The organism is Shivajiella indica (assembly GCF_042683085.1).
Classification (GTDB): Bacteria; Bacteroidota; Bacteroidia; order Cytophagales; family Cyclobacteriaceae; genus Shivajiella; species Shivajiella indica.
Genome location: NZ_JBHUIV010000010.1, coordinates 22313 through 137655 on the forward strand (window position 1 = coordinate 22313; position 115343 = coordinate 137655).

106 protein-coding genes and 3 tRNA genes (1 of these 109 cut by a window edge) are annotated in these 115343 nt (G+C 38.1%); 49 read left to right on the plus strand and 60 right to left on the minus strand.

Annotated elements, in window-relative coordinates; all coding sequences use genetic code 11:
* The 3 genes from ACFSKV_RS03490 to ACFSKV_RS03500 all read right to left on the minus strand — a co-directional run.
* The coding region (locus ACFSKV_RS03490) for a DDE-type integrase/transposase/recombinase (protein WP_380800413.1) at positions 1-546 on the minus strand (546 nt) is incomplete at its 3' end.
* Positions 543-923: a transposase gene (locus tag ACFSKV_RS03495; protein ID WP_380800414.1), complete on the minus strand. Its 381-nt coding sequence runs from the start codon at positions 921-923 to the stop codon at positions 543-545. The genes ACFSKV_RS03495 and ACFSKV_RS03490, both read right to left, overlap by 4 nt.
* A 101-nt stretch (positions 924-1024) precedes the next feature.
* Positions 1025-2002, minus strand: a complete 978-nt coding sequence (locus tag ACFSKV_RS03500) for a M23 family metallopeptidase (protein ID WP_380800416.1) — start codon at positions 2000-2002, stop codon at positions 1025-1027.
* Between the two features lie 119 nt (positions 2003-2121).
* Here ACFSKV_RS03500 and alaS point away from each other — a divergent pair, with 119 nt between their 5' ends.
* From alaS to ACFSKV_RS03535, 7 genes are all read left to right on the plus strand, one after another.
* On the plus strand, positions 2122-4743 hold the full coding sequence (gene alaS, locus ACFSKV_RS03505) for an alanine--tRNA ligase (RefSeq protein WP_380800417.1): 2622 nt from the start codon (positions 2122-2124) through the stop codon (positions 4741-4743).
* A 93-nt stretch (positions 4744-4836) separates the two neighbouring features.
* Positions 4837-6297, plus strand: a complete 1461-nt coding sequence (gatB, locus tag ACFSKV_RS03510; RefSeq protein ID WP_380800418.1) for an Asp-tRNA(Asn)/Glu-tRNA(Gln) amidotransferase subunit GatB — start codon at positions 4837-4839, stop codon at positions 6295-6297.
* A gap of 1 nt (position 6298) precedes the next feature.
* Positions 6299-7417, plus strand: a complete 1119-nt coding sequence (locus ACFSKV_RS03515; RefSeq protein ID WP_380800420.1) for a redoxin domain-containing protein — start codon at positions 6299-6301, stop codon at positions 7415-7417.
* Positions 7418-7684: 267 nt separating this feature from the next.
* On the plus strand, positions 7685-8155 hold the full coding sequence (locus ACFSKV_RS03520; RefSeq protein ID WP_380800421.1) for a nucleoid-structuring protein H-NS: 471 nt from the start codon (positions 7685-7687) through the stop codon (positions 8153-8155).
* Between the two features lie 21 nt (positions 8156-8176).
* A complete protein-coding gene (locus ACFSKV_RS03525; protein WP_380800423.1) occupies positions 8177-8755 on the plus strand; it encodes a hypothetical protein in 579 nt (192 codons plus the stop codon).
* Entirely contained in the window at positions 8752-9591 is an 840-nt protein-coding gene (locus tag ACFSKV_RS03530) for a hypothetical protein (protein ID WP_380800425.1), read from the plus strand. The genes ACFSKV_RS03525 and ACFSKV_RS03530 overlap by 4 nt, the downstream gene beginning before the upstream one ends.
* Positions 9578-12037 carry a leucine-rich repeat domain-containing protein gene (locus ACFSKV_RS03535; protein WP_380800426.1) on the plus strand — a complete coding sequence of 820 codons (2460 nt, stop codon included), beginning with the start codon at positions 9578-9580 and terminating at the stop codon, positions 12035-12037. Before ACFSKV_RS03530 ends, ACFSKV_RS03535 begins: the two co-directional genes overlap by 14 nt.
* Before the next feature lie 351 nt (positions 12038-12388).
* Here the strand turns inward: ACFSKV_RS03535 and ACFSKV_RS03540 are convergent, their stop codons facing one another.
* From ACFSKV_RS03540 to ACFSKV_RS03560, 5 genes are all read right to left on the minus strand, one after another.
* Positions 12389-13411, minus strand: coding sequence for a hypothetical protein (locus ACFSKV_RS03540; RefSeq protein ID WP_380800427.1), 1023 nt, complete (start codon positions 13409-13411; stop codon positions 12389-12391).
* An 11-nt stretch (positions 13412-13422) separates the two neighbouring features.
* Entirely contained in the window at positions 13423-13746 is a 324-nt protein-coding gene (locus ACFSKV_RS03545; RefSeq protein ID WP_380800429.1) for a DUF3817 domain-containing protein, read from the minus strand.
* A 1-nt stretch (position 13747) separates the two neighbouring features.
* Positions 13748-14308 carry a hypothetical protein gene (locus tag ACFSKV_RS03550; RefSeq protein WP_380800431.1) on the minus strand — a complete coding sequence of 187 codons (561 nt, stop codon included), beginning with the start codon at positions 14306-14308 and terminating at the stop codon, positions 13748-13750.
* A 344-nt stretch (positions 14309-14652) separates the two neighbouring features.
* Entirely contained in the window at positions 14653-15189 is a 537-nt protein-coding gene (locus ACFSKV_RS03555; protein WP_380800433.1) for an acyl-CoA thioesterase, read from the minus strand.
* An 80-nt stretch (positions 15190-15269) separates the two neighbouring features.
* Positions 15270-15926: a protein-L-isoaspartate(D-aspartate) O-methyltransferase gene (locus ACFSKV_RS03560; RefSeq protein WP_380800436.1), complete on the minus strand. Its 657-nt coding sequence runs from the start codon at positions 15924-15926 to the stop codon at positions 15270-15272.
* A gap of 115 nt (positions 15927-16041) precedes the next feature.
* On the opposite strand from ACFSKV_RS03560, the gene ACFSKV_RS03565 reads away from it, so the two are divergent.
* On the plus strand, positions 16042-16629 hold the full coding sequence (locus ACFSKV_RS03565; protein WP_380800437.1) for a riboflavin synthase: 588 nt from the start codon (positions 16042-16044) through the stop codon (positions 16627-16629).
* 202 nt (positions 16630-16831) lie between these two features.
* On the opposite strand, the gene ACFSKV_RS03570 is transcribed toward ACFSKV_RS03565, so the two are convergent.
* The 3 genes from ACFSKV_RS03570 to trpF are packed head-to-tail and all read right to left on the minus strand — an operon-like array spanning position 16832 to position 19005.
* Positions 16832-17428: a phosphatase PAP2 family protein gene (locus tag ACFSKV_RS03570; RefSeq protein ID WP_380800438.1), complete on the minus strand. Its 597-nt coding sequence runs from the start codon at positions 17426-17428 to the stop codon at positions 16832-16834.
* A gap of 12 nt (positions 17429-17440) precedes the next feature.
* Positions 17441-18343 (minus strand): oxygen-dependent coproporphyrinogen oxidase, encoded by a 903-nt coding sequence (gene hemF / locus ACFSKV_RS03575; RefSeq protein WP_380800441.1) that lies wholly within the window; start codon positions 18341-18343, stop codon positions 17441-17443.
* Positions 18344-18378: 35 nt separating this feature from the next.
* Positions 18379-19005: a phosphoribosylanthranilate isomerase gene (trpF, locus tag ACFSKV_RS03580; RefSeq protein ID WP_380800442.1), complete on the minus strand. Its 627-nt coding sequence runs from the start codon at positions 19003-19005 to the stop codon at positions 18379-18381.
* 84 nt (positions 19006-19089) lie between these two features.
* On the opposite strand from trpF, the gene ACFSKV_RS03585 reads away from it, so the two are divergent.
* The 9 genes from ACFSKV_RS03585 to ACFSKV_RS03625 all read left to right on the plus strand — a co-directional run bounded on the left by ACFSKV_RS03585 (position 19090) and on the right by ACFSKV_RS03625 (position 32226).
* Complete coding sequence (locus ACFSKV_RS03585; RefSeq protein ID WP_380800444.1) at positions 19090-19776, plus strand: hypothetical protein; 687 nt, start codon at positions 19090-19092, stop codon at positions 19774-19776.
* Complete coding sequence (locus tag ACFSKV_RS03590; RefSeq protein ID WP_380800446.1) at positions 19763-21409, plus strand: S8 family serine peptidase; 1647 nt, start codon at positions 19763-19765, stop codon at positions 21407-21409. Before ACFSKV_RS03585 ends, ACFSKV_RS03590 begins: the two co-directional genes overlap by 14 nt.
* 53 nt (positions 21410-21462) lie before the next feature.
* Positions 21463-22116: a ribulose-phosphate 3-epimerase gene (rpe, locus tag ACFSKV_RS03595; protein ID WP_380800448.1), complete on the plus strand. Its 654-nt coding sequence runs from the start codon at positions 21463-21465 to the stop codon at positions 22114-22116.
* A 155-nt stretch (positions 22117-22271) separates the two neighbouring features.
* Complete coding sequence (locus ACFSKV_RS03600) at positions 22272-22754, plus strand: hypothetical protein (RefSeq protein WP_380800449.1); 483 nt, start codon at positions 22272-22274, stop codon at positions 22752-22754.
* A gap of 244 nt (positions 22755-22998) precedes the next feature.
* Positions 22999-23982 (plus strand): hypothetical protein, encoded by a 984-nt coding sequence (locus ACFSKV_RS03605; RefSeq protein WP_380800450.1) that lies wholly within the window; start codon positions 22999-23001, stop codon positions 23980-23982.
* A gap of 94 nt (positions 23983-24076) precedes the next feature.
* Positions 24077-26563, plus strand: a complete 2487-nt coding sequence (gene gyrA, locus ACFSKV_RS03610; RefSeq protein WP_380800451.1) for a DNA gyrase subunit A — start codon at positions 24077-24079, stop codon at positions 26561-26563.
* A gap of 39 nt (positions 26564-26602) precedes the next feature.
* Entirely contained in the window at positions 26603-27820 is a 1218-nt protein-coding gene (locus tag ACFSKV_RS03615) for a tetratricopeptide repeat protein (RefSeq protein WP_380800453.1), read from the plus strand.
* A gap of 134 nt (positions 27821-27954) precedes the next feature.
* A complete protein-coding gene (locus ACFSKV_RS03620) occupies positions 27955-30420 on the plus strand; it encodes a PIG-L family deacetylase (protein WP_380800454.1) in 2466 nt (821 codons plus the stop codon).
* Between the two features lie 87 nt (positions 30421-30507).
* The gene (locus tag ACFSKV_RS03625; protein WP_380800455.1) at positions 30508-32226 is read left to right on the plus strand and encodes a sodium:solute symporter family protein; all 1719 of its coding nucleotides are present in this window, start codon (positions 30508-30510) and stop codon (positions 32224-32226) included.
* A gap of 166 nt (positions 32227-32392) precedes the next feature.
* Here the strand turns inward: ACFSKV_RS03625 and ACFSKV_RS03630 are convergent, their stop codons facing one another.
* Positions 32393-33742 carry a M28 family metallopeptidase gene (locus tag ACFSKV_RS03630; protein WP_380800456.1) on the minus strand — a complete coding sequence of 450 codons (1350 nt, stop codon included), beginning with the start codon at positions 33740-33742 and terminating at the stop codon, positions 32393-32395.
* A 68-nt stretch (positions 33743-33810) separates the two neighbouring features.
* On the opposite strand from ACFSKV_RS03630, the gene ACFSKV_RS03635 reads away from it, so the two are divergent.
* From ACFSKV_RS03635 to ACFSKV_RS03655, 5 genes are all read left to right on the plus strand, one after another.
* Positions 33811-34329: a DinB family protein gene (locus ACFSKV_RS03635; RefSeq protein ID WP_380800458.1), complete on the plus strand. Its 519-nt coding sequence runs from the start codon at positions 33811-33813 to the stop codon at positions 34327-34329.
* 101 nt (positions 34330-34430) lie between these two features.
* A complete protein-coding gene (locus tag ACFSKV_RS03640) occupies positions 34431-36101 on the plus strand; it encodes a DUF6909 family protein (protein ID WP_380800460.1) in 1671 nt (556 codons plus the stop codon).
* Between the two features lie 197 nt (positions 36102-36298).
* The gene (locus ACFSKV_RS03645; protein WP_380800462.1) at positions 36299-36874 is read left to right on the plus strand and encodes a YceI family protein; all 576 of its coding nucleotides are present in this window, start codon (positions 36299-36301) and stop codon (positions 36872-36874) included.
* A gap of 12 nt (positions 36875-36886) precedes the next feature.
* Complete coding sequence (locus ACFSKV_RS03650; RefSeq protein ID WP_380800466.1) at positions 36887-38182, plus strand: hypothetical protein; 1296 nt, start codon at positions 36887-36889, stop codon at positions 38180-38182.
* Between the two features lie 14 nt (positions 38183-38196).
* Positions 38197-38718: a hypothetical protein gene (locus ACFSKV_RS03655; protein WP_380800468.1), complete on the plus strand. Its 522-nt coding sequence runs from the start codon at positions 38197-38199 to the stop codon at positions 38716-38718.
* On the opposite strand, the gene argH is transcribed toward ACFSKV_RS03655, so the two are convergent.
* The 9 genes from argH to ACFSKV_RS03700 form a co-directional block, all read right to left on the minus strand.
* On the minus strand, positions 38715-40058 hold the full coding sequence (gene argH / locus ACFSKV_RS03660) for an argininosuccinate lyase (RefSeq protein WP_380800469.1): 1344 nt from the start codon (positions 40056-40058) through the stop codon (positions 38715-38717). The two genes, ACFSKV_RS03655 and argH, sit on opposite strands and share 4 nt — an antisense overlap.
* A gap of 15 nt (positions 40059-40073) precedes the next feature.
* Positions 40074-41153 (minus strand): M20 family metallo-hydrolase, encoded by a 1080-nt coding sequence (locus tag ACFSKV_RS03665; protein ID WP_380800470.1) that lies wholly within the window; start codon positions 41151-41153, stop codon positions 40074-40076.
* Positions 41154-41160: 7 nt separating this feature from the next.
* Positions 41161-41961, minus strand: a complete 801-nt coding sequence (gene argB / locus ACFSKV_RS03670) for an acetylglutamate kinase (RefSeq protein ID WP_380800471.1) — start codon at positions 41959-41961, stop codon at positions 41161-41163.
* A 30-nt stretch (positions 41962-41991) separates the two neighbouring features.
* The gene (locus ACFSKV_RS03675) at positions 41992-42936 is read right to left on the minus strand and encodes an N-acetylornithine carbamoyltransferase (RefSeq protein ID WP_380800472.1); all 945 of its coding nucleotides are present in this window, start codon (positions 42934-42936) and stop codon (positions 41992-41994) included.
* A 37-nt stretch (positions 42937-42973) separates the two neighbouring features.
* Positions 42974-44104 (minus strand): aspartate aminotransferase family protein, encoded by a 1131-nt coding sequence (locus ACFSKV_RS03680; RefSeq protein ID WP_380800474.1) that lies wholly within the window; start codon positions 44102-44104, stop codon positions 42974-42976.
* 10 nt (positions 44105-44114) lie between these two features.
* Entirely contained in the window at positions 44115-45083 is a 969-nt protein-coding gene (gene argC, locus ACFSKV_RS03685; RefSeq protein ID WP_380800475.1) for an N-acetyl-gamma-glutamyl-phosphate reductase, read from the minus strand.
* Complete coding sequence (locus ACFSKV_RS03690) at positions 45070-46266, minus strand: argininosuccinate synthase (RefSeq protein ID WP_380800478.1); 1197 nt, start codon at positions 46264-46266, stop codon at positions 45070-45072. The genes argC and ACFSKV_RS03690 overlap by 14 nt, the downstream gene beginning before the upstream one ends.
* 39 nt (positions 46267-46305) lie before the next feature.
* Complete coding sequence (locus tag ACFSKV_RS03695) at positions 46306-46983, minus strand: GNAT family N-acetyltransferase (protein ID WP_380800479.1); 678 nt, start codon at positions 46981-46983, stop codon at positions 46306-46308.
* A gap of 374 nt (positions 46984-47357) precedes the next feature.
* Positions 47358-48623 carry an aminotransferase class V-fold PLP-dependent enzyme gene (locus ACFSKV_RS03700; RefSeq protein ID WP_380800480.1) on the minus strand — a complete coding sequence of 422 codons (1266 nt, stop codon included), beginning with the start codon at positions 48621-48623 and terminating at the stop codon, positions 47358-47360.
* Positions 48624-48735: 112 nt separating this feature from the next.
* Between ACFSKV_RS03700 and ACFSKV_RS03705 the strand changes: the two genes are divergently transcribed.
* Entirely contained in the window at positions 48736-49806 is a 1071-nt protein-coding gene (locus ACFSKV_RS03705; protein ID WP_380800481.1) for a Fic family protein, read from the plus strand.
* Positions 49807-50068: 262 nt separating this feature from the next.
* On the plus strand, positions 50069-50779 hold the full coding sequence (locus ACFSKV_RS03710; RefSeq protein ID WP_380800483.1) for a DsbA family oxidoreductase: 711 nt from the start codon (positions 50069-50071) through the stop codon (positions 50777-50779).
* A gap of 63 nt (positions 50780-50842) precedes the next feature.
* Here the strand turns inward: ACFSKV_RS03710 and ACFSKV_RS03715 are convergent, their stop codons facing one another.
* A complete protein-coding gene (locus ACFSKV_RS03715) occupies positions 50843-51754 on the minus strand; it encodes an SMP-30/gluconolactonase/LRE family protein (protein WP_380800484.1) in 912 nt (303 codons plus the stop codon).
* 137 nt (positions 51755-51891) lie between these two features.
* Here ACFSKV_RS03715 and ACFSKV_RS03720 point away from each other — a divergent pair, with 137 nt between their 5' ends.
* From ACFSKV_RS03720 to ACFSKV_RS03730, 3 genes are all read left to right on the plus strand, one after another.
* Entirely contained in the window at positions 51892-53448 is a 1557-nt protein-coding gene (locus ACFSKV_RS03720; RefSeq protein WP_380800486.1) for an AbgT family transporter, read from the plus strand.
* Positions 53449-53922: 474 nt separating this feature from the next.
* Positions 53923-54534, plus strand: a complete 612-nt coding sequence (locus ACFSKV_RS03725) for a hypothetical protein (RefSeq protein WP_380800487.1) — start codon at positions 53923-53925, stop codon at positions 54532-54534.
* 68 nt (positions 54535-54602) lie between these two features.
* The gene (locus ACFSKV_RS03730) at positions 54603-54998 is read left to right on the plus strand and encodes a hypothetical protein (RefSeq protein ID WP_380800488.1); all 396 of its coding nucleotides are present in this window, start codon (positions 54603-54605) and stop codon (positions 54996-54998) included.
* Between the two features lie 11 nt (positions 54999-55009).
* Here ACFSKV_RS03730 and ACFSKV_RS03735 read toward each other — a convergent pair whose 3' ends face one another.
* A complete protein-coding gene (locus ACFSKV_RS03735) occupies positions 55010-55903 on the minus strand; it encodes a TolB-like translocation protein (protein WP_380800490.1) in 894 nt (297 codons plus the stop codon).
* Positions 55904-55954: 51 nt separating this feature from the next.
* Between ACFSKV_RS03735 and ACFSKV_RS03740 the strand changes: the two genes are divergently transcribed.
* The 4 genes from ACFSKV_RS03740 (at position 55955) to ACFSKV_RS03755 (ending at position 58770) form a co-directional block, all read left to right on the plus strand.
* Positions 55955-57040, plus strand: coding sequence for an oxygenase MpaB family protein (locus ACFSKV_RS03740; protein ID WP_380800491.1), 1086 nt, complete (start codon positions 55955-55957; stop codon positions 57038-57040).
* Between the two features lie 78 nt (positions 57041-57118).
* The gene (locus ACFSKV_RS03745) at positions 57119-57454 is read left to right on the plus strand and encodes a DUF2752 domain-containing protein (protein WP_380800492.1); all 336 of its coding nucleotides are present in this window, start codon (positions 57119-57121) and stop codon (positions 57452-57454) included.
* Positions 57447-57833 (plus strand): TM2 domain-containing protein, encoded by a 387-nt coding sequence (locus tag ACFSKV_RS03750; RefSeq protein ID WP_380800493.1) that lies wholly within the window; start codon positions 57447-57449, stop codon positions 57831-57833. Before ACFSKV_RS03745 ends, ACFSKV_RS03750 begins: the two co-directional genes overlap by 8 nt.
* Positions 57823-58770: a DUF4097 family beta strand repeat-containing protein gene (locus tag ACFSKV_RS03755; RefSeq protein ID WP_380800495.1), complete on the plus strand. Its 948-nt coding sequence runs from the start codon at positions 57823-57825 to the stop codon at positions 58768-58770. The genes ACFSKV_RS03750 and ACFSKV_RS03755 overlap by 11 nt, the downstream gene beginning before the upstream one ends.
* A gap of 53 nt (positions 58771-58823) precedes the next feature.
* On the opposite strand, the gene msrB is transcribed toward ACFSKV_RS03755, so the two are convergent.
* The 4 genes from msrB to ACFSKV_RS03775 all read right to left on the minus strand — a co-directional run bounded on the left by msrB (position 58824) and on the right by ACFSKV_RS03775 (position 64101).
* A complete protein-coding gene (gene msrB / locus ACFSKV_RS03760) occupies positions 58824-59237 on the minus strand; it encodes a peptide-methionine (R)-S-oxide reductase MsrB (protein ID WP_380800497.1) in 414 nt (137 codons plus the stop codon).
* A 102-nt stretch (positions 59238-59339) separates the two neighbouring features.
* Complete coding sequence (locus ACFSKV_RS03765) at positions 59340-61736, minus strand: penicillin acylase family protein (protein WP_380800499.1); 2397 nt, start codon at positions 61734-61736, stop codon at positions 59340-59342.
* Positions 61737-61957: 221 nt separating this feature from the next.
* Positions 61958-63136: an aspartate aminotransferase family protein gene (locus tag ACFSKV_RS03770; RefSeq protein WP_380800501.1), complete on the minus strand. Its 1179-nt coding sequence runs from the start codon at positions 63134-63136 to the stop codon at positions 61958-61960.
* A gap of 68 nt (positions 63137-63204) precedes the next feature.
* Positions 63205-64101: a class I SAM-dependent methyltransferase gene (locus ACFSKV_RS03775; RefSeq protein WP_380800503.1), complete on the minus strand. Its 897-nt coding sequence runs from the start codon at positions 64099-64101 to the stop codon at positions 63205-63207.
* Between the two features lie 81 nt (positions 64102-64182).
* Between ACFSKV_RS03775 and ACFSKV_RS03780 the strand changes: the two genes are divergently transcribed.
* The gene (locus ACFSKV_RS03780; protein WP_380800504.1) at positions 64183-64866 is read left to right on the plus strand and encodes a hypothetical protein; all 684 of its coding nucleotides are present in this window, start codon (positions 64183-64185) and stop codon (positions 64864-64866) included.
* Between the two features lie 3 nt (positions 64867-64869).
* Here ACFSKV_RS03780 and ACFSKV_RS03785 read toward each other — a convergent pair whose 3' ends face one another.
* Complete coding sequence (locus tag ACFSKV_RS03785) at positions 64870-65703, minus strand: SDR family NAD(P)-dependent oxidoreductase (protein ID WP_380800506.1); 834 nt, start codon at positions 65701-65703, stop codon at positions 64870-64872.
* 235 nt (positions 65704-65938) lie between these two features.
* On the opposite strand from ACFSKV_RS03785, the gene ACFSKV_RS03790 reads away from it, so the two are divergent.
* From ACFSKV_RS03790 to ppk1, 5 genes are all read left to right on the plus strand, one after another.
* The gene (locus ACFSKV_RS03790) at positions 65939-66748 is read left to right on the plus strand and encodes a 1-acyl-sn-glycerol-3-phosphate acyltransferase (RefSeq protein ID WP_380800508.1); all 810 of its coding nucleotides are present in this window, start codon (positions 65939-65941) and stop codon (positions 66746-66748) included.
* Positions 66749-66759: 11 nt separating this feature from the next.
* On the plus strand, positions 66760-67713 hold the full coding sequence (locus ACFSKV_RS03795) for a GNAT family N-acetyltransferase (RefSeq protein ID WP_380800510.1): 954 nt from the start codon (positions 66760-66762) through the stop codon (positions 67711-67713).
* Entirely contained in the window at positions 67710-68087 is a 378-nt protein-coding gene (locus tag ACFSKV_RS03800; RefSeq protein ID WP_380800511.1) for a CoA-binding protein, read from the plus strand. The genes ACFSKV_RS03795 and ACFSKV_RS03800 overlap by 4 nt, the downstream gene beginning before the upstream one ends.
* A gap of 114 nt (positions 68088-68201) precedes the next feature.
* Positions 68202-70160 (plus strand): DNA topoisomerase (ATP-hydrolyzing) subunit B, encoded by a 1959-nt coding sequence (gene gyrB, locus ACFSKV_RS03805; protein WP_380800512.1) that lies wholly within the window; start codon positions 68202-68204, stop codon positions 70158-70160.
* A gap of 118 nt (positions 70161-70278) precedes the next feature.
* Positions 70279-72399: a polyphosphate kinase 1 gene (ppk1, locus tag ACFSKV_RS03810; RefSeq protein WP_380800513.1), complete on the plus strand. Its 2121-nt coding sequence runs from the start codon at positions 70279-70281 to the stop codon at positions 72397-72399.
* Between the two features lie 18 nt (positions 72400-72417).
* Here ppk1 and ACFSKV_RS03815 read toward each other — a convergent pair whose 3' ends face one another.
* The 3 genes from ACFSKV_RS03815 to ACFSKV_RS03825 form a co-directional block, all read right to left on the minus strand.
* On the minus strand, positions 72418-73305 hold the full coding sequence (locus ACFSKV_RS03815) for a Ppx/GppA phosphatase family protein (RefSeq protein ID WP_380800515.1): 888 nt from the start codon (positions 73303-73305) through the stop codon (positions 72418-72420).
* Between the two features lie 170 nt (positions 73306-73475).
* On the minus strand, positions 73476-74459 hold the full coding sequence (locus tag ACFSKV_RS03820) for a TerC family protein (protein ID WP_380800516.1): 984 nt from the start codon (positions 74457-74459) through the stop codon (positions 73476-73478).
* Positions 74460-74518: 59 nt separating this feature from the next.
* A complete protein-coding gene (locus ACFSKV_RS03825; RefSeq protein WP_380800517.1) occupies positions 74519-74800 on the minus strand; it encodes a DUF202 domain-containing protein in 282 nt (93 codons plus the stop codon).
* Between the two features lie 213 nt (positions 74801-75013).
* Between ACFSKV_RS03825 and ACFSKV_RS03830 the strand changes: the two genes are divergently transcribed.
* Positions 75014-75496 carry a deoxycytidylate deaminase gene (locus tag ACFSKV_RS03830; protein WP_380800518.1) on the plus strand — a complete coding sequence of 161 codons (483 nt, stop codon included), beginning with the start codon at positions 75014-75016 and terminating at the stop codon, positions 75494-75496.
* Here ACFSKV_RS03830 and murB read toward each other — a convergent pair.
* A complete protein-coding gene (gene murB / locus ACFSKV_RS03835; protein WP_380800519.1) occupies positions 75493-76506 on the minus strand; it encodes a UDP-N-acetylmuramate dehydrogenase in 1014 nt (337 codons plus the stop codon). The genes ACFSKV_RS03830 and murB overlap by 4 nt on opposite strands.
* 89 nt (positions 76507-76595) lie before the next feature.
* Between murB and ACFSKV_RS03840 the strand changes: the two genes are divergently transcribed.
* Positions 76596-77543, plus strand: a complete 948-nt coding sequence (locus ACFSKV_RS03840; protein ID WP_380800521.1) for a succinylglutamate desuccinylase/aspartoacylase family protein — start codon at positions 76596-76598, stop codon at positions 77541-77543.
* Positions 77544-77769: 226 nt separating this feature from the next.
* Here the strand turns inward: ACFSKV_RS03840 and ACFSKV_RS03845 are convergent, their stop codons facing one another.
* The 13 genes from ACFSKV_RS03845 to ACFSKV_RS03905 form a co-directional block, all read right to left on the minus strand.
* On the minus strand, positions 77770-78336 hold the full coding sequence (locus ACFSKV_RS03845) for a hypothetical protein (RefSeq protein ID WP_380800522.1): 567 nt from the start codon (positions 78334-78336) through the stop codon (positions 77770-77772).
* Positions 78337-78677: 341 nt separating this feature from the next.
* The gene (locus ACFSKV_RS03850; protein WP_380800523.1) at positions 78678-80411 is read right to left on the minus strand and encodes a phospho-sugar mutase; all 1734 of its coding nucleotides are present in this window, start codon (positions 80409-80411) and stop codon (positions 78678-78680) included.
* A 288-nt stretch (positions 80412-80699) separates the two neighbouring features.
* The gene (gene hppD, locus ACFSKV_RS03855; protein ID WP_380800524.1) at positions 80700-81794 is read right to left on the minus strand and encodes a 4-hydroxyphenylpyruvate dioxygenase; all 1095 of its coding nucleotides are present in this window, start codon (positions 81792-81794) and stop codon (positions 80700-80702) included.
* A gap of 95 nt (positions 81795-81889) precedes the next feature.
* Positions 81890-82897, minus strand: a complete 1008-nt coding sequence (locus tag ACFSKV_RS03860) for a lysophospholipid acyltransferase family protein (protein ID WP_380800525.1) — start codon at positions 82895-82897, stop codon at positions 81890-81892.
* 12 nt (positions 82898-82909) lie between these two features.
* Complete coding sequence (locus tag ACFSKV_RS03865; protein WP_380800526.1) at positions 82910-83836, minus strand: bile acid:sodium symporter family protein; 927 nt, start codon at positions 83834-83836, stop codon at positions 82910-82912.
* A gap of 56 nt (positions 83837-83892) precedes the next feature.
* A complete protein-coding gene (locus tag ACFSKV_RS03870; RefSeq protein ID WP_380800528.1) occupies positions 83893-84699 on the minus strand; it encodes a queuosine precursor transporter in 807 nt (268 codons plus the stop codon).
* A gap of 28 nt (positions 84700-84727) precedes the next feature.
* Complete coding sequence (locus ACFSKV_RS03875) at positions 84728-85645, minus strand: ribonuclease Z (protein ID WP_380800529.1); 918 nt, start codon at positions 85643-85645, stop codon at positions 84728-84730.
* 2 nt (positions 85646-85647) lie between these two features.
* A complete protein-coding gene (locus ACFSKV_RS03880; protein ID WP_380800530.1) occupies positions 85648-86031 on the minus strand; it encodes an STAS domain-containing protein in 384 nt (127 codons plus the stop codon).
* A 14-nt stretch (positions 86032-86045) separates the two neighbouring features.
* Positions 86046-86981 (minus strand): phosphoribosylaminoimidazolesuccinocarboxamide synthase, encoded by a 936-nt coding sequence (locus tag ACFSKV_RS03885; protein ID WP_380800532.1) that lies wholly within the window; start codon positions 86979-86981, stop codon positions 86046-86048.
* 77 nt (positions 86982-87058) lie between these two features.
* Positions 87059-88153, minus strand: coding sequence for a toxin-antitoxin system YwqK family antitoxin (locus ACFSKV_RS03890; RefSeq protein ID WP_380800533.1), 1095 nt, complete (start codon positions 88151-88153; stop codon positions 87059-87061).
* Between the two features lie 45 nt (positions 88154-88198).
* On the minus strand, positions 88199-89377 hold the full coding sequence (locus ACFSKV_RS03895) for an acetyl-CoA C-acyltransferase (RefSeq protein ID WP_380800534.1): 1179 nt from the start codon (positions 89375-89377) through the stop codon (positions 88199-88201).
* Positions 89378-89439: 62 nt separating this feature from the next.
* Complete coding sequence (locus ACFSKV_RS03900) at positions 89440-90288, minus strand: hypothetical protein (RefSeq protein ID WP_380800535.1); 849 nt, start codon at positions 90286-90288, stop codon at positions 89440-89442.
* 14 nt (positions 90289-90302) lie between these two features.
* Entirely contained in the window at positions 90303-91268 is a 966-nt protein-coding gene (locus ACFSKV_RS03905) for a vWA domain-containing protein (protein ID WP_380800537.1), read from the minus strand.
* A gap of 110 nt (positions 91269-91378) precedes the next feature.
* On the opposite strand from ACFSKV_RS03905, the gene ACFSKV_RS03910 reads away from it, so the two are divergent.
* From ACFSKV_RS03910 to ACFSKV_RS03920, 3 genes are read left to right on the plus strand one after another with little or no spacing between them, the layout of a single operon-like run.
* Entirely contained in the window at positions 91379-93769 is a 2391-nt protein-coding gene (locus tag ACFSKV_RS03910) for a TonB-dependent receptor (protein ID WP_380801376.1), read from the plus strand.
* A 1-nt stretch (position 93770) separates the two neighbouring features.
* The gene (locus tag ACFSKV_RS03915) at positions 93771-94598 is read left to right on the plus strand and encodes a DUF4249 domain-containing protein (protein ID WP_380800538.1); all 828 of its coding nucleotides are present in this window, start codon (positions 93771-93773) and stop codon (positions 94596-94598) included.
* Positions 94599-94648: 50 nt separating this feature from the next.
* Complete coding sequence (locus tag ACFSKV_RS03920; RefSeq protein ID WP_380800539.1) at positions 94649-95809, plus strand: THUMP domain-containing class I SAM-dependent RNA methyltransferase; 1161 nt, start codon at positions 94649-94651, stop codon at positions 95807-95809.
* Positions 95810-95864: 55 nt separating this feature from the next.
* Here ACFSKV_RS03920 and ACFSKV_RS03925 read toward each other — a convergent pair whose 3' ends face one another.
* Positions 95865-97967: a M28 family peptidase gene (locus ACFSKV_RS03925; RefSeq protein WP_380800541.1), complete on the minus strand. Its 2103-nt coding sequence runs from the start codon at positions 97965-97967 to the stop codon at positions 95865-95867.
* Positions 97968-98310: 343 nt separating this feature from the next.
* On the opposite strand from ACFSKV_RS03925, the gene ACFSKV_RS03930 reads away from it, so the two are divergent.
* Together ACFSKV_RS03930 and ACFSKV_RS03935 are read left to right on the plus strand one after the other, a co-directional pair.
* Complete coding sequence (locus tag ACFSKV_RS03930) at positions 98311-99060, plus strand: NUDIX hydrolase (RefSeq protein WP_380800542.1); 750 nt, start codon at positions 98311-98313, stop codon at positions 99058-99060.
* A gap of 44 nt (positions 99061-99104) precedes the next feature.
* Entirely contained in the window at positions 99105-100199 is a 1095-nt protein-coding gene (locus ACFSKV_RS03935; RefSeq protein WP_380800543.1) for an AI-2E family transporter, read from the plus strand.
* A gap of 15 nt (positions 100200-100214) precedes the next feature.
* Here the strand turns inward: ACFSKV_RS03935 and ACFSKV_RS03940 are convergent.
* From ACFSKV_RS03940 to ACFSKV_RS03950, 3 genes are all read right to left on the minus strand, one after another.
* Positions 100215-100296 (minus strand) — tRNA-Leu (locus ACFSKV_RS03940).
* A gap of 50 nt (positions 100297-100346) precedes the next feature.
* A tRNA-Pro gene (locus tag ACFSKV_RS03945) sits at positions 100347-100420 on the minus strand.
* Between the two features lie 31 nt (positions 100421-100451).
* Positions 100452-100540, minus strand: a tRNA-Ser gene (locus ACFSKV_RS03950).
* A gap of 669 nt (positions 100541-101209) precedes the next feature.
* Between ACFSKV_RS03950 and ACFSKV_RS03955 the strand changes: the two genes are divergently transcribed.
* Both ACFSKV_RS03955 and ACFSKV_RS03960 read left to right on the plus strand, forming a co-directional pair.
* Positions 101210-101476: a hypothetical protein gene (locus ACFSKV_RS03955; RefSeq protein WP_380800545.1), complete on the plus strand. Its 267-nt coding sequence runs from the start codon at positions 101210-101212 to the stop codon at positions 101474-101476.
* A 279-nt stretch (positions 101477-101755) separates the two neighbouring features.
* On the plus strand, positions 101756-103072 hold the full coding sequence (locus tag ACFSKV_RS03960) for a PAS domain S-box protein (protein ID WP_380800547.1): 1317 nt from the start codon (positions 101756-101758) through the stop codon (positions 103070-103072).
* Here the strand turns inward: ACFSKV_RS03960 and ACFSKV_RS03965 are convergent.
* On the minus strand, positions 103069-104007 hold the full coding sequence (locus tag ACFSKV_RS03965; protein WP_380800548.1) for a hypothetical protein: 939 nt from the start codon (positions 104005-104007) through the stop codon (positions 103069-103071). The two genes, ACFSKV_RS03960 and ACFSKV_RS03965, sit on opposite strands and share 4 nt — an antisense overlap.
* Positions 104008-104166: 159 nt before the next feature.
* Here ACFSKV_RS03965 and ACFSKV_RS03970 point away from each other — a divergent pair, with 159 nt between their 5' ends.
* Complete coding sequence (locus tag ACFSKV_RS03970) at positions 104167-104586, plus strand: LytR/AlgR family response regulator transcription factor (protein WP_380800550.1); 420 nt, start codon at positions 104167-104169, stop codon at positions 104584-104586.
* Between the two features lies 1 nt (position 104587).
* Here the strand turns inward: ACFSKV_RS03970 and ACFSKV_RS03975 are convergent, their stop codons facing one another.
* Complete coding sequence (locus tag ACFSKV_RS03975) at positions 104588-105811, minus strand: S-adenosylmethionine:tRNA ribosyltransferase-isomerase (protein ID WP_380800551.1); 1224 nt, start codon at positions 105809-105811, stop codon at positions 104588-104590.
* 40 nt (positions 105812-105851) lie between these two features.
* On the opposite strand from ACFSKV_RS03975, the gene ACFSKV_RS03980 reads away from it, so the two are divergent.
* Positions 105852-106961, plus strand: coding sequence for an o-succinylbenzoate synthase (locus ACFSKV_RS03980; protein ID WP_380800553.1), 1110 nt, complete (start codon positions 105852-105854; stop codon positions 106959-106961).
* Positions 106962-107017: 56 nt separating this feature from the next.
* Here the strand turns inward: ACFSKV_RS03980 and ACFSKV_RS03985 are convergent, their stop codons facing one another.
* The 9 genes from ACFSKV_RS03985 to ACFSKV_RS04025 all read right to left on the minus strand — a co-directional run bounded on the left by ACFSKV_RS03985 (position 107018) and on the right by ACFSKV_RS04025 (position 114358).
* On the minus strand, positions 107018-107209 hold the full coding sequence (locus ACFSKV_RS03985) for a cold-shock protein (protein WP_123951032.1): 192 nt from the start codon (positions 107207-107209) through the stop codon (positions 107018-107020).
* A gap of 156 nt (positions 107210-107365) precedes the next feature.
* Positions 107366-108508 (minus strand): lactonase family protein, encoded by a 1143-nt coding sequence (locus tag ACFSKV_RS03990; protein WP_380800554.1) that lies wholly within the window; start codon positions 108506-108508, stop codon positions 107366-107368.
* Positions 108509-108514: 6 nt separating this feature from the next.
* Positions 108515-108913 (minus strand): cation:proton antiporter, encoded by a 399-nt coding sequence (locus tag ACFSKV_RS03995; RefSeq protein ID WP_380800556.1) that lies wholly within the window; start codon positions 108911-108913, stop codon positions 108515-108517.
* Positions 108910-109182, minus strand: a complete 273-nt coding sequence (locus tag ACFSKV_RS04000; protein ID WP_380800558.1) for a cation:proton antiporter — start codon at positions 109180-109182, stop codon at positions 108910-108912. Before ACFSKV_RS04000 ends, ACFSKV_RS03995 begins: the two co-directional genes overlap by 4 nt.
* Positions 109179-109658, minus strand: a complete 480-nt coding sequence (locus ACFSKV_RS04005) for a Na+/H+ antiporter subunit E (RefSeq protein ID WP_380800560.1) — start codon at positions 109656-109658, stop codon at positions 109179-109181. The genes ACFSKV_RS04000 and ACFSKV_RS04005 overlap by 4 nt, the downstream gene beginning before the upstream one ends.
* Positions 109655-111178: a proton-conducting transporter transmembrane domain-containing protein gene (locus ACFSKV_RS04010; RefSeq protein WP_380800562.1), complete on the minus strand. Its 1524-nt coding sequence runs from the start codon at positions 111176-111178 to the stop codon at positions 109655-109657. Before ACFSKV_RS04010 ends, ACFSKV_RS04005 begins: the two co-directional genes overlap by 4 nt.
* Positions 111175-111528, minus strand: coding sequence for a Na+/H+ antiporter subunit C (locus ACFSKV_RS04015; protein ID WP_380800563.1), 354 nt, complete (start codon positions 111526-111528; stop codon positions 111175-111177). Before ACFSKV_RS04015 ends, ACFSKV_RS04010 begins: the two co-directional genes overlap by 4 nt.
* A gap of 1 nt (position 111529) precedes the next feature.
* On the minus strand, positions 111530-111940 hold the full coding sequence (locus ACFSKV_RS04020; RefSeq protein WP_380800565.1) for a Na+/H+ antiporter subunit B: 411 nt from the start codon (positions 111938-111940) through the stop codon (positions 111530-111532).
* A 111-nt stretch (positions 111941-112051) separates the two neighbouring features.
* Positions 112052-114358, minus strand: coding sequence for a putative monovalent cation/H+ antiporter subunit A (locus ACFSKV_RS04025; protein WP_380800566.1), 2307 nt, complete (start codon positions 114356-114358; stop codon positions 112052-112054).
* Between the two features lie 238 nt (positions 114359-114596).
* Here ACFSKV_RS04025 and ACFSKV_RS04030 point away from each other — a divergent pair, with 238 nt between their 5' ends.
* Positions 114597-115343, plus strand: partial view of a phosphoenolpyruvate carboxylase gene (locus tag ACFSKV_RS04030; RefSeq protein WP_380800568.1) — the beginning only. It continues 1809 nt past the right edge of the window; the window shows 747 of its 2556 coding nt (coding positions 1-747); its start codon is at positions 114597-114599; the stop codon falls past the right edge of the window.

Consider the following 115343-nt stretch of genomic DNA (forward strand, 5'->3'; position numbering starts at 1 on the left):
ATCTGAGTGATGAACAATGCCTTCTGTTGACGGACATTGTCCTATCGCCATTTTTAAGGCTTCCACAGCACATTTTGACTCAAGTGTATTCCCCAAATACCAGCCTACTATCTTCCTGCTGTATGCATCGGTAATAAGATACAGGTACCTGAAGGAATCACCGACACGGATATAGGTTATGTCCGAAACCCAGGCCTGATGGGCAGAGGTCCAGACCTTACCGTTGAACAGATCCTTATATTTACTGTAGCGCATAAATGACTGTGTTGTAACAACATACTTCTTCTTGCGCTTGACCAGCAGGCCTTCCGAACGTAACAAGCCAAAGAGCCTGTCCCTTCCTATGCTGATCCCTAAACCCAACGTATCTTCTTTGATCAGCTCCTGAAGCTTTCTTGTACCAATCATCGGATGGGTCCTCCGGTGATCCCGGACAAGCTCCAATACCAGGTCGTATTGCGCTTCCTCCTTCAGCTTGGAGTCCATCCAACCATAATATGCTGACCTACTGTAGCCAAAGTAAGTACAACCGGACTTAACGCTCACTTCTTCAGGCCTTTTGGAAACAGCCCGTTGCCAAAGTTTTTTTTTAAATCCGTCTTGTATTCATCATTGGCAACATCTATCAGCGTCTCAAGCATCTTGTTGGCAACTATCGAATCGGCCAGGACCAGTTTTAACCTCTTGTTCTCCTCTTCCAGTTCCTTAAGTCTTCTCTTCTCGTCCATAGTCTCTATTCTAACACTTTTGTTTAACAAATGATCCCTGCCAAAGGACCTGACCCACCTCTGGATCGTCTCCGCTCCTCTAATATCATACTTCTTTTGAAGATAAGAATAGGAACTTCCTTTTTCAAGCTCCTCCACTACTTGCTTCTTAAAGCTAATACTGTACCTGTTGATTTCTCGAACCGTTTTTGTCATCTTTTTCCTGTTTTTAGTTTGACTTAATCTGTCAAGCTATTTCAGGACGTGACACCCACATCCTACATCCGACATCCCCCTTCCGCCTTCAGACATCCCCCTTAAGAAAGGGATTGGTTTTCTTTGGAGGCCAATTCCAGTATTTTGTCATATTCTTCCGGTGTGAGGTCTTTGAAGAAATAGTTGACAGGATTGACATGTTTTCCGTCTTTCAAAACCTCATAATGGATGTGTGGGGCGGTAGAGGAACCGGTATTACCCACCGAACCGATTAAGTCTCCTCTTTTTACTTTTTGACCTTGTCTGACTTTAAAATCATTCATATGGGCATATCTGGTAACGAATCCAAAGCCATGATCGATTTCCACATACTTTCCGTACCCACCAAAAACTGTTTTTACTGTAATTACCACACCATCCCCGGTAGCATAGATTGGAGTTCCTTTAGGTGCTGTAAAATCCACTCCGGTATGCATCTTTTTAACTTTCAGGATAGGATGTAGCCTGATACCGTATCCAGATGCCAGAAGATTCAAATTTTCATTTAATACAGGCTGGATAGCCGGAATAGATGCCCAGTATTCTTCTTTCATCAGTGCCATTTCAGTAACCTCATCATAGCTAACGGACTGCACATACAATTGACGCTTCAGGGCATCTATTTTGCTGTGTAGGGAAATGATCATTTTTTCCTGATTCAGGCCTTTTTCCCTGATTTCGCGGTATCTATCAGAACCTCCTATGCCAGCCTGTCTGATTTCAGGAGCGATTGGTTCTGTTTCAAAAATGATTCGGTAAAGGTTATCATCCCTTTGCTGAAGGTCAGCAAGCATTTGGTTCATCTTTCCTACTTCTTCCTCAAGGAATCCATAGTAAAGTTTGAGCTCTTTATTTTCTTTTTTGAGCATTAGTTCTTTTGGGCTATCAAAATACATATTGAATACAATAATGAAGATGATGGCCAAAATGGATGATAAAGAAAGGAAGCCTAAAGAATTAAGTACGATATCCCATTTACTTCTGGTATATCTTTCATACTTACAGGTTTTCGGGTCGTAGTAATATTTTATTCTACTCATTACAATTTTGAAGGGTAAAACTTCTAATTTTGTAGCCCTAATGGACTTGGGGTGATTGATTCCAGGTCTGCAAAGATATAAAATTAAATAATACAATCCGAACATATTCAAAAGCTTACATGGAAGCAAGAAAGATCAGAAGTACTTTTATTGATTTTTTTAAGTCAAAACAACATCATTATGTGCCTTCATCACCAATTGTAGTCAAAAATGACCCTACTTTGATGTTTACAAATGCCGGCATGAACCAGTTTAAAGATTTTTTTCTGGGAAATGAAACCCCAAAATTTACCAGGGTAGCCAATAGCCAAAAATGTCTGAGGGTGTCGGGAAAGCACAATGACCTGGAGGAGGTTGGCGTAGATACCTATCACCATACCATGTTTGAAATGTTGGGAAACTGGTCTTTTGGGGATTATTTCAAAAAGGAGGCCATTGAATGGGCTTGGGAATTATTGACTGAGGTCTATGGGCTTCCAAAAGAAAGATTGTATGTTTCTGTATTTGGAGGGGATACAGGAGATAAGTTGGAAAAGGATACAGAGGCTTTCCAAATTTGGAGCACTATTGTACCCGAAAGCAGGATTCTTTTTGGTAGTAAGAAGGATAATTTTTGGGAAATGGGAGATACAGGACCTTGCGGACCCTGTTCAGAAATCCATATTGACCTTAGGCCTGAAAATGAAAGAAAAGAGGTAGATGGCTATTCTTTGGTCAATAATGACCATCCTCAGGTGATTGAAATCTGGAATCTGGTTTTTATGCAATTTAACAGGCTCTCAGACGGTAGCCTGAAGGAACTGCCGGCCAAACATGTGGATACAGGAATGGGTTTTGAAAGACTTGTCAGGGCGATTCAGAATAAATCTTCCAATTATGATACGGATGTATTTACTCCTTTTATTAAAGCCATTGAAGTAAAATCCGGTAAAAAATATGGGGTGGATGAAAAAACTGACATTGCCATGCGGGTAATTGTGGACCATATCCGTGCCATTTCATTCACCATTGCTGATGGACAGTTACCTTCCAATAATAAGGCAGGTTATGTAATCAGGAGAATTTTAAGGAGAGCAGTGCGATATGGTTATACCTTTCTTGGATTTCAAAAACCTTTTCTCTTTGAACTTTTGCCATTGTTGGCTGAGAATTTTGGAGATGTTTTTCCGGAATTGGCCGCCCAGCAGGATTTTGTTGCCAAAGTTATCATGGAAGAGGAAGCTTCATTTTTACGTACTTTGGACAATGGTCTGAAAAAGCTGGATCAGATCAAAGGTGAAATGGCAGAATCCAATCGACATGTGATTGAAGGAAAAGTTGCTTTTGAGCTGTATGATACCTATGGATTCCCATTGGACCTAACCTCTCTCATAGCAAGAGAAAGTGGTTTTTCTGTAGATGAAAAAGGATTTGCGGAAGAGATGGAGATACAGAAAAACAGGTCAAGAGCTGCCGCAGAACAGGAAACCGGGGATTGGGTGATGGTTCATGAAGAGGAAGGGGTTGAATTTATCGGTTATGATTATCTGCAAAGCCAAAGCAAAATCGTGAAATACAGGCAGATAAAGGATAAAAAAGGAGACAGGTTTCAGCTAGTTTTGGACAGGACGCCTTTTTATGCCGAAAGTGGAGGTCAGGTAGGAGATCAAGGTTGGTTGTCTACTCCTTCCGAGCGGATCAAGGTATTGGATACCAAAAAGGAAAATGATCTGATTGTCCATTTTGTGGATAGGCTTCCTTCTGATCCGACATCCAATTTTAATGCCCAAGTGGATGAAGAGAAGAGAAAAATGACCATGAACAACCATTCTGCCACACATCTCTTGCATGCTGCACTTAAGGAGGTTTTGGGGAACCATGTGCAGCAAAAAGGATCATTGGTAAATGAGGAAATCCTAAGATTTGACTTTTCCCATTTTGCGAAAATGACTGAGGAAGAAATTGCCAGAGTTGAACATATTGTCAATACAAGGATTCGCGAAAATATAGCTTTGGGAGAAAGTAGAAATGTGCCGATAGAGGAGGCAAAAAAGCAGGGTGCGACAGCTTTGTTCGGTGAGAAATATGGGGATTTTGTACGTGTGATCACTTTTGATAAAAACTTCTCTGTAGAACTTTGTGGCGGGACACACGTTTCAGCTACAGGAGTGATCGGTTTATTTAAAATTGTTTCCGAAGGATCAATTTCTGCAGGAGTAAGAAGGATTGAGGCAATTACTGCAAATGCTGCGGAAGAATTTGTCAACGGACAGATAGCCTTGGTTAAGGAAATTCAGGATTTATTGAAAAATCCAAAGGATCTGAAAAAATCCATAGAGAATCTGCTTCTGGAAAGAAATGACCTTAAAAAGGAAATAGAAACCTTGCATCTTCAAAAAGCAGGGGAACTCAAAAATGAACTGATCAGAAGTAGTGAAGCAAGGGATGGGTACCACTTGATTATCTCCCAGATCGAACTGCCCAGTGCGGAGGCTTTGAAAAAACTGGCCTTTGAATTGAGAAATGAGGTGGATAATTTGGTGGCTGTTCTGGCAGCCCTCATAGATGGGAAGCCTCAGATTGCGGTAATTATTAATGAAGAACTGGTGAGTTTAAAAGGTTTCAATGCCGGTAATATAGTCAGGGAATTGGCCAAAGAAATTCAGGGAGGGGGAGGAGGTCAGCCTTTCTTTGCCACTGCCGGTGGTAAAAACCCGGAGGGCTTAACCAAAGTTATTGAGAAGGCGAAACTTCTTTTTTGAGACCATTGAGAGAATAATGTACTTCAAATTTGGTTTTGCTTGATTTGTAATCCATTTTTGAAGCAATTGTCAGAAACAATAGTTTAATTTCACATGCTTTCAGCTGAAATAAAAGATAAATATGAATTGGTAGTGGGTCTGGAGGTCCATGCGCAGTTGTTGACCCAGAGTAAAATGTATACTGCTGATTCTACGGAATACGGAAATCTCCCCAATACCCAGATATCTGTGATTACTTTAGGTCATCCGGGTACTTTGCCGAAAGTCAACCGCAAAGCAGTTGAGTTTGCCATGAAAATGGGTTTGGCCTGTAATTCCCAAATTACGAGGAGAAATATTTTTGCGAGGAAAAATTATTTCTATCCGGATCTTCCCAAAGGGTATCAGCTAACGCAGGATAAAGGGCCCATATGTGTTGGTGGTGAAGTGCCTATTACATTAAGCGATGGGACAAAAAAATCCATTGCACTTACCAGAATCCACATGGAGGAGGATGCAGGCAAATCCATGCACCTTGCCGGGGAAGTAGATACCTTGGTAGATTTCAATAGGGCCGGGGTTCCCTTGATTGAAATTGTTTCAGAACCTGATATCCGTGCTTCTGAGGAGGCTTATGCTTACTTGGTTGAGATCAAGAAACTCGTCAGGTATCTTGATATTTGTGATGGGAACATGGAAGAAGGATCACTCCGCTGTGATGCCAATATTTCTGTGCGGCTCAAGGGAGCTACGAACTATGGCAAAAAGGTGGAAGTGAAAAATATGAACTCTTTCCGAAATGTGGCCAGGGCGATCGAGCATGAATTTGAAAGACAGATTGAAATGATTGAAAAGGGAGAGGAAATCATATCGGAGACGAGAACCTTTGATGCCACTACGGGCCTTACTTCCAGCATGAGGACCAAGGAGGATCTGAATGATTACCGATATTTTCCAGAGCCGGACCTCAGTCCTGTCATCATTTCCGAAGAGTGGCTGGAAAGTGTAAAAGCATCCATGCCGTCTTTGCCGAGAGAATTGTTCCATAAATTTGTGCATGAATTCGGATTACCTGAATATGATGCCGGGGTTCTGACAGATGCCAAGGAAATAGCCCTTTATTTCGATGAGCTTTGTAGTCTGACCAGTAATTATAAGGCCGCCTCAAACTGGATGATGGGGCCTGTGAAATCTTATTTGAATGAATTGACTTTACATATTTCCGATTTTCCGATCAGTCCTAAAAGGTTGGCCGAACTTATCGCATTAGTTGATGAGGGCAAAGTCAGTTTTTCAGTGGCCTCCCAAAAGGTATATCCTATCATGTTGGAAAATAAGGAAAGGACTCCTTTGGAAATTGCCCAATCATTGAATCTTATACAGGAGAGTGATGAGGGAAGTATTCTTCCTTTGGTAGAGAGTGTTTTAGCTGAAAATCCGGCAAAAGTAGCGGAATACCGATCCGGTAAAAAAGGCCTGATGGGAATGTTTATGGGTCAGGTGATGAAAAAATCCCATGGAAAAGCTGATCCTAAAGTGGCAACAAAACTATTGACAGATTTATTGGAAAACTGATATGATGAAGATTGCAAAAAACATCCTTGTACTGATACTTTTATTTTCACTTTATTCCTGTGGAGATGGCGGAAAAAGGGAATTTAATGGAAAAGTGGAAATTTCAGGAAAATTGGCAAATGCTCCCGAGGGTAAAATAACTTTATCTTCCATAGAGGATGAACAGTCCAAGATGATCGCTGAATTGAATGTAGGGAGTGGTGGCAAATTTGACTATTCTCTGACATTGGAAGGGCCTGGTTTTTATTTGATCAACCTGATGGATAAAAAAGAAGTCAGGTTAGCCTTGTATGACCAAGATGTAGAAGTGAATTATGATTTTTCAAATGAGGAGAGCCTGGAAGTAAAAGGGTCCACCGATTCGGAATATTTGCAGCAGATTGAAAGATTGATGGGCCAGTATCAGGAAGAGATCAATGCCCTGAACACTTCCTATTTTGAGGCTATGAGTTCCAGAAACCAGGAGCAGATAAAGAACATCCAAATGCAGGCCTTGAATTTGGAATCAGAAAATGCTGAAAAGTTAAAAGCATTATTGGGTACAATGAATGGGAGTTTTGCAGCTTTGGCTGGCCTTCCTATGATCAATTCAAAGAAAGATTTTCAGTTCTTGGATGAATTGGTGATCAAAATGAATGAAAAGTATCCCGGTTTCAAAACCGTTCAAAATTTGATGGCCCAGTTGGACGATATGCGGGCATTATCTGTGGGCCAGGTTGCTCCGGAGATTACCCTCCCGAATCCAGATGGGGAATTGGTAAGTCTTTCAGGACTTAGGGGCAAGTATGTATTGATTGATTTTTGGGCTGCCTGGTGCAGGCCCTGTAGAGAGGAGAATCCCAATGTGGTAAGGTTATACAATCAATATAAAGATCAGGGTTTTGAGGTATTTGGTGTTTCATTGGATAGGACAAAAGATGCTTGGGTGAAAGCGATTGCCGATGATAACCTGACATGGACCCATGTATCAGATTTGCAGTATTTCAATTCAGCTGCTGCCGCACTTTATCAGATCAATGCCATTCCAGCAACTTATATGATTGATCCTGAGGGTAAAATAATTGCAAAAGACCTCAGAGGGCCTTCTTTGGAAAACAAATTGAAAGAAATTTTCAATTAATTTATACCGTTTGGATAGAAAGGTCATAATCATATACATTATGGCCTTTTATATTCCAGAAATAAATTTTATTTTCCTTCAATTTCTTGTGTACAAAGTAATGTTATTTTCATATACATTTGCGCAATTGAAATTGAGGTGTGCGGGAATCAAAATCATTTTGATTTAAAAAAAGTCCAAAAAGGTCAAGCAAAATGATCCAATGGAATGCTTTTTGTTGATCCCGAGCAAGGAAAGAGAAAGAAACAACAATTTATTAAACCAATCATGAAAAAAAGAACCATCCAATCACCTGTAAGCAGACTGCTTACTCTCGCTCTTTTTGGCTTGTTAGCCTTAGGAGCCTGTAAAAGTAAAAAGAAAGTTGTAGCGGCACCTGAACCTGCACCAGTTGCCCAACCAGCTCCAACACCTCCTCCAGCAGCACCTCAACCCTCTGCAGAAGAAGTAGCGGTAGGTAAATTGGAAAATTATTTTAACAGTATTTCTCAATCCTCCAATGTAGACGCAGCCAACAGAACAATCAATGAAGCCTTGGCGATGTTCTCCAATCAGGAAACTCCTATATTGATTGTAATTCACGAAGAAAATGGAATTAAAGATTATGATGAGCCGACAACCATCAGTAAATATCTTAATTACCTAAAAGACACTAAGAAAAACCTGAATTTCATCAGTGATATCAGACTAGATGGAAGTGGAAGGGTATCAGAATTGGAACTTCGTCGTAAAAAATAATCTTAAGAAATCAGTTTAACCATGAAAAAATATATTCCATTATTCCTGTTGTTGTTTTTGGCTACAGCAGCAGTATCAGTAGCACAGTCTGACAATATCAGCCCGGCCAGAAAGCAGGCAATTGACTCTCTTGCTTTAGAAAAAGTGAAGGATTTGAGTAAATACATCAGCATCATAGGAAGCAAAGAGACCCAGTTTTCTGAAGCTAACCGTGTAATGGACCGCGCGGAAGAATTATTTGCTCCGGGTGCTGAGATGGGTGTTTCCTCATTGAGCAGAAAAGAAATTGCTTATTACAAAGTAAGAAGGTATTTCGAAAGATTGATGGCATTAAATTATGACAGGGTAAATATCACCTGGTATGATATTCACTACATTTCTGACCTTGAAAGACAGCCTGACGGAAGATATGTTGGTGTAGTGACTGTATATCAGAGATTTGAAGGAACTTCTTTGGAAACAGGCCTGAATTACAGAGACACCACTAAAAAAGACATCACGATCTACGTTGAGAAAAAACAAACCCAAATTGCTGGTAGAACGATTGAGTTCTGGGACGTGATGCTGGGAGATATCCGTGTGACTGAAACCTCCGCATGAGAAAAGTAATATTATCTTTATTATTGTTGATTATATCCTTAGAGTTGGTACCGGGGCAAGGCTTATATAGCCCCGGCCAGCCAAAGGATGATGGAAGATTCGCCGCTTCCACCAAACAAGTAAATCAATTTTTTAGAAGGTTTAACGCAGAAGAAAGTGCAGATGGTACCAAGCGTTATTATGAAGGCGATCCTATGTACCGGGACAGGGAGTTGAGGGGGAATTTTATCAGCATTCTTTTTGATAATGAAACTTCGGGAATCTCTAATGAAACGAAGAGGGAATTTATGTCAGAAGTTCTTTCTGAGGTAATGCCACAATACATTAATTTTCATAGGGAAGGATGGTTTGCTGAAGTTAGTGCAGTATTTACATACCGCGGAAAAAGAGAAGATGTAACTCTTTTTCTAAAGATCCAGCCAGAAGGGCTGGGATATGAATGGGTTATAGACAAAGTGGTTTTTCAACCCTTTAAAGACATTTTCTTAAAGCCAGAGGGAGAGGCGAAAAGTTTTTTGCATCCCCTTAGCCATGAACTTGGTTTTATGAATCTTAGGAGAGCATTTCAGGATTCTGATACCCCAGAGGCCTTTACTCCAAAAGAATACCAGCCAGATTACCTGACTTTATTTCTGTATGAAATGAAGAGGGGCAATATCAAGTTTGAGACAGTTATGGATGTGAAGTTTCACTTTTTTCAGATCAACAATTGGTATTTCGAACTTAATCAATACAATAGACCGGGTTTTAATACAGGTTGGCTTATGAGTAACCTGGTGAAGCTAAAGCCAGGTGATAAAGAAACCTTATTAAGATATATCTATGATCAGAAATAGTATATTTCTTTCATTATTTTTGTTTTTTCTTGGCTTGAATAGGATCTCCTATGGCCAGGATATGGCAGGATATTCCAAACAGGAAATCAAGGATCTCAGCACTAAAGTTGAGGATCAGATCCAATTTTTGGAGTATTTTCTGAATACATTGGGTAGTCATGAAACGCCCAATCGTGATAAGGATGTCATCATCCGGGAGAGCTATCAAAAAATTTTTAGGGATGGAAAAGTTCAGGTTGAAGATGACCTTTTGTTGGATAGAAAGGTGATCACCAATAAGGATATTACTGCCTATTTAAAGGATGTGGATTTCTTTTTTAATGATGCGGCTTTTAAATTCAAAATCAGGGAAATAAAACCTTTTGTGAGGGATAATGGGGAATTGTCTTTTTTGGTTTCCATGGATAGGACCCTTACCGCTATAGGGCTAAACCATGAGGGCATTACAAATACCAAGCCTCGCTTCGTAGAAGTTAATGTGGACAAAAGATCCAATGAACTCAAAATAGCAAGTATTTATACCACCAAATTAAGCAGGGATCAGGAACTTGAAGAGTGGTGGGGCAGCCTTTCCTATACTTGGGAAAGTTATTTCCGTTCAAAAATCGGACTTTCAGAAGAAGATTCAATCACACTGGATCACCTTTATAAGATCAGTTCCATAGACAGCATTAATTTATCAGGAAATGAGTTTGTGCTTGATTTGGCACCTATCGAAGCTTTGAGAGATCTGAAATACATCGATATCAGCAATACTAAAATTGAAGAACTCAACCCAATCAGCAATGTCACTTTTTTGAGCTATTTGAATATTTCAAACACCCCAACTAAAGATATTCAGTTTATTAAATATGCTGATAGATTAGAACACTTGGTGATTTCGGAAACTCCAATATATGATATCAGTGAATTGGGCAACCTTAAACAGCTTCATACCTTGGAAGCTTCCAATACTCCGATCATGGGGTTTGATGTGCTCAATTCGTTTGAAGCACTTCGTTCGTTAAATTTACATCACAGTGGATTTAATAATATTGAGAATATTAACCAATTGGATAAACTCAGCCATTTGGATATCAGTAATAATTTTCTGATCAATTTTGAAATGTTGGCAGATCTTAAAAATCTGGAATCTATCAATTTGGAAGAGACCAATATTGTGGATTTGAGCTCACTTTCTGCACTTGAAAACCTTAAAATGGTTAATATCAATGTTACTGAAGTTTCTGATCTTTCTCCACTGAACGATAAATTAGCCCTTCAAAGAGTTTATGCGGACAGGACCAGGATTTCTGAGACAGATGCAGATGAATTTTCAAGAAGAAACCGCAGGGTGCTCTTGATCCATCATGCTGAAAACCTTCAGACTTGGTGGGATGCGTTGCCTGAGTCCTGGAAAGAAATCCTTGTGAAGCAAAATCCGGCACTTTCTAGGAGTATACCATTGGTGGAAGATCTTTCCTATACAGTTGGATTGGATTCATTGGACCTTTCAGGAAGTAGTATCAATAGTTTGGGACCGGTTTTGAAATTCAGGAAAATCAGTAAATTGAATTTTGACGACACGCAGGTTCAGGACCTTATTCCACTTTCGGAAATCAAAACCCTTACCTCAATTTCAGGTAAAAATACACAAGTAAAAACCCTACAGCCATTAGCGAATCTCATGGGTCTAACTTATTTAAATTTTGCCAATACCCCTGTAGATGGAATCAGTTATTTAAAAGGTTTGCCTGAATTGACTTACCTGAACGTGGATAAAGCTTTTATCAATATTCAGGAAATACCTGAATTTTTGGAGGCCAATCCCCAAGTCAATATCATTTACAGGTCAGATTCCCTTAAATTGTGGTGGGATATGCTGACAGACACCTGGAGAAGGACAATTGCAGGTAATTTTATCCAGAATTATGATCCTGAACAAGATGCAGAAACCTTACACCGCTGGACTGCGAATTCTAGCTTGAAAATTGAAAAAGCATCAATTTCGAATCTGGAACCCATTATAATATTCAATAATCTGCGAAAACTGGAAGTAGTGGATGTTCCTTTAACCGATATAACTGCCCTGGCGGGAATGGATTTACTTGAAGAATTAAAGCTGTCACAAGCGCCGGTTTCAGATATTTCTCCTTTGGCAGGATTGGTAAATCTAAAGGTATTGGATCTTTCTAATACAGGAGTCGAGGATTTAAGGCCTCTTTCCAATTTGGTCAATGTGACCCATTTGAACCTTTCCGGTACCAATATCAAGTTGTTGAGAGGATTGGAAGGTTTAAGAGAAATTAAGGAATTGGACATTGCAAATACCAATGTAAAATCCTTGAAGCCCATCATGAACATGGTTTATATTCAGCGTTTGATCTGTTTTAATACCCGGTTGAACAAAAAGGCTGTGGATTCATTCAGAGGAGTTTATCCAAACTGTGAGGTGAGGTTTTATTGAGGTAGGATGTGGGATGTCGGAAGTGGGATGTCGGATGTCGGAAGTGAGATGTAGGAAGTGGGATGTTGGAAGTCGGATGTTTAGTCTACGTCATGTTGAGCACAGCGAAACATCTCTTGGTAAAGTGGAAGAAAACCCCATTAAAAATTTAAGGAATTAAGGTTTTCATTAAGGGCATTAGACCTGAGTCCGAAGTTGGAAGTTGGATGTCGGATGTCGGAAGGGGGATGTTGGATGTTGGAAGTTGGATTTCGGATTGTTTGAACTTTGGAAATCGGTCTCTATATCTTGGAACTTGGTACATGGTACCTTTGGATTTTTGGATTTGAAGTTTAAAACTTGAATTTTGCTTTATTTTTTCAATACCTGGGATAAGCTTACTCTCAGAATCTGACCCATATTTTTGCAATTCAAAAAATCATTGTCCTTATAGTGTTTGGCGAGATCTTTCTTTAGGCTGTCAATATTTTCCTGTGTAGAAATCACATCATTTTCCATACTGTGCAAAAGGTCTTCAATTTCCCTTGTAGAAGTTTTCAGCCTTGATGCGATCAAAGCCCTTTCCTCTTTTTGGTATTGCCGCATGGATTCTGAGGTGATGTGTTTGATGCCCAATTCAATCAACTTATTGTTTTGTTTATAATATTGCGGCAAATAAATTGATTTTTTACCCTCAAAGGATTGCTGGTCAAAATCTATGGCCCGAATCCTATAATGGATTTCTTCAAAATCCGGGGTGACAACAATGACAAAATTGGAGGAGTGCATATCCCCCAAAAGCCGGACAAAACAGCGTTCATTGAATTTCACAAACTCTTTGGCAAGCCTGATCGGGTTCAATAGTTTGTCAGAGATATGTTGTCTGATAAACTGTTCCCCAGGTATGCCTGCAATATGTTCTTCAATCAGGGTGTTTTTATGGACTAAGTAATTAATCCTGTTGGGAGAAAGAAGATGTTCCAGTTCCAGGCCATAAACCCTGGATGCATCGGCCCTTTTGACATAGAAATAATCAAAATTATCGTTGATCTTGTTGACAATCCTGATGCGGAAAGGCTGTGTGTTTCCATAGACACAAAGGTCAATCCGGTCCACATAAAGGTGCTGCATAACACTGATGTCACCTTCAGCTTTCAAAAGGGCATATATTTTTTTTACTTCATAATGAATATCCTCCCTATCTGATTCTGAAAAAAGCACCGTTTCCCAAAGTGTATCATTTCCTTTTGAATCATAAAGTGGGACAGAAGAACTATATCTCAGCAAGTCTGCATAATGAATCGGAAAATCTACTTCCCTTCCATATTTCTGGAGGTATTCCCTTAGTTTCAGGCTTACAGGATAAATAATCTTTTTCTTACTGATCAATGCCATGATTCAGGGATTCAGGATGATGCCAACTCTCTTTCCTTTTTGGTAAGATATTTATCAAAAACAAAGGGACCAAAGGGTAGGATGGAAGCAACAAGTGCAAAAAATGTTTTGGTAAAATTCCACGCAGCCTTTCTTGCTGTGGGGAAGACAACATAAATATAGATGATGAAAAGGATACCATGCGCCCACCCAACGTATGTCACTGCCAAAGGCATATCCATGACATATTTCAAGGGCATAGCTATGAAAAGTAATACAAGGAACGAAATCCCTTCAATGATACTGATCAGTTTAAATCTTCTTAACCACTTGGCTTTTTCGGTTGTGACTATCATTTTATTTTTTGGTAATGTTAAAGAGGATCTGAAGGGCTGTCCATAAGGATTTTTTCAAGGCTACATTTTCAGAAATTTGGCCCAAGTCGTCAGCAAATAAATATTCAACCCCATCTTCCTGTCTGATTTCATAATTATTGATTTTTTTGGACATGATATCATGGTGGAAAAGGCCAAAAAGAATGATTTTGGAAGGGCCCAATGCCAAAATACTATCCATGGATACAGATTCAATATGGATGGAATTTGTCAGAGCAATGTCTTTCAAGGAACAGCCCACAGCACCTAATATTTTGAATAGTAAATCTTTGTGGACTTCATACAGTTCATTTCCCTCAAATCCAATCAAAACCCCTTTTTCAAAACCCCCTTCAAACTCAAGGCTAAATTCCTGCTCTTCTGTTTCTTCTAAGCCAGGTTCTGAAACCATGGATATCAAAGGATTTTCGGAGGACAAAGTGCTGTCTTTACCAAGATCAACCAGTAAATGAAGCTCTTCAGGAATCACATAGATTTCACTGTCCAAAAAAAATCCCAACTGTTGAATTCCCATATTTTCCATGCGACTAAATTGAAGAAAAAAAATCAAAAGCCAAAGTAATTCGTTTTCCAAATCGGATACCCAAACCCGGTATTTCTATTTTCCAAATCGAATATCAACGCATATCATTTTCAATTTCTTCATCGAATTTTTTTTGATTAAAATTACCTGATCTATCCCGGTTTTTTCAATTAAATCAAAATAGGTCACTTCATTTTCATCATTTGATTTATTATGGCAGAGGGACTGGTAAAAAATAAAACCCACAGGTTTTGCCATTTGTAATATTCCAGAGGGTTTTTTACCGGTTAAAGCTGTTTTCCTTTTTTGTAATTTGAAATTTTCAATTTTGATTTTGAAATTTTTTACGCTTTATCTCCTTTGGCTTCCTGTTCAAAAATCGACTTCAGTTCCACGGCATCTTTTGGATCCATTCTTTTGGCCAAGACTAAGCGTAACTGTCTTCTCCTTAAGGCACCTTCATACAGTTCGATTTCTTCCGGGGTCTCAGGAAGAATTTCAGGGACTTCTATTGGTCTTCCATTTTGATCTACCGCTACGAAGGTGAAAAAAGCCCTATGGGTCAATATTTTTTTATTGGCAGGAATATCTTCTGCCCATACTTCAATGAAAACTTCCATAGAAGAGTTGAATGCTCTGGTCACTTGGGCCTTTAGGGTGACTACATTGCCCAAACTGATCGGGTGTTTGAAAGAAATACTGTCTGCAGATGCAGTGACTACGATTCTATTGGAATGTTTTTGGGCGGCAATGGCGGCTACAATGTCCATCCAATGCATGAGTTTTCCACCCATTAGGTTATGCAAAGTATTGGTATCATTGGGTAAAACCATTTCCGTCATGATAACCTCTGAATTCCTGGCCAATTTCTTCTTTGTCATAAAATTATATTTTAAACAAAAATACAGAATTAAAATCTTTATTTAAAAAATATAGAATCAAAAATCAATATAAAATTTTGTTATTTCCACCCTTCCGTGCCTAACAAAGGAACAAAAGCGAAATTATCAAATTCTTCTTGTACAATTTTGGTGGCAGTTTTTTTGGTCAGCCTCAACATCTTCTGTTTTTTTCTGTCACCCACTGGGATCACCAAAATCCCTCCGATTTTCAATTGTTGCAACAGGGATTTTGGAACCACCGGTGCACCTGCAGTCACAAGGATTTTATCATATGGGGCATGCTGAGGGATACCAAGGGAACCATCACCAAAATAAAAATGTAGGTCAATTCCCAATTTTCCCAAAAATTTCTTAGTCTTATCAAACAATTTCTTCTGGTATTCAATGGTGTGGACTTCCGCACCCAATAAGTGTAAAATTGCTGCCTGATAACCCGAGCCAGTTCCTATCTCCAAAACCTTATCACCAGGTTTGATTTGTAAAAGTTCTGTTTGGAATGCAACGGTGTAGGGCTGAGAAATGGTCTGTCCTTCTCCTATGGGAAAAGCCTTGTCCTCATAAGCATGGGAGTCCAATGCGGAATCAAAGAAAAAATGTCGGGGAAGGGTATTGATGGCATTCAGTACTGCCTCATCTTTGATACCCTTTGACCGGATCAATTTAACCAATTCCTTTCGCTGACCTTTGTGACGGTAGCTATCTTCTAATTTCAACATGCCCATGGAGAAACTTTTATTAAACCTGCGAAGTTAAAAGATTAATTGGCTTAATTTGAGTGAAAATTTGATCAAGAAGGTTACTGTCTGAAATATTGCAATTTAAATTCTAAAAATGTTTACCGGAATTATTGAAACCCTTGGGGAAATTACCAAAATAGAACAGGAAGGTTCAAACTTTCACTTTCATATCACCTCTGCCATTACCCATGAACTAAGAGTTGACCAATCTGTTGCCCATAATGGGGTTTGTTTGACGGTGGTGGCTATAGAAGGCGACAGTTACCGTGTAACAGCTATTGATGAAACTTTAAGGAAAACAAACCTCAAATCCTGGAAAGTTGGGAAAAAGGTCAATCTGGAACGTTGTATGCCGGCAAATGGCAGGTTTGATGGTCATATTGTACAGGGGCATGTGGACCAAATAGGGAAAGTTGAGCATATTAAGGTGGAGGACGGTTCCTGGATTTTTGATTTTTCCTTTGACCCTGCTGTAGGCAATATTACCGTGGAAAAAGGTTCCATCACGGTAAATGGTACAAGTCTGACCTGTTTCCATTCAAAAAATGGGAGGTTTTCCGTGGCTATCATACCTTATACTTATGAACATACCAATTTTCATGAACTTAAAGTAGGGGATGAGGTGAATTTGGAATTTGATATAGTAGGTAAATATATCCAAAGGGTTATTAGAGGGTATTAGGAGTGAATGATCAATAATCAATGATCAATGATCAATTACCAATTACTAATTACCAATAATCAATTACCAATTTCAAAAATTCAAAATCCAAACTTCAAGCTCCAAACTCCAAGCTCCAAGTCAAAATCCAAGGACCAAGATTCAAAATTCAAGCTACAGGCCCAAAGAAACAAGATACAAGATCGAATAAGTTTACCGATAATTAGGTGGGTTGTTGTTGAGGCTTTTTCCTATTTTTTAAAATCAGATCCCGAATTTTTTTCATTCCAAAAAAAGCAACCATGGCGCTGAGTATTCCAATAAATGCACCCATTAAAATGTCTCCGGGATAGTGGACACCCAGGTAAATTCTGGTATAAGAAAAGAAAACCGCCCAAGGGAAAAGCCATTTAACAGCAGGGTATTTAAAAAAAAGTGCCAAAACCATCAAGGTGGCTACTCCAAAGCTATTGGAAGCATGGGAGGAAGCAAAACCAAATTTCCCGCCGCCACAGTACCCATAATTGTGTACCAGGCCTTCCAAAAAGGGTTCATGGCAAGGTCTTAGGCGTTCGAAGTAAGGTTTCATTAGACCGGAAGCAATTTGGTCAGCAAACAAGATTGTCAGCCCTGCAGCCATAAATACCCACCAACTTTGTTTTCCATATGCTTTAATAATCAAATAAGACAAAAAGATGTACATGGGTATCCATGGCTGGGTTTTGGTCAGCAAAAACATGATTGGATCCCAGAAATCGGAATGGAAGCCATTTAAAAAAAGAAAGAGGGATTCGTCCCATTTACTTATCTTATCCAACATAGACAGAATGCATTAAGCATATGTATTTACCCAGTCAATATCTTTTTTAAGGTAAGATAAAGTCATGGCTTCTTTTGACCCTTCTGAAGGTTGGTGCATATATTCCCAATTGGCCACAGGAGGCATACTCATGAGGATACTTTCTGTTCTTCCATTGGTGTCAAGACCAAATTTTGTACCTGCATCCCATACCAAATTGAATTCCACATACCTTCCCCGCCTTAAGGCTTGCCACTTCTTTTCCTGTTCACCGTAGGGAATCGATTTATTTTTGGACATAAAATAGCGATATACCTGAGGAAACAAGTAACCTATTGATTTTACAAATTCAAATATAGAGTCCATTTCCTCTGCATTCTCACTGAACATCCTATCAAAAAATATTCCCCCAATACCGCGGGTTTCATTCCTGTGTTTGATAAAAAAGTAATCATCTGCCCACTTTTTGAATTTTGGGTAATATTCCGGGTTGTACTGGTCACAGGTTGCTTTGACCTGCTGATGAAAATACCTTGCGTCATCCAGGTCTACATAATGTGGTGTAAGATCAATTCCGCCCCCAAACCATCGGACCCCATTGCTCATTTCAAAATATCTGATGTTCATATGGATAATAGGAACCATTGGGCTTTCTGGATGAAGTACAATGGAAACCCCAGTGGCATAAAAATCCGCTTTTTCAAGTTGAAGTTTGCTGAGTATTTTTTCGGGAGTAGGTCCTTCAACGGCAGAAAAGGCAACACCACCTTTTTCGATGACGTTTCCTTTTTGGATTATTCTTGTTCTTCCGCCTCCTCCTTCTGCTCTCGTCCATTTGTCTTCCCTGAACCTTGCTTTTCCGTCTTCCAGTTCCAATTCCTTGCAGATATGGTCCTGGATCTGCATAAAGTCCAGGGTGATTTTACTTTTATCCATTCAATTTTGATTCAAATATCAAGTCTTTTCAAAAATCAATCTTCTACCTCCAAGGCTTCAAGAATTTCAGCCAATTCATCAAAATCCTTTAATCCAGGTTTGATTTCTTCACCTCCTTCCATCTCAATACCTTGAACTCCCGTTTCTTTTATCAATTCTTCAACTGTATCTGCAGAAAAACCAAATCCGAGAAGTACCTGGCAGATTTCGGCCAAGGATTTTATTTTGCTTTTTATTTCCCCATCAATCTCCAAATCAGCAGAAACCAGCAATAATTTGACTCCGTGGTCTTTGAAAGAAGGGGCCTTAAGAATCAATTCATCCAGATCCTCTGCTGTACTTATTTGATTTTTATAGATCAATCCTAATCCGGTATTAACCAGCATCTTGAGGTGAATTTCTTCCTGAATCTGTATATGTTGGATTTCAGGATAATCTTTTATCACTGTCAAGATCCTTTCAGGATGGTTCAATTCAAATTCCCCTACAAATTCCAATCCTGAAAGCCAGGCAGTAATTTCTTTGAATTTTTCAGGTGAGGTATAGTTTTTGTTACTTTCTTCCAAATTAAATCCCATCAGGTTGACCTGCATGCCAGAACAATAACGTGCATCTGAAAGGTTATTGACAGAGGAGATTTTAACAAAAGTTTTTAAGGCCATTATTAAGAAGATTGAATTTATGAGCGCTAAGGTAAAAGATTTCAATCTAAAAATGTATTTTTGACCTGATCTAAGCCAAGGTTTATGCGCTCAGCAGTATTATTCAGTCTTTTAACATTAATTTTTCTTTTTGCTTCCTGTAGAGAAACGGAGAACCCGGTTACTGATTTTGGACTGGATTATCAACCCCTTGAAATTGGACGTTACTGGGTCTATGAGGTAGAGGAAACTATAGTTTTCGGTGAAAATGACAGTCAAACTGAGGAATTTTATTTGAGGGACATCATCGATTACAGTTACAGAAATGCCGAAAATGAAGAAGTTTTTGTGGTCAAGCGGGAAAAATCACTTGATTTGAGCAACTGGGAAATTATTGGCAATTATGCCATGCAGTACAAAAGAATGGCATTGATCAGAAATTTTGAAAACCAACTTACCATCAACTTGGTTTTTCCTCCAGAAGTGGGTTTATCCTGGGATGCTATGGCTTATTCAGCAGGAGATTCCGATGAATTTGAAATTGAATTTATGGGAAATGTTACCATTGGGGATCAATTTTTACAAAGATCACTGAAAGTACTTCAGGAAGAGGATGATGATGAGATTACCTTCAGGGACAATAGATATGAAATATTTACAAAAGGTATAGGTCTGGTGGAACATTATTATGAGGTTTTTACTTATTGTTCAAGGAATGATTGCCTGGGCCAGATGATCATAGATTCAGGTAGGAAGACCCATCAAAAAATGCTGTTGTATGGTACGATTTAAATGGGGTATTATTTGTTTACTATTGCTTTTGACGGGAGCTCAAGCTTTTGGTCAGAACAGGTATGCCGTTCATTATAAATACAAACCACAGGATTTTTTTAGCTTGGAGGAACCTTCTTTTTTTCTGACCCCTAGATCCATTGAAAGGCGGGAAAGGCATGGGATTGCATTGGATAGTCTTGATTTACCTGTTTCACAAAAATATATTGATCAGTTACATCCATTTGTGCAAGAGGTTCTTTTCCATAGCAACTGGCTTAATGCCTCCATTGTCATAGCAGATCAGGGAAATATGGAGGAAATTAAAAATTGGGATTTTGTTGAGAAGGTAGAGCTTGTTGCTTTTGGGTATGTACCGGAGGGTAGGGTAAGTGCGAGGGTAAATGGGAAATCCGGTATCAACAAGAACTCCAAAAGCAATAATAATACCATTGAAACCCCATTTGATTATCAAAACAGTCTTTTAGGCATTCAGGAAATGCATGAAGAAGGCTATAGGGGTAAAGGAATTACCATTGCGGTATTTGATGCCGGATTTCCAGGGGTTGATCAGATTCCAGGATTTTCCCACCTTTTTGAAAACAACCAGCTGATAGGGACCAGGGATTTTGTACATGTTTGGAATAAAAATGTCTATTCCAAAAACCAACATGGTACCAATGTCTTATCCTTATTGGCCTCCAACGATCCTGAAGTATTATTGGCCGGTGCTCCCGAGGCGGATTATATCCTTTGTATCACAGAGGAAGTTTCTACAGAGTATAGGATAGAAGAATACAATTGGGTGAAAGCGGCGGAATTCGCGGATAGTCTGGGGGTGGATATCATCAACAGTTCTTTGGGCTATTGGGACTTTGATGATTCAAGTATGGATTATTCTCTAGAGGATTTGGATGGAGAGACTGCGCTGATCAGTAAAGGTGCTACCGTAGCCGGAAATAAAGGGATTTTGGTGGTAACCAGTGCTGGAAATTATGGCAATAGAGGCGTTTCTTCCATCACGGCTCCAGCGGATGCTAAAGGAATATTATCCGTAGGAGCAACGGATATTTCTATGGAAAGGGCTTCATTTAGCTCACAAGGGCCCACTGCTGATGGTCGTATAAAACCCGAAGTTTCTACATATGGAGAACAAGTTTGGTTGGTCCGGTCAACCGGGAATTTGGGGAGAGCGAGCGGTACATCTTTCTCAGCCCCACAAATAGCAGCCTTGGCAGCCGGATTATGGCAGGCGAAGCCCTATTGGACAAAAGATGAGTTGATCGAACGGATCATGGAAAGCAGTTCCTTGGCTGAAAACCCTGATAATTTGATAGGTTTTGGAATTCCTAACTTTCTCAAAGCTTATTATGGGGAAATATTGGCAATTGAAACAGAGGAAAAGGAGGATAGCTGGAAGGTTTTTCCAAATCCGATTTACGGTACAGATCTTTTTGTCCGCTTTGGAAACAACGTAGAAAGTGAATTTTATTTATTTGATACCCAGGGCAAGGTTTTACAACAGTCCAATGTGAGAAGGACTTCTGTACAGGAACCTTTTTATGTTTCCATTCCAGAAATTCCGTCCGGAGTTTATATCCTAGAAATGCAGACAGGTAATGAGGTGAAAAGGACAAAATTGATGAAAAGATAGGTGGCCAAAAGTATTTTTCTTTTTTTTGCAGGCAAATTAATCATACTACCCCAATGTCAATACAAATAGCTCCTTCCATTTTAGCTGCAGATTTTGCCAATATCCAAAAAGAAGTGGAGATGTTGAATGCCTCTGAAGCTGATTTTATCCATGTAGATATTATGGATGGGGTTTTTGTACCCAATATTTCCTTTGGATTTCCGGTAATGGAGGCTATTAAAAAACATGCCAAAAAGCCTTTGGACGTCCATTTGATGATAGTAAATCCCGATCAATACCTTGAAGCATTTAAGAAAGCAGGTGCTGAGGTTATTTCTGTGCATTATGAGGCATGCAATCATTTACACAGAACTTTACAATATATCAAGGGCTTGGGTTGTAAAGCTGGAGTGGCCTTAAATCCCCATACATCAGTGGAATTATTGGAAGATATCATTGAAGATATTGATCTTGTATGTTTGATGTCCGTCAATCCGGGATTTGGAGGTCAAAAATTTATCGGAAATACTTACGAAAGGGTCAAAAGATTAAAGTCCATTATTAACCGTAAAGGAGTTTCCACTATGATTGAAATAGACGGAGGTGTCAATCAGGTCAATGCTCCATTGTTGAAAGAAGCCGGAGCAGATGTGCTGGTCGCGGGAAGTTTTGTTTTCTCTTCCGAGAACCCTTTGGATACCATAAAAAACCTTAAAAGTATCTCATAATCAAGCCAGTGTAAAAATTACCTTTAATTGGGATTATTTGCCTTTTAACATTTTTTTAGGGTATTTTTTTGGATTTTTTCTTGTGATTTTGGGTTTAATGCTTCTTATTGTAAAGTCAAAAATTGGAAAATTTCAAATTTAAACCTATTATTAAGATGAGAAAATTATTTGTATTCGCAGTCCTTATGTTGGGGATTTTAAGTATGCAGGGCTTTGCGCAAGAGGCAGAAGAAGTGACCGAGGAAGAATTGGTGAAATATGCTGCAATGGAGGCCAAGGTTCAGGCATTTATTCAGGAAAAGCAAACCACCATGGAGGAGATGATCAAAGAAAATGAGGTGATTGGAGGTGGTGCCAGGTATAATGAGCTGAAAGCTGCCTGGGGTAATGAGGACAAATTAAAAGAAATTGAAGCTACTGACGAGGAAAAGACTGCTTATTCGGAGATACAGGCCTACATTGATTCGATCGGAGATGAGGTGAAAGAATATATGACCGGGTTGATTATGGATCAGGAGGTTTTAGGTGCTGCAACCTACAATAAAGTAAGAAGGGCGATCAGTGCAGATCCATCTGTGAAGGAAAAAATCGATTCGTTGGTGGCAGAAATCAAGCAGGATTCTTCAGCTGATCAATAATTGAAAGATTGGGTCAGCTTTGGTAAGCTGTCCAAAGCCAATGACGTTATGGGGAAGGATAAATTAGGAGGGTGTGTAAGGATGTTGATTCGATAAAAGATTGCTCTTTATCATCAAACATTGAGTTTTGAATTGATGTAAGGTGATAATCTGAAGATAAAAATTAAGAAGGCTTTCTAATGATGGAAGCCTTTTTGTTTTTTAAATTGCAATAATTTTAGAGTGGAATTCGTTTGATTCAAATATGAAAAAGTATATTCCGATTATTTTGTTTTTTGTCTTTTTGGGGAGTGCCTTTGGTCAGGATGAGGATATTTTTGGTATCGATACAAAAGCAAGGGACCGTTCAAGAAAATCTGATAGCAATGTGGGTAATTTTACCCGCAATATCATGAGCACCATCAGTTTTGAATTTTCAGGTGGTGGGGCTTATCATACCCAATTGATTGATTTTAATTCCGAATCACCGGGCCAATATCCAATTTCACAATATCAGAACCTTGAAAACCCAAGAGAACTTACCTCTGATGACACCATTAAGTTTAGGGGTGGTAATATGGCCTTTCCTTTGAATGTGGGTGTAAGGATAAATATGTTCAATACCCTTACTATTGGAGGGGGATATGGAAGGGAGTTTGGGTCCGTATCCAACCTGAAGGGCAATGATTATGAGTTTGCATTTCAAAGGGGCAATTATACTTTTGATAAGGTTTATGGTACTGTTGCATTGGTACTCTATGATTCCAGGAAAAGGGCGAAGTTTCTTAATTGGAGGTATAGAAAATTTGCATCAAGCAATTGGTATATGCAGTCCGAGAAAAACCAAAGGATCAGACAAAACTATCCTTGGAAATTTTTACTTGAAGGGGAATTTGGCAATTTGATGATCAGAAAGAATTTTGATGACAGGGTTCTTACAGACGGAAATGGATACTATGGAGTAGGTTTAAGAATAGAAAGAGAATTTTCAGAATATTCAAGAATATTTATTAAAACGGGTGCAGAGTTTAGGAATTTCATTTATCAGTCTCAGGATTTGGCATATTTTCAAAACCTTAAGCAGACATTGTACATAGCGCAGGTTGGTTTTTCCATCAACCTTCCCGGTACCAAAAGGTGTAAAGTGCCAGGTTGTGGTGTGGTAATGAAGCACTTACATGATGGGGTAGAATATAGGGGAAGTTCTATTTTTAACCTTCAGAACAGGAAGGTCGGACAATGGTATTAATTCCTGTATAAATAAGGTCCAAAGACCAAATATTATATTTCAAAAGCGTTAACTTTTTACTAACTTGCCGGCTTATTGAGTATGTACAAGCAATATGGCGCAAGGAGAAAAAGAAAACATTATACCAATTAACATTGAAGAGGAAATGCGTGGGGCCTACATCGATTATTCGATGTCGGTCATTGTTTCCAGAGCACTTCCGGATGTAAGAGACGGATTAAAGCCAGTTCATAGAAGAATACTTTTTGGGATGCAGGAATTAGGAGTTCTGCACAACAAACCATTTAAAAAATCGGCCAGGATAGTTGGGGAAGTTTTGGGTAAATATCACCCGCACGGCGATTCTGCTGTGTATGAAACTATGGTAAGAATGGCCCAGCCATGGTCATTGAGGTATCCATTGGTAGATGGGCAGGGGAACTTTGGATCGGTGGATGGAGATAATCCTGCAGCCATGCGATACACTGAAGCCAGGTTGAAGAGGATTGCTGAGGAGTTGCTGATTGATATCAATAAAGAGACGGTTGATTTCCAGCTTAATTTTGATGATTCCCTGAAAGAGCCGGTTGTATTGCCTGCTAAAATTCCTGCATTATTGTTGAATGGGGCATCAGGAATTGCCGTAGGGATGGCTACTAATATGGCTCCCCATAATTTAGGTGAAGTAGTGGACGGAATCATCGCCTACATTGATAATAGAGATATTACTGTATCTGAATTGATGGAGCACATCATAGCTCCGGATTTCCCCACAGGTGGGATTATTTACGGTTATAATGGGGTGAAAGCTGCGTTTGAAACAGGCAGGGGAAGGATTATCTTACGTGGTAAGGCAGAGGTTGAAACCAAGGATAACGGAAAGGAATCTATCATTATTACAGAGATTCCTTATTTGGTCAATAAGGCCAATATGATTGAAAAAACCGCTCAGTTAATTACGGAAAAGAAGATTGAGGGAATTTCTGCCATTCGGGATGAATCTGATAGGCAGGGCATGAGGGTCGTTTATGAGTTGAAAAGGGATGCTATACCCAATGTGGTATTGAATAACCTATACAAGCAGACTCAGTTAATGACTTCATTTTCAGTGAATAATGTCGCCTTGGTTAAAGGAAGGCCACAGACTCTGAATTTAAAAGATATGATCCACCATTATGTCAACCATAGACATGAAGTGGTGGTTAGGAGAACAGAATATGAACTGAGGGAAGCTGAGAAAAGGGCACATATTCTGGAAGGTTACCTCATTGCTTTAGACAACCTGGATGAGGTTATTGCCTTGATCAGAAGTTCAAGGGATCCTGAAACTGCCCGGAACGGATTGATGGAAAGATTCGGGCTTAGTGAAATCCAGGCCCGTGCCATACTCGATATGAGGTTGCAGCGTCTGACTGGCATGGAGCGTGAAAAAATCCAGGAAGAATACAAGGAGATCATGGCTTTAATTGTGGATTTGAAGGACATACTTGCCAGTGAGGAGAGGCGAATGCAGATCATCAAAGATGAGCTAACCGAGATGAAGGAGCGTTACAATGACCCACGCAGAACAGTCATTGAACACAATGCCGAGGATTTCAGCTATGAGGATATGATACCTAATGAGGAAGTGGTAATTACCGTTTCCCACCAAGGTTATGTGAAGAGGACCTTACTGAATGAATACAGAACTCAGGGAAGGGGAGGAGTTGGTTCCCGTGGTGCCACTACCAAGGAGGATGATTGGACGGAATATTTATTTACGGCATCAACCCATAATTATCTGTTGATATTCACAGATCATGGAAAGTTATTCTGGTTAAAGACTTATGCTATTCCAGAAGGTTCCAAGACTTCCAAAGGCAGGCCAATCCAGAATCTTATCAATATTGAACCTGACGACAAGATCCGTTCCATTATTCAGGTTGGAGACTTGAATGATGAGGATTATATCAATAACAACTATCTGGTGATGGTGACCAAAATGGGTATTATCAAAAAAACCACTTTGGAACAATATTCCAGACCAAGGTCCAATGGAATTATTGCCTTGAATATCAGGGAAGATGATCAGCTTTTGCGGGTAGATATGACTAATGGAGATTCCCATATCATTATCGCCGCAAAATCTGGCCGTGCGATACATTTCCATGAGTCAACGGTGAGGCCTATGGGTAGGACAGCTACAGGAGTTAAGGCAATTACGTTAAGTGATGTTAAAGACGAAGTGGTTGGCATGGTATGTGCTTCGAGAGAAGATGCCAGTCTTTTGGTAGTTTCTGAAAACGGATACGGTAAAAGGTCTCCTTTGGATGAATACAGGATAACCAATAGAGGAGGTAAAGGGGTAAAAGCTATGAATATTACCGAGAAAACAGGTAATTTGGTAGCGATCAAAGAAGTGGTGGATTCAGATGATTTGATGATTATCAACAAATCAGGCATTACCATCAGGACTCCTGTGTCCGAACTTAGGGTTATGGGTAGAGCTACCCAGGGGGTAAGATTGATTAAAATCAGTGAAGGTGATGCCATTTCTTCTGTGGAGAAAATTGAAAAAGAAGAAGGAGAGGAAGAAGAGCAGGTTTCAACGGAAAAAGAATAGAACTTAAACAGAACCAAACAAAAGCAAAATAGAAATCAAATGAAAAAGTTGTTCTTATCAATAGCATTGGTCGGTATTGCGACTTTTGCTTTTGCCCAGAAAAAAGTAGTCAGATCAGCTGATAAAAACTTTAAAAGTGGCGACCTTGAAGTTGCCCTTGGAGAGATTGACGCTGCTTTACAGGATCCAGAGACAAAAGATGATCCAAATACGCTTTTATTGAAAGCCAAAATCCAAACCAAAATGTTTGATTTAGATGAGGATTTTGCAGCTTCTACTGTCAATACTGGAAAGGCTGCCCTTGAAAGTTTTACCCAAACCATGGCAATGGTAGGTAATGACAAAGAAAGTAAAGTAGGTAAAGAGGTTTATAAAGAAGAAATTCCAGGAATGCCGGAAAATCTAAGGCCTTATTCCTTATTGTCTTTAAAAACCTCCGCCTTCAATAAGGCTATTCAGACATATGAAGAAGATGACTATCAGATGTCCTATGAATTCTTCAATCTTGTATCTGATATAGACCCTACCGATACAACTGCCAATTTCAATGCAGGATATTTAGCCTATCAGGAACTGGGAAATTCAGAAGCAGCTAAAAAGCATTTCAATAGGCTATTGGAAGTAGAGGAATACAATAAGTTAAACACCTATTATTTCCTTATCCAGATAGCAAGTGCAGAAGACCAAGACCCTGAAAAAGCTTATGAATATGTAGTGGCTGGAAGAAAGGATTTTCCTGAAGATAAAACTTTGTCAGAATTTGAAGTGCAATTATTACTTCAGATGAACAAATTGGATGAAGCAATGGCTTCAGTAAAAGAGGCATTGAAAGATGATCCAAACAATTCAGGTTTATTGTTAAGATATGGGTATCTGCTAGAACAATCCGGTGACATGGAAGGAGCCTTAGCTGAATACAAGAAAGCGGTAGCTGCTGATCCTGATTTCTTCGAGGGCAATTATTATACAGGTGCCATCTATCTTGACAGAGCCAGAGCGATTTTGGCTGAAGTGAACAACCTTTCTGATGAGGAATGGGAAGTTAGGGCACCACAAATGAGTGCAGAAGCAGATCAGCTATATAAAGATGCGGTTCCTTACTTCACCAAAGCCTCAGAAATAAAACCGGATAATACTGAAATCCTGGAGATATTATACCAAATACATACAAGACTAAAGAACCCTTCTGAAGCAGAAAAAATAAACCAAAGATTGATTGCGCTTTTAGGTCCGGATTGGATGGAAAGAGAAAGGTAATTTATTCTAAAAGATTGAAAGAAGCTATCCTTTATGGGTAGCTTTTTTTTATTAAAACTGATGCAAACCCTTTAATAAAATTTAAGTTTTTTTTCTTTAATGCTTCATGTAGATTTTGGCAAAATTAACCGACTATGAAAAAACTGAATTGGTGGCTATTCAGCTTATGTATTTTAATTTCTTATAATGTATTTGGCCAACACAAACCTTCTTCTGTTATTTATCATGACCTTCTCAGGTTTCAGGAAACCAAAAGAGTGCTTTATGTGGCGGCCCACCCAGATGATGAGAATACCCGATTGATTGCCTATTTGGCGAATGCAGAACATGCGGAGGTGGCATATTTATCTCTGACAAGAGGTGATGGTGGGCAAAATCTTATCGGAAAGGAATTGGGGATTGAGTTGGGACTCATCCGTACCCATGAACTTTTAAGAGCTCGGGAAACAGATGGAGGAAGACAGTTTTTTTCAAGGGCCCTGGATTTTGGTTTTAGCAAAAACCCGGATGAAACTTTCAATAATTGGGACAGGGAAAAGCTTCTTTCGGATGTTGTTTGGATCATTAGAAATTTCCAGCCGGATATTATTATCAACAGGTTTAATACAATTCCTGGAACCACACATGGGCATCATACCTCTTCAGCTTTATTGAGCGTAGAGGCATTTTCAAAGGCTGCTGATCCAAACGTTTTTCCAGAACAGTTGAGCTATATACAGCCATGGCAGGCGAAAAGGATTTTTTGGAATGCTTACAATTGGGGAGGTCAATATGAGCCGGAAGATGGAAAGGTCTACCACCGTTTTATGGTAGGGGAGTTTAATCCACTATTGGGCACTACTTATTCTCAAATTGCAGCCGATAGTCGTACCATGCATAAATCACAAGGATTTGGATCCACTTCACAAATTGGTCAGGGAACCGACTTTATAGAGATGGTTAGTGGAGAACCTTTTAAAGATACCCCATTCGATGGTATTGGAAGTAGATGGGTTCAATTAGATAACGGGGATGAAATCAGAAAAGCCATTTATAAGTCAATTCAGGAATTTGACTTTCTTCATCCCGAAAATAATTTAGCGAATTTGTTGGTGGTCAAAAAACTTCTGGATAACCAGAAAAACGCTTCCATTTGGGTCAGAGAAAAACAAAATCATATTAATCAATTGATATTGGATGTCTTAGGGGTTAAAGCTGAATTTATTGTACGAAAGGAGATTGCCTTTACAGGTGAAAAAATCAATGTGGAAATTGTATTTAATAACCCAGGAAACTTTCCTGTGCAAGTGGAAACTTTTGGTTCTGAGATTTTTAAAGAAAACATCAATGCTGTTGCCAATAGCAACCAACCCGTTTCTAAAGCTTTTGAAATTCAAATTCCCGGAGATTTCCCCATTTCCCAACCATTTTGGTTGAAAAATCCTATAGAAAAAAGTCTTTTTGGAATCGATGATCCTATGAAAATAGGACCTCCTGTTAATGGATCCACTTTGAAGGGCAGGTTGAATCTGAGCATTGATGGTCAAAATTTACCCTTGGATTTGGCTTTAAAGTATAAATACAATGATCAAGTGGACGGAGAGGTAAATCAACCTTTTACTTTAGTTCCAGAAGTAAATGTTAATTTGGATAAGTCCAATCTGTTTTTAATTCCTGGAGCAGATGATTTGTTGAATGTGGAAGTTTCCTTCAGAGATAAGTTTATAAGTGGTGGTACAATTAATGTTAAAGGTCTGAAAGAAGATCAATATCAAGTCATCAAGATGACAGAAGATGACAGAAGAAAAAGGATTTTGTACACTGTTAAATTTTTAAATTCTGATCAAGAAAAGAAGGAGATTATGGTCAATTTTGTGACTCCGGATGGAAGAATATTCAATCAGGACACTAAAAGGATTATTTATAAGCATATTCCTAATCTGACGTACTTCACCAATACCACTTTGAATCTGGTGAAATTGGATTTAAAGACTTCTGGACAACAAATCGGATATATTCCCGGTGCAGGAGATGATGTACCGGAAGTATTAAGGAGTTTGGGTTACCATGTCAGTATTTTGGATGATGCAGATTTAAGAAAAAACAGATTGGCTGATTTTCAAACTGTCATTGTAGGGATCAGGGCTTTTAATGTCAATCAAAATCTTGCCAATAATGTAGACCAACTTATGGAGTATGTGCATGAAGGAGGGAATCTGATCGTTCAATACAATACCTCATCACCGTTATTGACCAGGGATTTGGGTCCCTATCCATTTTCTATTTCAAGAGACAGGGTAGCAGTGGAAGATTCACCGGTCAAGGTTGATTTTAGCCATCCTTTATTAAGTTCTCCCAATAAAATTTCAATGGGTGATTTTGATGGATGGGTTCAAGAAAGAGGGCTTTACTTTACGAGTAGCTGGGATTCCGCTTATTCTACCCCTTTCACTATGCAGGATCCAGGTGAAAATCCTTCCCAGGGATCCTTACTGTTTACCCAATATGGAAAAGGAACCTATACCTATTCAGGAATCTCATGGTTTAGGTTGTTGCCTGCAGGAGTTCCTGGTGCTATTAAACTATTTATTAACTTAATCGAACAGGGTGGTGAAAGATAACATCAGGTGGAAAAATTGGTATATAGCGCAGATGGTGGTTTTAGCTGTCTTAATTGGATTGTTTTACTGGCTTAAAATCAGTTTCTCATGAGTTTGTGGGATTGGGGTATCCTGTTCAGTACACTTCTGGCAATCGTTGGCTATGGGGTATACAAGACCTATGGTGAGAAGGATATGGAAAGCTATATCCGGGGAACCGGTAGTATGAACTGGTGGACAATTGGACTTTCCATTATGGCCACTCAAGCTTCTGCCATTACCTTTTTAAGTACACCGGGGCAAGCTTATGAAGATGGGATGCGTTTTATACAGTTTTATTTTGGGCTACCCCTCGCGATGATCATCCTTTCTGTCACTTTTCTTCCCATTTACTATCGCTTAAAAGTCTATACCGCTTATGAGTTTCTGGAAGAAAGGTTTGACCTCAAAACCAGAACCCTGGCTGCATTTTTGTTTTTGATCCAAAGAGGCCTGGCCGCAGGTATTACCATTTATGCACCTGCCATTATACTTTCTACCTTGCTAGGTTGGAACCTGACTTTTACCAATGTTTTTATAGGTCTTTTAGTCATAATTTATACAGTATCCGGAGGAACTAAGGCAGTTTCAATTACACAGAAACAACAAATGGCTGTGATGATGGGAGGAATGGTTTTGGCCGGAATTCTGGTGATTAAAATGCTTCCTGTAAATTTTTCTGATGCACTTCATGTGGCCGGAAAAATGGATAAACTGAATATTGTCAATTTTGAAATGAATTTATCTGATCGGTATAATTTCTGGTCAGGAATGACAGCAGCCCTTTTTCTTTTTATGTCTTATTTTGGAACTGACCAATCTCAGGTTCAAAGATATCTTTCCGGTAGTTCTCTTACCCAAAGCAGGATGGGTTTGATGATGAATGGATTGCTCAAGGTTCCTATGCAGTTTATCATCTTATTTATAGGAGTAATGGTATTTGTTTTTTACCAATTTTTCCAACCCCCTGTATATTTTAATAAGGTCCAGACAGAGCAATTGGAAAATTCTACCTATAAAGAGGATTATTTGTTATTGCAGGAAGAGTTTTCTCAGGTATTTGAGGAAAAGAACCAGCATATCCAGTCTATGTTGCAGGCAGTTAAATCCAATGACGAATCTGGGATAGCTGTGGCTAAGGAAAAAATCAAGGATAAAGTGGCCACTCAGGAGAAGCTGAGGTCTGAGGTCAAAGAATTAATTTTGCGGAATAACCCTGATGCTGAAACCAGAGATACAGATTATGTATTTATGCGGTTTGTCATGGATTATTTACCTACAGGTGTGGTGGGACTACTATTCGCGGTTATTTTCAGTGCAGCTATGTCGTCCACCGCTTCAGAACTGAATGCATTGGGGTCTACCACCACCATGGATATATATAAAAGGTCTATTGCCACTAAAGCAAGCCAATATCATTATTTGGTTTCATCTAAGGTGTTTACCGCATTTTGGGGGATTTTTGCCATATTGTTTGCAACCTATGCTACTTTATTTGAGAATCTGATCCAAGCAGTGAATCTTTTGGGCTCTCTTTTTTATGGAACCATACTGGGGATTTTTGTGGTAGGTTTTTACATGAAATGGATTAGGGGAAATGCTGTATTTATGGCAGCGTTTTTAGCAGAAGCGATCGTATTACTTATCCACTATAATAATGAAAGTACAATTTTGGGCTTTGATTTGAACATAGGGTATTTATGGTATAATGTTATTGGATGCCTTTTGGTCATGTTTTTTGCGGCTATCCTTCAGATGGTTCTGCCAAGAACGATGCCTTCAAATTAAATAAAAAATAGAGGTATTTGCTCTTTAGGATTTGTGATTCTGTAGAGCAATACAAGAGATTTTAATCCCTGGATGCTTATTTGTTTGAAAGTGGATCAGGATTAGATATACTCTTTATCATTTTTTGAAATTGCAAATTTCGAAAAGCAGATCTTGGAAAGTGATTTTATCTTGTTATTGGTTGAGGGAATACAGCCAAGCTTTCATATCCCTCTTCGCCTACAGCCTGAACGGCAAAGAAATAATTGTCCTTGGAATAGGGGATGGTTAAAGTTGTATCTTCTGTGTAGAATTTTTTCTGCCACATGGAGGAATCAGTTTCTCTCATCAGGACATAATACCCTTTTGCTTTTCCTTTTTCGGGGGCTTCCCATCGAAGAGTAGAGACATTGCCTAATTTTCTGACATCAATCCCTACGTTTATAGGTTCCGAAGGAGCAGATGCCAAAGCAGCCAGTGAAGCCAGGTTGATTCCTGCAATTTTTCTCATGTATTCAAAATCAACGAATTCTGGAAGGTCTCCATATTGGATCCCGTTTTCTACCCTGACATTTTCATGTTGGTGGTAATAATTTTCATTCATTTCACAAACCCTGATGGCTGTAAAACCCTGTTGGGCAAAGGGAGTGTGGTCTCCACCTCTCAAAAACCTGTCATTTCTGTAGACCAGTTTAACTTCCAGTTGATCCACATACCTTTCGCCTATTTCTTTCATATACCGGGCTAATTGCCTTGATTTGCTGTCATTTTCTCCATTGGTATACCTGCGAATGGCTGCCATTCTTTCGGTTTCCGCTGCTGGGACCCCTTCAGAAAAAATCCTCACTTTGGTATTGTCATTGATATTTGTTTCTGAGGAAAAGCTGTTGCCAATCATGTCATTGTTAAGCATTGCAACAAGGTTCCAATTTTCATTTTTTGCTTTTTCAGCAAGGTAAGCAGCACCTTTTAATCCCTGTTCTTCCCCTGATACTATTACAAAAATGATTGTAGCAGGAAAGGATTTTTTGGACATAATCCTTGCCAGTTCAATGATGGCAGCCACACCCGAACCATCATCATTGGCCCCAGGGGCATCAATTTCTGTATTCATCACATCCAGGGCCCTGCTGTCAATATGCGCTGAAATAATAAAAATCCGGTCATCATTGGGATCAGTTCCCTTTAAAGTAGCCATAACATTTCCCATTTGGCTATCAGTTGGAATTCTTCTACCGTCAGCAGGAATTGTAAAAGTATCAATATAGGAACTCAATCTTCCGCTGGAAGCAGGTTCAAATGATTTGAAAAGATTCAGAACATAATTTTGTGAAGCTAGTATTCCTTCCTTGTCCTTGTCTTGGCTAAGTGTATGTCTGGTTCTAAATCCGGCTAGGTCCCTGACGTATTTCTCCAGATTATCTGATGAGATTTCTTTGATCATTCCTGCTATTACAGGGTCACGGTGAATGAGCTGGGTTTGTGCAAAGGAAAAATGAAATGTAAAGCAGGTAATGAGCAGGATAATTCTTTTCATTCTTAATAGGGTTACTGTTTATTAGTTTAAATTTACATGTAGATACATCAAGTTTAAAATCATATTACATGAACGAGCAATTGATACCAAGGGAAGGCGAATATGGATCATATTATGAAGGATACATTTCCTCCATTAAAGGACAGGATATTCCTGCTATATTATTATCCCAAATTGAAGAGGTAAGAAAGGTCTTTGAAAAATTAGGGGATTTAAAAAGTAATTTACCCTATAGTGAGGGGAAATGGTCGGCAAAAGAAGTTTTGGGCCATATGACAGACACAGACAGAATTATGTCCTACAGGGCACTTTGCATTGCAAGGGGGGAGAAGATCTCATTGCCGGGCTTTGATCAGGATGAATACGTCTTGCAGGGTAAATTTAACGAAATTCCACTCAATCATCTGTTGGAGGAATTTGAAATGTCCCGTTATGCATTGGTTTCAATGTTTAAAAATTTCCCTTTATCTGTTTATTCCAATATTGGATTGGCCAACAATTACCCTGCATCTGTTCGGGCTATCCTTTATATTATTACAGGCCATACATTGCATCATCTTCAGATTTTAAAGGAAAGATATCTCTGAGAATCACTTAGTTTAGATTGTTAATAAAAAAATAACCTAAAAAATGGCCATATTTTATTAATTTTGTAGAATTTATCTAATACAAAATAATTTTATTGACTATGAAAAGAACGAGAGCACAGGAATCCAGAGCAGCGATTGAGAAACTTTATATCACTATGAGGCACCTTTTTATGAGGGGATCTTATAAGCCAATGGGAGTTTCAGGGGAATCGCTGGTGGATTCACTTTTGGTGCTGAGTCCTGAGATTTATGGCTTTTTGGCACAGGATGAAAAGATTGAATTGGATGGGCTTTTATATGTCATGGAAAGGCTTCCAAGAGGGATTGAGGAATGCAGGTACGTCAGGCTGATCAGTAGGGAGGGATATGAAAATTCCACATTCCCTGCGATCATACCGGCAAAAAGGAAGAGGAACTGCTATCGGGTAGATGAAGAACAGATGTATGTGGAAATGACCAGGGGAAGATCTGATATTTATGATATTCTGACCCATCTCACATTCCTATACATAGAATCTGAAAAAATAAAATCCAACAGTACAGATGCGAAGGGGAGAATAGACCTTAATTGGGAGCTTCTTGGAAAAATCATTGAAAAAGAGGAAAATGGAGAGGATTTTGATAAAGAAGTGGCCTGTTCCTATTTGAGTCAGGTAATTGGAAGGACCTTTGACGAGACCCATGAGGCCATAAAAAAATTTGAAACTTCACCACATACCAACAGTCTTTTTCGAGTGATCTATCATTTGGGAAAATTGGCCATGGAAGAGTCATTTGATGGTAAGGACAGGGAAATTTCCTTTTCTTCCACTTTAAGAATAAGAGTTGGTCACCATGTCTACGGAGAACTTTGGGCCAATAAGATAAAGAAGGTATTATTTGAAAATGATCTGATAGAAAGGCCTTTGCATATTATTTCTGCCAATCTCCACAGTTTTTTAAATACCATCTATAGCCATCAGGCACTTGGATTGGGAACTTTTGAGGAAATTGAACAGATGGCTTTGGACATCAGTATCGGGGCAAAGAACAATAAGGGTAAAGAAATACTCAAATATGCCCAAAACAATGGATTTATGGAAGTTATGGATGAATCCGGTACCAATATCCATGTTCAATTGATTGATACGGCGAGGATGTCCAAAAATACCCTGCTTCCTAATTGTATTTTGCCTGAAGATCAAAAAAAGAGGCCAGTATTATTGGTGATGGATTATGCCTTTGGAGAACAGGCATACGAATGCTTTGATGAGCTCTTGAAACCTTATGAAACTGAAGATGGGAAAAATTACCCACTTAATGTTCTATCCGCGTCCATAATGGGTAAAGCAGGGATTTTGACAGGAAAGAAAGGAGATATTATGATACCGGACAGCCATGTTTTTGAAGGGACTGCTGATAATTATCCTTTTATCAATGAGTTGAGCCGAAAAGATTTTGAAGGATACGGATTAGGTGTATACCAGGGCACCATGTTTACTGTTTTGGGAACATCTCTTCAAAATAAAGATGTCTTGAGCTACCTCATGGAATCTTCCTGGAAAGCAATAGGATTGGAGATGGAAGGAGCCCATTATCAAAAAGCCATCCAATCAGAAAGTAAGATCCGGCAAAGCATTAAGAAAAATGTAAAAGTATTGTACGCATATTATGCATCTGATAATCCTTTAGAGACTGGTAGTACACTTGCATCAGGTGCTTTGGGTATGGACGGGGTAAAACCAACTTACTTGATTACATATAAAATTCTGAAAAAATTATTCTCATAAAACCAATTAATATTTTTATTTTATTAAATGTTTAAAACTCAGAATAAAAAGTTGATTTTTTAATTTTTGTTATTTTTTTATTTTTCATTTTTATTGAATTTTTAGTTGTGTTTTTAATCATGGCTTTATATGATTTTTGTCATGTTTATTTGAAATTTTCTTATCCAAATTTGAATCATCAAACAACCTCAATCAGTATGAAAAATTTAAGGATATTGACATCAGGATTAGTGGTCATACTCCTATTGTCATTTAATTCGACCATTTCAGCACAAACAAAATACATTTTGGCTCCTTCACCAGAGCTTAAAGTTTCCGGAGGCTCAACCCTTCATGACTGGGATATGACATCCAATACGGCCAAAGGAGAAGGGGTTTTTGTTCTGGAAGGTAATCAATTGAAAGGAATTCAAAACCTTTCTGTTACCATGGAAGCAGAAACACTTAAAAGTGGGACAAAGGGTCTTGATAACAATGCTTATAAGGCATTGGATACCAAGAAAAACAAAGATGTAAAATTCACTTTGAAAGAGATAACCGGAAGCGGAAGCAATTATCAGGCAAAAGGTGATTTCACTATTGCTGGAGTAACCAAACCGGCATCTTTCCCTGTCAAAGTAACCCAAAGTGGAAACAAACTTACTTTCGAGGGAAGCTATGACACGAAATTAACCACTTTTTCGGTAGATCCACCAACAGCCCTTATGGGAACAGTAAAAACAAGAGACGAAATCAAAATTTCATTTAAAACAATATTTCAACCTTTAAATTAATTTTCCACAACTATGAAAAAGCACATAATTGCTGCGATTGCTTTAATCGGTATTTCATTATCCGGTTTAGCCCAGGGACTTCAGAGAGATATGCAATTCTGGAGACCATATGACCAAAGAGGTATCAATATTTTTGAAACAGGAAAAGAAGATACAGTAGCCTATGAAGGAATGAGAGTAAGAATAGGAGGTAACTTTACCCAACAGTTTCAAAGTCTCAGCCATTCCAATACTGCAGATCCGGTTTTCAATGCTAACAATGTAAATACCAATGAATTAATTAAAATTGGTACAGGAACTAACTTAGCAACTGCTAACCTTAACATTGATGTAGCTTTAGCAGATGGTTTACGTTTGAATTTAGTAACTTATCTTTCTTCCAGACACCACCCGGAAACTTGGGTTAAAGGCGGATATCTGCAAGTTGATAAATTGGACTTTCTTGGATTAGGTGAAGCAGATTGGTTCAATAAGTATCTGACCTTAAGAGTTGGACACATGGAAATCAACTATGGTGATGCCCACTTCAGAAGATCCGATAATGGTAATGCCTTGTACAATCCATTTGTAGAAAATTATATCATGGATGCTTTTACAACTGAGATCGGTGGTGATTTGTTCTTCCAATCTAACGGATGGTTGGCTTTGGTAGGTGTTACCGGGGGTGAAATCCAAGGTGGTGTAACCAATCCTGATAACAGAAGCATGAATTTTATAGGTAAATTTGGTTACGACAAATATTTGACCGATGATTTCAGATTAAGACTTACCGGTTCAATTTATACTACTGGTAGCTCTCAAAGAAATACGCTTTGGGGAGGTGATAGAGGAGGTTCAAGGTATTACTTGGTGATGGAAAACACATTAGCTTCCACATCTGCGAACTTTACTTCTGGTAGATTTAATCCAGGTCAGACCAATAATATAACAGCCTGGGTCATCAACCCCTTCTTAAAATACAAAGGATTGGAATTCTTTGGTAACTACGAGCAATCCAAAGGTGCTGCTAGAGGTGAAACTACAGATAGAACCTGGACTCAGATTGGTGCAGACTTACTTTACAGATTTGGATTAAGAGAGCAATATTATATTGCTGGACGATATAATGAAGTAAGTGGACCTTTATCCGGTTCAGGTTTAGAAGTTAGTATGGACAGAGTCGCGATTGCTGGTGGCTGGTTTGTGACTAAGAATGTACTGGCCAAAATTGAGTGGGTTCAACAAAATTATAGTGGATTTGCTGCAACAGACATTAGAAATGGTGGTAAATTCAACGGCATCATGATCGAAGGTATAGTAGGTTTCTAATCCTTAAGTTAAATATGCGTGTCCTTTTGATTGTTCTTTTGATTGTTTTGAATCCCAATATAGAAGAAAGGGAAGTTATAGTAACCCAAAAAATGATCATTGTCAGTGGTCAGACTTCAATAGGCGGATTCAACTGCAACTACCAAAAGAACGGTTTGAAGGACACGCTTTTAATAGATCCTTCCAAAAAAACAAAAGAATTGTTATTTGAAATACCCGTCAAGGATTTTTCCTGCGGGAATTTTTTATTAAACAAAGATTTCAGAAAAACAATCAAGGCTGAAACATTTCCAACCGCAAAAGTCAAGGTCAATAATTTAAAATCAAGCTATGGCAATTACTCCTGTGATCTCCATGTAGATATAGTGGGTAAAAAGCTTTTTTATGATGATCTGGTTTTGAAACGGACAGTGGATGGCGTAGTAGCAAATTTGGTATTGAGCTTTGAAGAACTGGAATTGGAAGCCCCTCAAAAATTTGGGGGCTTGATTAAAGTTGAGGAAGAACTTAATTTAGAATTTAAGCTTTCTTTTTAAGGATTAATATCCAATAAAGCATTCAACGATTTTTCAATTTTTTGAAATTTAAAACTATCAATTACTTTCTTCATTTTGTCCGAAATTTCTTTATTACATAAGTTACCTATACTTCCTTCATGGACATGATTGACATGGGATTGATCCGGGGAAAATATATCTGAATCAATGTCCAATCCTACCTTTTTATAGGCATCCCGGAATGGCATTCCTTCCAAGACCAATTGATTGACCACTTCTACACTGAAAACATGTTTATAAAAACTATCTGAAAGTATGTTTTCTTTTATTTTTATTTCCTTGAGCATAAAAGTTGTCATCTTGAGGCAGTCCAGAAGGGAATCCAAACCCGGGAAAATGGCTTCTTTGAGCAGTTGCAAATCCCTGTGATATCCTGTGGTCATATTGGTCAGCAAAAGGGTTACTGTATTTGGAATACCCTGAATTTGATTGGTTTTTGCCCGAATCAATTCAAAAACATCAGGATTTTTTTTATGTGGCATGATGCTGCTTCCTGTTGTAAGATCATCAGGGAATGAAATAAAGGCAAAGTGCTGGTTCATAAAAATGCAGACATCTGCGGCTAATTTATTCAGGGTTCCTGAAATCCCAGAAAGGGCAAATGCCAGGGTTTTTTCGGTTTTACCACGGCTGTTTTGGGCATTGATTACATTGTGGTGCAGGTCATCAAAACCCAGTAACTCTGTGGTCATGGTCCTATTCAAGGGAAAAGAAGAGCCATAACCTGCTGCGGAACCTAGTGGGTTCTTGTTTGAAAGTCTATATGCGGCTTCGAGTAGAGCCAAATCCTCTGTTAAGCCTTCCGCAAATGAACCAAACCAAAGACCAAAAGAAGAAGGCATAGCCAATTGGGTATGGGTGTAACCCGGCATCAGGTTGTTTTTATGTTTCTCTGAAAGTTCAATCAATACTTCAAACAATTCCTGGCTAGCTTCTACCAGTTCCCGTATGGCTGCCCTGTAGTAGAGTTTGAGGTCAACCAGTACCTGGTCGTTTCTGGACCTACCGCTATGCAGTTTTTTACCTACTTCACCATACCTTTGGGTCAATAAAAACTCTATTTGGGAATGGACATCTTCCACCCCTTTTTCTATTTTGAACTGTCCCTTTTCTATTTCAAAGTAAATTTCCTTTAAGCCCTTCAATAAAACTCTAAGATCCTCGGATGATAAAAGGCCGATTTTTTCAAGCATAATGGCATGGGCCATAGAACCAAGAACATCAAATGGAGCTAAAATAAGGTCAAACTCAGGGTCTCTTCCAATAGTAAAATTTTCAACTTCTTTTTTTGATCCAGTTTTTTTTTGCCAGAGTTTCATGTTTTGTTTTTTAATTTATTCAGCAATGCCTTTGGCATAAGTTTCCAGGATTTCAATATAACCTGCAATCCCATTTTCGATTTCATGAAGATAAATAAATTCATCTGCCGTATGTGATCTTACCGAATCCCCTGGGCCAATCTTCACAGAAGGGTAAGGGATCAATGCCTGATCAGAAAGGGTAGGGCTACCGAAGGTTTGTATTCCCAAAGTTTTTCCAATCTTGAGGATTTTATGACCTTCGGGAACCTTGGATGAATTCAGTCTCAATGATCTTGTGCTTAATTCAGCTTTTAGGTTACTTTTTAATTCATTGAAAGCCTCATCCAAAGTATAGGCATCAGTTACCCTAACATCTAATGTATAGAAGCAGATATCCGGAATGACATTGTGTTGGCTTCCAGCCTGAATGATCGTTGCTGTGACTTTTGTTTTTCCCAAATATGGAGAAACCTTTTTGAATTCATAGTTTCTAATCAGATTTAGATCATCTAAGGCCTTGTAGATGGCGTTTTCTCCTTCTTCTCTTGCAGCATGACCTGCTTTTCCTTTAACCAAGGCATCAATTACCAAAAGTCCTTTTTCTGCGACAGCCATTTGCATTAAGGTAGGTTCTCCTACTATGGCAAGTTCCAAAGGAGGGAGTTCATCAAGGATACATTCAATGCCATTTTTCCCTGAGATTTCTTCTTCCGCAGTTGCTGCAAGGATTAGGTTAAAAGGAAGGGGCTTACTATAGAAATGACAGAAGGTTGCAATCAAACTTACCAAGCAACCACCTGCATCATTACTTCCCAGGCCAAAAATTTTTCCATCTTCAATTATTGCTTTGTATGGATCTTTGGTATATCCTGAATTTGGCTTAACCGTATCATGATGGGAATTTAAAAGAAGGTAAGGATTTTTACTGTCCTCATGAAATGGAAAGGCCCAGATATTGTTTCCTTTTTTATGGGTCTTTATTCCTTTCTTTTCCAGAAAAATTTGGATGAGGTCGGCACTTTTATTTTCTTCTTTGCTTATTGAGGGGGTCTCAACCAAGTTTTTCAGTAAATCCAAGGCATCTTCAAAGAGTACAGGTGAGTATAATTCCATGCCTTTTTCAGTACAGGTCGTATCTGTGCTTTTCAATTGTTGTACCTGAAAGTTTTCCTTTTGCCGCCAAAAGTAAATTTTCAGCTTTTCCGATCCAAACATGGTTTACACCTTTATGTAAAGCTGCAAATGCATTGTCCAATTTTGGGATCATACCGGAATGGATGACATTTTCTTTTTTAAGCTCAGTGTAAATATCTTCATTGATCAATGGAACAATGGATTGTTCGTTTTTTTCATCTATCAAAACTCCTGATTTATTGAAACAGAAATATAAATTGACTTTATATTTTTTGGATAAACTGGTTGCTAGTTCCGAGGCAATGCTATCTGCATTAGTGTTGAGTAATTGCCCTTTTTGGTCATGCGTGATAGCGCAGATGACTGGAACAAGGTTGTTCTCTAAGAGTGTTTGAACCAACTCAATATTGATCTCTTGAATATCCCCTACAAAACCATAATCAATAGTTTTGACAGGTCTTTTTACGGACCTGATCAGGTTACCGTCTGCGCCTGTCATTCCCAGGGCATTTTGCTTTAAAGATTGCAGTTTTGCTACAATCTGCTTGTTGATCAATCCTGCATAAACCATGGTCACAATATCTAGGGTATCTTTGTCAGTGATTCTTCTACCGTCTACCATTTCCGGCATCACTCCCATACTTTCCCCAAATTTTGAAGCCATCACCCCACCTCCATGGACAAGGATTTTCTTTCCCGGAAACTTAGAAAATAGGTAGAGAAATTCTTCAAGTTTTTCCGGGAAGTCGATCACGTTTCCCCCGACTTTTATGATACTTAAAATCATTTTTATAGTAGGTTAGGTTTGAGATTTTATTCAGCCCAGTATATGGCTAATGACCGATTGGGCGGCATAAATTCTGTTATTAGCCTGTTCCTGAACAAGACTCCTTGTACCATCAAGTATTTCGTCTGAAATTTCAATATTTCTTCTTACAGGAAGGCAGTGCATCACTTTTGCTTTTTTTGCATGTTTGAAATGCTTTTCAGTCAGCATCCAGGAGTTATCCGTGGTTACGATTTTACCGTAATCATTGTATGCAGACCAATTTTTAACATAAACGAAATCAGCCCCCTCCAAAGCTTTTTGTTGATCAAGTTCAATTTTTGCTCCTTGGGTGAACATTGGGTCAAGGTTATAACCTTCAGGATGGGTAATGGTCAGGTCATGTCCGCAACCAATTGCCCATTCTGCAAAGGAGTTGGCAACGGCATGAGGAATGGCCTTAATGTGCGGTGCCCAGGTAAGCACTACTTTAGGTTTTTTGATCTGTCCCACGTTTTCATGAATAGTAACCATATCTGCCAGACTTTGAAGTGGGTGTCTGATCGCACTTTCCAGACTGATTACAGGTACGCCGGAATATTTGATAAACTGGTTGAAAATGAAGTCCTCTATATCTTCCTGTTTGTTGGTTAAGCTTGGAAATGCCCTAATAGCCAGAATATCAAAGTATGAACCCAAAACACCCGCTGCATCTTTAATATGTTCCACCGTACCTTTGTTCATAATGGCACCTTCTTTCATTTCCAAAGCCCAGCCTTCCTTATCCATATTCATGACGATAGGATCCATACCTAAATTGAGTGCAGCAATCTGTGTACTTGCCCTGGTCCTCAAGGAAGGGTTAAGGAAAATGCATCCAATTTTTTTTCCAAGCCCTTTGGCTGCCTCCATTCTCGGGTGGCTTTTATAAGCTAAGGCCTTTTCTATTAAACTATCTGCTAATTTTTTGGATTCGAACTGGGTAAAATGTTTCATTCTGATATTCAGATTGGTAGGACAGTATCGGAAACTGTCAGTTCAAAATTTTCTTTAAACTATCCAAAAACGAAGATAGTTGATTAATTTCAATATTTAAAGGTGGAAGCAAACGAATGGTATGTTTTCCGGCAGAACTACCTGTAAATATTCTGTATTTGGTTACTAATTCAGAACGTACAGGGCCTGATTCCCTATCCAGATCAATACCTATCATCAATCCTTTCCCCCTCACTTCCGTTACTCCTTTTATTTTATTAAGTTCTTCGGTCAAATAAGCGCCAGTTTTTTCAGCATTAGAAACCAATTGTTCATTCTCAAGAATTTCCAATACAGCCAATCCTGCAGCGCAGGCCAAATGATTTCCACCAAATGTAGTTCCCAATAGACCATGAGAGGCTTTTATATCAGGATGGATCAACACACCTCCAATAGGAAATCCATTTCCCATGCCTTTTGCTATTGTAATCAGATCAGGCACCAATCCTTCTACCCACTGATGGGCAAAAAATCTGCCCGTTCTTCCATAACCTGATTGTACCTCATCCAAAATTAATTTAGCATCATACTTTTTGCAAAGGTCTCGTAAGGATCTTAGAAATTCTTCATTGGGTATGTGTATTCCTCCAACCCCTTGAATTCCCTCAATAATTATTCCTGCAATATTACCCTGTTTCAACCGGTCTTCTACTTTCTCAATATTACCCCAGGGCAGGATAAAAGCATCATCCCTCTTATTGGAAGGAGCGATGATTTTAGGATTGTCTGTAAGGACTACTGCTCCTGAAGTCCTTCCATGGAATGCTCCTGAAAAACTGATAAAGCCTGATTTTCCAGTTTCAAAGGAGGCCAGTTTCAATGCATTTTCATTGGCCTCAGCACCTGAATTACATAAGAAGAGCTGGTAATCATGGTAACAGGAAAGTTGTCCCAGTTTCTCAGCCAGTTGTTTTTGGATGGGAATATGAACTGAATTGGAATAAAAGGCGATTTTATCCAATTGATCCTTCAATCTCTGATTGAAATGCGGGTGGCTATGGCCTACAGAAATTACGGCATGACCGCCGTATAAATCGAGGTATTCATTTCCATGATCATCCCATAATCTGGCACCAGAGGCTTTTACGGGAGTTACATTGATCAGGGGATATACATCAAATAATTTCATTCCTTTGATTTTAAAATGCAATGCTTTTTAGATTGAGACCGGCTTTTTCTTCCAGTCCTAAGGCGATATTGAAGTTTTGGACCGCCTGTCCAGAGGCACCTTTAAGAAGGTTGTCTATGGCCGAATAAATGACCAATTGTCCGTTTTCTTTTTTAAGATGTATGAAACACTTGTTCGTGTTGACGGACTGTTTCAAATCAATATCCAAATCTGAAACAAAAGTGAAAGCTGCTTCTTTGTAAAAAGATTTATAGCTGGAAATTGCTTCTTCAAGTGAACCTTCGAAAGGAAAATATGCCGTAATCCAAATTCCCCTGGAGAAATTTCCCCTGTAGGGCACAAAGAGTAATTCATGAGCAAATCCTTCTTGTACCTGGCAAAAGGTTTGTCTAATTTCCTTTAAATGTTGATGGGAGAAGAGTTTATAAACAGAAAGATTATTTGATCTATAGCTAAAGTGTGTGGTATCACTTAAGGATTTTCCTGCCCCTGTGCTTCCTGTAATTCCGGAAATATGTACGGTTGATCTAACCCAGCCCTTGGCAATAGCTGGTAATAATGCCAATTGTATACCTGTGGCAAAACAGCCTGGGTTGGCTATTTTTTTAGCATTTTTAATTTTAATTTTATTCACTTCAGGCAGTCCATAAATGAAGCCATGACTTTCATTTCTGAAGTCTGTACTCAGATCAATGATGACTGTATCAGGTGAGAAGTGGTGGTTTTCCAGAAATCCCTTGGTCTGCCCATGTGGCAATCCAAGAAAAACGGCTTCAATTCCTTCTGTTTGTACTTCATCTGTAAATACCAGCTCAGTATCTCCCAAAAGATCAGGATGTACTTCACTTACTTTTTTCCCTTTCTGGCTGTTGCTATGTACATATACCAACTCGCAGGCCGGGTGGTTGACAAGGAGGCGAAGCAATTCACCTCCAGTATATCCTGCGGCCCCGATGATGGCTGTTTTAATTTTCATCATGATAGTTGACTTGATGGAAGATTCCTGTTTGGTTGCCAAGGATTCTTGTAAATCCTTTTACATCTTCTGCAGTATATCCTTTGTTCATTTCTCCATAACTTCCGAATTTGGAAGCCATCAAATCGTGTTTGGATTCTATACCTACCAGTTGAAAGCGGTAGGGGTGGAGTATTAATTTTACAGTTCCGGTTACAAACTCCTGGGTACTTTCCAAGAATTCTTCAAGGTTTCGCATCACAGGATCAAGGTAATGCCCCTCATGAAGGTGGTTTCCATAAAACTCTGCCAACTGGTTTTTCCAGAATGTCTGCCACTTGGTCAGGGTATGTTTTTCCAATAATTGATGACTTTTGATGATAATCAAGGGTGCGGCGGCTTCAAAACCAACCCTTCCTTTTATTCCAATGATCGTGTCTCCCACATGGATATCTCTTCCAATACCAAAGGGAGCAGCTTGTTCCTGTATTTTTTGTATGGCATCCACTGGATTGTCAAAATTCTTTCCATTGACTGCTTTTAATTGCCCTTTGATAAAACCAAGTGTCAATTCTTCTGGTTGGTTTTTGCTGATCTGTGTTGGCCAAGCCGTTTCAGGAAGTGTTTGATTTGAAGTCAAAGTCTCCTTACCCCCGACAGAAGTTCCCCAAATCCCTTTGTTTACCGAATAAGCTGCTTTTTCAAAATTCATGGAAACCCCATGTTTTTTCAGGTATTCTATTTCCTGCTCCCTGCTCAGTTTCAGGTCTCTTATCGGGGTAATGATTTCAATATCAGGAATAATGGTCTGGAAAATCATATCAAACCTGACTTGGTCATTTCCTGCACCTGTACTGCCATGGGCCACAGATTTGGCACCTATTCGTTTAACATAATCTGCCAGGGTTTTAGCCTGGAGGATTCTTTCTGCACTGACAGAAAGGGGATAGGTCTGGTTTTTGAGAACGTTGCCAAATACGAGGTATTTGATTACCTCTTGGTAGTAAGTTCTAGTGACATCGAGGATAGTGAAAGAGGCAATACCAAGGGTGTTTGCACGATTTTCTATTTCCTCCAATTCCTGAGAGGAAAATCCCCCTGTATTGATCAGGACGGCATGTACTTCGTATCCGAGGTCTTGGGAAAGGTGAAGTGCACAAAAGGTGGTATCCAATCCTCCACTATACGCCAATACTACTTTTTTCATTTTATATATGTTGATGTAAAAGCAATTTTTGCTTTTCGGTTAAAATAAGCTTAAAGTTTTGTTTTTCGTTTTTTTGATGTTCAGTAAGATAGACTTTTTCAACCTTGTCCATCTTTCGAACAGCTTTAGATTTTTCTTGAAATCTTTTCTCAAGGCCACTTCTTCAACTTTGGCTTTTTTGGATGGATCATATAACATGGCTGTGCACAGACAATTTTGTCTATTTTTGGATTTTAGAATTTCCACGTTTACACAACTGTTGCAGCCCTTCCAAAACTCCTCATCATCTGTCAGGTCATTGTAGGATACAGGAATATATCCCAGTTCTGAGTTTATTTTCATTACCGCAGCGCCAGTGGTCAGGCCAAAAATTTTGGCCTCGGGATATTTCTGACGGCTTAGTTTGAATATTTCATTTTTGATCTGACGTGCCAACCCATATTTTCGGAACTCAGGTGCTACAATCAATCCAGAGTTGGCAACGAATTTGCCATGGCCCCAGGCTTCAATATAGCAAAAACCTGCCCAAGTGCCATCCTCGGTCAAGGCAATGACCGCTTTGCCTTCCTGCATTTTTGTTTTTATGTATTCAGGCGACCGTTTGGCGATACCCGTACCCCGGGCTTTGGCGGATTGTTCCATCTCATCAGTGATGGTTTCGGCATATTTCAGGTGCTTTTCTGTAGCAGGTTGTATGATGAAGGAATTATTTTCCATTTTGTCCAATAGGGAATAAATAGATGTCTGATTGCTCTTTGAGCATTTGTTTCAAGAAATATAATTGGATTGCTGGCTATTGTAGGTCATCCACGTAGGACACACCAATATATATTATAGGGACCTTGCCCTAAAGCTGTTCCTAAACCTCCTCAATGGAGCCAAAAATAACATAGGAAGCGCTTCCAAGGATTGGGAAGCATTTGATGCATTTGCCGCTATGTTGTTTAAGATTTGCATTAGTTATGAAAACGTGTGCAAAGGTTAAAAGGTTTGGAATAAAATCCAAGTATTTATTATTGAAATTTTAATTCGGGAATTGTTGTTTTGTCATTAAATCAGAAATGAGCATTGAATTTTGGAATAAAGGAAAATCATACCTTTGCCAATTCTTTTAAGGCTTCGACAAAAATATCCAATTCTGCAAGGCTGGTATAGATATTGGGAGTAATCCTGCATCCCACTACTCCAGCTGAATCGATACCCACAGTATAAATTCCATATTTTTCCAATAAGGATTTGGCCATTTCCGATGGAGGCATGCCTTCAATTCCTACATTGGCAATTCCACAGCATCTTGCCGGATCTGAAGGAGTATTTAATCTGATTCCCGGAATATTTCTTACTTTATCTGACCAATAGAATTGGAGATACCTTAATCTTTCTTCTTTTCTTTTGGCACCGATTTTTTCGAAATAGTCAATGGCATTATTTATTGCAAGATCTGTTGCCACAGGATGTGTTCCGGTGTGGTTGAGGTTTTTGATATTGGGATGGTCCAGTTCATAAGGAGCCATTAATGGCCAAACCTGCTTGATTTTTTCCTTTTTTACATACAATAGACCAGCTCCAATAGGTACACTCAACCATTTATGAAGGCTACAGGCATAATAATCACAATTGAGTTCATCAATCCTGAAATCAAAATGGGCAATACAATGCGCGCCATCAAGCATCACCTCCACTCCATGACTATGGGCCATGTCGCATATTTTTTTAACCGGAAGTATCTGCCCCGTGATATTGATCATATGGCTTGCCATGATCAACTTTGTATTGGGAGTTATCGCATTTTCATAGATTTTTACGATTTCATCATCAGATTGAGGATGAAGAGGGATGTCTACAATTTTGTTGACAATTCCATGTCTCCTTGATGCCAATTCAAACATATTTTTGATGCTTCCGTAATCCTGTTCGGCAAAAATGGCTTCATCTCCTTTTTGCCAAGGATATCCTGAAATGATAATATCCAAGGATTCTGTGGCATTTCTTGTAATGGCTACCTCATCTGGAGTGCCTCCAAACATTTTTGCCAATCTAGCCGCAGCTTTATCCTTGTTTTCCCATTGTACCGTTCTGAAATACCAGGAACCCTGATAATTGATTTCTCGGATTATTGAAATATATCCTTCCAAAGTTTCTTGGGGGATAAAGCAATAATAACCGTTTTCCAAATTGATATAATCTGGCTTCAACCTGTAGCCCTCTCTTATTTTTGCCCAAAAATCTTCATCCTTAGCCAGATCTTTCTCTGGAATATGCTGGTATTTTTCCATTGTTTCTGAAAGGGCTTTAAAGGAAGCTGTAGAAGCAATGCCGGTTAGGGCTAAATTTTTAAGAAAAGCTCTTTTTTTCATTATAGATAGGTTTGCTTACCAATTTGTGGAAAAAAAATCAGAAAAAAAATTCAAATCCCAAATTTAATGACTAAATTTGTCAACAATAAATTTGTCAACAAATAAAGATAATATGAAAACTTTAGGACAAGTTCTGATGGAAACAAGGAAAGAAAAAGGGTTGGTCGTTAGGAATCTTGCCTATCAAAGTGGAATTGATCCTGCTTTGATTTCAAAGTTTGAGAAAGGTCAGCGGATGCCCACTGAAGAGAATTTAAAGGCCTTATCAGAGGTTTTGAGACTTCCTTTTGAAGGTCTTCGAAAAATTTGGTTGGCAGAAAAGGTATATCAGCTACTTGAGCTGGAGGCAGACGCGAAAGAGATTTTAAGTTTGGCAGAATCAAGAGTTGAATATTTGAAGAGCAATCAAGCTTTGAAGATGAAGGATCTCAGTAATTCTATCAAATCAAAGCTCCAGAAGATTGATGAACTAAAGGAAGAATGGGTTTCCAAAAAGCCTTTGAATACTATTCAGCTTCAAAAGATGACTGAGTTTTTCCATGTGGCCTATACTTTTGAAAGCAATAGGATAGAAGGAAATACCCTTAGCCTACAAGAGACCCACTTAGTGGTTAATGAAGGGATTACTATTGGCGGGAAATCTCTAAGGGAGCATTTGGAAGCAATCAACCATGCAGAGGCCATTGATTATGTTGAACAATTGGTCAGTGATCAGTTGGATTACAGCTCGAGGGTTTTGATGGAATTGCACTATTTGATACTCAAGGGTATTGATAAGGAAAATGCCGGGAGGTTTAGATCAGTTCCTGTTAGGATTTCAGGAAGTGAGCACTTACCACCTCAGCCATACCTTTTGGATAAAATGATGGAAGAATATTTCATTCATTATGACAGTCAGAAAAGGATCCTTCATCCTGTAATACTTGCTGCCGAAATGCACGAGCGATTGGTCAGCATCCATCCCTTCATCGATGGAAATGGCAGGACAAGTAGGTTGGTTATGAACCTCATTTTGCTCAGAAATGGATTGACTATTGCCAATCTTAAGGGTGATGTCGATTCAAGATTGGCCTATTACCGTGCTTTGGAATCTGTTCAGGTAGATAATAATCCAGAGCCATTTTATCATTTGGTGGCAGATTCGGTCAAGGATTCTTTGCAGAAGCACTTAGAGTTAGTGTAGGTTTATATTTATTTGGTCATCCTGTGCAAATGAAGCATAGGATGACTTTTTAAAATAACAAATAGAGGAAAAAAAGAATAACCAAGAAAATGGCCGTCCATGCCACGATAGGGCTTTTTTTAGGAAAGTGATAATTGCATATAGGACAGAATTCTGAATTTTCATCTATATCCATTGCACAGGAAGGACACTCTTTTGTTTTAATTTTTTGAACCATAACCTATTAAATTTGATTAAGTAAAGAAAAAAATAATTCTTTACAATGAAAATTGAGATATGGTCGGACATCATGTGTCCATTCTGTTATATTGGAAAAAGGAGATTGGAGAAGGCCTTAAAGAATTTTGAATTTGCGGATCAGGTAAAAATTGAATGGAAAAGTTTTTTGCTCAATCCGGAAATGGTTACTGATCCAAATAAAAATACGCTGGAATATTTATCAGAGACCAAGGAATGGAGTCTTTCCCAGACCAGGCAGATTACCGAACAGGTGGTTCAAATGGCCAAAGAGGAAGGTTTGGGATACCAGATGGATAAAACGGTTGTGGCCAATGCCAAAAATGCCCACCGTTTACTTCAACTTGCCAAAACTTTGGGAAAAGGTGACCTGATGAAAGAACGGTTATTGAAAGCCTATTTTACAGAGGGGAAAAATATAGATGACAGGAGTACATTAGTCAGTTTGGCTTTGGAAGTCGGGCTTGAAAAAAACAGAGTAGAAAATTGCCTGGATTCGGATGAGTTCGCTGAAAAGGTTGATCAGGATATTTATGAATCAAGACTGATTGGAGTTAGAGGGGTTCCTTTTTTTGTTTTGGACAGAAAATTTGGAATCTCAGGAGCCCAACCCGTTCAGGTTTTTGAAGAAGCTATCCGTAAAGCCTGGGAGGATTATGTCAAATCAAATCCTTCGTTGAATCTTATTGCAGGGGAAGAAGGAACTGTCTGTGATATAGAGGGAAATTGTGAATAAAAAATAAAAAGCCATGGATGTATACATGCATTCATGGCCTTTTTCTCTAGATTTTTTGTCTATTTAATAAACCCCTCTAACGTTCATATCTAGGGTATAAACTGCTCCCATAGCGGTAATAAATAGGGTTTTTCTTTCTGTACCTCCCAATACTACATTGGCGGTCCAGTTTTCAGGTACAGGAATATGGGCAATTTTTTCTCCTTTGGGATTAAAAACTGTAACTCCCTTTCCAGTTATGTAAACATTGCCCCTATTATCAATAGTCATTCCGTCCGATCCCATTTCGGCAAATAGTCTGCGGTTTTTCAGGTAACCGTCTTCTTCAATATCATACACATAGGTTTTGTTGTCCCCGATATCTGCTACATATAATTTTTTACCGTCAGGGGTTCCGATCAGTCCATTGGGTTTGACCAATGTTTCATCTACCCTGAAAAATTGCAATCGATCAGGGGATAAATAGTATAAATGTTCTCCATCCTGCTGCATTTCCGGATCTCTCTTCCAATAGGGCCTTTTATAAAGTGGGTCAGAGATATAAATCCCCCCGTTTGGAGCGATCCACAAATCATTTGGCCCATTCAATAATTTTCCTTTAAAGTTTTCGATAAGGACTTTAACATTTCCTTTATCATCTATGGACAACAGTTGATTTTCCAGGTCGGCGCAGGTGATCAGGTTGCCCATGCGGTCAAAAAACATTCCGTTGGATCGGTTGGCCCCCTCTTTAAAGACACTGACCTCATTTCGGGTTGCTGACCATTTGATGATTTTATCGTTAGGTTGATCAGTAAAGTAAACATCTCCGTTTCTATGGACGGCGGGTCCTTCGGTAAAATTATAGCCATCTGCAACTTTGACCAATTGCGCATTTTTTGCTACAATTTTCTTTTTATCTTCAATTTGGGCAAACAGCTGTAATGAAATTACAGTAAGTAAGAGGGATAAAATCAGGTTTTCTTTTTTTAACATGATATAAATTGATTAACAGGTTAGTTTGGTTGTTATTGAACAGATTTTTTAATCAGCAGGGCAAATAAGTTTTTGAAAGAGGTATTTAGCAATTAAATTAGGTTCTTTGTTTGACAACCGCCTAAATATAACCCAATATGAGCAAAGTTGAGAAGAAGCCAAGGACCTTTTTGGATAGATTCCTGGACTTTATTGAAAAAGCTGGAAATAAATTACCTGATCCTGCCATGCTTTTTTTCATCCTTATGCTTATCACCTGGGTTTTTTCAGCTTTGCTCTCGCCAATAGATTTTGGTGCTGTTGATCCGAGGTCCGGCTCCGAATTGAGGGTGCAAAATCTCTTGACAGGATCTCAGTTTGCCAACTTTTTAGCCAATATGACCAGTGTTTTTATCAATTTCCCACCCTTGGGCGTGGTTTTGTTGGCCATGTTGGGTGTAGGAGTTGCGGAACATTCGGGTTTTATCAATGCAGGTTTGAAATTTTTGTTGGGGGTAACCCCAAAAATAATGTTGACACCGATCTTGGTTTTGGTAGCGATTGTAAGCCATACCGCTGCGGATGCGGGTTATGTCTTGGTTATTCCTCTCGGTGGGGTCATATTTTATGCAGCGGGCAGGCATCCTTTGGCAGGAATTGCAGCAGCCTTTGCTGGTGTTTCCGGGGGCTTCAGTGCCAATTTTATACCTTCCAGCATAGATCCTTTGATCCAGAGTTTCACTCAATCAGCAGCAAGGATTTTGGAGCCTGAAATCCTTCTCAACCCTTTGAATAATATCTTTTTTACCGGCCTGTCCAGTTTAGTGGTTATTTTGGTAGTCTGGTATTTGACTGATAGGGTAATTGAACCGAGGTTAAATAATAATGTAAAGGTAGATGATAAGCTGGATGATATTCCTACTATGGAGAATCTGAACTCCCGTGAAAAAAAGTCCTTTTGGATTGCTTTTGCTTCCATGTTTATTTTGATGTTGATTTTGATTATTTGGGCCATTCCTTCTGATTCGGCCTTAAGAGATCCTGAGGGTGAGATTACGTCGTTTGGTGCACCCTTGATGAAGTCCATAGTTCCTTTGATTTTTATTTTGTTTTGGATACCCGGATTGGTCTATGGTTTTATGAGTGGGACCTATAAGAGTATGAAAGACATGGTACAATCCATGAGCAAGGCCATGGGAAGTATGGCCTATTATATCGTAATGGCATTCTTTTGCGCTTTGTTTATTGATGCTTTCGGAAAGTCAAATATTGGGGCATTAACGGCCTTAGAGGGGGCGAATTTCCTTCAGGCACTGGATTTACCAGCGCAGATAACCATTGTTGGGATTGTACTCTTGACCGCATTTGTGAATCTATTGGTAGGGTCAGCCTCTGCCAAATGGGCCTTGATCAGTCCGATATTTGTTCCCATGCTTATGCAGTTGGGGATTTCTCCGGATCTTACCCAGGCAGCTTATCGGGTAGGGGATTCCGTTTCCAATATCATTACGCCTTTGTTACCTTATTTTCCTTTAATTGTTGTTTTTTGTCAGCGCTATGTAAAAGCAACAGGGATTGGGACTTTGGTGTCTATTATGATTCCTTATTCTATCACTTTGTTGGTATGTTGGACGCTTTTTTTACTGCTTTATTGGACTTTAGGGATACCGTTGGGGCTCCAAAGTACCTATGAATACCTAATGGGAGCTCCCTGAGAAATTATCAATTATCAATTATCAATGACCAATTACTAATTACCAAATTTAAAGATTCAAGTTTTTAATTGGTAAAAGATCAATAGCAAATTACCAAGTAAGCCAGACTTTCTGTTCTTTGGTGATTATTGAAAATTTCTCTTAAATGAGGGTGGTTTAATTCCATAGAAGAACCAAAATTTTTGAGTAAAACCTTTCTGAAGAATAACCTAAGTCCAGCACTTTTTTGATGTTGGCAAGAAGAATTATTGATTTTTACTAAAATTAATTTTGGGATTTGTAAAAAATACTAAAAATACGCTTTTTATTCTACTAAATTAAATTTGATTATTTTTTAATTTTATTAAAAATGAATTTTCAATGGAATATTTCGGATTAATTCGGATTTTTTGTAAAAAAGCAGTTCATCTCTTATATTATTTTTTTATTTTCTTCCTGTTTTTATCCTGTAAAACGTATCAAAACATCAAGTTTTTGCCAGAAGAGAAGCTGGAAACTTTACCAGAAGAAAAGAGTATACCTTTAAGTTTTTATGAAAATATTATTCCTGGAGATAAAATTACTGTGATTGACAAATCAAGGCAGGTTAGTGAATTGATTTTTATTGAATTCTCTGACAATAGGCTTATCGGTAAGATTTATATAGATCCTGTTACTTTTCAAAAAGTTGAACCTTATGATTTTTCAATTCCTGTCGAAAATATCAGTCAGGTCAAAGGAGTGAAAAGAGTAGCTCAACCTAAAAGTAAACCTGGTAGTAATGTGGTGATTTCCTTAAATGAATTTAAAAAAATTAGTCAAGGCGAAAAAATTAAGGTTAATCAAAATAATGGAATGATCCATTACATGTACTATGAGGGAATTGCAGATAGTGTCTTGACCGGGAATTCCTGGGGCAATATCAACCTCAAAAATTTCTCAGAAGTTGATCTGTTTCCTGTAAAGATTCCCCTTGAAAACATTGAAAAAGTGGCAGTATACAGGCCGAATACCGGAGCAACACTGGGTTTGGTGTTGGGAGTGCTAGGAGTGGCTGTTGTAATAATGGCACTTATGATGGCCACTAATCCCATTTTGGTGAATTAAAAGTAAATAGAGAAAATATTTCAAACCTATAATTATAAAGAATTGGTATGAAAGGTTTAAGGTTTAAAATGTTCTCATATCTTATTGTCATTGGTTCAGTTTTGTTTACTTCCTGTGTGACTTACAAAGATTTTTCTAAAACCCATAAAATGGCCAAGCCCATTGATTATATGGGCCTGGAAGTTCAGAAGTTATTTGAAATAGATAAAGTGTACAGAATCCAGTTAGATGATAACAGGTTGATTGATTTAAGGGTTAAGGAGGTCAGGGAAGATCGGTTGATGGGGGTACAGAAAAAAAAAGGAACAGAACTTCAGGGGATGCTCGAAATTCCATTTGACAGGATTCTTTTAGTGGAAAAAAAGACAATTAATCCTATAGGAACCGTAATCTTAGCAATAGGATCGTTTTATTTGGTTACGATATTAATTGAACTTATAAGGGGGGATTCTATTCAAGTTTAAAAATCGACCTATCAATCCCTTTCCATCACCACCACCAATTTCTTCAGTTTGGAAGAATAGGCCATTCTGGTAATATTAAGGTAACCAGGCATCGATACTTCACCTGATTTGTGCCATTCGCTTTCATTGGGCTTTCTAACAAACAAGCTATTTCCTTTTCCCATCAATAAGAGGTTCTTATTGAGCCAGATGAAGTCTTCTGAACCGGGATAAGTATAGCCAAAATCTATATGACTCCGTTTCTCCAGATCGTACCCTTTAAGGGTGTAGGCCATTTCACCATTGATCTCTTTACTCATGTTTTTATCAATATAGGTAATGATACTGGATTTAGGTTTCGTTTTAATGGATCTTCCAACATTATTGCTGATGGTCACCACTTCAGATTTGCTGTAAGGATATACCAAGGAGTTTGGGGAGCCCAGAACGAACATGGCAGCTTTGTTGTCATACCAATCATAATAGCCCACCGGTTCAATGTCATCATAGAGCAATTCAGGTTCCCCAAAATTGGTAGGGTATAGCCATAAACGTTGTTTCCCGTCTTCTTCCACAGTTACTGCTGATACGTAAAGACCACAATCTGTCAAAGTAGGGGAGAATTCATTTCTTTCCCCTGTTTTGGTCAGATTGGTAAACTTCTTGGATTCAAAATTAAAAATGATGATATCATAGTTTCCTTTCTCATCCGCTGCTGAAAAAGCCATTTGTTTGTCATTGATAAAATCCGGCTGGTTGTCATAAAGAGGCCGGTCAGTGATTTTGAACTCAGTCCCTTTGCTAATTTCAAGTTTTGATCCTTTAACCTTGGCATCCAATGAAATCAGATCCGTAGAAGTCTGGGCTAAAGCGGAAAAAGCAAAAAACAATAATAAGAAATGAAAAGCTATATTTATTGCACGCATAGTAATTTCTCAAATTCGGAAACCAAATTACGAAATGAAGGTTAAAAAGAGGTGAACAAACTGAAATTATATCAGAATTCCTCCATGGATGCCTTAAGGAAGCAAGCGGATTTACTTGCTGAGGAAGCAGTTTTATTTTTATACCATCATCAGGAATGGGTATCAAAGATCAATGCCATGGTAGGATTTCCTTCTGAAAAGGAGATCTCGGATTTCCCGAAAGCCCTGAAGGAATATTTTTCAAGTTTTTACGAAGTTCCTGCATGGATGGAAGGGGAAAAAATCCGTCAGGCACAGGATTATTTTGATAAAGAAGGAAACTTATATTTGGCCATGTTGGGGTTTTATTCGTTGCCTTATTGTTATGCTTTTGCCGATGGGGCAGAAGTGTTGGTTAGGTCAAAGAGAATTACCGATGAAATAGGCATGCGTCTTTCTGAGACAGCATTGTTTCTCTTGGATTGTTTTAAACCTGGTAGTTTTATTGAAAATCATGAGGCGTTGCTGTCTATTTCAAAGGTAAGGTTGATTCATGCCTTCAGTCGTTTTTTTATTTTGAAATATGCTAAGGATTGGGATGGCAAATGGGGACTTCCAGTGAATCAGGAAGATATGTTGGGTACCAATCTAGCCTTTAGCCTTTTGGTTTTGCGGGGAATGGAAAAGCTTGGGAAATATCCTGGAAAAGAAGTGCATGAATCCCTGTTGCATTATTGGAAAGTAATCGGATTCTATTTGGGTATTGATACTTCTTTTTGGCCGGATACTGCCAAAGAAGCATTTGAGTTGGAAAAATGCATTAGAAAAAGACATTTAAAGGAATCTGAAGCAGGAAAGGTTTTGATCCATGCCTTACTGAATTATTATAAAGCGAGTATTCCCGATTCTGGTCTTGCCGGATTTTCAGAATCTTTGGTTTCCTATTTTGTTGGGGAGGATGCATCCAATGCACTAGGTATTAGCCAAAAAGTCAAATTACCCAAGGAAATAATTAATTTGGTTTTAGCTTTAAGTTTTTTCAGACAAAGCGGACATGGTACAAATTATTATAAAACAAGGAAAGCATTTTTAAAACAGAGCAAGCTGCAATTTGGACAAGCAGTTTCCCTCCGCATTCCTGAAACAAAGCGTTCATAATCGTACACTTTTTGTCCGTTCATAAAGCGATTCATTTTTTTAACCCCGCTAAAAACCTCAAAAAAGCATTTTTTGCTTATGGCATTCTTTTCGTATTTTACTGTACAAATGAATACGATTACCGACATATTGCAAAGATTTCCATTGGAGTTGGTTTTTTGGACTGGTGCTTTGATTGGCATCCTTCTGATAGACCCCTACGGAGCACATCATTTCAGTTTGTGTCCTTTGGATAACCTTGGTTTTACTTGGTGTCCTGGGTGTGGATTGGGCAGGGCAATGAGCCTTTTGACAAAGGGAGATATTCAGGCCTCCTGGTCCATGCATCCATTGGCCATGTTTGCCTTTGCGGTGATCATTTACAGAATAATTCAATTAATCAGAAACATCAAAACAACTAAAAACTATGGCTAATGTATTGAGACACCTCCCAGAGTTGGAGGGAATGGAATTAGGGTATATTCAAGGCATCCTTAAAAATATGGATGATGAACAAGCAAATCTTTTTGCCCAGGTTTATCGGGCAAGAAGGAAAGACAATCAGATGATATTGATTTTGTGTTTGCTTGGTTTCTTTGGTTTTGCAGGTCTTCATCGCTTTATCCTTGGGCAGGTTGGCTTAGGTATTCTTTATATTCTGACTTTAGGACTTTGTTTTATCGGTACTATTGTAGATTTGGTCAACTATAAAAGTTTGGCTTACGAATACAATATGAAAGTAGCTCACGAGACCTTGTCCATGATGTCAAATGGTGGAGCCTATTATCCAACTTCAGGAACTAATGAAAAATAAAATTTCGGCTTTAACTTTCATCCTTGGTATAGGTATTCTTGCTGCCTCTTGTTTTGCACCCGAGAAAACCTTTACCAAGGAATTTGAAGAAACCTTCACAGGTATCAAAGAAATTGAAATTGAGGGAAGGTTTTTGGAAGTTTCCTATGAAGGAAAAGAAGGGGAGGAAGATGTTTTCCTGGATGCCTATTTAGAAGCTCCGGAAAGCAGTGAATTGGATATCAGATATAGAAAATCAGGGAGCAAGCTTAAAATTGAAGTGGTAGGAGATGCTTCCATTTCAGGATGGAATTTTGGAAAAAATCTCAATGGATTTATAAGTCTGACTGGTCCAGATCATATTAAATTGAACGTGGTGGGTCATTCAGGATCCATTGATGTCATGAATGTAATCCATAAAGACATCAACCTTCAGGTAAATTCAGGCAGCATAAAAGCTTCAGAATTAGAAGTGGACAACATCAGGCTAAAAGCTTCTTCAGGAAGTATTAAAGGTGAGGGTCTTTATGGAAAGATTTATTGTGAGGTAAATTCCGGTTCACTTTCTTTAAGAGAGGTTGAGGGGGATATTGAAGCGAAAGGTAGTTCCGGAAACCTAAAATTTGAAGAAATTGAAGGGAAAGTTGATGCCAAAATAAACTCAGGTTCGATAAAATTGACGAATGTTGAGAAAATTGGAGAACTGAGCGCGAGTTCCGGAAGTATTAAAGCAATAAATTCTGGATTAAGCGAGTCCACTTCCCTTACAGCCAATTCAGGAAGTGTCAATATTCAAACCAATTCTGACTTGGGTGGTTTCAATTATGAACTTTCTGCTACAAGTGGTTCACTCAAAGTAGGAGACCACTCTTCTGGAAAAAAATTGGAAATAGACAATCAGAGCCAACACACGATTAAAGGGAAAGTGACAAGCGGAAGTTTAAAAATATCAAACTGAACCAACTCCCAGTTAGTAAAAATCCCGGTTGATATAGTTCAACCGGGATTATTTTATTCCTTTTTAAAATCCATGGAAACAGAGTTGATGCAATACCTTATTCCTCCTCTGTTTTTTGGTCCATCAGGAAATCTATGTCCCAAGTGGCTTCCACATTTACCGCATAGTATTTCCTCTCTGATCATAAAATGGGAATAATCCATCTGAACTTCAATGGCGTCCGGACTTACAGGTTCAGTAAAAGCAGGCCACCCACATCCGCTGTCATATTTTGAAGAGGAGTGGAATATTTCATTTCCGCAGGCTTTACATTCATAGATCCCGGTTTCCTTATTTAAATAATATTCTCCTGTAAAGGGTCTTTCGGTTCCTTTTTCCCTTAAAACATGAAAACTAGTAGGGTCTAGCTCTTTTTTCCATTCTTCTTCAGTTTTTTGGATGGGATATGACTTGTGATTCTTTTTCATATGGATTCAGACTTTACTTGTTTTTCCGGTTATTAATGGTTTTTCTGAATTGTATAACAACCAGTTTATTTAATTTATAAGTCTTTTTTTAGCCACTATGTTTTATTTTCCTCTAAATGTCAGTTTGTTTTTAGATTGGGTTTTTATAAAATCCTCATTCATCAACATAGGTCGGTATTCACCTTTGGCATACATTTCAGCCTGATCTGAATACCATTGGCTGAAATAATTCCCACTTTGGCCAGTCGGAAGTACAGAAATACCGGATTCTACGTTTTGGAAATCAATAATTATCCTCATGGCTGGGCCTGAATGTACCCTGTAAATCCCAGATCCATTGAGCTGAAAGGCTAGTTTATTGATTGATTCTTCATTGGCAGTCACTGCTGGAGCTTTGACATTGAAAATCTTATCCAATGGCTTTTTTGCACCCAAAGGATGTGGGTGTTCCAATATCACCGCTTCCTTCCATACCCATTTATCGGTGTTAGATCCAAATTGCGCGGTTAATTCCTCTAAGCATTTTTTTAAGGCATCTTCAACAATTTGTTTTTTAGTTTCTTTGGAAGAAGTACTGATATTATCCCACCAAGGAGAATCATCTGTTCTTATCAGACTTGGCAAGCTTCTGATATACAGGAAAGTCTTAAGGAAATTCGCAAAATCATCCTCACCCAACTCATCAGCCATCATGCCATGTAAGGTATGGTATAACCATTTATAATAAACTGTGGGGACTATGGATTCCAAATTATGACTGCCATTCCATGATTTCATTGCATCCAATGCAGGTTCATATCCCTTGAATAATTCATTGTCAACTGTCTGAATCATGCTGAGCAAATTCAAAGGGTGATTTTCATTGACAGCTTCCAATTGCAGACCTTTACTGTTTTCCTGGGTCCAGTCCGTTCTAGACGTAACGGCTTTGGCAATCCTGTTCCAGCGATCTCCCGGATAATAATAGCCCGGATAAAATATACCATTGCTTAAAGTATCCGGTTGGTTATTGGCAGAAGCAACAAATCCGGATTCCGGATTGATGCTCATCGGGTTTTCTTCAAATGGAATCCAAGCTTTTGGTTCATCTATTGGATTGCTCCCATCAAGGAAAATTTTGCTGCTAACATGCTCTGGTCTAATTGGGAGTTTGGCTGCGGCCCACCAGGCGATATTACCTTTATTATCACCATACATCACATTCAATCCAGGGGCATGGATCAATCGAACTGCAGATTCCACTTCCTGGACATTTTTGGCTCTTGCCATTTTATAGGTGGCTTCAATTGCCTTGGAAGGTTCAAGGATATATACCCACCATGAAGCAACTGGATTTTCAGTTAATCTTCCGATTTCAGGAATTACGTCATTCATAATGGGACCATGTATGGATTCCCTTATTTCAAAATTTACCGGGTCTTTTCCTTTCACTTTAATTTCTTCCGTCCGTTTTTTAATTGGCCTGAAGTCCTCTCCATAAACTGTCTCATTTGGATTGTTCGGATTCAGTTTTTCCTCAAAAAAGTCCTGGTCGTCGTTTTCAAACATGGTCAGCCCAATACTGAGTTCTCTGGTATGGCCCACCAATCCAAAGGGCATTCCTGCCAAGTGATTTCCATAATAGCTAAATCCAGGGTATTCCAGGTGGGCCTCATACCAAACAGAAGGTTGTGCAAAACCAATATGGGTGTCATTTAAAAATAGGACTTCACCAGAAGCGGTCCTGCTTGGCCCGATCACCCAGGAGTTACTTCCTTCCAATAAGGGTACAGGTAGTTTATCCAGGAGTGTTGAAAGCTTTGATTCCAAAACGATTTCCGAATTTTCGGAATTTCTAAGCGGATAACTATTGGGTATTAAATAATGTTGGGGAAGGGTGTGAACCGATAGTACTTTAAGGTAGCTAGGGTCAAGATTTCTAGCCATTTTGGTTACCAATGGGTCTGTTTTCATGGCCATGGCAAATGTGAAAGACATATAGCCCACGATGCTATGGATATCGTTCACGGTAAATTCCCTGGGTTTCATTCCAAGAAGGGTATATTCAATCGGAAGGTTACCTGTATTTATAAAGTGGTTGACCCCTTTAATATAGGCTTCCGTGGCGGTTTTCCAGGGGGTGTTTCCATCTTTTTCCCAAAGTTCCGTGGTCCATTCCGCATGTTTGGGAATACCTAAAGTCCGGAAGAATTTATCCACATCCACCACATTTTCTCCTAGCATTTCTGCCAAAGTTCCAGAACCTACTCGCCTCATCATTTCCATTTGGAACAATCTATCCTGGGCATGAACATATCCAAGGGTCATATAGGCGTCTGCTTCGTTGGTAGCGTAAATATGGGGAATGCCATAATCATCATAATAAACTTCAGTTTCTGTTGAAAGTCCGGTTATTTCAATTTCTCCGTCATAAGTAGGACCAAATTGATATTTAGCAATCTGGTAACCTGCAATTAGGATGAAAAAAAGAATCAAAAGGGCGAATAGTAATTTTTTCATTTCTATTATTTGGGTTTCAAAAGGGTGTCAGAATTCCAATCTGTAAAATACTAGAATATTGGGTAAAAGAAGCAGGTAATATGAAATTTAATATTGTTTGAATTGTCAGGATTTTCTTGAGGTACATTGTACCAAGTACCAAGTACAATATAACAAGCACCGTGCATAAAACTTTGAATGTTTGGATTTTGGATTTTTGTAATTGGTAATTGACAATTATTTCATCCGTTAATCGCCTCGAGGATTATGTTGCAGGCTTTTTCGATTTCTTCATGGGTTATAACCAAAGGAGGTGCGATACGCATAGCATCATCACAAAATAAAAACCAATCTGTAATAACTCCTTTTTCAATTGCCCGGTCAATGATAGGTTTTAAAACTTCAAAAGATTCAAATTCCACGGCCATCATCAGGCCTTTATTCCGGATGGATTTTATTTTGTGGTGGACTAATAATTTTTTGAAAAGCTCAGCCTTCTCATCCACTTTTTCCAACAATTTTTCATTTTGAATAATTTGGATTGTTGCCAATGAAGCTGCAGAAGATACGGGATGGCCTCCAAAAGTGGTGATGTGTCCCAATAGGGGATTGTTTTTGAAAACTCCCATTACTTCTTGGCCGGCGATGAATGCGCCGATAGGCATACCTCCGCCCATTCCTTTTGCACATACAAGAATATCCGGTACAATATCAAAATGTTCGAAAGCCCAGAATTTTCCCGTTCTTCCAAATCCGGCCTGGATTTCATCCAAGATCAATAAAGTGCCTGTTTCATTGCATTTTTTTCTCAGTGCTTGGAAATACTCCTTGCTGGCAATTCTGATTCCTGCTTCCCCTTGAATGGTTTCAACAATTACAGCTGCTGTATTTTCAGTTATTTCATCCAATTGTCCGAAACTTCCATACACTACATTTTTGATTCCGGGTAACAAGGGCCGGTATGCTCTTTTGAAAATTTCATTTCCACCAACAGATAGGGAACCATGTGAAGAACCATGGTAGGCATTGATGCATGAAATAATTTCCCTGCGATTGGTGAACCTTTTCGCCAATTTCAGCGCCCCTTCTACTGCTTCACTACCGGAATTCACTAAATAAACATTATTCAATGAAGGGGGAAGGGTTTCACATAAAGCTTTTGCCAATTGGACCTGGGGACTTTGAATATATTCCCCATAAACCATCAGGTGGAGGTATTTTTCCAATTGAGATTGAATTGCATGAATGATTTTCGGATGTCTATGACCAACATTGCTTACTCCAATCCCTGAAATTAAATCTATATAAGATTTTCCATCCGGACCATACATATACACTCCCTCTGCTTTCTCGATTTCCAGCATCAAAGGAAAGTCGGTAGTTTGGGCAAGATGGCTGAGAAAAAGTTGTCTGTTATTCATTCCAAAGATTTGAATTTCCAATTATCATTTACAAATGAAACAATTACCAATTATTAAATGAGTTTCTGTTAGATTTTACGGAAACGGAAGAAAATGCCCAGAGGAAGTTTCTTTTCAAATCTATCTACCAGGTACAATTCACCATGCTCTGCGTTGCTGACTACATGGAAGTTTGATTTGACAAGATTGGAAGCAATCATAGAACTGAAACTCAGTGAATACATATTCAGGATGAGAAAGTGATGGTCCGGATCGAGGAGTTGGGCGCAGAGTTTTAACATTTCATTGATTTGTTCTTCCAGAATCCATTTTTCACCATCGGGACCTCTTCCATAGGCCGGAGGGTCCAAGATAATGCCATGATAGGTATTTCCTCTTCTGACTTCCCTTCTGATAAACTTCATGGCATCATCTACAATCCATCGTATACCATCCAAACCCGAAGATTCCATATTGTGTTTGGACCAGGTAACCACCTGTTTGACGGAATCCAAATGGGTGACATCAGCTCCACAGGCCTTTGCAGCAACTGAAGCTGCTCCTGTATAGGCAAACAGGTTTAAGACCTTTGGGTTTTTTACCGTGAATTTTTTTAATGTATCTGAAATATAATCCCAATTGACGGCTTGTTCCGGAAATAGGCCAATATGTTTGAAGGAGGTCATGGCCAGGTTCAGTTTCATTTTTAAGCCATCGGGGTTTTTATAGCTTAATTGCCAGTTATGGGGGATTTTTTTAAATTCCTGCCATTGACCCTTTTCAGGATTGTTTTTTTCTTTGGCAAAGTGGGCATCTGAAAGATTTTTCCAATCGGATTCGCTCATGCTTTTGTCCCAAATGGCCTGGGGTTCAGGTCTGCTTAAAATGTAGGGGCCAAATTTTTCAAGTTTTTCAAAACCTCCTGTATCTATGAGTTCGTAATCTTCCCAATGAAGGGGTGTTAAAGACAAAATGCTTTCTTCCATGGAACAAAAGTAATGATATAATGGGTTTTGATTTTAATTTTAAGAATAGATTCGGAAATTAGGCTACAAATTAAAAGGATTATGAAAAGTGTAGAATTGGTTGGAAGAATACTGTTGTTGTTTGGAGTATTGGTTTCGGGGTCTCTTTATGGACAATCCATTACAACGGTAAAGGCCAATGATATAGATTATGGCAGGGCTTTCCGTTTTAATGTAAAAAGTGATGGCGTAAGGGGCACCCCTTTTTTATATGATGAGCCTAAATCGGCCAAAATTTCACTTGATGGAGGAAAAGTATATGAGGATATTCCCTTCAATATTTTACCGGAAAAAGAAGAGATTTATATTCAGACCGGCGGGGAAGAAAGTGATCCTTTGGTGCTAAAAAACTGGATTTGGCTGGAAACTTTGGAGGATTCCCCGAAATTATTCAGGATGGAATATCTGGAGGGAAAACAGAGGATAGTTGAAATTCTATATGAAAAAGGATCCGAAAAATATGTGGCATTGCATACCAAATATTTGGTCAAGCCAACTAATCTCAAAGATGGTTATACAGGGCCTCAATATGACACCTATAAGCCGGATGTCAGATTCTATAAAATAAACGGTCTCCAAAGTCAGGAATTTAAAGGCAATACTTCAGGATTGAAGGAATTGTCCAGTGACCGGTATAATGAACTTCGCGATTATATAAAAAATGAGAAATTAAAAACGGAAACCGCAGATGATATGAAAAAAGTACTGGTATTTTTGTTTGATTGAAAATTACAGCCAATTCTTCAACATTTTTTCACTGATTTCCCAAAGTTCATTTCTTATATCCTTAGATCTTGCAGATCCTGAAGGAACCATTGGTTTTTTATTTTTGAAGTAATAGCCATTTTGTTTGGCTGATAATTTTGATTTTACAAGGAAAATGCTGGTCTGAGCACCTTCTTTTGGTGAAATCATAAAAGGTTTGGCCAATTTCCAAAAGATATTGAAAATCCCGCTTGCTTCTTTTCCAAAATTGGTATTGACTACACCGGGGTGTAAAGCATAAGAGGCCAAGCCTTTTTCCCCATATTTTTCCACCAAGGACTTGGTAAATAGGATATTAAACAATTTTACGTTTGCATATGCATTAAATGAGGAATATCGGTGATGCTCATAATTTAAATCCAAAAAATCCACTTTGGCAGCTCTGTGGGCTTCAGAACTTACATTGATTACCTTTGGCCCATCCGATTTAAGGAGTAGGGGCATCAAATGATGGGTCAATAAAAAATGCCCTAGATGATTGGCAGAAAGTGTCAGTTCGAAACCATCTTTTGTAATTTGTTTTTTGGGGAAAATTCCTCCTGCATTATTGATCAGGACATCAAGGGATTTAGTATTGTTTGAAATAGTTTGGGCTGCGTTTTTTACCGAATCCAAATCTGCCAGGTCCAAGGATACAAAAATTACTTTGCCCTGTTCTTCTTGAGGTAAAGATTTCAAAAGGAGGTCCGCTTTTTCTTTGTTTCTGGCCAAAAGAAATACCTGATCAAATGCCGGACAAAGTTCCTGAAAGGTGACGGCTCCAATGCCGGAGGTTGGACCTGTTATGGCTAAATTCATGGTAGATTTTGTTTTGGAAATAAAACTAAAAAAGATCAATTTGGTTCAGAAACAAAATTTGGCCATTTCTTTTTTTTCTTATTCTGTAATTAAAAATTTGTAATTTTAGCCTAATAAATTTTAAAAAAAAACATAAATCAAAAACTCATTAGGTTATCCGGGATTTGTTATTCTTTGAAAATCAAAGTTTTAAAAGAAACTTGGGAATGTTTTTTTTGAATAAGAGAATAGAAAAGTGAAAAAACCATTTATAGATATAGAGCAGGTGCTCAAAAACAAAAATGCCAAATTGCACAGATGGTTACCGGGATTTGTCATCCGTTATATCAAGCGGATTGTTCATGAAACCGACATCAACAAGATTATGGAAAAGATTGGGCATTTACAGGGTTTGGATTTTGTTAATGGCCTGATTGAGGAGTTTGGGGTTGAAGTTATCTTGACAGGAGAAGAAAATATCCCAAAAGATCAACCCGTCATCATTGCATCCAATCATCCTTTAGGCGGTTTGGATGGAATTGCTATAATGCATGCCATTGGAAAATACCGTAGCGACATCCGTTTTCTTGTCAACGATATCCTTATGAATATTAAAAATTTTGAACCCATCTTTATTCCGGTAAACAAACATGGGGCCAATAGTAGGGTGGTAAGTAAACTCATTGAAGATACTTATTCAGGAAATAATGCATTATTAGTATTTCCTGCAGGATTGGTTTCCAGAAAGCAGCATGGGGGAATTAAGGACCTAGAATGGAAAAAAAGTTTTATTTCAAAAGCGAAAAAATACAAAAAGGATGTTATCCCGGTTTATATCGAAGGAAGGAATTCCAATTTCTTTTATAATTTCGCCAATTTGAGGAAGAAACTTGGTATTAAGTCAAATATTGAAATGTTTTATTTGGCAGATGAAATGTTTGCTCAGAAAGGCAAAAAAGTTGTTATACATGTAGGAAAACCAATTTCTTACCAGTATTTTGATAAGACAAAAACAGAAAATGAGTGGGCTGAGTATGTAAAGGAAATAGTTTACGAAATGGCCTAAAATCAACAAATATGCAAGTAATTATCCCCGCAGTTGACCGAGCAATTTTAAAAAGTGAATTGACACCTCAACGATTTTTGCGCTATACCAATAATGGTAATAATCTTATTTATCTGGTTGATTATCATAATGCGCCCAATACTGTTAGGGAGATTGGAAGATTACGTGAAATGACTTTCAGAAGTGCAGGAGGAGGGACAGGTTTATCGTTGGATTTGGATGAAAATGATACCCATGACAATTGTTACCAACAATTGATAACATGGAATCCTGAAGATGAAGAAATTGTGGCGGGTTATAGATTGATAAAATGTAAAATGGCAGGCTTGGATGTTCATGGAAAAATAAATCTTTCCACGGCTCATCTTTTTCATTTTTCAGAGAAATTTATTGAAGATTATTTACCTTATACCATCGAACTGGGCCGTTCTTTTGTTCAACCTAAATACCAACCAAGTATTGATAACCGAAAAGGTATTTTCTCATTGGATAATTTATGGGATGGCTTGGGGGCAGTGGTCATGTTGAATTCAGATATTAAATATCTTTTTGGCAAAGTGACTATGTATCCACATTATCATCGGGAGGCAAGGGATATTTTGCTGTATTTCATGCATCATTATTTTCCTGATCAGGATAACCTGGTCAGGCCTTTTGATCATTTGAAGCTTACCTTTGAAACCGATCAAAAGAAATTTATGGGAATATTTGATGGGCTTGATTTCAAAGAGGGGTATAAATTGCTTAATAGTAAAGTAAGGTCATTTGGTGAAAATATTCCTCCTTTGATCAACACTTATATGAATTTGTCTCCAACCATGAAAACTTTTGGCACTGCCCTGAATGATGAGTTTGGTGCAGTGGAAGAAACGGGTATAATGATTACCCTGGCGGATATATATGAAAGTAAAAAGCAAAGGCATTTAGAAACCTTTGAACGTGACAGGGTATTTGGAAGCAGATGAGTAAAGAAGAAAAAAAGACGGTGATTCTGGGGGCTACAGAAAACCGGATGCGTTATGCCTATGTGGCAGCTGAAATGTTTGCTGAAAGAGATATGCCTTTTGTTCCGGTCGGAATCAAAAAGGGGCAGGTTTTTGGAAGGGAAATACTGGATTTAAAAGAAAAACCTGCCATCAAAGATGTCCATACTGTTACGTTATATATTGGTCCCCAAAATCAGCAGGATTGGTATGATTATATTATTTCACTTAAACCAAAACGAATAATTTTTAATCCTGGAACCGAAAATCCGGAACTTATGGCCCTGGCAAAAGAGAATGGGATTCAGGTTTGCCAGGCCTGTAATTTGGTCTTGTTAAGTACAGGCCAATTTTGATTTTTTGATTCAAGAAATTGGTGGGTGCTCTCGATTTTTTTGCGTAATATTACGGGTTGATTAGCGAATGGAATAATTTCTTTTTTTTAAAGGAATTGGCATTTTAAACAAGTTATGAGCGAAAATAAAGAAGGAAATCAGAAGGATTATTCAGCTGGTAATATCCAGGTATTAGAAGGACTAGAAGCGGTTAGAAAAAGGCCCGCGATGTACATCGGGGACATAGGAGTAAAAGGATTACATCATCTTATTTGGGAAGTAGTGGACAACTCAATTGATGAAGCCTTAGCAGGCCATTGTGATACCATTTATGTGTCTGTGAATGAGGATAATTCTATCACAGTGGAGGACAATGGACGTGGAATTCCTACAGACATGCACCCAAAAGAAAAAAAGTCGGCTTTGGAGGTTGTAATGACCGTTTTGCATGCTGGTGGTAAATTTGATAAGGATACTTACAAAGTTTCAGGAGGTCTTCATGGTGTGGGTGTATCATGCGTAAATGCACTATCCACAGATTTAAAGGCTACAGTTCACAGAGATGGAAAAATATACCAACAGGAATACAAAATAGGTGTTCCGCAATATCCAGTTAAAGAAATAGGAACTACGGACAAAAGAGGTACCATCATTCATTTCAAACCTGATACTTCAATTTTTACTGTTAGCGAGTATAAGTATGAGACTATTGCGAACAGATTGAGGGAAATGGCTTTTTTGAATGCTGGAATAAGGATTCATCTCAAAGATTTTAGGGAACTTGAAGAAGATGGTAATCCAAGAAGTGATGAGTTTTATTCTGAAGGGGGATTAGTAGAATTTGTTCAATATTTGGATGAGACAAAGGAAAAGATTATTGAACACCCCATTTACATAGAGGCGGAGAAAAACGGTGTTCCGGTCCAGGTGGCCATGAGTTATAATTCATCTTATTCGGAAAATGTGGTTTCCTATGTGAATACCATCAATACCTATGAAGGAGGTACCCATGTATCCGGTTTCAGGATGGCTCTTACCAGAACTTTGAAATCCTATGCAGACAAGTCCGGAATGTTGGACAAATTGAAGATTGATATCGCAGGGGATGATTTTAGAGAAGGGCTTACCGCTGTAATTTCCGTTAAAGTTGCCGAGCCTCAATTTGAAGGACAGACGAAAACAAAATTGGGTAATTCCGATGTCTCAGGTGCGGTGAACAGTGCTGTATCAGAAACATTGCAGACCTGGTTGGAAGAACATCCTAAAGAAGCAAAGACTATTGTTGGGAAGGTTGTTTTGGCGGCCCAGGCAAGACATGCTGCCAGAAAGGCCAGGGAGATGGTTCAGAGGAAAAATGTATTGGGCGGGGGAGGTCTACCCGGAAAGCTTGCAGACTGTGCAAATTCTGATCCTGTTGTTTGTGAATTGTACCTGGTGGAAGGTGACTCGGCAGGAGGTTCAGCAAAACAGGGTAGGGACAGGGATTTTCAGGCTATCTTGCCTTTGAAGGGAAAAATTCTTAATGTGGAGAAGGCCCATGAGCATAAAATCTATGACAATGACGAAATTAAGAATATATTAACTGCACTAGGGGTTAAATTTGGTACTGTTAACGATGACAAAGAGCTGGATCTTTCCAACCTGAGATACCATAAAATTATCATCATGACTGATGCTGATATTGATGGCTCGCACATCAGGACCTTGATTTTGACACTTTTCTTTAGATACATGAGAAGTTTGATCGAGAAGGGTTATGTATATATCGCGCAACCGCCTCTTTATTTGTTGAAAAAGGGAAAGGATGAAAGGTATTGCTGGACTGAGGAAGAAAGAAAGATGTTGACCAGGGAAATGGCAGGTGAAGGGAAAGAGGATTCTGTCAATATTCAAAGGTATAAGGGTCTGGGAGAAATGAATCCTGAACAGCTTTGGAGTACTACTATGGATCCCAATACAAGGACACTTAAACAAGTGACCATTGAATCCGCCGCTGAAGCAGATCATTTGTTCTCCATGTTGATGGGAGATGAGGTGGCTCCAAGAAGAGATTTTATTGAAAAGAATGCGAAATACGCCAAAATTGATACATAATTTTAAGAAAATATCAAAAAGGGGGCGATTAGCCCCTTTTTTGTTGATAAATTGTTAAACTTTACTTTAGCAAATCAAGTATTTAGATTTGTAGATTTGCAATAATACCCGAATGCTTATGAAAGTTGCAACCAGAGATAAATTTGACAGTATCATTGAAAGCAGTGATTTGGTCAGCCGTGACCTGAGCTGGTTGAAATTCAATGATCGTGTTTTGGATCAATCCAAAAAGGATACCAGGTCAATTTTTGAAAAATTGAAATTTTTAGCCATTACAGCCTCCAACCTAGATGAGTTTTTCATGATAAGGGTTGGATCTCTCTACAATTATCTGGATTATGACAAAGAAAGAGTAGATTATTCAGGGTTAAGGGAAGATCCTTTCAAGATGAAGTTGATGTTGGAATGTCAACAATTTCACAAGCGTCAGCAGGAACATTTTCTTAAAAACCTTCTGCCCAATATGGCGGAATCAGGTTTCATACTCAGCAATGTAAAAAATCTTGAACCTGATGAAAGGGAATTTATCAAATCCTATTTCATGAAGGCGGTTTATCCTATGCTTACCCCAATGGTTTTTGATGGCTATAGGACATTTCCTATTCTCATGAACAAGCTCTTGATTTTCGGGGTAGTAACTCTTGCTCCAGGAGATAAAAAAGAAAATAGAAAACTGTCTTTTGTCCAGATTCCGGCAAATATTCCAAGATTTTTTGAAATTGAAAGAGAGGATCTGGTTGTATATGTACCCATTGAAGAGGTAATCAGAGAGAATATTGTTTCCCTTTTTAGAAACGTCAATATAGAATCCATAAACTTATTCAGGATTACCAGAAACGGGGATTTTACTTTGGAGGAAAGTGAGGATATGGATGCCAATTTTCTGGAAGAGGTTAAAAGGAAACTCAATGAAAGGAAGACAGGGAGGGTAGTGAGGATTGAAATTGAGGAGGGTTACAGTAAATGGATGATCAACCTGCTGAAGGATAGATGGAAAATCAAGGATGACAGTATTTTTAAAGTCGAGCGGGCAAGCATGCTTGATTTTACCGGTTTATGGCAAGTAGTGGGAAATAAAAGATTTAAAGACAAACTCACGCAAATGCCTGCTCCTGTGCCACCGATTTCCTATCCTGAAGATGGGTCGGAGGATATTTTCCAGATTTTAAAGAACAAGGACATCCTTTTGCACCATCCCTACAACAATATAGATCCCATTTTGGACCTAATTGAACGGGCTGCAGATGATCCTGGGGTTATGGCAATAAAAATGACCATATACAGGTTGGCAAAAGATTCAAGGATTACAAAAGCCCTTTTAAGAGCAGCAGAAAATGGAAAACACGTTTCCGTACTATTTGAGGTCAAAGCTAGATTTGATGAGGAAAACAACATCAGAGAGGCTAAAAAACTCCAGAAAGCCGGTTGTTTTGTGATCTATGGCATCAGTAACCTTAAGACCCATACAAAACTGTTATTGGTCGTCAAAAAAGATGAAAATAGGGTAACCAGATTTGTTCACCTTGGCTCGGGTAATTATAATGAAGATACTGCAAGGATATACACGGATATTGGATTATTGACTACCAATGAGGTGTTGGCCAATGATGTTTCTGAGTTTTTCAATGTAATCACTGGACATTCAATGCCAAGTATTTATCAGAATTTAATCACCGCACCCAGAGATATGAGGAATCAGCTGATCCATTTTATTGAGGAAGAGGCGGAGAATGCCCGCAATGGTTTACCGTCCGGGATTTTCATTAAAGTAAACTCATTGGAAGATTCTGAGATTATATATGCATTATACAGAGCTTCTCAATCTGGAGTAAAAATCAAACTGGTCATCAGGGGGATCTGTTGCCTCAGGCCAGGTCGTCTTGGATTAAGCGATAATATTGAAGTGATTTCTATTGTGGGTGACTTTTTGGAGCATTCCAGAATTTACCATTTTCATAATAACGGTCAGACCAGGACTTATGCAGGTTCTGCAGATATGATGGTCAGAAGTTTTGACAAAAGATTGGAGTCCTTATTCAGGGTGGAAGATAATTTGTTGGAAAAACAATTAATGAATATTCTGGCTTATAATTTAAGGGACAATGTCAATTCCTACCGAATGCTTGAGGACGGAACCTATGTGCCAAAATTCCCGCAGGCGGATGAAGAGGAATTCAATGTGCATAAGGAGTTTTTCAAGGTGAAGGCAGAGGAGGTTTTAAAAGTGAAACTGGTATAAAACACAAAAAGCCCTTTTTTATAAGGGCTTTTTGTGTTTGTTCCTTTTGTACAATACCTGCATTAAACCGTCCTTTAATCCTACATCTGGGACAATCATCTTTTTGGATTCTGCAGCGGCCATTGCCGCCAGATAAATTTTGGATGCTGGAATGATGACATCGGCCCGGTCTGGGTTTAGGTTTAATTTGTTAATTCTTTCTTCGTATGTAAAAGATTCGAGGTAATTCAGAACCTCATTGATTTTCCCAAAATCCAGGTATCTTTTATTCTTACTTGGCTTGCTCAGTTCAAAAATCTTATTGATATTACCTCCTGTTCCAATACAGGTGATTTTTGATTTTTTGTCAATGTTTTCACTGATAAAATCATTCATGCTTCTCCAGACCGATAGAGGTATCATGTCATCCAAAGCCCTTACAGAACCAATTTTAAATGATTTTGAGGCAATCTTTTGTTTGTGGGTATATATATTCAACTCAGTACTACCGCCACCAACATCAATGTGTAAATAAGATTTTTCATCAATGTAAGATCCAAGTGCCATATTAATCAATTCAGCTTCCTGGTTTCCGTCAATGATATTGATGACCAATCCCAAATCATGAAATATTTCTTCTACGATTTCCTTTCCGTTGATAGACTCCCTGAGCGCAGATGTTCCGCAAACCATATAATCATCTACCTCATAAAGATCAATTAGCAGTTTGAAAGCCTTCATCAGTTTGATGAACTTTAACCTATTTTTATCAGATATTTTTTGTGTATGGAAAACATCCATCCCCAATCTTAAGGGGAATCGTAAATATTCAAGTTTTTTAAAATTAATAATTCCTTCATATTGGGTTACGTTGGTGATCTGTAACCTTATCGCGTTGGAACCTATGTCAACTGCGGCTAATCTCAATTCTTTTTATTGTTGGGGTAAACTAAATTAATTAAATGGATCCAAATTTTATTGCATTTATTTTCATTTTTTTCTTTTTGTAATTAGCAAAGCCATAATAATGCCAACAGTCCTCTTCTTTCAATTCAAATTGTTTTTCGGTTTAAAATGGGTTTCAAAAAATCTGGCAATTATGAGTTGATTCTTTGCTCTTTAAACCTCTTCCAGGATAAAACAATACTCAAAACCAAAATTGAGAAGACAATCAATAGGGATAGAGGAGAAGGGAAGTGGTAAGTTGCTGAAAGTATCATTTTTAAGCCAATAAATCCTAAAATAAAAGATAATCCATGCTGTAGGTAATGGAACATCTCAAAACTATTGGCCAATAGAAAGTACAGGGCCCTAAGTCCTAAAATGGCAAAAATATTAGAAGTGTAAAGAATTATAGGGTCTTGTGATATGGCAAAAATGGCGGGTATTGAATCTACTGCAAACAATAAATCTGTAAATTCCACTACGGCTACTACTACCAGTAATTGTGTTGCAAACCTTTTCCCATCAATACTGATGAAAAATTTTCCTCCATGATATTTGGGGTCAACCCGGAAAAGTCGGTGTATTAATTTTATTCCCAGGGAGTCGGAGAAATCCTGTTTTTCATCCTCATCCTCATTTTTCCAGGATTTATATCCAGCAAACAACAGGAAAATTCCAAATAAGGTCAAAATGATATTGAACCTGAATATTCTACCGTAAAATTCAAATTCAGGCAAGTAGGTCATATTGATCAATGTAATTCCTGAGAAGATGAAAATAGCTCTCAATACGATAGCGCCAAGAATTCCATAAAAAAGGACTTTGTGCTGATATTTGGAGGGGACCTTAAAATACCTGAACACCAATATGAAAACAAACAGATTATCTACGCTCAAAGCTTTCTCAATGAGAAATGCGGAGTAATATTGCGTAGCTTTTTCTATCCCGAAATCAAGATAAACATAACCTCCAAAAATCAAACCTAGGCCAATCCATACAATAGACCAATTTAAGGCTTCACGGGTAGAAACTTTATGGGCTTCCTTGTTAAAGATATAAAGGTCAAAGGCCAAAAGACCAAAAATAACCAATGCAAAGGAAATGAGTATATATCCTTCTTCCTGAAAGTAATTCAATTTATGTTGTGTAGAATGAGTTTGATGAGATAAAGGTAATATAACTTATCTGAAGCCTATTACATCTGTTGATAATAATGTTTTTTAAGTTTTTTCTTAACCCTCCAAAAGCTAAAAAATCCCAGGGACAACATCCCTAAACTTAATGCAAATGCCAGATAACCCAAATCCCTGATCTGTCCCAAGGCTTTGACTTCCATCAAAGCAGTGCCGCTAACTAAAAAATATAATGATGTTCTGATATAGGAAAGAAGGGTTCTTTCATTTGCCAAATAAGTTCTTTGCCTTGCGAGATAATCCCTCACGATCAGTTCATTATCATTTAAATTTTCTTTTTCCATCTCTATTCATTTTTAGAACTCACAAAGTTCTTAATAATTGTCAGATTTTTTTGTAATTCTAATCACAATCACTGAAAATTGCTTTTTTTCAGATTGAAGGCAATCAGAACTGTCAACAATTACTTTCAATAATATTTTCCTCCGATTTTTTATGACTTTGACTACTTTTGGGTTCAGGAAATCATAAAATTCATTGTTAATTAAAAATCATTTATGAGCAGACCACATTTTGATGATATTTTCATGGAGTTGGCAGTAAACTTGGCAAAGAGGTCGCATTGCATCAAAAAGCATGTTGGGGCTGTATTGACAAAGGAAACGAGGATCATTTCTATTGGATATAATGGACCACCTTCTGGGACACATAATTGTGATGAGGAGTTTCCTGATACCGGCTGTGCGAGGGATAGCAAAGGAAGCTGTACTTTGGCAATACATGCAGAACAAAATGCCATTCTATATGCTGTTAAAAACAGTACCTCGGTGGATGGTTCTACACTTTATGTTACTTTGGCACCCTGTTTGGCCTGTGCGAGGATAATTTTTTCAATGGGCATTGTCAAAGTCGTCTACATGTATTCTTATGCGGAATACAAAGGTCTTCCATTTGATGAAGGTCTGGCATTTTTGGAAAAATTTGGTGTTCAGGTAGACAAATACCCAAAGGAGATAATATTTGAAGACCCCTTGATTTAAAGAAAATTTACTTCCGGATGTAAATCAATCCCAAATTTGACTTTGACCGATTCTTGAATTTTCTGACTCAATAATTTGATTTCTTCTCCTTCACCACCCCCATAATTGACCAAAACAAGCGGTTGATTTTTATGGACACCTATTTTTCCAAAAGTTTTACCCTTCCATCCTGTCTGTTCAATGAGCCATGCAGCCGGTACTTTAACACCTTCCTGGTTTGGAAAACCTGGAATATTTGGATATTCCCGTTTTAACCTATCGAAACTGGATTGGGATATAGTCGGATTTTTAAAAAAACTTCCAGCGTTGCCAATTACTTTTGGATCAGGAAGTTTGCTTTGTCGGATATGGATAATAGCATCACTGATATGTTTTAGGGTCAAATCCTTGATTCCCATTTCCAATAAGGTTTCTTTGATCGTTCCATATTCTACTTGGAATTCCGGTTTTTTTTTCAATTTAAAAACTACCCTACATATTATAAATTGGTCTTTAAGTTCATTTTTGAAAACACTTTCTCTATAACCAAATCTGCATTCCTCCCAACTGAAAATTTTTTCTTTCAAGGTTTCCCTATTTATAGCAGTCAATCTTTGGAAAACTTCCTTTATTTCTACCCCATATGCCCCAATATTTTGCATAGGAGAAGCACCTACAGTACCTGGAATCAAAGAAAGATTTTCAACCCCAGACCAATTTTTTTCTATACAGTGAAGAACAAAATTATGCCAGTTTTCACCTGCTCCAACCTCCACAATCAAATCCTCTTCATTTTCTTCCAATACTTTTATTCCTCTTATTTCTATTTTCAAAACGAATGCATCCAGGTCCTTGGTCAGGAGTATATTGCTTCCTCCCCCCAATGGAATTAGCGGGAGGTTTAACCTTTTGGCTTCCTTAATCGCAGATTTAATGTCATTTTCTGAAAAGACCTGAGCAAAATATTTGGCTTTTTTATCTATCCCAAAAGTATTATATGGCAGAAGAGAGATGTTTTCTTGTATATTCATAGGCTCAAATGTACTTGCGAATTAAGCAAGAATTTGACCAAATTGAAAGGCATTTGGATGATTACCTCTTTACAAAAACAATTGAGTTTATGAGAGAAATAGTGATAAATGGGGTCCGCATCCGGCCAGGACAGTCCATAAATATTGAAATTGCAATTGCCCGACTTCCCACGCATACTTTGATTGACCTACCTATTTTTATAAAAAGAGCAAAAGAGGAGGGGCCTGTTGTTTTGATTTCAGGAGGTGTCCATGGAGATGAAATCAACGGTATTGTTTCTGTTCGTAGGATGTTGGAAGAGGAAGTCATTCATCCTATAAAGGGTACCCTTATTTTTATTCCATTGGTCAATATTTATGGCTTTTTAAGTAATTCGAGGACATTTCCGGATGGGAGGGATTTGAACAGGAGTTTCCCTGGAAGTAAAAAGGGTTCTTTGGCATCTCAAATTGCTTTCATTCTTTCCAATGAAATTATTCCATTAATCGATTTTGGAATAGATTTTCATACAGGAGGCAGAATGTTATCCAATTTTCCTCAAATCAGGGTTGATTATAAGGATAAAAAAGGATTGGAACTGGCTAGGGCATTTGGAACCCATTTTATCCTTAATTCTCCCCATATTGAAAAATCATTTCGGAAAGAGGCCTACAAAAAAAGGAAACATATTTTGGTATATGAAGGGGGAGAGTCTATGCGATTGGATGAATATGCTGTAGAGGAGGCTATACTCGGCACAAAGAGGTTATTGATTTATTTGGGTATGATGGAAGGTAGTATAGAAACCAGGCAGACCATTATGGTCAAGGAAAGTTCTTGGGTCAGAGCGAAAGTTTCAGGAATTTTCACTTCCTCAGTAAGACTGGGTGATGAGGTGAAAAAGGGTCAGATTTTAGCCAAGATTTCCGACCCCTATGGGCAATTGAAAATTCCAATTAAGGCAACCCATAACGGGTTTGTCGTGGGTTTGAACAATAACCCTGTGGTCAATTCCGGTGATGCTTTAGTTCATGTTGGGAGGGTTGATAATTTTTAAGGGGAATTCTGTCAAAACCAACAAAAAAGAGGCTGTCTCATAAAAGGATCAGCCTCTTTTTATTCGGGTAGGTAGCTGAATAAAATTTCATATGGCCAAATCTCAGGGCTTCCATATGGATTTTGATACAGCTTCGTCTTATTTTTGTTTCTATTGAACCAACCAGAAGATTGGATGAATAAGATAAAAGTTTTACAGGCCTTTGATTTCCTTTTTCAGGATTTTTTTATCTCAAAGAAACGAAATTTGGGAGGAAAAATTCTCCTCCTGTAATGGTGTAAGCTTGTCTATTAGAAAGTTCAGAGGTCTCATCTTCTGCTTCAAAGACCAATGCCTCAAAAGTCCCATAACTTCCTTCTGTAGTTATTTCTGAAAATGTAACCGCAGCGTCATCTCGGGCCCCTGGATTTGAACTTGCCAAAAGTGTTGCAAGAAATGCTTTTCCATTCTCATCAAAATAGAGAACAGTAACTTGTGGCGATAATACCCCTTGAACATTTACAGGAACCTGCATGTCATACCTAACACCTACCTGAGGCGTGTCAGGTGTCCTGAGTCCAATAAACATTGAATTTTTGGCTGGATCTTTCTGAGATACCATATTGAAAGTGGCAATCTGTAAGCCACCATCTTCTATGAAAACAATATTAGAATCGTTGTTTGCCTTGAATTCTTTTTGCACTCCATTAAATCTGAATCTGAAATAATAATCAGGTCTTTCGGGATCTTTTTCGCAGCCTGTCAAAGAAGCAATGAGGAGCACAAAAGTGAATATTTTACCTATAAATTTCATAGTTGGATAAAGTTTTTGGCAATTGTTAAGACGAATAGGAGGGTAGGTTGGGTTTCAATAGTGGCGACAAATTTAATGTAAAATTTACAGAATAATAAAATTCCCAGATATTTCTAATTGGAACCGGCTTATTTAGGTAGAATTCAGCATAAAAAAGCACCGGTGATTTGATTCGCCGGTGCTCTTTCAGATTAAAATTTATGTATATTCTCTGTTCTGTCACTAACTAAATAACTGCAGGCTTTTCAAAGAAGATATTTGATATTAATTCAGAAAGAATCCATTCTCTTCTTTTCATTTTCCTACTGCCAAGATAGCGGATAAGTATAGTTTTATAAACGCTATTCAAAATATTGCTTCAAACCTTCAAGTTTTTTATCCAATGATGTGGCTACTGTATTATATGCTTCTCTATTTGGAAGCGCCTCATGTACAGAGAAGTAATATTTGATTTTCGGTTCTGTACCAGAAGGTCTTGCGGAAATTTTACTCCCATCTTCAAGGTAGAATTGAATCACATTCGATTTATCCATAGCAAGATCAGAAGTTGTTCCACTTACAAGATCATAAACCTTACTTTCTTTTACATCCACTACCTTAATCACTTTGATTCCATTCATTTCAGTTGGCCGGTTGGTTCTAAATCCGGCCATTAAAGCCTGAATTTGTTCGGCACCGTCCTTTCCTTTTTTAGTCACTGAAATCAATGATTCACGATAAAAACCAAACTGCATGTAAATTTCAGCTAATACATCCTGTATGGTTTTTCCTTTGGTTTTGTAATAAGCCACCAATTCAGAAACCATCGCGCAGGCGGATACACCGTCTTTATCCCTGACAAAGTCCCCTACGAGATATCCATAACTTTCTTCACCGCCTCCGATAAATTGCTTTTTTCCCTCTAAGTTGCGGATGACTTCGGCAATATTTTTAAAACCTGTCAATACAGAATAACAGGTTACCCCGAAGCCTCTGCAGATTTCATCAATCAGTTCTGTTGTCACAATTGTGTTGACCATAAACTGATCTCCGGTCAATTTTCCCTGTTCTCTCCACTTACTCAAAAGATAATAGGTAAGCAATGCGCCGGTTTGGTTACCGTTCAGCAATTCAAAACCACCTTTCCCATCAGGAATGCAGGCAGCATACCTGTCCCCATCCGGATCACAGGCCAAGACCAGCTCAGCACCTACTTTTTTTCCCAATTCAATCGACATCGTCAGGGCCTCTGCTTCTTCAGGATTGGGGTAAATTACAGTAGGAAATGTTCCATCCGGTTCTGCCTGTTCTTTAACAATATGGACGTTTTCAAAACCAAATACTTTCAATGCTGCAGGCACCATCTTTCCGGAAGCGCCATGAATCGGCGAGAAAACAATGGGCATATTCCTTTGCAACATGATTTCATTAGGTGAAAGGCTTAGTTTTTTAACCAGATTTAAATAAATCAGGTCAAAATCTGACTCAATATATTCTAACAGGTCATCATTTTTATTCCAGTTTACCTCATCAATCGATGTGATTTTCTGCACCTCATTGATGATGTTTTTATCGTGGGGAGCCACCACCTGACCCCCGTCGTCCCAATAAGCTTTATATCCGTTATATTCTTTCGGATTATGTGAAGCCGTTACCATTACACCGCTTTTACATCCATAATACCTGATGGCAAAGGAAAGCATGGGGGTTGGACGGAGTTCTCTGAAATATTTAACTCTGATGCCATTGGCGGTAAAGACATTGGCGGTAGTTTCTGCAAAAAGTGTATTATTGATTCTGCAATCATGGGTAATGGCTACCTTGATATCTTCACCCGGAAAACATTGCAACAAGTAATTGGCCAATCCTTGCGTAGCCATAGCTACTGTGTAAACATTCATTCGGTTGGAACCTACTCCCATGATACCTCTGAGGCCTCCTGTACCAAATTCCAGATCCCTATAAAAAGAGTCGATCAATTCAGTTTTGTCGGGTGAATCCAGCAATGCTTGAATTTCTTTTTTGCTTTGTTCATCAATGTTACTTTTCAGCCAGCTATCTACTTTAGCTAGGATTGTTGGGTCAATTGTCGTCATATGGGAAAAATTAGTTATTGAATTTCTAATTTAAATATTTAGATAAATATAGCCATAGGATTTCCATAAAGAATAAAAAAATCCGAAAGTTTAGACCTTCGGATTTTTTTTCTGTTTGGAATGCACCAAAACACTTTCAACCAATTCCACTTGTGTTTTTTCTATGACAACCAATACATTCCAAGACCTTTAATATTTGAAAATTGGTGCCAGAATTGTTTATTACAATTTGAACATTGGATTTTGTAATTTGGAATTTGATAATTAGTAATTGGTAATTAAAAATTCTCAAAGATTCCCTCTTAATGCCTGCTCTCTTTCAATGGATTCAAACAAAGCTTTGAAATTTCCTTTTCCAAAAGATTTAGCACCTTTTCTCTGGATGATTTCATAAAATAAGGTAGGTCTGTCCTGTACCGGTTTGGTAAAGATTTGTAATAAGTACCCTTCATCATCTCTATCCACCAGAATATTCAGGTCTTTCAAGGGTTGTAAATCTTCCTCAATTTCTCCTACTCTTTCAAAAAGGTCATCATAATAAACTGAAGGTACTTCAAGGAATTCTACGCCCCTTTTTCTTAATTCAGAAACGGTATGGATTATATCATCGGTGGCTATGGCCATGTGCTGTACTCCTGGACCGTTATAAAAATCCAGGTATTCTTCAATCTGGGATTTCTTTTTGCCTTCAGCAGGTTCATTGATCGGGAATTTGATATAACCATTTCCGTTGGAAACCACTTTGGACATGAGTGCAGAATATTCGGTCGAAATGTCTTTATCGTCAAAGGTTATAAGCAATTTAAATCCCATGACATTTTCATAAAAATCAACCCATTTGTTCATTTCTCCCCAGCCTACATTGCCTACACAATGATCTATATATTTTAAACCGATGGGAGTAGGTTTGTATTCGCTTTTTCTAGGTTTGAAACCAGGAAGGAAAACTCCCCGGTAATTTTTTCTTTCTACAAAGGTGTGAACAGTTTCCCCATAGGTCCGGATGGAAGCTGTTTTTACTTCACCGAATTCATCCCATAAGGTTTTTGGCTCTTCATACGAAACAGCACCTCTTGAAGTGGTCTCATACCAGGACTTTTCAGCATCGTCCACCCATAAAGCCAATACTTTTACCCCATCCCCATGTTTTTTGATATGGTCGGCAATAGGATGGTTCTCCTGCAGGGGAGTGGTCAAAACCAATCTGATTTTATCCTGTTTGAGTACATAGGAAGCCCTGTCCCTTACGCCTGTCTCAGGTCCTGCATAAGCTATCAGTTCATATCCGAAAGCATATTTATAAAAAAGTGATGATTGTTTTGCATTGCCAACATACAGTTCGACATAATCCGTCCCATTGATGGGAAGAAAATCCTGTTCCATGTGATATTATTTTTGGGTTTATAATTCTTGTACCCAAAGATAGAAAATTTGGTTTTGCTTTCTAAGTTTAGACGCCTGTATTGGTCTGAAACTTATTATTCCGGCCCATTGGTATTGCTGATCAGGTAAATTATTCCCAAAAATACCCAGGGAAGGACCCAGGAATCCATCTCTGTAAATGGTAAAATAAAAATCAGGAAAAAATACCAAAGTGGGATACCAACTAACCCTATTACAAACTTGAAAGTCGCTGTGAAAGTGGGATCTTTAATCTTTCTTTTAAAATATAGCCAAACCAAAAAGATCGGAAAATGGAAAATTTTCATGACTTTATTGGTAAAGTAGGGGGAGGGAATCGGCTTTTTAATGGGTTCAGTTTTTGGCTTTTGAAAAAATAGCTCAACCTGCTTCGGATCTGTGAGGTCTACCTTATGGTTAATCAGTTGCCTGACTGATTTTTTATAATTTTCTTTAGGAACATGGGTTACCAAAGATTCCATCCTTTTGAAGGTTTCTTCCATCAAAGCTTCATGCTTTGGATAAAAGTCTGTTGCTGGAAAAGGCTTGCCAAAATAGATGCTGACATTGCTTCCTGATTTTTTGTGATTACTGTAGTTAATACCTACAGGTAAAATGACAAGATCAAGATCATGATTGATTTCCAGGGTCATAAAAGCTATCCTTGAAAATCCTTTTTTTAAGGGTCTTAAACTTCTGTGCAGATCATGGTTACCTTCGCCAAAAATCAATATACTTCCTTTATTGAGTAAGATATTGACGCTTTTATCAAAGGTTTCCTTATTCTTACCCATATTGTCAATACCGTCTCTTACCCTATAAATTGGGATCATTCGGATGAAATCAAGCAATTTTGCTGCAATTGGATTTTTAAAGGCAGAGGCTCTTGTCAGGAAAGAAGGCTTCAAATGGGTATGGGTTGCAATCAATAAAGGGTCAATCAATGCATTTTGATGGTTACTGACAATTAGAACGGCCTTACCTTTTGGTAAATTTTCTTTACCAAAAACACGGATTCTTTTGAAATAAATATGAAGGGCCAGTTTGACGATTAATCGGAGAATTGAATTAAAGGCATTTTTCATGTCTTTCCCCCATTACTTGTTAACCATTTGAAATCTTTTTACCACGCTTGTGTTTTTCCAGACGCTGGCTATTGTCAAACCTGAGATAATATGCCAAATCCCCCACCAGGCAGCAATAATAGCCATACCACCCAATCCATCAAAATAGGTAAAAATAAGGACCAATGCCAATCCTGAATTCTGTATCCCCGTTTCAATGGTCAGTGTTTTGGTGTCCTCCATGGGGAGTTTAAAGATTTTTGATAGGGAAAACCCTGAGAACAATGCAATAAAATTATGGCCTAATACCCAAAGAAATATCAGACTTATAAATTTGATAAAAAGTCCATAATTACCGATAAATGCAATGATGACAAATCCAGCAAAAATAAGGATACTCAATGGTTTAAGGATTTTTGTGGCTTTTTTAGCCCATCCAGGATATCTGTCATTGATATACATACCAATCATCAAAGGAATTCCCAGAATCAATGCTACTGTCTGGAATACCTCAAAATAAGAAAGGGAAATTTCCTTCAATAAAGAAGCTGTTGGTCCGTAAAAACCTGCCCAAAGACCGAAGTTAAACGGGGTAAGTACTATGGAAAATGCTGTAGAGAATGCGGTCAGTGAAACAGAAAGGGCAGTATTTCCTTTAGCCAAATGGGTCAGGAAATTTGATACATTCCCTCCAGGGCAGGCTGCAACTAAAAACATACCCAAAGCCACTGAGGGCGGTGGTTGGATTAAATGTACAAAAACCAGGGTCAATAGAGGAAGAATAAGGAATTGGGAAAGAATTCCTATCCCGAAGGATTTAGGGTTTTTAGCTATATATCTGAAATCTGTGACTTTTAGGTCAAGGGCAACTCCAAACATAATGATAGCCAAGGAAATGTTCAAGAGGTGCAGGGAGTCCTGATTGAAATTAAGAGTACTTTTGTCAAGCGCTTCTAGCATAGATAACCAATGGGATCAGATAGAAAGGTAATCAGCTAAAATGAAAATGACAAATATTAAAGAAAGGAGGTGTCATCTGAGGCCTCTTTGGTCATTTGTTCGGCAACTTCTTTTCCCAAATAACCATCAATTAAATAATGACCAAGATAAAGCAAGGGAGTGAGTAAAATTGCCACTGAAAATTTATAGACATAATTGATGATGCCGACTGAGGCTACCTGGGCCCAGGACCAATTTCCAAAAACATAAAACGCTATACCTAAAACGACAAAGGAATCAATAAATTGGGAAACTAAGGTTGAACCAGTAGCCCTAAGCCAGATCATTTTTGGACCGGTAATTTTTCGGAGTTTTTGGAATACGAATACATCAATCAATTGCCCTAGGAGGAAGGCTGTCAGTGAACCTAAAATTATTCCTAAACCCTGTCTGAAGATGACATTGAAGGCATAATCTATGTTAAAAGCATTTCCGTCAACATCTGGGGTGTTGACATCCAACCAAAAAGGGGCTGGTGGGAGTTGGGTTACTCCTGCGATAACGAAAAAGACATAGGCAATGAAAAATGCAGTGATAAAACTTATTTTTCTAACACCTTTTTTACCGTAATACTCATTGATGATATCTGTTATGATAAATACAATAGGCCATATTACTGCTCCAGCGGTAAGATTAAAATCCAAAATATAATCTCCGAAAATCGTCCAACCTGCAGGTTCCCATCCTAAAGTCAATTCTCCTGAAAATATTTTTACCCCAATGATTTCAGCTAGGATAGCATTGGTAAGAAATATCCCGCTTAAAATGATAAAGAGATTTGTCTTTTTGGATTGAAATTCTTTTTGGTGAATCTTTTTTTCCATTCTTTTAATTTTTTTGGAGGAAAAAATATCAGTCTACAGTGTAAGTAATTCCTTCTTCGCTAAGGTAACTTTCATGAAATTCAATTCTTGCTTCTTCTAACAAAGAACTTAAATCCAAATACCGGGTTGAGTAGTGTCCCAATAATAACCTTCCCACTCCGGCATTTTTTGCGATAATTCCAGCCTGGGCCGCCGTACTGTGAAATGTTTCTCTTGCTCTTCCTTCTTCATCATTCCCAAAAGTAGCTTCATGATAGAGTAAATTAACACCTTTTATATACTTTACAATCTCCAAATCAAAGCCGGTGTCCGAACAAAAAGCATAACTTCTCAAGGGTCTTGGGGGATAGGTGAATTCCTCAACGGCATATTTGACATTTCCCATTTCATCCACGAAATCCTTTCCCTCTCTGAGTTTATTTATGGCTTCCAGGGGAGGTTTTTTTTCAAGTAGTTTTTCTTTAATAAGATTCCTTAACCCAGGTTTTTCTTTTATAAGGAAACCTGTACAGGCTATTCTATGTTTCAAAGGAAAGGTATAAACCTGGAATTTTTTTTCTTCCAGGACCAACTCTTTCATTTCGGGATTGGTGGGCACAAAACGGACTGGAAAATTGAGGCGTGTATTGGAGTGTTTTAATTGAACAGTAATTATTTCATCCAATCCATTTGGCCCGAAAATAGTCAATAATCTTGTTCTTTTGTGCAAATGGAAGCTGGAAATCAACCCCATCAATCCAAAAAAATGATCTCCATGCAAATGGGAAATAAAAATATAATCTATTCTGGAAAACTTTAGTTTAAATTTTCTTAACTGTATTTGGGTGCCCTCACCGCAATCAATCAACAGGAATGTATTGGCAATATTGACCAGTTGGGAGGTTTGATTTCTCCCGTGTGCTGGAATTGCGGAGTTGGACCCTAATACAGTTATCTGAAAATCCAAGATTAATCTTCCTCCCCGTCTTCTTCCCCTTGGTTGTCAATTTCATGAATGAATATGGCTTCAGCTGCCTCTTCCATGGTTTCAACAATATTAAATACCTTGTCCAACATGGAAATTTTTATGAGTTTAGTTACATGTTCATTGGGTGTGGATATAATGAAAATCCCTCCATTTCTACTGAATTCCCTGTTTCCAACCAATAAGGCACTAAGACCACTTGAATCTACATATTTAACCTGGCTCATGTCAATGACAAGGTTATTGTAACCTTCAGCATGAACTGTCAAAAGTTCGGATTTTAATTTAGGGGATAAGGATGAGTCAAGTTTTTCTTCCAATGGTGTAAAAACCACATACTGTTCTTTTTTATCTACGGTATATTTCATCGATTTTCAATTCTTTATAAGTTATTCAAAATTGCTTTTTCAATATTTTTTTCAAGATTTTCTGTGCCCTGCTTCACAAATTTATCTCCTGTAATTTTTTCAAAAAGCTCAATATACCTTTCTGAAATTTCCTGTACAAATGAGTCGGGCATTTCAGGTACTTTTTGGCCTTCCTTACCTTGAAACCCATTTGAAATCAACCATTGTCTTACAAATTCTTTGGACAATTGTTTTTGGGGCAAACCCTTTTCCTGCAAATCTTTATATCCATCCGCATAGAAATATCTGGAAGAGTCGGGGGTATGGATTTCATCGATCAATAAAATTTCATCTCCGAACTTTCCAAATTCATATTTAGTGTCCACTAGGATCAGGCCTTTTTCATTTGCCATTTGGCTTCCTTTTTCAAAAAGCGCATGTGTATACTTTTCCAAAACTGCATAATCCTCTGGACTTACAATTCCTTTTGCCAAAATATCTTCTTTGGAAATGTCTTCATCATGACCTTCTGAGGCTTTTGTGGTGGGCGTGATAATTGGCCTTGGAAGTTTATCATTTTCATTTAATCCATCAGGTAAAGAAACCCCACAGATCATGCGTTTGCCTGCCTTGTATTCCCTAGCTGCATGTCCGGCCAAATAACCTCTTATGACCATTTCAACTTTAAATGGAATACATTTTTTTCCTATGGTAACCTGAGGATGGGGCACTGAGGTTACCCAATTCGGTACAATATCCGAGGTTGCCTGTAAAAATTTGGCTGCAATTTGATTCAATACTTGCCCTTTGTAGGGAATAGGCCTTGGAAGGACTACATCAAAGGCCGAAATTCTATCAGAAGCCACCACCGCCAATTTGTCTTTGAAAATATAGACATCCCTGACTTTTCCTTTGTAGAATCCAATTTGTCCCGGAAATTGAAACTTTGTTTCTGTTATCGCAGCGCTCATAATATTTTTTAATTGGACAAAAATAGAAAAAGACAAAGTTTTGAGCGTGTCTTTTTATAAAAAGTTATGAAATTCTTTTATTGATATTCTTTGGTATTGATTAACCTACCGTCTTTAAATTCCCTTTCCATTGTTAATTTCCCGTTTTCATCATAAACCTTTTGAATACCGTTTAGAAATCCATATTGATAGGGGAGGGTTTCTTTGATTTGCCCTGAAGGATAATATTTTGTTGCTGTTCCTTCTTCTTTTCCGTTTCTGAAATATATCTCTTGTTCTATCTGACCGCCTTCATAGAAAGAATGTATTTTTGTTATCAAACCCTGTTCATTATAGCTTACTATTTCTTTTTTCTGGCCATTCTCAAAATAGGAAACCAAATCGCCAGATGGAATCCCCTTTTTATAGGTGAGGGTTTCCTGTAGTTTTCCGCTTTCATAATAACTTTTGGAGGTCCCTATCGGATCTCCATTCTTATAATTTCCCTCTCTTGCCAATTTTCCATTAGGAAAATAGGCCAAAGACTCCCCATGCTGGTATCCGTTCTTATAATTGAATTTGGATTTAATTTTACCATCGGGATAATAATTTAATTGAGGGCCATTAATTATCCCTTCTTTATATGAAGTACTGGAAATCAACTGACCATCTTCATCAAAAGATTCTTTAATTCCATTCAATAATCCATTCTGATAGGGAGATTTTTCAATCAGATTTCCTTCTTCACCATATTCGTAAGTAAAACCATGAGGTTTATTGCCTTTAAATTCAGCTTTTTGCCTGACTTCTCCTGATTCATAGTAGGATATTATCTCGCCTTCTAACAGGTTGTCAACAAAGTTGGCTTTTTGGGATATCCCTCCGCCTTGAAAAAAACTTGTTGTTGGGCCCTGTCTTTGGTTATTGATATAGGTAATTGTTCTTAGCGTGTCTTTTGAATTAGGGAAAAAATCCACAAAAAGCCCTTCTTTTTTACCGTTTACCAGCTGACCTGAAACAGCAAGACTACCGTCCTCATAATAGAGGCGATAGTCTCCCTGAGCAATTCCGTTGATTTCCTGATAAACTTCCTTTACATGAAGTTTTTGTTCATCATAATAGGTCTTTACCTGTTGCTGGGCATGTGCATTCAAAAATGAAATGAAAAAAAGAAAAAGGAAATAAATTCTCATTTTGAAAACAAACAACAGTGAATATATGATGAAATCCGGTTAATCCTAAATTTTTTCTATGACAATGGCAGAGGCTCCCCCACCTCCATTACAAATTCCAGCAACACCGATTTTTCCATTTTTTTGGTGTAGGACGGAGTTCAATGTGGTGATGATTCTTGCACCGGAGGCTCCAAGCGGGTGTCCCAAAGAAACAGCGCCCCCATATACGTTTAATTTATCTTTATCAAGATTCAATTGTCTTTGATTGGCTATGGCAACTGCTGCAAATGCCTCATTGATTTCATAGAAATCCACATCGTTTTCAGTTATACCTGCATTTTTTATGGCCTTGGGAATAGCAATAGCAGGGGCAGTGGTAAACCATAATGGATCTTGTGCAGCATCCGCAAAACCACGGATTTTGGCAATAGGTCTCAACCCCAATTCCTGTACTTTTTCTTTGCTTGCCAAAATAATGGCAGAAGCCCCATCATTCATGGTAGATGCATTGGCAGCGGTAACTGTTCCGTCTTTTTCAAAAACAGGTCTTAACGAAGGAATTTTTTCAAATATTACATTTTTATATTCCTCATCTTCGTCAATGACAATTGTTTCACCTTTACGTCCGGATATTTCCACAGGCACCACTTCATTTTTAAATGCACCGGATTTCCAAGCTTCAGCAGAACGGGTATAGGACTGTATGGCATAATTATCCTGATCTTCTCTGCTGATCTTCATTTCTTTTGCCGTATGGTCTGCACAGTTACCCATTGGGAATTTATAGTAAACTTCAAAAAGACCATCTTTTACCAATCCATCCACTAATTCAGCATTTCCATATTTGTATCCAAATCTTGCTTTTGGAACATAATAGGGTACATTGGACATACTTTCCATACCACCGGCTACTACCAATTCATTTTGGCCTGTCATGATGGATTGTGCAGCAAACATCACCGCTTTCATACCGGAAGAACACACTTTATTTACTGTAGTACAAGGTACGTTATAGCCAATTCCTGCACCTATAGCTGCCTGCCTTGCCGGTGCCTGTCCAAGATTTGCTGAAATCACATTTCCCATGATGACTTCTTCAACTTCTTTAGGTTCCACACCTGCTTTTTTTAAAGCTCCTTTTATTGCAATACTTCCGAGTTCAATGGCTGTTAATCCGGACAATTTTCCGCCAAAACTTCCTAATGGTGTCCTTACAGCCGAAATAATATAGACTTCTTTCATTTGGGTTTATATTTAATTCTTAATTCTTAATTCTTAATTCTTCATTCAAAATTCAAAACCCCCTACCATTCCGGCAATCCCCGATTTGGTTTTTTACTTGGGTTTTTTCTGTTTTGCTGAATATATCGGAGCTCTGCTGCATTCATGGATTCCAGAATTTGTGCTGCCTGTTCAGGAGTAAGATTCATTTCCTGAAGTTTTTCCTTCAGTTTTTCCATTGCTTTTTCTCTTTCGCTTAAGTCAGACTCCAGGTCGGAAGGTTCATCAGATTCTTTTTCCTGTTGGGATTTTTCACCTGACTTGTCATCTTTTTTCTCCGATTCGGTAGCTTCATCTTCTTCGGTTTTTTCATCCCCTTCTCCATCTTTTTTATCAGAACTGTCTTTTTCTTGCTCCTGATCTTTTTCCTGGTCCTGTTGGTCTTCCTGTTCTTCCTTATTTTCCCCTTGGTCATCCTGTTGTTGCTGTTCGGGATTTTCTTCCAGCCATCTGCTCAGCAATTCGAAATTATACCTTGCCGCTTCATTGGTAGGATCTTTTATCAAGGAAAATTTGAAGGCGGACAATGCCTCCTCATATTTGTTTTGGCCTGCCAGTAAAATTCCATTTTGATTGGCAGAATAGGAGGTAATGAATTTGTCTGTTGAACTCTGGAGACTCTGATATGTTCTTTGGGCTTCTTCTAACTGACCGTTATAATGATAACTTAAGGCTAAATTATAGCTTGAGTTCGGTGTATTGATTCCGAATTCCGAGGATAACCTGAGATGGTTAGCTACTGAAGCCTCATAATCAGTTTCTGCATAGCTCTTAGCAGCTGCCTTGATTGCCGCATTTTTCTTCCCTATTTCCAGCCAGGAGGAAGGGATGAAAAGCATCGCGAAAAGAAGGATTCTGAAAATCATCATCATAGAATTGAACGTGATTACAATTTAATGGTTTTAAATGGTAGGATCATATCAATTACTGCTAAAAATAGCCCCATCAACAGAAAATAGAAGTATTTATTGGCGGAAGCCTCTACCATTCTGGATCCCATAACTGTGCCTTCCACTCTTTCCAGGGCCATCATAAGGTCTGGGATTTCCTGAACTTCATCAGACAGTTCAAAATATTGGCCATCTGTTTGTGCCGCTATAAGTTTGAGGTTATTGGATTCCAATCTGGTAATGGCTGGCTGATTGGTCTTTTGATCCATAATCAATCCATTCCCTTTTGGGATGGTGCTTCCCTGTGAGGTTCCCACTCCCAAACTGAATACTTTGATCCCAGCATCCACTAATTTATTGGTAATATCCCTGAAATTATCTGCAAAGTCTTCACCATCTGAAATCAATATAACTGATTTCGATTTTACGCCATTGCTTTCTTCCATCTCATACCTACTCAAAGCCATTTCCAAAGGACTGCTCAAATCTGTCCCCTGATTGGGAACAAGACCTGTATTTAATCCGTCTAAATGAAGTTGGATTACGTTTTGATCGAATGTCAAAGGGCATTGAATGAAGGCTTCTGAACTAAAGATAATAATTCCAATCCTGTCTCCCGCAAATCTTTTTGCCAGGTTTTTCAGTTCGAATTTAATCCTTTGAAGGCGGCTTGGGCCGATATCTGTTGCATTCATGGACTGGGACAAATCGATGGCAATAAATATATCTTTTCCTTCTTCTTTGATTTCTTTCAAAGAGGTGCCAATAGATGGACCTGCAAGGGCTATAATAAATAAAATAAAATAAGAGATGCGCAATAACAGCTTAAAGAAAAGCCTATGTTTGCTTACATTCAGCTTTTTATTGATTAAATAAAACCTGAATAAGTAGCCAAAGTAAAGCAGTCCAAAAATTACTGCCAGCCAAATTATAAGACTAATGTCCGGATATGCCCAAATCATGGCCTGAAATTATAAAATAATGATGAAAAGAAAAGGATTAAGAAATTATTGCTCTAATTTTCAACAGCCGATATCAATTCTGCGTTACTTATTCAAAACATGACATAATGATGAGATTTTTACCAGCGCTGTTGGGTGTTTTATATTTTGGGATTGTCTTTTCTGCTAAGTCACAACAGGTGGATTTTGTTAAAGGAGTTGTTTTTGAAATAGAAAACGATCAGCCACTTCCTGGAGCCAATGTATATTGGGAAAGCGAACCACAGAAGGGTGTGGTCACTGATATCAACGGTGAATTTACTATTGAAAGCATTGAGTTTCCCGCCAAATTGGTCATTTCATTTATTGGTTTCAAAGAATCTGTACGGATAATATCAGTGAAAGATTTGGAAAAACCTTTGAAATTTTACCTAAAACCTGATGAGCTGTCTTTAGAAGAAATCATTATCAGGGACAGGGCGCCGGATCAGAATGTGAAAAGTCTGGATATGGGGAAATCTAGTATTCCTATAGAAACCATCAAAAATATTCCGGCATTGTTTGGGGAAGTTGATTTGTTAAGAAGTCTACAATTGCTTCCCGGAGTGCAAACAGCAGGGGAGGGTACCACGGGTCTTTTTGTACGTGGAGGTTCAGCAGATCAAAACCTAGTCCAGTTGGATGGAGCACCTATCTACAACCCATCTCACTTTTTCGGTTTTTTTTCGGTATTTAACCCGGATGCCTTACAGGGAGTTGAATTTTACAAAGGTACAATCCCTGCCAACTACGGCGGAAGGATTTCTTCTTTGATTGATGTTTCTTTGAGGGAAGGTAATTACCAAAAAATTAAAGGGGAAGGAGGGATAGGAACCATAAGTTCAAGATTAACAGTAGATGGCCCCCTTTTTTCAGATCAATCCTCGTTTACTGTTTCAGGAAGAAGAACTTATGCAGATGCTTTTCTGAGGTTATCCCCCAATGAGAATATCAATAATAATGATTTATATTTTTTTGATCTCAGTGGAAAATTCACCTTCAAATTAGGGGAAAAGGATAAACTCAGTATTTCCAGTTACTATGGATCAGATTTCTTAGGTTTGGAAAGGCAATTTGGATTAGGTTGGAACAATTGGATTACCTCTGCTCTTTGGAACAGGAATATAAGTGATAAATCCTTTTTTGACTTGAATATTTATCATAGTAAATACAAATACCTGGTAAATTTTGACGATGAGGACAATGGTTTTAGGTGGGATAACGTGTTATCTGAAACGGGTGCGAAGGCCCAATGGTCATTTCTTCCTTCCGAGAATACTATTTTTCAATGGGGTTTCCATACCCAATTGTATCATTTTGCACCCATAAATTTGTTGCCTTCATCCAATTCTTCTATTGAACCTACCAATACAAATCCAAGAAATGGGCTTCAGAACAATCTTTTTATTTCTGCATCTACTGATGTGAATTCAAAATTGCGGATTGAGACAGGTTTGAGATGGAGTTTTTATAATCAAGTAGGAAAAGGGGTCACTTACATTTATAGGGGCGGTGTTCCAGAACCGGATGCGGTAATCTTGGACAGTCTTTCTTTCGGACGTTTTGAGAATATGGAGTTTTATCAGGGTCTTGAACCCAGGTTTTCTTTTCGTTATTTGTTGAAAGATGACCTTTCCATCAAAGGAGGATTTAACCGCAATTATCAATACGTACAAGTTGCCTCTAATAGTTCTGCGGGATTACCCATTGACAGATGGATTCCAGCAGGAACTTATATCCCTCCCATCAGGGGAGATCAGGTTTCTCTGGGTATTTTTAAAAATATCGCCCGGAATAAATGGGAATTATCCCTAGAAGGTTATTATAAGGATTTTAAAAACATCATCGATTTGAGGCAGGGAGCAAGTGTTTTATTTACCGACAATGTCGAGACTGAGATTTTGGTTGGTAATGGATATGCTTATGGATTGGAGTTTTTGCTTAAAAAAAATATCGGAAAAACTACAGGTTGGCTGAGTTATACTTTTTCCAGAACATGGAGAAAGGTTGATGGGATAAGTGACAACAACTGGTACAATCCACGCTTTGACAGGCCCCATGATGTTACTTTGGTTTTGAATCATGAATTTTCAAAAAGGTGGTCCGCAAATTTAACGTTTGTGTATACGACCGGCCAAGCGGTTACCTTTCCTATTGGTTCTTACGAAGTAGACACCCAACGCTTGCCCTTGTATGGAAGTCAAAGGAATGCAGACCGTTTCCCGGATTATCACAGAATGGATGCCTCTGTCACCTGGAGAAATACAGATAAAGGAAGAAAATGGAGGGGAAGCTGGAATTTCAGTATTTACAATCTATATGGTAGAAAAAATCCATTTGCCTATCAGTTTACTGAAATTGTCAATGATCAAATTGACTTTGATCCAGGTTCGGGAGAGGAAGTTTTCAGTAGAAGGCCAGGGGTGGTCATGACCTATTTATTCACCTATATTCCTGCCATTACTTATAATTTTCAATTTTAGTATGAGAAATTTAATCATCCTTTTATTTTCAATTGGCTTATTTTCCTGTCAGGAAGAAGTGAATCTTGACTTGGGAACGGTTGAACCAATGCCTGTAATTGAAGGGGTTTGGACGGATGCTGGGGCGCTCAATTTCGTCAGGATCACAAAATCCAAGGATTTTTATGATGAAGAACCCAATCAAGTCATTGATGATGCCTTGGTTGTCATCAGAAACCTTTCTACAGGATTCAATATCCCTTTTCGTTATTCCAATCAGGCCAATAGGTATTTTCCATTTTTCAATGTGGGAGGTACCATTGGAGATACCTATCAACTTTCAGTAATATGGAATGGAAATGAATATGTTTCAGAAGGTATCTTGATGGAGCCCCCTGTTTTGGATAGCATCACTTATGAATTCAGAGAAGAGAGGACCTTTAGAGAAGAAGGATATTATATTACGCTGTACGGAAAAATTCCTTTTACAGAAGACAATAACTACAGGGTAAGAATCATTAAAAATGACACCTTAATGAACAATAGGAACGATTATCTTCTTTTTGATGATACTTTTGGGACTTCGATTCTGGATAATGGTTTCGAATTGACCGGATTTCCCTTTAAAGCCAATGACAGGGTCAGGTTAGAACTTTTCCGACTTAATAGGGATGCTTTTGATTACCTCAACCAACTGGTCAGTTTATTGTTTAATGATGGGGGCTTATTCAGTCCACCTCCTCAAAATCCACAATCCAACATCAGGAAAATTTATGGTGACCAAGAGGCCCTTGGATATTTTATGGTAAGTCCAGTATTGTCAGAAACGTTGGTCATTGAACCGGATTGATTGTTTGTATTATCTGGTATTCACTCCATACAATTCCTTACTTTTGTGGTATGATCGATTTTGACCTCAAAGGAAAAGTGGTAGTGACCTGTAAGGACAGGTTTGCACCTTATTTGGAAAAAGAACTTTTGGAACTTGGTTTTAGACCCCGACATGTTTCTAGAACCCATATAGAACTCTATGCAAGTTTGAACGACTGTATTGATTTAAACCTTCACTTAAGGACTGCCAGCCATGTGCTTTATGAAATAAAATCTTTTTACCTGCATAAAGCAGATGATATCTACAGGAGGGTGAAATCTCTTCCTTGGGAGGATTTTATAGATGTTGACACTTATTTTTCAGTGGTATCCCATGTAGAGAATGATACAGTCAATAATCCTTTATTTGTAAATGTAAAAATCAAGGATGCAGTAGTGGACAGGTTTAGGGAGAAATTTGGGAGAAGGCCTGATACAGGGGCAGATTTCAATGGAGCGGTCTTTCAGTTATATTGGAAGGATACCCAGGCAAATTTGTATGTCAACACCTCTGGGGAAACTTTGGCGAAGCATGGCTACAGGAAGATACCTGGGCATGCACCTATGTTGGAGGCCTTGGCATCTGCTACCATTTATGCCTCTGAATGGGACAAAAATAGTCCATTTATAAACCCCATGTGCGGTTCAGGAACTTTGGCCATTGAGGCCGCTTTAATGGCTACAGGAAGATTTCCGGGATTATTCAGAGATCATTATGCTTTTATGTATATCAAAGGATATGATGAGGAGGTTTATGAAAAGATCAGGAGAAAGATGGAAAATAAGATAACTTTAAATCCTAATTTAAAAATTATAGCCTCTGATATCAGTGAACAAGCAGTGCTTTTTGCCAAGGAAAATGCGGGAATTGCCGGGGTGGAGGAACTGATAGATTTTGAAGTCTGTGATTTTGAAGAGACAAATGTACCTCCAAATGAGAACGGTGTTGTTTTTTTTAATCCTGAGTATGGGGAGCGTTTGGGAGAGGAGGGCGATTTGGGAGAAACATATAAGAGAATGGGGGATTTTTTGAAACAAAAATGTTCCGGATATTCCGGATATATTTTTACAGGAAATATGGCCTTGGCCAAAAGAGTTGGTTTGAGAACCTCCAGAAGAATTGAATTTTACAATGGGACGATTGATTGTCGATTATTGAAATATGAGTTGTTTAAGGGAAAGAAGGAGTGATTGTTTAGATGAAAATTGTTAAAAAAGGCCCTGGATCTTTCCCAGGGTCTTTTTCTTAAATTTTACCAGACAGTGCATCCATTTTCTTTTTCAGATCAAGAATAGCAGCACTATACCTTTCATCCCATTCCTGAAGCCTTTCGGTATTTTTCATTTCAATTTCATACTGTATTCCGGGTAATACCCAGGAGGCATATCCACTGAAAGGATCAGTGGAAGCATATAGGGATCTGTACCAGTTGCCATAATACATGCCTTTTGGATCGATGAAACTTTTCTCCAACGCCAAAAGATCTTTGTTAATGATTGAGGCTTTTTTACTGTCCAAACTTCCATTTTCCAGGGCTTTTGCTATTTTACTTTCCAAATCGGCTGCACTGATTTTTAAAGCAGCGATTGCATCTTTGGATTTACCGAATCCAACAAAGTCACTCTTATAGCCTTTTACCTGTTTTTCTGCATTGCCGAAATGGATATCCAAATCGGTAGCGTAGCGGGATAGATGATAAGGTATGAGTTCTGCATTTGCCAATCTCAAGGCGATAATCCCTATCACTTGTTCAACAGTTCCCCCCATTTTAAAACTTGGATCTGCAAATTTTTCATAAAAGTACATGTCATCATAATTGGTGTGGTAAAGAGAAGGTCCACCCGCCCCTCCATTTATTGATGGGACTCCCACATGCATGTAGAATGCAATATGGTCAGAACCTCCTCCTAAGTTACCTATGGTCGGCTCTTCCCGATTTCCCGCCCAAACTTCATAAACTGTTTTTGTGGAATCAGGGTACATTACTTCTTTTGCTGATTCCATGATGATTTTTTTCATGGTAGGAGAGGCTGAAGCCCCGAAATTTCTTCCCCCGACAGCCGCATCTAAATTGATATAGGCTACTGCTTTGGCATTCAGTTCATCCCTAAGTTGTTCTACCCATTCAGTGGATCCAATGACCCCATGTTCTTCAGCGTCCCAATGGGCTATAAGGATAGATCTGCCGGGCCGCATACCTTGTTCAGCCAATTTTCCCAATGTTTCTGTCATGCTCAGAAGCATGGCTGTACCGGAATTGGGGTCAGTAGATCCAAATGCCCATGCATCATAGTGACAGCCAAGAATTACCCATTCATCCGGATTGGTAGCTCCTTTTAGAGTTGCAATGACATTATTGGCTCTTACCATACCCTGTTCCTGCTCAACTTTTAATCTTACCAAGAGTTCAGGGCCTCCCTCCAAACGGTAAGTAAATGGAAGGCCTCCCTGCCAACCTGCAGGCACTGCTTTCCCTTGCATTTTTTCCAGGATTTCCTGTGCTGAACCATAAGAAATTGGAGTTACAGGAATGGTGTGGAGACCTTTTACCTCTTCTGGTTTGAGACGGTTAACCTTGGTTTTGCCATCTAATGGCAATGCAGGTTCAAATGGCGTTAACGCATCTCCGGTCCAATCAACTGTCAATAAGGAACCTCTTTGAATCGAATTGTCATTAAAAAGGAATCCCTCCGGATATACAGGACCCCTTACATAACCTGCATCTGCAGGATCTGTGAAAATTATCAAACCTGCTGCTCCGTATTGTTCGGCAAATTTTGCTTTATAACCTCTGAAATTTCCTCCATAACGGGCAAGTACAATTTTACCTTTTAAATCTATTCCAAGCTCTGCCAATTTTTCAAAATCAGCCTTGGTGCCGTAATTAGCATAAACAACCTCCGCAGTCACATCACCACTTCCGGAAAAAGCATTCCATCCCTTTTTTAGTTCAGGATGGTTTGAAAACGGATTGTCTTTAACAATATACTCTTGCTGGTTCAGAGGTTTTCTGATTGGATAGACCAGTTCAATTAGGGATTCTCCCTGACCTTTTGTCAAATAAAGATCATAAGGATAGACAGACACTTCCCAACCTGCTGTTTTCATGGTTTCCACCATGTAATCCTTTACTTTTTCATTTGCAGCACTTCCTGCAGTATGAGGTTCTGCCGTAATCGTACTCAAATGTGTTTTAAAACGGGTGAAATCAACCGTTTCTTTGAATTTTTTTTCAAATTCTTTCTGCCTTGAATCAGAAGCTTTTGAAAAACCATCTAAGGATTGTGCTTTAGTTTGGAATACAAGCAGTATTGCAAAAATGAATAAAAGTAGATAATGTTTCTTCATAGACTTTGTTTTAGAGATATGCCGAACTACAAATATATCCAAAGCTATCCTTTGGGGCATTGATTATTTTTAAATGGTTGATATTTGTTTTGGCCGATTGAACTTGATTTTTGATGATTATCCTTATCAAACCAGGCAAGTCTTTCAACCGGCCCAGCATTCTAATTCTTTTTACTGTACACATTTTAGTACCTTGCTTATCGGGTTAAAGCGTTAGTATGAAAATATGAAAGAATTTTTATGGTTTTATCTAAGATTTTGAATATCGGAATAAATTAACTTTTAAATTTAAATCATGATCTTTATTATGTAATTGCAACATATTGAAATAAATTAGTTTAGCATGATAGAAAAGGTTTCTGTAGGGTCAGAAGATATAGAATTAGTCCCCCAACTTACTTTGGATTGTGTCATTTTTGGATTCCATGATAATGTTTTGAAGATTTTACTTTTAAAATGGAAAGGGACAGATCTATGGAGTTTGCCCGGAGGGGTGATAAGGCAAAATGAATCTTTGGATGAAGCGGCTATTCGTGTCCTTAAAGAAAGAACAGGAATGGACAAAATATTTTTGAGGCAGTTTTATACATTTGGAAAAGTACAGCGCTACGATACAAATGATATTCAAAAACAATTGGCCCATGTCATTGATCCCAAACTTTGGTATCAAAGGGCAATCTCGATAGGGTATTATGCATTGGTTGATTATGAGGAGGTTTTTCCTAATCCTGACCACCTTTCAGATGAATGTGCCTGGTGGGATTTGTCTGATGTTCCGCAGTTACTTTTTGATCATGGGGAAATTTTGGAAAAAGCCTTGCATGCTCTTAGGTTGGAGTTGAGTTTTCAACCCATTGGACTGAATCTTCTTCCAGAGAAATTTACCATGCCGGATATGATGAGAATGTATGAGGCGATTTTGGGTAAAAAAATAGATCCCAGGAATTTCCAAAAGAAAATCCTTAATTCGGGCATTGTGGTAAAATTAAAAGAGGTAAAGAAGGGGGTCGCCCACAAATCACCATTTTTATATAAATTTGAAGAGAAAAGATACAAGGAAGTATTAAAAGAAGGAGGGCTATTTTTTATTTAGTTCCAAGATACTATCTTCAATTCAAATAGAAATTCTTAGAAATCATGAGCTCGGTCTCTTTATTGAAGTTGCAAAAAATTGCCTATTCATTGATCATTTTTGTTTTAGTGGTGTGGATCATGATGGCAGGTTCAATTATAATTCTGCCTTTGGTCTGGGGAGCATTTTTTGCCTTTGCTTTGTATCCCATTTCCAATTGGTTGGAGGAAAAACGATTTCCAAGGGCTTTTGCCATATTGATCACTTTAATTTTTGTGACCTCCATTGCCGCAACAGTCTTTTATGTTCTCACAGATCAAGTAATCGGTCTAATTTCAGATATTCCTGAAATCCAAGCTTCTTTTGAGAAAAAGATGAATCTTTACCTCAGCGATATGGGACATTATTTGGGTATGGGGGAGGAAAGTATGCCCACTACATCGGATTTTTTAAAAAAAGAAAACTTAGAGTCAGCGTTATTTGAAACAGGTAGGTCCCTGGTGCTTTTAGGTGTGATCCCTTTATTTGTTTTTTTGATGTTGTACTACAAAGATTTCTACGTGGAATTTTTGAGGAAAATAGCCAAAGATGGCGAACATACTATTTTAAATTGGATCAGGGAATCAGGAGGTGTAATCCAATCCTACTTATTAGGGATGCTCATGGTTACGATCATTGTCAGTATTATCTGTGGTTTTGTATTTTATTTTTTAGGGATCAAATACTATGTTCTTTTTGCAATTTTTATAGCGGTGATGAATTTAATACCATACGTAGGGGTCATATTCAGTTCTTTGCTGTTGGTGTTCTATGTACTCTTGACTACTGATAGTTTGTTTTATCCTTTAGCCACCCTCTTTATGTTGTGGTTGATCCAGTTTATAGAAAATAATTTCATTACCCCTGTGGTGGTTGGAGCTAGAGTCAGGGTGAATGCTTTTGCCGTAATATTGGCCATTTTGGTGGGAGGATTTATTTGGGGCATATCCGGCATGATATTATTTATTCCATTGGCTGGTCTACTTAAAATTACTTTTGAGAAAATACCAAGTCTGGCTCCTTATGGCTACTTAATGGGGGAGAATTATCCCGTAATTCAAAACAAGGAGAATTTTTATATGTTATTTAAGAAAAAGTTCAAAACCAAAAAAGAGGCCTGAAAAGCCTCTTTTTTGTGCGCACGAGAAGATTCGAACTTCCACACCCGAAGGCGCTGCCGCCTGAAGACAGTGCGTCTACCAATTTCGCCACGTGCGCGTTTCTTAAATAAAAATACCCGATCAATCGGGTATTTCAGGTATTCTAAGTCGGGGTGGCAGGATTCGAACCTACGACCTCCACATCCCAAATGTGGCGCGATACCGGGCTACGCTACACCCCGAACAAAAAAGGATTCCTCAGAATCCTTTCAGCAGAGAGTGGGGGATTCGAACCCCCGGTACGGAATTACCCGTACGACAGTTTAGCAAACTGCTGGTTTAAGCCACTCACCCAACTCTCTAATTTTTTATCTCTACCCGTACGGCAGTTTATCCCAATACCGATCGGGATGGTTTAAGACACTCACCGAATTATTTACATTAAGAAACCAAGTGCTTATCAAAGCAAACAAAGTTTCTAAATGAGAAGAAGGTTTCTAAACCTTTACAATTTCAGATCTTTATCTGAATTATGAGTTGCAAATATAAGGGAATCTTGGAGAATTTAGCAAAATGAAATCTGCATTAAATCAATTTAGAAAGATGATTTTTTGAACAGAAAGAATAATCATCTGTATGTCAAGGGAAAAAAATCTTTCCTTTTGATATTTTTTATTTAAAGAGCGATAAAAACATAAATCTTTGACCTTATTACAAGGTAGGAATCCCATTTTTATAATATTTTTTTTCATTTAAAATTTTACTTTACATTTTTGACCATCAAGCTGATTTTTAGTAAAAATACATACATTTTAATAGCAGGCTTTTCAAGAGCTGTTCGGTTTATTTTTGATGAAAATGGTATTAATTCATGTTAAAACGTAATAATTAAGTGATAAAAATACCCTTAAGAGGGTATTTTTTTGAAAAAATTTCTTCTGTATATTTGAATTGATTATTATCTGAAAATTATACAGAATCTATGATCCTTCTTTCTTTGAACAATCCAGAATGATAAAAATTTTACAGAAATGATAATTACCTCTCTTCATGGAACCTTCTCCATCAATAGTTGTGAAAAGGACCAGGACAAACTGATTGTCAGGTCTAAGGAGAAAGATAGTTTAATGAGAATCTTTGATTCAAAAAGAATCATTCAATGTGAAATTGATGGATCTTCCTATTTTGTGACCTTATGTAAACAGGAATTTGCCCATTCTTTGATCATGTTGGTTAAAGAAGTGAATTATTCTGATTTTAATCAATTACAGTCAGAAATTAAACTGGCTATGCAATAATTTCGGACATCTAATGATTATTAGAGGAAAGTTTTTTGTATTATAATTAATCTCATTAAGAATTTACGCGAGGATTTTTATTTGAAATCCAATAAACAGTTTGTGAAATGAAAAAAACTGTTTAAAAAATTTTAGGGTTTATTTTTATTATTTTTTAGAATAAAATTCTTTAAAAAATTCTATTTCAAAACTATATTTTAATCTTTTTATCTTGTACCTTTGAGGAGATTAGAAAAAATATAATAGAAGCCTTTTTAAAATAATACCCTGCTCAATTCTATGTTGAAACTGGATGAAATAGAATCCTTAGTTCCGGCAACCTTCAAAAATTCAGACCTTATTTATGTTTGTGTATTGGATATTGAAGGACAGGTTTATTTTGCCAGTAAGAGGTTTGAAAAATTATTTAAGCCTAATGCCACTGTAATTCAGGAAAAAAACTTTTTGGACACCTTGAGTAAAGGTGATAGGCCTAATATTCATGATTTTTTTATGAAAGTAGTGGAGCGTCCAAACCATAATTTCCAGATTGATTTGCAACATGGAAATACACCAATCACTTGGGAGTTTTCGGTAATGAAAAATGAGGAAGGTGATTTTTCTGGGATTTTGGGTCTGGGATATCCTAAAACGTCAACTCATCAGGCATCTTTAGAAGAAAAGACCTTCCCAAAAGATGTGAGCCTTATTACAGATGTTTTTTTCCAATTGAATCATTCTTGGGAAATTGTTTCATTGAATGAACATGCGGAAAAATATTTTGGATATTCAGAAAATCAGCTTTTGGGTAAAACCATTTGGCAGATTTATCCCGATCAAAACATTTACAGATTTGCATTGGAGTTCAAAAATGCTAAAGAAACTAAAACGCTTAGAATTTTTGAGGAGTACAGCAGTATCAATGGTAAATGGTACAAAGTATTTGTAATTCCCAGGCCTACAGGTCTTGATATCATTTTCAAAGATATTTCTGAAATTCAAAATTTATCTGGAGAGTTAAAAAAATCAAAACTCACTTTGCGGAATCTTCTGGAAAATGCCGAGGAATGTATATTTTTTGTTGGAAAAGATTTGAAAATTTTTGGTTTTAATGGAAAAGCAGAGAAACTTATTTCTTCATTTTTTTGCAGATCATTGAAAATTGGAGATAAATTTTTATCCTGTTTGTTTGAAGGTTTGGATGAGTTTTTTTTAAAACATAATGAAAGGATTTTCAAGGGAGAATCAGTGGTTTTGGAAAATGAAGTAATTCACCCCAGATTGGGAGACAAAATTTGGTTTAATCATAAGTTTTATCCTTTACAGGAATCTGACAAGAGAATTAATGGTTTTATTTATATCTGCAAAGATATCCATGAGGAAAAGGTTAGAATAGATAAAATTAAAAATCAAAATCGCTTGATGCGTGACATACTCCATCGCCAATCTACAACTTTAAGGTCACCTTTGTCATCGATACTTGGTTTATTGGAATTGATTGACAAGTCCCAGATGGATAAGGAAAACAAAAAGTACTTCTCCTATTTAAAACCACTTGCCCAGGAATTGGACAAGGTAATCAGGGAAAACAGCAAACAGGTTTCTGATTTGGATTAAAAGTAGGTTTTAAAATTGAATCTGAACAATTTGGGAGTAACCCTTAACGGACCCAAAGAGATTTCTTCTGATGTAACCCAACCAACGTTGTCCTCCTTAAAATAAATCCCTTCAGTTTGCCCTAATTCCCTTACATTACCTAATATGATTTTGTTTTTTTCTCCGCTGAAAATATTGAAGGAAGGATAATCTGAAAGTAACCATAAAAAACTTTGGGAATTAGTTCCGGAATTGGTATAACCAAGAAGGATAATTACGCCATTTGAGATATTGATATCAGCAGCAGTAATAAGTCCACTAGTATCAAATATTTTCTTTAAATCAGCTGTCTGGTTACCTGGGATATCTGGTACAGTATAATAATTGGTCTGATTATCGGCCCAGTTTTTTGTAAATAAATGAAATTGATTATTGGCAAAGAAAAAAGCTTCGCAATCGAAATTATGGTTTTGGGAAGGAGGGTCAAAGTTGGTTTGTTCAGGATAGGAAAAAAATATTTTTTCAGCGATAACTTCTTCCAATGCCAATAAGTCTGATTTTTTTACTTTTAGAATGGCCAGGTCTTTTCTATTACCATCATTGTTCCCAAAATCCCCTATATAAATATGGTCTGTGCTTTGTGCCATACTTTCCCAATCGATGTTTTCTGCATTGCTTATCCTTACTTTTTTTAGGATTGAACCATTGATGGCATCCAACTGATAAAGGATATTTTCATTGCCTTTGTCATTTATTGTCCAAAGGGCATCATTAAAAAATGATAGAGCTGATGACTCTTTCACCTCCCTATCTAATTCTGTAATGAATTCCAAATTGTAGGTAGCCGGAATAGGTTCTTTTAAAGGTATAGGCTTTTCAATTTTTTCTTCACAAGATATCCCAACAAAAATGAGGAGGGGAAGTAGAAATACGGATTTTTCAGCCTGAATTTTCATTGCAATAGGAGTTTGGGGTTAAAAAAATCATTAAACGGCCTATTGACAGATTAACTCAACTAATATTGAGTTTTTGGATAAAGTTAATAAAAATCACCAATTAATTGTCCAAAACAATTCTTGAATAATACTGTTTAGATGTTGTAAATTAATTGAGTTATGAAAGAGGTGTTAAATGTTTATGCTACAAAGTCCAATGGAAACAATAACGGAAATGGAGTTTTAAATTCAGAAAATAAGCTATTGATCAAGGATGCCATTTTTATTCGGAATAAGGGAAACTTGGTTAAGGTTAAATTCAAGGATATTTTTTGGCTGAAGGGTGATGGAAATTATACAACTTTAGTGACCAGAAGCCATGTTTTTTCCTTAAGAAATATTCTCAAAGAATTTGAAACTGTCCTGCCTGAGGACGATTTCCTTAGAATTCACAAGAGCTACATAGTTAGGATTAATGAAATTAACACCATCAATCCAAGAGAAGTTACAGTAGGAAAGGATGTCATCCCTGTTGGTAGAACCTATTTTCAAAATTTAATTAATGGGATCAACAAGCTTGGAACAGGAAACGGGGAATAAATTAAGCCTTCCACAGTAAATTACTGTCTCCATAACTCAAAAAACGGTAATCATTTTCCAAAGCTTCTTGATAAATCCTTGTCCAATTCCCATTGGTAAATGCCGCGACCAGCAAGATTAAGGTGGAAGAGGGTTGGTGAAAATTGGTTACCAAAGCATCACATACTTTAAAATCATAACCTGGCATGATGAAGATTTCGGTTGACCCGGTAATTTCGCTCAGGTCATTTTCTACCATATATTTTGAGACCTCTTGGAGACTAACTTGACGGGAAGGTAAATATTGGTCGAACCCATAAGGATATAATTTAGGAATAAAAAACTGATGGTCCTTCTCTGAGATTAATTTTACACCATACCAATATAAGCTTTCCAAAGTCCGCATGGAAGTTGTCCCGACAGCGATAATATTTCCTTCCTGTTCAGAAAGCCGTTGAATGGTCTTCAAATCGACGACAATTTGTTCGCTATGCATGTCATGGTCCTTTACATTTTCATCCTTGATGGGTTGAAAAGTGCCTGCACTGACATGAAGGGTAAGGAACTCATGCCTGATGTTGTTTTCTTTTAGTTTTTGAAATGTTTCTTCCGTAAAATGAAGACCTGCTGTTGGGGCAGCCACAGCACCTTCTTTTTTGGAATAAACAGTTTGGTACCTGGGTTTGTCTTCAGCGGTTGCCTTTCTATTGAGGTAGGGCGGAAGAGGTACTTCACCTGAAGCTTCTACCAGAGCAACAAATGGGATTTTTCCTCCCGACCACTGAAATTCTACTGCTTTACGTTCTCTATCCACTAATTTTGCATTTAAGATGCATTCTTGGCCCTGGATAGTTACCCTCCCTTGTAATATTTCATTCTCTTTCCACTTCTTCAGGTTTCCTATCATTGTTTCCCAGGTAACTGAGGAAGTGTTGATCATTACTTCATTGATGACGGTACTTGGTAATATAGGCTTCAAAAGAAAAATTTCAATTTTAGCACCGCTTTCCCTTTGGAATATCAATCTTGCTGGGATTACTTTGGTATTATTGAATACCATCATGCTACCGGAAGGTATAAGGTCTGGAATTTCAAAAAATTGATGATGAGAAATCTGATTGTCTTTGAAATGGAGTAATTTTGACTCATCCCTTTTTTCCAAAGGAAACTTTGCTATTCTTTCTTCAGGAAGGATATAGCTGTAATCAGATAATTTTATTTCCTCAATAGATGATAACTTTTGCATCTTGTGGCCGGTTTTCAATCAGGGGGCAAATATATACCGAATGAAAGCAATTTTAAAAAATATTAAATTCAGCTTCCTGCCTTACCATCTCAAATTTAAGTTTGATGCAGGTACTTCTAGAGGTGTTTTGAAAGAAAAGACGACTTTTTTTGTCAAGGCTTTTGAAAATGAAATTCCCCAAATTATTGGATGGGGAGAAGCGGCCCCTTTGCCCAAGTTAAGTTTGGATGATTTGCCCGATTTCGAATTCTTTTTGAAGGATTATTGCAATCAGCTTTCAGGGATTGACCTGAGGAAGTCTGAGGAAGAAATTTTGAATTGGGTATCTGGAGTTATTCCTGAGCGGTTTCCCAGTATTCGATTTGCTTTCGAAACAGCTTTATTGGACCTTTTGCATGGAGGCAAAAAAAAGATATTTGACAATCCATTTTTTGATCAGAATGAGCCTATCCCAATTAATGGCTTGATTTGGATGGGGAATAAAAATTTTATGCTGGAGCAGATTGATAAAAAGCTTGAGGAAGGATATAACTGCATCAAGATGAAAATCGGCGCCCTTGATTTTGAACAGGAGTGTAGTTTATTGGAATATATCAGGGCCCGATTTTCAAAAGATGAGATCATATTAAGGGTTGATGCCAATGGTGCATTTGATCCCAAATCAGCCATGGAAAAATTGGAAATTCTTTCAAGGTTTGATCTGCATAGCATTGAGCAGCCGATTAGACAAGGTCAAATTCAGGTAATGGCTTCACTTTGCAGATCCACCCCATTGCCCATTGCATTGGATGAAGAACTGATCGGGGTGAATGGAGAAGAAGGGAAAAGAAATCTTTTGGAAACTGTTCTGCCTCAATTTATTATTCTAAAACCTACTTTGGTGGGAGGCCTGCAGTCCTGTATGGAATGGATCTCTATTGCAGAATCTTTAGAAATCGGTTGGTGGATTACCTCTGCCTTGGAAAGTAACATCGGTCTGAATGCCATTTCCCAGTTTACATCAACTTTTTCTGTAACCATGCCTCAGGGTTTGGGAACGGGACAATTGTATCAAAATAATTTGGATTCCCCTTTAACCATAAAAGAAGGACAAATTTACTATGAAAAAGAAAAGGGTTGGGGAGAATTGCTCAATGGTTTTACTAACTAATAAAAAAAGCCCCGAAATTCGGGGCTTTGTACTAGATGTCAATGTGTATATATAGATTAAACTACTTTTACATTCACTGCATTTAGGCCTTTTCTTCCTTCTTTAAGGTCGAAAGTAACTTCGTCATCTTCTCTGATTTCGTCGATCAAACCTGTTACGTGAACGAAATACTCTTTTGAAGAATCGTTGTCAATAATAAAACCGAATCCTTTGGATTCATTAAAAAATTTAACTTTACCTGTGTTCATAATAATTGAAATTGAATTAATAATTTCTCAAAGGTACGGATAGTTTTTAGATATAAAACGAAAGCAGTAAAATATTTAAAAAGTATTTGATTAAATTTTCCAAAAGAAATTTTAAAAAAATCATATAAGAATAAGAAAATTTTACTGCAAAATCTTTTAATCCAGCCCAAAGAAATAGACGGGTTTTGGGTAACTGCCCTCAATATTGAGTTTGGTAAGCTTACCGGTTTTTTGGTTTCTTTCAAAAACAGTAATATTATTTGAAGCCTGATGGGCAGCCAATAAATATTTTCCATCTTTTGTTATAATGAAATTTCTGGGCATTTCTCCGCCACTTTTTACCCTTTCCACAAAAGTCAGTCGGCCATCTTTCTCCACCTCAAATACGGAGATCTCATTTGCATCTCCCCGGTTGGACGCATATAAAAATCTTGCATTGGGTGATAATCTTACCTCTGCAGCACTAATACCTCCAACAAATTCTTCATCGGTAAGGGGCACAGTCTGAATTTTGGATAATGAGCCTGCATTATAGGAATATACTCCAATTTCTGCCGTCAGTTCATGGACCAGATAGATAGGTGAACCACTGGGATGAACAATCAGATGTCTTGGTCCAACCCCTGCATCTGCTTCAAAGTAAGGTGGCGTTCCATTATTGAAGGGAACTGCAAAGTTGGGGTTGAAGTCATAGATATGGATTTTATCTGTTCCTAAGTCTCCCACCAGTAATTGTTTCCCATTTGGATGAAATACCACACTGTGCACATGGGGGCTTCCCTGCCTGTCCGGGTTAATACTTTGGCCCTCATGCTGGTATGTCTGGACAAGTTCCAGATTTCCATTATTTATTTTATATGCTGAAAAATTTCCTCCGGAATAGTTTCCGACCACCAAAAACTCTTCTTTTGGGTCCAGACTTAAATAACAGGGATGATCGCCTAAGGTACTTTGTGAATCAATTTTTTCCATTGTATTGGTTTGTCTGTCCAGTTTCAAAGAGACCACTTTACCTCCGTTTTCACCTCCTGTTTCTTCCACAGCAAAAACCATGGTTTGAGCCTTATTTGCAATCACAAACGATGGATTATTCAAGCCTGGTGCGATGATTTTTGACTGTAAAAGGTTCTTTTCGGGGTCAAAGGACAGCAAACCTATTCCCTGGGTCTCATTTTCTGTGTAAGCTCCGATAAGAAATGAATAGGAGGTATCTACTTGTTCTTCTTCTTGGGCTTCATCGCATGAATTGACCATAAGGTAGGTAATTGTCAGAAATAGGAATATTAAACGTTGTTTCATTTGAATTCAGGAAGGAGTATCAGTTTTTTCCGGTTTGATGCTGGAGTTATGTTTTTCACTGTAGAGTATATGGGTTTTTGGATCATATTGGCCTGCTAATTCATCAATTTTGGTCCCATTCCAGATAGGTGTTTTGGTGAAATAGGCAGCTCTCGCCAACATATGGCCTCCAATGGTGACTGTCAATAATACAAAAATTATGGTTGCGATTACCCGGGTGGTAACGGAATAATCACTGAAAAATACAGCGGCTGATATGAGCAATAATCCAATGCCTAAAGTAGCTGCTTTTCCGGTTACTGATATCCTTAAGTATACGTCCGGTTTTCTCAACATCGCTACAGATGTGGATAAAACAAACAAAGCACCGAAGGTGGACAATATCATGATGATTATTTCTTTCATTTTCTTTCTCTTTGTTCAAGGTAATAAGCATATGCAGTAGTGCTTAGGAAAGCTATCAATGCAAACAGCATAGCAATATCCAAAAAAGTACTATGATTAAATACCATGCTATAAACCGCAATGATGCAGATGGAAATCAGAATCAGCATATCCAGTGCGATTACTCTATCTGCCAGACTTGGTCCTTTGATAAATCTGATAAAGACCAGGATTACTGAAATACCCAAAATCGGTATGATTATCAATTGGAAATATTCTTGCAGGCTCATCTCATTAATTCCAATAAACGTTTCTCAAAATTGTTTTTTACCTCAGATATAAAACTCTCTTTATTTTCGAGGTGTAACACATGTATATACATGACCTTTTTATCATCTGAAATATCTATGACCAAGGTGCCGGGGGTCAAGGCTACAAGGTTTGCAAGTAAGGTGATCTCAACATCGGATGAGGCCTCCAATGGATATTTTACAATTGCCGGGGAAAGCTTGGATTTAGTATATAAAGATTCCTTCACCGCCTGAAAATTCGCTTTAATTATTTGCCAAAGCATGAAGAGGATAAAATAAATAAGTTTTGGTAACATGGTGAAATATTTCCTTTCCTCTTTGTTGACTGTAATCAAATAGAGGATCAGGAAACTGACCATAAATCCAAATATGAAATTCTCTTCTGTAAGTGTACCTGTTGCCATAACCCAAATAATGGCAAGGAGTAAATTGCTGAGAAGAAGGTTTTTGGTCATGGCCTTATCGATTTAATTTGCAAGACTGATTCAATATAATTACTCGGATCCATCAGGTCACCTGCGATTTTTTGGGATAGGATGATGATGTTTTCAGCTGCTAAACCTATATAGAGAGAAATAAAAGAAAGAAATACTATAGGGAATATCCATAGCCATTTATCGCCAGTACTGAGTTCATCAAAATATAGCCCATTTGCTTTCTTGGGAAGTCCTTCCCCAGGTTTCCAGAAAACTTCCCCCCACATTTTAGCAATTACCCATAGAGTAAGGAAACTGCCAAGTATGATAAAGGCGATCAAAACGAATTCTTCGGTTTCCAAACCTGCTTTAATCCAGAATATTTTGGCCCAAAAACCAGAAAGAGGGGGGATTCCCACTAAAGAAAATAGGGGTATGGCCATTAAAAGTGATAATAGAGGATAGTTTTTATACATTCCTCCCAATTCTTTGATATCCTGGGTTCCGTTAATCTTAAGTAAGACTCCGGAAATCATAAACAGATTGGTCTTGACTATGATATCGTGGATCAGATAAAAGACAGTTCCTATTATGGCGATTTCTGTGAAAATTCCCAAACCCATCATCATAAAGCCAATATGACAAATGATCAAATAACCGAAAATTTTCCCCAAATGATGATGCATCAAAGCACCAAAGCCACCTGAAAGAATAGTAAGGGCGCCAATGATACCCAACATAGACACTAGGAATTCATCACCTCCAAAAATCAATGTAAATGACCTTAAAATAGCGTATACTCCCAATTTGGTCAAAAGCCCTCCAAATATAGATGAAACCGCAGGAGGGGGAGTATGATAGGAAGCGGGGAGCCAAAAGTACATAGGGAATACCGCAGATTTGATTCCAAATGCTACCAAAAATAAACCAGCAGTGACATTAATCAATCCCCGGTTTTGTATGTCTGTGATTTTTATTGCAATATCAGCCATGTTCAGCGAACCTGTCAGGCCATAAATAAATCCAATACCGATAAGAAAAAGAGTAGAAGCAAGTAGGTTCAGTGAAACATATTTGATGGCCCCCTCTAATTGCTTTCTTTTCCCTCCCAAAGTCATCATGACAAAAGAGGAAATGATCACTACCTCAAACCAAACATAAAGATTAAAAATATCTCCTGTAAGGAAAGCTCCCTGAAGTCCCATGATCAAAAAGTGCAATATCGGAAAGAAGCCAAATTCCAACCTCTCTTTTCTCATGCTTCCAGCGGAAAAAATGCTTACTGCAAATCCTGTAATGGAGGAAATAAGTACCATGGTTGCCCCAAATACATCGGCAACAAAGCTGATTCCAAACGGTGCCTGCCAATTTCCGGATTGGGTCACTTGAATACCTTGATTCCAAACCAACATAAAAAGCCAAATACTGATGGATAAGGCCAAAACAGAAAAAATGATGCTTAGAACTTTCTGCATTTCGGTTTTGACCCAAAAAAACAGAAGTATAGTTCCTGCTAGAAACTGAATGACAATAGGCAAAACAATCAAGGAATTATTCATATGTCTTCATCAGTAGAATTAAGTTCATCGAGATCATCTGTCTCCAGCACCTTGTAAACCCTTTTGATCAATATAATTGCAAATGACTGGAGTCCAAAACCAATTACAATGGCAGTTAAAACCAAGGCTTGAGGAAGAGGATCTGCATATATTTCTGTAAAAACTTTTAGGCCATCTTCAATAACAGGGGGATGGCCCTTGACCAACCGGCCCATTAAGAAAATAAGCAGATTGGCACCATTTCCTAATAGGATAAGCCCGATGATCATTTTAAACATACTGCGCCTCAAAAGCATATATAAGCCACCCGCATGCAATAATCCTATAATGATAATCAATAATATTTCCATGCTACACTGTTTCAGTTATTGAAAACATGATTGTCAAAGTTGCGCCTATAACCACAAGGTAGACCCCAATATCAAAGAAAAGGGCTGAGCCAACCATTCCGATAAATTTCAAAGGCTCCTCAAACCATAGTCCGGTAAGAAATGGTTCATTTATAAGTATGGGTGCTATCCCAGACCCTACAGCTAAAATCAATCCTATTGGCATCAGATACCCTGGATTGATTTTGATGATTTCTTTGGTTTCTTTTAGCCCGAATGCAAATGAGTGGATCAAAAAAGCAATTGACGCCATTAACCCTCCAACAAAGCCTCCTCCTGGTAAATAATGTCCCCTCAGCAATATGAATACAGAGAATAAGAGCAAAAGCGGTAATAAATACGTGGATGCTGTTTTAAATATCAGTGATTTCATCTCTATACTGTTTATTTTTCATTGGTGAGATAGAACATCGCATGTTTACAATTATTTCAGTGTCTGTCTTTATCATTATGCCTGTCTGCCTCAGGCAGGCTCGGTTTCATGTCAGTCTTTTTTTGAAGGGTTTAAATCGAGTTTCATCAAACTGAACACGCCAACAGCTGCAATAACCAGGACTACTGTTTCCACCATAGTATCAAAACCTCTGAAATCTACCAATATGACATTAACAACATTTCTTCCTTTTGCCAGCAAATAGGCATTGTCTGCAAAATATTTGGAAACTTCCGACCCAGAGGGTTCTTCAAATACTTCTAAAGTCAATATAGCGATCAATGTTCCGAAAAGAAGAGAAAGCACAGCATCCCTGAGCCGCATGCCTTTAGAGGACAAAGTTTTGTTTTTGGGAAGTTTAAACAAGACCAGCATGAAAAGCAATACAGTTAAGGTATCAATCGAAAACTGTGTCATAGCCAGGTCAGGTGCTGAATAAAACAAAAAGAACAGACAGTTTGCAAATCCAACAACACCTAAAGCCACTATAGAGGTAGTTCTTGATGTAGAAATAATGGCAAAAAAAATGGAAATGATCATGAGCACTACCACAATTATTTCGGATGGGGTTATGGTTGAAATCTGATTCCAGTCTATATAAATGTTAACTCCTCCGAACAAAGTATAAGCTGTAAGAAAAGTCAGAAATGCCAGTATAGTAATAACATAATTTCTTAAGTATCCATTTTGGAAAAATTTTGTCCATTTTAAGGCAAACCAGGAAAATAAGTTTCCAAATCCACTAATCAAATTCTCCGGGGATACAGCTTCGAATTTCAGTGTTTTAAGGAAGAGTTTTTCAGAAGGTTTAAGGTATAAATACAAAATAAAACCTAGTACTAAAGTGATTAAACTTAATAATAGCACCAAATTGAAACCATGCCAGAGGGCAAGATAAATCGGGTTTTCTTTTCCGACCATGCTGTTGACTACAGGCTGGATCAAAGCTTGTTCTATAATAATAGGAAAAGTGCCAAACAGGAGACTTAATGTTCCTAAAAGTAAAGGAGGAACCCAAAGCAAGGCTGATGGCATACTGACTTTTTGGAATTCATTTGGAAGTGTTCCGGCAAATGGTTTGATTCCTGCCCAAAATCCGGCGACAAACAGAAAAATTTTTGTTAAGACCAATAGTAAGGTCAAAAGCACAGCCCATTGACCGAATTGGAGGGTGGCTTCATACATTACTTCTTTACTCAGAAAACCGATTAGCAATGGGACTCCTGCACTGGACAGGGCTGCGATAAAACCGGCAATGGCCACAGGCATCATCACTTTTCTCAAACCTGCCAATTGACTCACATCTCTGCTTTCAGTCTGATGGTCAATTATACCTGTAATCAGGAACAAGGCTGCTTTATACAAAGCGTGAGCTAGAATAAACATTGTAGCCGCCAATAGCGCCTTTTCAGTTCCCAATCCAATCAGAAACACCAAAATACCCAAAGCCGAAATCGTGGAATAGGCCAAAATACTTTTAAGGTCAACTCTGAATAAGGCATGTGTTGCGGCATATACCATAGTAATGGCACCAATTGTAATCAGGCTGGTAGTCCACAATAAAGTATCGCCAAGAATGGGTGTAAATCTTGCAAGCAGGAAAACTCCGGCTTTTACCATGGTGGCCGAGTGAAGGTAAGTGCTGACCGGGGTAGGGGCCTTCATAGCTGCAGGCAACCAAAAATGAAAGGGAAATTGGGCCGATTTTGTAAATGACCCTACGAAAATCAAGCAAATTATCCAAGGATAGCCTATGTGGTTCTTTAGCAATTCAGGTTTAGACAACAACTCTGAAATGGAATAGGTGCCTGTAATATATCCAATCCAAACAAATCCGATCAACATTACCAATCCCCCAAACCCGGTAATACCCAAGGCTGTCATAGCAGATTTCCTCGAACTGGCATCTTCATTGTTGAATCCTATCAGAAAAAACGAACTAATACTGGTCAATTCCCAAAAAATAAAAAGGCTTATCAGGTTATCTGACAGCACCACTCCCAACATAGAAGCCATAAACATGGACAAATACCCATAAAATCTATCCAGATAAGGATGTCCTTTGAGATAATATGCTGTGTACGTAAAAACTAAAGCCCCTATACCTGTAATCATCAAGGAAAACAACATGGAAAGCCCATCCAATCTGAATGATAATTCTATACCGAAGCTCGGAATCCAGGATATATGACTGATCCAGGTATTTTCATTTTTAATAACCGGAAGGTTGAATAAGAAAAAAATAAAAAGGGAAATCGGTAAAAGGGAAAAAATCAACGGAATGGTTTTTTTTGCAAACCTTCCCAGCAATGGGAGCAATGCCGCAAAAAAGAAACCTGAAAGTACAGCTATTATCATAGTTGCAGGTTAAATTTCAATAACAATGAAAATCTAAGTTACGAAAATATTTGTACCTAAATATTTTCACAAGATAAGAACGTAACCATTTTTTATTTTTATAATGGTTTTTTCAAATAATGAGAAAAATACCGCAATAATTTTTAACAAATAACTTGTTTTGTGGTCAAAATGTCAAAAACATAGTCATTTATTTATTTTTTATTAAATTCACATGTTCAAACCCATTAAACAGATTATGTCAAAAAACAATTACCAGACCGAAGTAGCCAAAAGGTTTACTATTTACAACAGTTTATTTTTGGATTTACCATTCAGTGATATTCACAGAACAGGAACGCTTTTACCCATTTTAGCTAGTAAATGCCAGGAGGGCTTTGAGAAAAAGAAGACACCCAAAGAAATAATCCATGGTTTTTTTAATGAATTGATGGCAAATAATTCAGAAGCGGAGAGACATGATCTACTTTTTAAAATGGTTCAATACGTTGAGCGTCAGGTGGTATTGTTTGATTCTATAGAAGATGCTGCTTTTGAAAAAATCCATGATATCTCGGGAAAAGGAAGTATCAGTGCTTTAGTAACCCGTGTGGAGAACGACCGTAAAAGGGAAGCATTAATTGAAAAGTTGAAGAATTTTTCTGTAAGGCTTACTTTGACGGCACATCCTACCCAATTTTATCCGGGAAATGTTTTAGGTATCATCACTGATCTTGAATCTGCAATCCGCAGTAATGACTTAGGAAATATCAATCTTCTTTTACAGCAGTTAGGCAAAACCGGATTTATCAATAAAGAAAAGCCAACCCCTCTAGATGAAGCAGTAAGTTTGATCTGGTTTTTGGTCAATGTATTTTATCAGAGTATTCCGGATATCATGACCAGGCTTTTGAATATGCTGGATATCCCGCTTCAAGAATGGGATAATCCAGGATTATTGAAGGTTGGATTTTGGCCAGGAGGTGATAGGGATGGAAACCCTTTT

Coding starts and splice junctions, on each gene's coding strand:
- ACFSKV_RS03555 (WP_380800433.1), bottom strand. CDS start 15,189: ATGACAAAGAAGAAATTGGCCAGGAATTCAGAGGTTATCATGACGGAA.
- ACFSKV_RS03770 (WP_380800501.1), bottom strand. CDS start 63,136: ATGAATAACAGACAACTTTTTCTCAGCCATCTTGCCCAAACTACCGAC.
- ACFSKV_RS03585 (WP_380800444.1), top strand. CDS start 19,090: ATGCGCTCAGCAGTATTATTCAGTCTTTTAACATTAATTTTTCTTTTT.
- ACFSKV_RS03730 (WP_380800488.1), top strand. CDS start 54,603: ATGTTCTCATATCTTATTGTCATTGGTTCAGTTTTGTTTACTTCCTGT.
- ACFSKV_RS03690 (WP_380800478.1), bottom strand. CDS start 46,266: ATGAAAAAAGTAGTATTGGCGTATAGTGGAGGATTGGATACCACCTTT.
- ACFSKV_RS03975 (WP_380800551.1), bottom strand. CDS start 105,811: ATGCAAAAGTTATCATCTATTGAGGAAATAAAATTATCTGATTACAGC.
- ACFSKV_RS03680 (WP_380800474.1), bottom strand. CDS start 44,104: ATGAAATTATTTGATGTATATCCCCTGATCAATGTAACTCCCGTAAAA.
- ACFSKV_RS03775 (WP_380800503.1), bottom strand. CDS start 64,101: ATGGAAGAAAGCATTTTGTCTTTAACACCCCTTCATTGGGAAGATTAC.
- ACFSKV_RS03515 (WP_380800420.1), top strand. CDS start 6,299: ATGATGAAGATTGCAAAAAACATCCTTGTACTGATACTTTTATTTTCA.
- ACFSKV_RS03715 (WP_380800484.1), bottom strand. CDS start 51,754: ATGTTAAAAAAAGAAAACCTGATTTTATCCCTCTTACTTACTGTAATT.
- ACFSKV_RS03630 (WP_380800456.1), bottom strand. CDS start 33,742: ATGAAAAGAATTATCCTGCTCATTACCTGCTTTACATTTCATTTTTCC.
- ACFSKV_RS03545 (WP_380800429.1), bottom strand. CDS start 13,746: ATGATAGTCACAACCGAAAAAGCCAAGTGGTTAAGAAGATTTAAACTG.
- ACFSKV_RS03625 (WP_380800455.1), top strand. CDS start 30,508: ATGAGTTTGTGGGATTGGGGTATCCTGTTCAGTACACTTCTGGCAATC.
- ACFSKV_RS03650 (WP_380800466.1), top strand. CDS start 36,887: ATGAAAAAGCACATAATTGCTGCGATTGCTTTAATCGGTATTTCATTA.
- ACFSKV_RS03700 (WP_380800480.1), bottom strand. CDS start 48,623: ATGAAAAAAAGAGCTTTTCTTAAAAATTTAGCCCTAACCGGCATTGCT.
- ACFSKV_RS03970 (WP_380800550.1), top strand. CDS start 104,167: ATGAAAGAGGTGTTAAATGTTTATGCTACAAAGTCCAATGGAAACAAT.
- ACFSKV_RS03615 (WP_380800453.1), top strand. CDS start 26,603: ATGAAAAAGTTGTTCTTATCAATAGCATTGGTCGGTATTGCGACTTTT.
- ACFSKV_RS04010 (WP_380800562.1), bottom strand. CDS start 111,178: ATGAATAATTCCTTGATTGTTTTGCCTATTGTCATTCAGTTTCTAGCA.
- ACFSKV_RS04020 (WP_380800565.1), bottom strand. CDS start 111,940: ATGAAATCACTGATATTTAAAACAGCATCCACGTATTTATTACCGCTT.
- ACFSKV_RS03960 (WP_380800547.1), top strand. CDS start 101,756: ATGTTGAAACTGGATGAAATAGAATCCTTAGTTCCGGCAACCTTCAAA.
- ACFSKV_RS03645 (WP_380800462.1), top strand. CDS start 36,299: ATGAAAAATTTAAGGATATTGACATCAGGATTAGTGGTCATACTCCTA.
- ACFSKV_RS03920 (WP_380800539.1), top strand. CDS start 94,649: ATGATCGATTTTGACCTCAAAGGAAAAGTGGTAGTGACCTGTAAGGAC.
- ACFSKV_RS03935 (WP_380800543.1), top strand. CDS start 99,105: ATGAGCTCGGTCTCTTTATTGAAGTTGCAAAAAATTGCCTATTCATTG.
- ACFSKV_RS03605 (WP_380800450.1), top strand. CDS start 22,999: ATGAAAAAGTATATTCCGATTATTTTGTTTTTTGTCTTTTTGGGGAGT.
- ACFSKV_RS03865 (WP_380800526.1), bottom strand. CDS start 83,836: ATGCTAGAAGCGCTTGACAAAAGTACTCTTAATTTCAATCAGGACTCC.
- hemF (WP_380800441.1), bottom strand. CDS start 18,343: ATGGATAAAAGTAAAATCACCCTGGACTTTATGCAGATCCAGGACCAT.
- ACFSKV_RS03830 (WP_380800518.1), top strand. CDS start 75,014: ATGAGCAGACCACATTTTGATGATATTTTCATGGAGTTGGCAGTAAAC.
- ACFSKV_RS03925 (WP_380800541.1), bottom strand. CDS start 97,967: ATGAAGAAACATTATCTACTTTTATTCATTTTTGCAATACTGCTTGTA.
- ACFSKV_RS03800 (WP_380800511.1), top strand. CDS start 67,710: ATGAGTAAAGAAGAAAAAAAGACGGTGATTCTGGGGGCTACAGAAAAC.
- murB (WP_380800519.1), bottom strand. CDS start 76,506: ATGAATATACAAGAAAACATCTCTCTTCTGCCATATAATACTTTTGGG.
- ACFSKV_RS03990 (WP_380800554.1), bottom strand. CDS start 108,508: ATGAAACAACGTTTAATATTCCTATTTCTGACAATTACCTACCTTATG.
- ACFSKV_RS03825 (WP_380800517.1), bottom strand. CDS start 74,800: ATGGAAAAAGAAAATTTAAATGATAATGAACTGATCGTGAGGGATTAT.
- ACFSKV_RS03705 (WP_380800481.1), top strand. CDS start 48,736: ATGAAAACTTTAGGACAAGTTCTGATGGAAACAAGGAAAGAAAAAGGG.
- ACFSKV_RS03780 (WP_380800504.1), top strand. CDS start 64,183: ATGAAAAGTGTAGAATTGGTTGGAAGAATACTGTTGTTGTTTGGAGTA.
- ACFSKV_RS03845 (WP_380800522.1), bottom strand. CDS start 78,336: ATGAAATTTATAGGTAAAATATTCACTTTTGTGCTCCTCATTGCTTCT.
- ACFSKV_RS03500 (WP_380800416.1), bottom strand. CDS start 2,002: ATGAGTAGAATAAAATATTACTACGACCCGAAAACCTGTAAGTATGAA.
- ACFSKV_RS03870 (WP_380800528.1), bottom strand. CDS start 84,699: ATGGAAAAAAAGATTCACCAAAAAGAATTTCAATCCAAAAAGACAAAT.
- ACFSKV_RS04005 (WP_380800560.1), bottom strand. CDS start 109,658: ATGACCAAAAACCTTCTTCTCAGCAATTTACTCCTTGCCATTATTTGG.
- ACFSKV_RS03655 (WP_380800468.1), top strand. CDS start 38,197: ATGCGTGTCCTTTTGATTGTTCTTTTGATTGTTTTGAATCCCAATATA.
- ACFSKV_RS03885 (WP_380800532.1), bottom strand. CDS start 86,981: ATGAGCGCTGCGATAACAGAAACAAAGTTTCAATTTCCGGGACAAATT.
- ACFSKV_RS03530 (WP_380800425.1), top strand. CDS start 8,752: ATGAGAAAAGTAATATTATCTTTATTATTGTTGATTATATCCTTAGAG.
- ACFSKV_RS03635 (WP_380800458.1), top strand. CDS start 33,811: ATGAACGAGCAATTGATACCAAGGGAAGGCGAATATGGATCATATTAT.
- ACFSKV_RS03750 (WP_380800493.1), top strand. CDS start 57,447: ATGGCTAATGTATTGAGACACCTCCCAGAGTTGGAGGGAATGGAATTA.
- argB (WP_380800471.1), bottom strand. CDS start 41,961: ATGATTTTAAGTATCATAAAAGTCGGGGGAAACGTGATCGACTTCCCG.
- ACFSKV_RS03540 (WP_380800427.1), bottom strand. CDS start 13,411: ATGGCATTGATCAGTAAGAAAAAGATTATTTATCCTGTAAGCCTGAAA.
- ACFSKV_RS03600 (WP_380800449.1), top strand. CDS start 22,272: ATGAGAAAATTATTTGTATTCGCAGTCCTTATGTTGGGGATTTTAAGT.
- ACFSKV_RS03620 (WP_380800454.1), top strand. CDS start 27,955: ATGAAAAAACTGAATTGGTGGCTATTCAGCTTATGTATTTTAATTTCT.
- ACFSKV_RS03915 (WP_380800538.1), top strand. CDS start 93,771: ATGAGAAATTTAATCATCCTTTTATTTTCAATTGGCTTATTTTCCTGT.
- ACFSKV_RS03765 (WP_380800499.1), bottom strand. CDS start 61,736: ATGAAAAAATTACTATTCGCCCTTTTGATTCTTTTTTTCATCCTAATT.
- ACFSKV_RS03675 (WP_380800472.1), bottom strand. CDS start 42,936: ATGAAACATTTTACCCAGTTCGAATCCAAAAAATTAGCAGATAGTTTA.
- ACFSKV_RS03895 (WP_380800534.1), bottom strand. CDS start 89,377: ATGAAAGAAGTCTATATTATTTCGGCTGTAAGGACACCATTAGGAAGT.
- ACFSKV_RS03560 (WP_380800436.1), bottom strand. CDS start 15,926: ATGTTGAAATTAGAAGATAGCTACCGTCACAAAGGTCAGCGAAAGGAA.
- trpF (WP_380800442.1), bottom strand. CDS start 19,005: ATGGCCTTAAAAACTTTTGTTAAAATCTCCTCTGTCAATAACCTTTCA.
- ACFSKV_RS03495 (WP_380800414.1), bottom strand. CDS start 923: ATGACAAAAACGGTTCGAGAAATCAACAGGTACAGTATTAGCTTTAAG.
- ppk1 (WP_380800513.1), top strand. CDS start 70,279: ATGAAAGTTGCAACCAGAGATAAATTTGACAGTATCATTGAAAGCAGT.
- msrB (WP_380800497.1), bottom strand. CDS start 59,237: ATGAAAAAGAATCACAAGTCATATCCCATCCAAAAAACTGAAGAAGAA.
- ACFSKV_RS03985 (WP_123951032.1), bottom strand. CDS start 107,209: ATGAACACAGGTAAAGTTAAATTTTTTAATGAATCCAAAGGATTCGGT.
- ACFSKV_RS03995 (WP_380800556.1), bottom strand. CDS start 108,913: ATGAAAGAAATAATCATCATGATATTGTCCACCTTCGGTGCTTTGTTT.
- ACFSKV_RS03640 (WP_380800460.1), top strand. CDS start 34,431: ATGAAAAGAACGAGAGCACAGGAATCCAGAGCAGCGATTGAGAAACTT.
- ACFSKV_RS03565 (WP_380800437.1), top strand. CDS start 16,042: ATGTTTACCGGAATTATTGAAACCCTTGGGGAAATTACCAAAATAGAA.
- alaS (WP_380800417.1), top strand. CDS start 2,122: ATGGAAGCAAGAAAGATCAGAAGTACTTTTATTGATTTTTTTAAGTCA.
- ACFSKV_RS03905 (WP_380800537.1), bottom strand. CDS start 91,268: ATGATTTGGGCATATCCGGACATTAGTCTTATAATTTGGCTGGCAGTA.
- ACFSKV_RS04015 (WP_380800563.1), bottom strand. CDS start 111,528: ATGGAAATATTATTGATTATCATTATAGGATTATTGCATGCGGGTGGC.
- ACFSKV_RS04000 (WP_380800558.1), bottom strand. CDS start 109,182: ATGAGCCTGCAAGAATATTTCCAATTGATAATCATACCGATTTTGGGT.
- ACFSKV_RS03955 (WP_380800545.1), top strand. CDS start 101,210: ATGATAATTACCTCTCTTCATGGAACCTTCTCCATCAATAGTTGTGAA.
- hppD (WP_380800524.1), bottom strand. CDS start 81,794: ATGGAACAGGATTTTCTTCCCATCAATGGGACGGATTATGTCGAACTG.
- ACFSKV_RS03525 (WP_380800423.1), top strand. CDS start 8,177: ATGAAAAAATATATTCCATTATTCCTGTTGTTGTTTTTGGCTACAGCA.
- gyrB (WP_380800512.1), top strand. CDS start 68,202: ATGAGCGAAAATAAAGAAGGAAATCAGAAGGATTATTCAGCTGGTAAT.
- ACFSKV_RS03570 (WP_380800438.1), bottom strand. CDS start 17,428: ATGTTGGATAAGATAAGTAAATGGGACGAATCCCTCTTTCTTTTTTTA.
- ACFSKV_RS03550 (WP_380800431.1), bottom strand. CDS start 14,308: ATGGAAAATATGGGAATTCAACAGTTGGGATTTTTTTTGGACAGTGAA.
- ACFSKV_RS03535 (WP_380800426.1), top strand. CDS start 9,578: ATGATCAGAAATAGTATATTTCTTTCATTATTTTTGTTTTTTCTTGGC.
- ACFSKV_RS03720 (WP_380800486.1), top strand. CDS start 51,892: ATGAGCAAAGTTGAGAAGAAGCCAAGGACCTTTTTGGATAGATTCCTG.
- ACFSKV_RS03710 (WP_380800483.1), top strand. CDS start 50,069: ATGAAAATTGAGATATGGTCGGACATCATGTGTCCATTCTGTTATATT.
- ACFSKV_RS03890 (WP_380800533.1), bottom strand. CDS start 88,153: ATGAGAATTTATTTCCTTTTTCTTTTTTTCATTTCATTTTTGAATGCA.
- ACFSKV_RS03795 (WP_380800510.1), top strand. CDS start 66,760: ATGCAAGTAATTATCCCCGCAGTTGACCGAGCAATTTTAAAAAGTGAA.
- argC (WP_380800475.1), bottom strand. CDS start 45,083: ATGATGAAAATTAAAACAGCCATCATCGGGGCCGCAGGATATACTGGA.
- ACFSKV_RS03965 (WP_380800548.1), bottom strand. CDS start 104,007: ATGAAAATTCAGGCTGAAAAATCCGTATTTCTACTTCCCCTCCTCATT.
- ACFSKV_RS03590 (WP_380800446.1), top strand. CDS start 19,763: ATGGTACGATTTAAATGGGGTATTATTTGTTTACTATTGCTTTTGACG.
- ACFSKV_RS03930 (WP_380800542.1), top strand. CDS start 98,311: ATGATAGAAAAGGTTTCTGTAGGGTCAGAAGATATAGAATTAGTCCCC.
- ACFSKV_RS04025 (WP_380800566.1), bottom strand. CDS start 114,358: ATGATAATAGCTGTACTTTCAGGTTTCTTTTTTGCGGCATTGCTCCCA.
- gyrA (WP_380800451.1), top strand. CDS start 24,077: ATGGCGCAAGGAGAAAAAGAAAACATTATACCAATTAACATTGAAGAG.
- ACFSKV_RS03785 (WP_380800506.1), bottom strand. CDS start 65,703: ATGAATTTAGCCATAACAGGTCCAACCTCCGGCATTGGAGCCGTCACC.
- ACFSKV_RS03520 (WP_380800421.1), top strand. CDS start 7,685: ATGAAAAAAAGAACCATCCAATCACCTGTAAGCAGACTGCTTACTCTC.
- argH (WP_380800469.1), bottom strand. CDS start 40,058: ATGAAACTCTGGCAAAAAAAAACTGGATCAAAAAAAGAAGTTGAAAAT.
- ACFSKV_RS03900 (WP_380800535.1), bottom strand. CDS start 90,288: ATGATGATGATTTTCAGAATCCTTCTTTTCGCGATGCTTTTCATCCCT.
- ACFSKV_RS03840 (WP_380800521.1), top strand. CDS start 76,596: ATGAGAGAAATAGTGATAAATGGGGTCCGCATCCGGCCAGGACAGTCC.
- ACFSKV_RS03755 (WP_380800495.1), top strand. CDS start 57,823: ATGAAAAATAAAATTTCGGCTTTAACTTTCATCCTTGGTATAGGTATT.
- rpe (WP_380800448.1), top strand. CDS start 21,463: ATGTCAATACAAATAGCTCCTTCCATTTTAGCTGCAGATTTTGCCAAT.
- gatB (WP_380800418.1), top strand. CDS start 4,837: ATGCTTTCAGCTGAAATAAAAGATAAATATGAATTGGTAGTGGGTCTG.
- ACFSKV_RS03980 (WP_380800553.1), top strand. CDS start 105,852: ATGAAAGCAATTTTAAAAAATATTAAATTCAGCTTCCTGCCTTACCAT.
- ACFSKV_RS03735 (WP_380800490.1), bottom strand. CDS start 55,903: ATGCGTGCAATAAATATAGCTTTTCATTTCTTATTATTGTTTTTTGCT.
- ACFSKV_RS03665 (WP_380800470.1), bottom strand. CDS start 41,153: ATGGAATTATACTCACCTGTACTCTTTGAAGATGCCTTGGATTTACTG.
- ACFSKV_RS03695 (WP_380800479.1), bottom strand. CDS start 46,983: ATGGAAAATAATTCCTTCATCATACAACCTGCTACAGAAAAGCACCTG.
- ACFSKV_RS03850 (WP_380800523.1), bottom strand. CDS start 80,411: ATGACGACAATTGACCCAACAATCCTAGCTAAAGTAGATAGCTGGCTG.
- ACFSKV_RS03880 (WP_380800530.1), bottom strand. CDS start 86,031: ATGAAATATACCGTAGATAAAAAAGAACAGTATGTGGTTTTTACACCA.
- ACFSKV_RS03910 (WP_380801376.1), top strand. CDS start 91,379: ATGAGATTTTTACCAGCGCTGTTGGGTGTTTTATATTTTGGGATTGTC.
- ACFSKV_RS03745 (WP_380800492.1), top strand. CDS start 57,119: ATGGCATTCTTTTCGTATTTTACTGTACAAATGAATACGATTACCGAC.
- ACFSKV_RS03860 (WP_380800525.1), bottom strand. CDS start 82,897: ATGAAAAATGCCTTTAATTCAATTCTCCGATTAATCGTCAAACTGGCC.